This is a genomic window from Rhizobium sp. BK376 (genome assembly GCF_004341625.1).
Classification (GTDB): domain Bacteria; phylum Pseudomonadota; class Alphaproteobacteria; order Rhizobiales; family Rhizobiaceae; genus Rhizobium.
In genome coordinates, this window is sequence record NZ_SLZG01000002.1 from 280,413 (window position 1) to 392,225 (window position 111,813).

Consider the following 111,813-nt stretch of genomic DNA (forward strand, 5'->3'; position numbering starts at 1 on the left):
GGCAGGTGTCAAGCTGGAGGAGAGCTGGCGAGCAGCGTTGTCGCATGAATTCGCAAGCCCCTACATGCATCAGCTGAAAACGTTTCTTGTCGAGGAAAAGGAGCGCGGCAAAAGCATTTTTCCGCGCGGCCCGGAATATTTTCGAGCGCTCGATCTGACGCCGATCTCTGATGTAAAAGTCGTCATCCTCGGGCAGGATCCCTATCATGGGCTCGGGCAGGCGCATGGCCTCTGCTTCAGCGTCAGGCCGGGTGTCCGCATCCCGCCGTCGCTGGTCAATATCTACAAGGAAATGGAGAGCGATCTCGGAATCCCTCCGGCGCGCCACGGCTTTCTCGAGAGCTGGGCGAAACAGGGCGTGCTCCTGCTCAACAGCGTGCTGACCGTCGAGGAGTCCCGCGCGGCGTCGCACCAGGGCAAGGGCTGGGAACGCTTTACTGATGCTGTCATCCGCACGGTCAACGATGAATGCGATGCCGTCGTCTTCATGCTCTGGGGCTCCTATGCGCAGAAGAAGGCCGCTTTCGTCGACACAGCGAAGCATCTGGTGCTGAAGGCACCACACCCATCGCCGCTTTCAGCCCATAACGGTTTCTTCGGCAGCAGGCACTTTTCCAAGGCGAATGCATTTCTCAAATCGCGCGGCCGCGAGGCGATCGATTGGGCACTGCCGCAGGATCCTGGCGGTCATTGAGTAACTGCTGCCGGCCGAGGGGCCGATCGGCCGTGGATGCAGACCAAGGGAGAAGGGGGATTTCATGCTCATTATCTTCGGTGGTTTACCCGGCAGCGGAAAAACCACGACTGCGCGCGCTCTCGCCGCGCGCATGGAGGGTGTGTATGTGCGGGTCGATACGATCGAGCAGGCGATCCGGCGCTCAGACGTGCTGAAGGGGGAGGTAGGCCCGGCTGGCTATGTCGTGGCCTACAGTGTTGCCGAAGACAATCTCAGCCTCGGCCGAACCGTCGTTGCCGACTCGGTCAATTCCATTCAGATAACGCGGGATGCCTGGCTGGATGTCGCCAAGCGTTGCAACGTGCCGGCGGTCGAAATCGAGGTCATTTGTTCGGACAAAGCCGAGCATCGCCGTCGTGCCGAAACGCGCCCCACCGACATCGAAGGCCTGGTGAAACCGACATGGCAGGAGACGGTGGCCAGGGAGTATGATGATTGGGGCGGCCGCGCCATCGTGGTCGACACGGCAGCAAGGGGTGTTGACGAGATCGTCGCTGACCTCGTGGTGCAGCTACGACGTCACGGATTGCGGGACATCTAGGTTCCCATCATTCCTCAATTGGGTATTTTGAACGATCGAATTTCATCGTTCAGTAATTGAAGACAATCCGTTTGGCTCTTCGGGTCTATCCCTGAGGCGTCTGTGGGACCATCTTCTGCCTCATGGAAGCGCCCGACGGTTTCGGGCGAGACAAAGGGGTTTGAAATGCTCGACCAGATCAAGGGCCTGCACCACGTCACGTCGATGGCGGAGGACGCCCGCACCAACAACAAGTTCTTCACGCAGTCGCTCGGTCTGCGCCGGGTGAAGAAGACCGTCAACTTCGATGCGCCGGATGTCTATCACCTTTACTATGGTGACGAGATCGGCACTCCAGGTACCGTCATGACCTATTTTCCATTCGCGAAGATGGCTCGCGGCCGTCCGGGTACCGGCGAAGTCGGTACCACCGTCTTCTCCGTCCCTGATGGCGCGATCGGTTATTGGACCGAAAGGCTCGGCAAGCTCAATGTCGAAGGTCTGAAGACGGACGAATCCTTCGGTCAGAAGCGCCTGCACTTTGCCGGCCCTGACGGTGATGGCTTTGCGCTCGTCGAGGTCAAGGACGACAACCGCCAGCCCTGGACACATGGCGGCGTTGCGGCCGACCAGGCGATCCGCGGCTTTCATTCCGTTGCCATGCGGCTTAGGGACGAGGGCGCGACTGCCGAGCTTCTGAAATACATGGGCTACGAAGTCGTCGACACACATGAAGGCGTCAAGCGCCTGGCAATTCCGGGCGGTAATGGCGCCGACTTCGTCGATCTCGAAACCATGCCGAACATCAACCGGTCTCTGCCGGGTGCCGGTTCGGTCCATCACGTCGCCTTCGCTGTCGAAAACCGCGCAAAGCAGCTCGAAGTGCGCAAGGCTCTGATGGATACCGGCTACCAGGTAACCCCGGTCATCGACCGCGATTACTTCTGGGCGATTTACTTCCGCACGCCGGGCGGCGTGTTGTTCGAGGTCGCAACCAACGAGCCCGGCTTTGACCGCGACGAGGACACGGCCCATCTCGGCGAAGCTCTGAAACTGCCCGAGCAGCACGCGCACCTGCGCACGCTGATCGAACAGCATCTTGAGCCGCTGGAAGGCTAATTTGTTTTGACGCAATTCCGGACGGAAAGCCGCAGCGCGGTTTTCCTGGAATTGCTCTTGTCAGGAGAAACGACATGACCGACCAAGGTTATGTGCACCGGCTGCGGGCCGGTGCACCGGGGAAACCCATTCTCTTCGTCTTTCACGGAACGGGTGGGGACGAAAACCAGTTCTTCGATTTCGGAAGCCGGCTGTTGCCTGACGCGACCGTGGTTTCGCCGCGCGGCGACGTCTCGGAGCATGGCGCAGCCCGCTTCTTCAAGCGCACGGGCGAGGGGGTCTACGACATGGCCGATCTTGCCCGGGCAACCGACAAGATGGCTCGCTACGTCAAGGAACTGGCTGTCGAACACAGTGCATCGCAAGTCCTCGGATTGGGCTTTTCCAACGGCGCCAACATTCTGGCCAACGTGCTCATCGAGCATGGCGGGCTCTTCGATGCGGCGGCGCTGATGCATCCGCTGATCCCTTTCAAGTCGCGTGACAACGCGGCTTTGCAAGGGACGAAGGTCTTGATCACGGCGGGAGAGCGCGATCCGATTTCGCCTGTGCCGCTCACCCAGGCGCTTGCCGACTATTTTGGCCGGCAGAAGGCGGAGACGAAGGTCGAGTGGCATCCGGGCGGCCACGATATCCGCCCGAATGAGATCGAGGCCATCCGTGCTCTCTTTGCTCCCTATGCCTGACCGATCTTGACATAAAATCCGGCGTGGCGGTTTTGCAACCGGCACGCCCGAACGCCTGTCCACGACAGCCGACGGCGCAAGTCTTGCTTGTGGCTCATTCGCTCGCTCGCTAATAGTCGAAGCTTGAAATGGGGGATGCGTCGTGACGCTGGGGGAGCAAAAACAATATCGGCTGGGCGTCGCCTATGTTGCGCTCTCCGCGCTCGCCTGGTCATCGTCGGGCCTTTTCGTCCGCACAATCCACGCCGATTTCCTGACCATTCTCTTCTGCCGTGGCATCGTTTCCGGGCTTGGCGTTTTCGCGCTGTTTTTCTATATCGAACGCCGCCGGGCGTGGCGGATCATCCGGTCGATGCGCGGACCTTCGCTTGCGGCGACCGTGCTTTCCACGGCCGCGATGATCAGCGGCATCGGTTCGATCTATTACACCTCGGTTGCCGATGCGATGGTGATCTATGCGACGGTTCCCTTCGTGACCGCTGGCATCGCCTACCTCTTCATCCACGAACGGCCGAGCCGGACGACGTTGATCGCAAGTGCCGTGGCGCTCGCCGGCGTTATCGTCATGTTGCTGGGCGAGACCGGCGGCGGTGGAAGCTGGCTCGGCAAGGGACTGGCGGCTATCATGTCGCTGACGGTGGCAGGTCTGGCCGTTGTCATGCGCCAGCATCGCGAAGTCCCGATGCTGCCTGCCATGGCGGCGTCCGCTTGGCTCTGCTCCCTCGTCACCTTCTGGTTCGCATCCCCGGGCGCCGTTTCCGTCCATGACCTTGGATTGATCATTGCCTTCGGGCTTGTTCAGAATGCGATGGGGCTTAGCCTTTACACATTCGGCTCGCGCCTTATTCCGGCGGCCGATGCCAGCCTGCTGACCTCGCTGGAAGTGCCGCTCACGCCCCTTTGGGTCTGGATATTCCTCAGCGAAGCGCCGTCCCCTGCAACGATGATCGGCGGCCCGATCGTGCTTCTCGCGCTCTTCGGCCATATATTCCTCGAGGTCCGCAGAAATCGTGTGCCGGCAACGGTGGAGATCGCTTGAAATTCAGGCCGGGCAGCGGATGAAATTTGGCATAGTCGATAGTTTTTATAGAAAATTAAATACCACCGGCTGCTCGTTTAGCGGAATGCGCTTGCTTGAGATGGCAGATGGAGCGAACTAAGTTGAGACCGTTGAAGGCTATGTCGGCCGGATGGGATGACGCTATGAACATGAAGACTTCCGCTTCGATCGAGAGTGCAACACCGTTTGCCGATCCGGAAGCCGTCAAATTCGAGTTTCGCAATGCGATGTCGCGCATGGCGGCGGCCGTTAATATCGTCACGACGAACGGTCCCGGCGGCCTTGCCGGTTTCGCAGCAACCGCCGTCTGCAGCGTCACCGACAGTCCGCCGACGCTGCTCGTCTGCCTCAACCGGACCGCCTCCGTCCATCCCGCGATCTCGGCCAACAGCGTGCTTTGCGTCAACGTCCTGGCGCATGACCATCAGGAACTTTCGCGCCTATTCGGCGGCAAGACGCCGGTTGCAGAGCGCTTTGCGGCTGCGGCATGGTCGGAGCTGGTAACGGGTTCGCCCGTGCTCGACGATGCGCTGGTTTCCTTCGATTGCCGCATCGTCCATCGCGGCGATGGCGGCACGCATGACATTCTGATGTGCGAGGTCGATGCCATCCGTCGTCGCGACGACGGGCAGGGGTTGGTCTATTTCGACCGCAACTATCACCCGGCCGGCTGAGCGGCCGATCGGTTCAATAGTTTTCCAGATACCATTCGACGAAGCGGCGAACGCCTTCCTCGACCTCGATCTTTGGCTTGAAGCCTGTCAGCGCGACCAGCAGATCCGGCACCGCATAGGTGCGGTGCACGTCGCCGGGTTGCATCGGCAGCATGTGGCGGATCGCCGGCTTTCCGAGCGTCGCTTCGATCGTTTCCACGAAATGCATCAGTTCGACCGGCTGGCCGCCGCCGATATTGACGACGCGGAAGGGGGCGTTCTTCGACAAGGTGTCGATCACCGTGTCGGAGGCGATCCGGTTTTCCTCCGACGGCACGACACCGATCAGCCGCACGATGCCTTCGACGAGATCGTCGATATAGGTGAAGTCGCGGCTCATTTTGCCTTCGCCGTAGATCTCGATCGGCCGATCATGCTTCATGGCGTCGACGAACTTGAAGAGCGCCATGTCGGGGCGGCCCCAGGGTCCGTAGACCGTGAAGAAGCGGAAGGCGGTCGTCGGGATGTCGAAGAGATGGGCGTAGCTGTGCGCCATCAACTCCATGCTCTTCTTCGTCGCCGCGTAGATCGTCATCTGCTCGTCGGCCTTGTCGCTTTCGGCAAAGGGGATCTTTTCGTTCGCGCCGTAGACTGACGAGGTCGAGGCGAGCAGCAGGTGCTTCGGCTTCAGTGCCCTTACCAGTTCGAGTATGTTGAACGAGCCGGTCACGTTCGAATCCACGTAGGATTTCGGGTTCTCGAGGCTGTAGCGAACGCCTGCCTGGGCGGCGAGGTGGACGATCACTTCCGGTTCGGCCAGTTCGGCTGCCTTTTCCAGGGCGCCCTTGTCTTCCAGCAGGCCCGTCACGGCCTTGAAGCCGTTCGAGCGGGAAAGGATGGCTACGCGCTTCTCCTTCAGCTTCACGTCGTAATAGGGCGTCATGCCGTCGAAGCCGACGACGAAATGGCCTTCGTCCAGCAGGCGCTTGGCGAGATGGAAGCCGATGAAGCCGGCGGTGCCGGTGATGAGATAGCGCATGATCAGCCTTCCGGAGTTGCCGCAAGATCCATCGCCGGCCTGCCGACGGATGTGTAGGTGAAGCCATGCTTGGCGATTTCGTCGCGACGATAGATGTTCCTGAGGTCGACGAGCAGCGGCGCCTTCATGATCGACTTCAATCGCGCAAAGTCCAGCGCGCGGAACTGGTTCCATTCGGTAACGATAACGACTGCATCCGCGCCCTTGGCAGCGCCATAGGCATCTTCGGCATAGGCGATGCCGTCGATCACCTTGCGGGCATTCTCCATGCCCTCAGGGTCGTAGCCGATGACTGTCGCCCCCGCATCCTGCAGCGTCTGGATGATCGAGATCGCCGGGCTGTCGCGCATGTCGTCGGTGTTCGGCTTGAAGGTGAGGCCGAGCACGGCGATCGTCTTGCCGCGGACTTCGCCGCCGAGTGCTGCGATCACCTTGCGTCCCATTGCGCGCTTTCTGGCGTCGTTGATCGAGATCGTCGTCTCGATCAGGCGCACGGGGCTGTCATAGTCCTGGGCAGTCTTCGCCAGCGCGAGCGTGTCCTTCGGAAAGCACGAGCCGCCATAGCCGGGGCCGGCATGCAGGAACTTCGAACCGATGCGGCCGTCGAGGCCGATGCCGCGTGACACTTCCTGGACATTGGCGCCGACCTTTTCGCAAAGATCTGCCATCTCGTTGATGAAGGTGATCTTCATGGCGAGGAAGGCGTTGGCGGCGTACTTGATCAGCTCCGAGGTGCGGCGTTCGGTGAAGAGCAGCGGCGCCTGGTTGAGGTAGAGCGGTCGGTAGACTTCGGTCATCACAGGGCGGGCGCGATCGTCGTTCAGGCCGATGACGATGCGGTCAGGGCGCTTGAAGTCCTCAATGGCGGCTCCTTCGCGCAGGAATTCCGGATTGGAGACGACGGCGACGTCGGCATCAGGGTTGGTCTCGCGGATGATGCGCTCGACCTCGTCGCCGGTGCCCACAGGGACGGTCGACTTGGTGACGATGACGGTGAAGCCTTTGACATGCTCGGCGATCTCGCGGGCGGCGGCATAGACGTAGGACAGGTCGGCATGGCCGTCGCCGCGGCGCGATGGCGTGCCGACGGCGATGAAGACCACATCGCTCGCAGCCACGCTTTCCCTCACATCGGTCGAGAAGGACAGGCGCCCGGCGCGGACGTTGTCGGCCACCAGATGCTCAAGGCCCGGTTCGAAGATCGGGATCTCTCCGCGCTTCAGCGCATCGATCTTGCCTTCGTCCTTGTCGACGCAGATCACGTCATGGCCGAAATCCGCAAAGCAGACCCCGGATACCAGACCGACATAACCTGAACCAATCATCGTGATGTGCATGAAGCGTCCTCAAACTGCAAAACAGGCGCGGCTTTGGCAGCGGCTGCCGCGACGGCTGCGCTTATACACAGAGTTTGCGGCCTCGCCTATATCGCCATGCCGATGTCCACCTAAGTGTCACGAACATGTCATGAAATTGCCGATTGAAGTAAACGCGCAACCATGACGCCAATTCTTCTATCGGGTTTCGATTCCGGCGCAGTATATCGCTTGAGATTACAATGGCTTTGTCCCATGCTGATTCGTAAAGCAGTCGCGAATATATGCCGCTGGTCATCTTCGATCTTAATATTCTCGAAGGTTGCCGCCGGTGGTTGATGGGGGCGCTGCGGTTGTCGGACCTGCCGGGATAGTCCTCGCGGGTCGGCATCTCGTGGGCGCGGCAATTCGGGAAGGTTGCATGAATTCTGCATTTGCGGTGCGCACGATGCGACCGGGGGAACTGGAACTCGCTCTGGAGTGGGCGCGGCAGGAGGGATGGAATCCCGGTCTCGACGATGCCCTTGCCTTTCATGAGGCCGATCCTTCCGGCTTTTTCGTCGGTGTTCTGGGCAGGCTGCCGGTGGGTTGCATTTCGATCGTCAAGTATAGCGAGAGCTTTGCGTTTCTGGGCCTTTACATAGTCCACCCGGACTTTCGGGGCAGGGGTTACGGCAAGATGCTGTGGGACAAGGCCATGGTCTCGGCTGAGGGCCGCACGGTTGGCCTTGATGGCGTTCCTGCGCAACAGGACAATTACCGTCGCTCCGGTTTCGAACTGGCGTTCCGAACCGTGCGTTACGGCGGCGTTGCCGATGTGCCGAAGCAGCTTTCCGGAAGCCCTGATGTCGTGACGGTATCGCCGGAAAAGCTGGCCGGCTTGTTGCGCTATGATGCTCGCATTTTTCCGGGAGAGCGCCGATCTTTCCTTTCCGCATGGTGCGGCGCGCCGGAGAAGCGGAAATCGGTGACGGTCGGAAGGGGGGGCAATATCCGCGGCTACGGCACCCTCCGTCGTTGCTTCGATGGCTACAAGATTGGTCCCCTGTTTGCGAACGATACCGAGACGGCAAGAGCAATCCTTGGCGCTCTGGCATCGGAGGCAGAGGGTACGCGCGTCTATCTGGATATCCCGGTCGACAATGCCGACGGGATCGCTCTAGCCGAGAGTTTCGGGCTGAAACCGGTCTTCGAAACGGCGCGCATGTATCGCGGTACAATGCCCGCCATGCCACTCAATCGCGTCTTCGGAATTACGACGCTAGAGTTGGGATAAGCCTTGGTCCCCAAGGCATTGGCGAGGCGCTGTTAACCTTAACGGCTGATTAACAGCCTTCTTCTCCCGTCATCTACTTTTCTTATTCCCTGTCGCGAAATACAAAACAGGCGGCTGTCTTTCGTGGGGCTGGACAACCATTGAGGGTTATTTTTATCGATGGAATTCAGCCATGCACGCAATGGAAGCGATCAACCGTCAGACCTGGCGCAACACCTGGGCTTTGCGGGATTACCGCCGCAGCAGCGGCTATCTCAATTTAGGTGAGCGCCGCGCCTTCGAGGCCAGTGCCTTCGACATGCGCCGAGGTCGGGGCCAGGGTAGGGTCCTTGATATCGGCGTTGGCGGTGGCAGGACGGCAGGGCTGCTGCGTGACGTGGCGGCGACCTATCTCGGCATCGACTATACGGCGGAGATGGTGCAATCGGCGCGCCAGAACCATCCGGACCTGCGCTTCGAGCAAATGGATGCGCGCGACCTTTCGGCATTGGCGGATCGCTCCTTCGATCTGGTGGTGTTCAGCTACAATGGTATCGATTCCGTCGACGCGGCCGGGCGGCGGGCAATCCTGTCGGAAGTGTCACGCGTGCTTGCGCCCGGTGGCTCCTTCGTCTTCTCGACCTTTCATCGCGATTGGCAGGGTTTTCAGGAGAGAATCGATTATTGCCGTCTCGAATGGACGCCCAATCCGGTGAAGCTAGGCTTCCGCACGTTTCGCTATGTCGAGGGCCGGATATTCGGGAGCCTGCGCATGCGCCGCTTCAGTGCGCTCGAGGAGCGGACGGGCGAACATGCCATTCTTCTGCACGGCGCCCATGATTTCGGCGTCATGGTCTATGCGACGACGCCGGTGCAGTTGCAGGCGCAGTTGTCTGAGGCCGGTTTCGAAACGCCGGCGCTTCTCTTCGACATTGATGGGAGTATCATTGGCTCCGTAGCGTCGAGCGATAACGAGTATTTTCATGTGGTGACGCGCAAGCCCATTCTGACATGAGGCTGAATGGGGGATCGAGACAGGGTTCACAATTGGGCCGGTTTTCCCCGAAAGAGACCGGGAAAAAGCCTGCATTGTCATGCAAAAAGCCCATTCTGATGGGATTGAAGGGTCGCTTTCGCAAAAACAAAGCTTTATAGATGCGCGGGTTTGAGCAAGGCGCAAAACATGCGCGGTAAGCGGGATTAGCTAAATGACGAATGTAGTCGTGATCGGTTCGCAATGGGGTGACGAAGGCAAGGGCAAGATTGTCGATTGGCTTTCGGAACGTGCGGATGTGATCGTGCGCTTTCAAGGCGGCCATAATGCTGGCCATACGCTGGTCGTGGATGGGGTGAGCTACAAGCTTGCGCTTCTGCCTTCCGGCCTCGTCCGTGGCAAGCTGAGTGTCATCGGCAATGGCGTTGTCGTCGACCCGCATCATTTCGTCGCCGAAGTCGAGAAGCTGCGTGCCCAGGGTGTTGCTGTTACGCCTGAGGTGCTGCGCATCGCCGAGAACGCGCCGCTGATCCTGTCGCTGCATCGTGACCTCGACGCCCTGCGCGAGGATGCCGCCTCCAACAGCGGCACCAAGATCGGCACCACGCGCCGCGGCATCGGCCCGGCCTACGAGGACAAGGTCGGCCGCCGCGCTATCCGCGTCATCGACCTAGCCGAGCCGGAAACGCTGCCCGCAAAGATCGACCGGCTGCTGACGCACCACAATGCTCTTCGCCGCGGCATGGGCCTCGACGAGATTTCCTTCGATGCGCTGCATGAAGAGCTGACCTCAGTTGCCCATCACATCCTGCCTTACGTCGACCAGGTCTGGCGCCTGCTCGACGAAAAGCGCAAGGCCGGTGCGCGCATCTTGTTCGAGGGCGCTCAGGGCGCGCTGCTCGATAACGATCATGGCACCTATCCCTATGTCACCTCTTCCAACACGGTTGCAGGCCAGGCAGCTGCCGGATCTGGCCTCGGGCCGACGGCGCTCGGCTATATCCTTGGCATCACCAAGGCCTATACGACCCGCGTCGGCGAGGGACCGTTCCCCTGCGAGCTGCATGACGAGATCGGCAAGCATCTGGCGACCGTCGGCCGCGAAGTGGGCGTCAATACCGGGCGTCCGCGCCGTTGCGGCTGGTTCGATGCGGTTCTGGTGCGCCAGACCGTAAAGACCTCGGGTATTACGGGCATCGCGCTCACCAAGCTCGACGTACTCGACGGATTGGAAGAGCTGAAGATCTGCGTCGGCTACAAACTGGACGGCAAGGAGATCGACTACCTGCCGGCAAGCCAGGCGGCACAGGCACGGGTGGAGCCAATCTACATCACGCTCGAAGGTTGGAAGGAATCGACCGTCGGCGCGCGCAAGTGGGCCGATCTTCCCGCCCAGGCGATCAAATATGTCCGGCAGGTGGAAGAGCTGATCGGCACGCCGGTGGCGTTGCTTTCGACCAGCCCCGAGCGCGAAGACACCATACTTGTGACCGATCCGTTTGAGGATTAATGTCGCGGATTAACAAGGAATCCCTGTCCGGTTTTGGGTCGGACATCATGAGAAAGTGCTGATGGCGGATTTTGTAGCAGTCATTCGGCGGGCCGTTGACGGTCTGTCTGACAATACACCGGAAATGCGAGTCAAGGTCTACGAGCGTGCACGCGGCGCTGTGCAGCGGCAGCTCGAGAGCATGAAGCCGCGTCCGCCGGAAACAATGCTGCAGCGCCAGCTTGAAAAGTTGGATGCCGCCATCAGGGATGTCGAGGCTGAATATGCCGAGGCGCTGCCCGTCGCGGAAGAGCCGCCTGCTGAAGAGCCGCCCGCCGAAGAACTGACACTTCAGGAACAGCCCCAGCCTGTCGAAGAGCACTATGCTGCCGAGCCCGAAGCTCCTGTGCAACATGAGGAGCCGGTTGCGCCTCATTACGAAGAGCCCGAGCCGGTTCGCGCCGCAGAAGAGGAACCTCAGGCCTGGCATGCGCCCGCCGAGGAAAACCGGGCGGTAGAGGAATGGCACGCCGCGCGGCCGCAGGAGGTTGAGGCAGCACCAGTCGAGGAGCCGCCAGCCGAGGAGCCGCAAATCGAGGAGACGCCAGCCGCTGCTTATCAGCCGCCGGAAGAGCTTCACGATGTGCCCGAAATTGCCCGGCATGAGGAGCGCGTCGAGCCGAGCCAACACGTCGAGCCTATCCACGAAGAGTGGCCGCAACAGCCGCAGGCCGAAATTCAATATTCGGTTGACGACGAACACCATCGGCTGACCGAAGTCGCTGCGGAAGAGGCAGCGACACTGCCGCGGGCGGAATTCATCACGGAGCCGCTCTATGCGGATGGCAGCGGTCGTCTTGAAGACGTATGGGCCGAGCAGGCCGCTCCTGCCGTCGAGAGCCGGACGGAGGAGCCTGCGCATAGTTGGGCGCCTGAGCCAGAGGTAGAGGTCGCTCCCGAGCCGCGGATTGCGGCCGTGGACGCTCCTCGGCCTATTCTTGCCTTCAGCGATCCCCTGGCTGATTTGGATACCCCGGTTCAAAGGCCCGTCGCCGCAAAAGCGGCTGCAGAGCCCTTTGCCTGGGATGCGGATGCGTTCGACGAGCTGCCGCCAATCCCCCCGGCGAAGAAGCCGGCGGAGCCGGTTGCGCTCGGCGATTTCGACGACGTCGATCTTTTTGCCGACGTGCACAATACTCCCGCAAAGCCGGCCCCGAAGAATGATGTTCCAGGCGACGGCTGGCGTGAGCTGAAGGAACTTGCGGGCTACGACAGATTCGGCAGCGATGACCAGGTTTCGTCGACATCGGTGCCGCCAGACCTCGACGCGGTCACGGTCTCCAAGCTGCAGGGCAAGAGCTACCGCATGGAACCGAAGCGTCGGCGCTTCGGCATCAAGGGTATTTTGCTGACGCTCATCGGTCTCGCCATCGTCGGCGGCGCCGGCTATGCGGCATGGCAAAATCGCAATGCCATCAACGGCATGGTCGCAGGTCTGATCAGCTCGGCGCCGAAGACGGCGACAGTTGTCGACAGCAAGCCTGCGACACCGGCGGCTAACACGGCAGCCAATACACCGTCGACGCCGGCCCAGGCCAACAGTGGCGCCGCCGCAAAGCCGGCAACAGGCAATACCGATGTCGCTTCGGCCGACACGGACAACACGGTGAATACCAAGTTCACCCAGCGGCTGATGGCCAATGGCAATGAGGTCGACGACGGGCCCGCACCGGCTCCCAGCCAGTCGCAGGTCGCCGAGGGCAAATCGGTCGCGCAGCAGAATATAGCCGCTGCCCCTGTTCCTGCTCCCGCTCCGGCAGCGTCCGCTCAGCCGAACGTAGCCCCGCCCGCACCTGCAGCACCTGCTCCTCAGCCGCAATCGAACGCAGCGCCGGCAGCGACGCCGCCGGCAGGAGGCGATCCCGCCGCGCCGGCACAGGCTGCAGCAGCCGCCAATGCTGCCACTCCGGCTGCGACCGGCGATGCGGCGACTGCAGCAGCGGCCTCGCAGCAGACGGCCCCGGTCGGTTCGGAAAAGATGTTCCTCTATGAGGAGCGCATCGGTCAGACCTCGCCAACCGCGATCGAAGGTTCGGTCACCTGGACGCTGCAACAGGAAAAAGGAACGGACGGCCGTCCTGAACCTTCCGTTCAGGGCAGCATCTCCGTGCCTGAACGTGGCCTGACCGCCATGATCACCTTCAAGCGCAACTCGGATCCGTCGCTACCCGCAAGCCATCTGGTTGAGCTGGTTTTCTCGGTACCGCCGAATTTTGAAGGGGGCAGTATCGATAGCGTCCAGCGCATTGCCATGAAGGCGACCGAGCAGGATCGCGGCGATCCGCTGATTGCAGTCCCTGCCAAGATCACCGACGATTTCCACATGGTGGCGCTCAACGACTTCCCGGATGCCCGCAAAACCAATCTGGATCTGCTGCGCAGCCGCGACTGGATCGATATCCCGGTCACCTATCGCAACGGCCGCCGTGCACTGCTGACGATGGAAAAGGGCCAGACCGGCACCGACGATTTCAATAAGGCGATCACCGCCTGGGCAGCGCTTGGAGATGTTTCCAGCAGCCAGTAGCGGCTCGTGATATCTAAGAATCAAAAAGGCGGACCGCCATGCGGTCCGCCTTTTGTTTTTGTCGAATGATGTGCAGGGCCGCTTAAGCCGTGGCTTCCACGACCCGCAGCGCCTTCGCGCGCTCCAGAGCATCCTTGCGGACGGCATCCTGGACCTTCTCGAAGGCACGGACCTCGATCTGGCGCACGCGCTCGCGGCTGATGTCGAATTCGGACGACAGGTCTTCCAGCGTGACCGGCTCATCGGCAAGGCGACGGGCCTCGAAGATGCGGCGTTCACGATCGTTGAGCACGCTCATGGCCTTGGACAGCATGCGGCGGCGCGTATCGAGTTCGTCTTGCTCGATCAGCACGTCTTCCTGGCTGTCGTGATCGTCGACGAGCCAATCCTGCCACTGGCCGGAATCACCCTCCGCAGCCTTGATCGGAGCGTTCAGCGAAGCGTCGCCCGAGAGGCGGCGGTTCATCGAAACGACTTCTTCTTCAGACACGTTCAGCTTCGTTGCAATTTCCGCAACGTGCTCCGGCTTGAGATCGCCTTCATCGATCGCCTGGATGCGGCCCTTGAGGCGGCGCAGGTTGAAGAACAGGCGCTTCTGGTTGGCAGTCGTGCCCATCTTCACCAGAGACCACGAGCGCAGGATATATTCCTGGATCGAAGCCTTGATCCACCACATCGCATAGGTCGCCAGACGGAAACCGCGCTCCGGGTCGAATTTCTTGACGGCCTGCATCAGGCCGACATTGCCTTCGGACACGACTTCGCCAATCGGCAGGCCGTAGCCGCGATAGCCCATGGCAATCTTCGCCACGAGGCGCAGATGGCTGGTGACGAGCTTGTGGGCAGCCTGACGATCGCCATGCTCGGCATAGCGCTTGGCAAGCATGTATTCTTCCTGCGGTTCCAGCATCGGGAACTTACGGATTTCGTCGAGATAACGATTGAGACCGGCTTCGCCGGCCGTGATGGACGGCAAGGTATTACGGGCCATGAATGCACCCTCCTATTTCCAGAATTCAACCCCTCTAGCGGGCGCGGGGAGCGCCCCTCACGAAGCAGGCTGAGACGTGCAGGTCAGCTAGACCCCGCACTAAGTCCATATACAGATAAGTACGGCAAAACAGTGATTCAAGGTCGGTTTCACGCAATGGTGACCCCGGTGTGACTGGTTTCGTCCCACCGCTATTTCGCGCAGCTATTGCAGTTTCTGCGCTTCCCAGTCTTGTCGAAAACGATCACCCATTTCGGAAAATCGCCGTCGATTGCCGGAAGCTTGGGGGCATTATAGTCCCCCGGGGCGCTTCGGTCCAGCCACAGGGCGGGTTAACCGCGGAGTGCTGCCGCCAGCTCTTCCATGTCTTCGGGCAACGGAGTCTCGAAGCGCATGACTTCGCCAGTGCGGGGATGTTCGAACTGCAGCATGTAGGCATGCAGCGCCTGACGCTGGAAGCGGTTGACCACTTCGCGGGCTCCGTCCGGCAGCAGGTTCGCCTTGGTCTTGAAGCCGGCGCCATAGGTGGTGTCGCCGAGCAGCGGATGGCCGATATGGGCCATGTGCACGCGGATCTGATGGGTGCGGCCGGTCTCGAGGTGGCATTCCACAAGGGCGGCAAGCGCGGTGGCATCCGGCGCTTCGTGGAAGCGCTCGAGCACTTCGTAATGGGTGATCGCCTCGTCGGCATCCCGCGTGCCGGGTTTCTTGACCGTACGCTTCGTCCGGTCGGTGTTCGAGCGGCCGAGGGGAGCATCGATCGTGCCGATCAGTTGGCGCGGACGTCCCCAGACGATCGCCTGGTAGGCGCGCTCGAGCTGCGTGGTGCGGCCGTGATCGGCGAACTGTTCGGAAAGATGGCGATGGGCCGTGTCGTTCTTGGCGACGACCATGACGCCCGTCGTGTCCTTGTCGAGGCGGTGAACGATGCCGGGCCGACGCACGCCACCGATGCCGGAAAGGCCTTCGCCGCAGTGATGGATCAGCGCGTTGACCAGCGTGCCCGTCCAATTGCCGGCACCGGGATGGACGACCAAGCCAAATGGTTTGGAGATGACGATGAGATCATCGTCCTCGTAGAGCACGTCGAGCGGAATGTCCTCGCCCTGCGGGGTCGGGTCTTCCGGCTCGGGGAGGGCGATCTCATAGGCGTCGCCGGGGCGCACCTTGCGGCTGGCGTCGGTGACGGGCTTTCCGTTCAGCAGGACCGCACCTTCGTTGACCATTGCCTTGACGCGGCTGCGCGAGAATTCCTCGCCGAGTTTTCCGGTCAGCCAGGCATCGAGCCGGCCTTCAGCGGTTTCGTCGGCGGTTAGGACTTTTCTATTGTCCGCAGCTTCTTTAAAGGGGTCGCTCAACTCTTTCTCCAGCGCCGGAAGCGCTCACAAGGAACAAGGACGCATCGATGACGAATTTCGAGCCAGACGATCAGGAGGAAAAGCCTCTCGATCCGGCCCTGGAAAATGTTCGACGCAAGATGGTGCGACTGCAGATCGTCTCCGTCGCCATCATGGTGGTGAGCCTTATGGCGGTCTTCGGCGCCGTTGTCTACAAGACGATGCGCCCGGCCCCGAAGGCTGTGGCGGCGACAACGGCTGACGTGCCTTCCGATGCGCCTGTTGCGGCCACCGCTGCTCTGCCGCAGGGATTTACGGTTCAATCCGTGGCGCTTTCGGGCCGCCAGGTGCTGTTCTACGGCGCGACGGCTGCCGGCCAGCACCAGGCGATCGTCTTCGACTATGGCATCGGCAGGATCGTCGCGACGATTTCTCTCGCCGGCAACTGACGGTCCTGACATGGAGAACGACCGGCTGATAGCGATTGATGATCCGGATGATCCCCGCATCGTCGAGTTCCGCGACATCCGCGAGCGTGACCTGACCGGACGCGAAGGCCGGTTCATTGCGGAAGGAACCGTTGTCCTGCGGCTGCTCGCCGATGCGCATTCGCGCCGGCGGGGTTTCGTGGCTGAAAAGCTGTTGCTCCTGCGCAATCGCGTGGCAGGTCTCGAAGAGATCATCGCAGCGTTTCCGCAGGACGTGCCGATCTATACGGCAGAAGCGCCTGTCATCGACGGCATTGTCGGCTTTCATCTGCATCGCGGCGTTCTGGCGCTTGGCAGGCGGACTGCCGAGGACAGTTTCGATGATTTTCTCGACCGTCTTCCGCCACAGTCCCTCGTGCTCGTGGGTTGCGGCATCTCCAACCATGACAATGTCGGTTCGATGTTCCGCAACGCTGCCGCCTTCGGCGCGGACGCAGTGCTGCTCGACGAGACTTCCTGCGACCCGCTCTATCGCAAGGCGCTGCGCGTTTCGGTGGGTTCGGTCCTGACCACGCCCTATTACCGGCAGGCCAATGCGCTCGATCTCCTCGCTGCGCTGGCCGCTCGCGGGTTTTCAATATGGAGCCTGTCGCCGCGCGGGAAAACGGATATCCGCGAAGTGCCCCCTTCGGGCCGCATGGCATTGGTGGTCGGAACCGAGGGCGAAGGGCTTCCGGAGGCTATCCTTGCCGCCTTCGGCAGCGCCCGGATTCCGCAAGCGCCCGGACTGGATAGCCTGAACGTCGCCACCGCAACCGGCATCGCCTTGTTCGAAATGGCCTCAGCGGCCGGGCGAATATAGGTCAGCGGTTCGGAAGCAGGTCGGCCACGCGCTGCGCGAGGCTGGTTCGCCCATCCTGGCCAGCCTCGATATTTTCCGGCAGAAGATTGCGAATGGCCGATTGCTCGCCTTCCTTCAGCGCAGTCAGCGCCACCATGTTGGCGGCGATGACGGCAATCTCCTCGCGCATGGCGTTGTCCTGGGCTGCGGAGCGTGATTTCAGCAGGCGGTCGGAGAGTGCCTTGCTGCGATTGCGCACATCGTCCGTCATCCTGGCAATCTCCGTCTCCACCTGACGTTCCGGCGCCGCGACAGCGGCAATGGTCGGGGTTTCCTTGCTCGTGTTTTCGGCAGGCTGCGGGCTGGGCTGCAGTTTCGCGAGCCTGGAAGAGGAGGGTCTCGGGATGCCGGCGGCGCGCAACGCGCGGCTCGCCTCCCGGGTTTCGGCGTTGGCCGCCTTCAGTTTTTCCTTAAGCCGTGCGACTTCGGCGAGACGGCGCTCGATGAGAGTTTCCCTGTCGGCATTGCCGGCAACCTCGCGGTTGAGCTTGTCTTCCAGCCGTGACGTCTTGTTTTCCTCCTGGCCGAGCCGCAATTCGGCATCCTTGGCGCGCTTGGTAACCAGGCTGACATCGTTGCGCAGCCCGTCGCGCTCGTCGCGCAAGGCGTTCATCCGGAACCGGAGATTCTCGATCTCGGTCTCGCGGGTGGCAAGGTCGATCTTCAGGTTGTCGGCATCCGCGGTTATCTTGGCAAGGCGGCGGCGCAGGGTCTCGATGTCGGATTCCTTTTCGGCATGCGCCTGCTCCGAAACACGAAGGCTGGCTTTCAGCTGGCTGATATAGCTTTCCTCGCGGCGCAGGCGGGAGCGCAGATTGCCGGCTTCCACGTCCATTTCGTCGATCTGCGACTGGAGGTCGGTGTTTTCGGATGCCAGCCGCCCGGCCTCCTTGATGAGCGTATCCTGGCGAAGCTGCAGGCTGACGGCCTTTTCGCGTTCCTGGGACAGGGCCTGCTCGGTCTTGGCATTTTCAGCGGCATAAAGGGCGCGCGCCATGTCCTTCTGGGCGCGCACTTCCTGCGGGCTCAGCGGCATGGTGGCTTTCAGTCGCTTTTCGGTGAACCAGACAATACGGCGATGGACCGCAGGCGCTATGAGGAAGACCAGAAAGATCGCGGTCAGGAAACCCAACCCGAACAGCAGAGCGAATTCAATCACAGGAGAGCCATCGTCTAACAGTTGATTCCGGTTCTAACAGCTCTCGATTAAACATGAGGCAGTGAGAGGGGCAAGCCTTTAAATGGGCGTAGCACTTGTTGTCTCAAGGCTGGCCCAAGCTCTGCGGCCTGGGCCAAATAGGAAATATCCTCAGAAGGGATTCCAGGTCGGGGTGCTGGTAACCTTTAGATAGCCGACGTTCAGGCCAAGGCGGGCGCCGATGCCGGTGCGGATCGGCACGATTAGCACATTGTCGTTCTTCAGCAGTGTCATGCCGACGCCGGCGACCATGAAGGCCTGGCCGCTGACGCCGCCGTAGCGGGCATAGAGCGCATTGGTCGAAGGAAGATCGTAGACGAGCATCATCACGCGCGTCCCCTGGCCGCCTGCATCCAGTCCGAGCGAGGGACCCTGCCAGTAAACGGGGTGCTCGCCGGCATTCTTGGTGTTCAGCTGGCCTTCGCCATAGGTGAGACCGGCGATGAAGGCGCCGGAGCCTTCCTGGCCGAGAATATAGCCGTTCGGCAGGCCATAGCGCTCGAAGGCGGTTTCCACCACCTTGGCAAGGCCGCCACTGGTGGAGCCGAAGAAGGCGTGACCCGAATCAACAATCTCCTGCATGGTGTACTGGCCGCTTGTCGCCGCCGAGGCCTGCCGCGGCGGGAGCGAAAAGCTCACAAACGCCAACAGGGCCAGAATCAGGCCCAGGCTCGAAATTCTCCGCGGAAATTGATGGCGCATAGTGTCACCCGTTCATCATGGTCGGTGCGATGAGTCGTCTGTTGCGACTGAGGTGCATTTTGCGGTCATCGTCTTAACAATGGGTTTACCAAATATGGTGTCATTATGACGCGCGATACACTGGCAATTGCAATGCTCGTGCAAACCTGCTGTGGCATCGTTTGGCGACAATTTCGTTTGCCCAGCATTCAGGAGACAATGAATGTCCAAGAATCCGAATCTCACTCTGGCAGGACCGGATCTGGCTGCGCTCCTTTGCAGCCGTGTTTGCCATGATGTCATTTCACCCGTTGGTGCAATCAACAACGGCCTTGAGCTCCTGGATGAAGGCGGCGCCGATGCCGACGCCATGGACCTCATCCGCACCAGCGCGCTCAACGCCTCTGTCCGGTTGAAATTTGCCCGCCTTGCCTTCGGCGCCTCCGGCTCGGTCGGCGCGTCGATCGATACGGGCGAAGCCGAACGCGCGGCCAAGGATTTCGCCGCCGCCGAAAAGAAGACGGAAGTCGTCTGGATCGGTCAGCGGGCGATCATTGCCAAGAACCGCGTCAAGCTGTTGCTCAACCTCTTTCTCGTCGCCTACGGGTCCATCCCTCGCGGCGGCACCATCGAAGTGACGATGGAAAATCCAGAATTCGATGCGACGTTCAAGATCGTTGCTCGTGGTCGCCTGATGCGGCTGCCGCCGAAATTCGTCGAGATATGCTCCGGTACCGTCGAAGAAGCAATCGATGCTCATTCCATCCAACCCTACTACACCGTCCTGCTGGCGGAAGAGAGCGGCATGGAACTGACTTACAATGCGACGGCGGAAGAGCTGATTTACACAGCTACGGTAAGCAATTCTTAGGTCATACGCGGCAAAATTGCGTCAATATCGGTAACGATTCCTTAGCCCGGCGTCATTATCGTCTCAGTTGAAGGCGGTGCTCGCCGGGACTTTACGGGCGGGCACAGAGGAGTGACTGATGCAAAGGTTCATGATTACTGATACCTCCGACGTTGTACGCAAGGTCGGCAAGCGTATCTTGTCCGAACTTGACTTTCTGGTCAGCGAAGCCTCCAACGCCCAGGAAGCCCTTGCTCGTTGCCAGATGGAACTTCCAGAATATCTGATCGTCGATGCCGGAATGGAAGGCGCGCTGGAGCTGATCGCCAACATCCGGGCGATGCCAAATGGCAAGGACGCCAAGATTTACTATTGCGTCGTCGAGGCCGATCTGAAGAAGCTCATGGCCGGCAAGCGCGCCGGAGCAACCGATTTCTTGTTGAAGCCGTTCGATCGCAAGATCCTGACGGCCGTGTTCGGGAACCGGGCAGTCGCGGCCTAAGGCCCAGTCGCATTTTATCGCAGATATAGCCGCGCGCAGCCGCCGTTTGACCGCACTGCACGCCTCTTGCACCATCCTCGGGCCTGTCCCGAGGGTCTATGACCGTTGATTTTATTGATATGTTGCAGATCCTCGGGATAAGGCCGAGGATGACGAACATATTGTGTGGACCCATGCAGAAGTGTTGGCTAGCTCGATGCGCACGGCAACTACCAGGCAAAAGAAAACCCGCCATAAAGGCGGGCTCTCGAAAAAGCGGCGGTGTCTGGGGTAGGCGGCGGTAGCTATCAGGCGGTTTCGGCGTATTCGGCGCCGTCGGGCTCGCGTAGCACATAGCCGCGGCCCCAGACGGTTTCGATGTAGTTCGCGCCGCCGGCAGCATTTGCGAGCTTCTTGCGGAGCTTGCAGATGAAGACGTCGATGATTTTCAGTTCGGGCTCGTCCATGCCGCCGTAGAGGTGGTTCAGGAACATTTCCTTGGTAAGGGTCGTACCCTTGCGGAGCGAAAGCAGCTCCAGCATCTGGTATTCCTTGCCGGTGAGGTGAACGCGCTGGCCACCAACTTCGACGGTCTTGGCGTCGAGGTTGACGATCAGTTCGCCGGTCATGATAACCGACTGGGCGTGACCCTTGGAGCGGCGGACGATAGCGTGGATGCGGGCGACCAGTTCATCCTTGTGGAAGGGCTTGGTCATGTAGTCGTCGGCGCCGAAGCCGAGACCGCGAACCTTGTCCTCGATTCCGGCCATGCCGGACAGGATAAGGATTGGCGTCTTTACCTTCGACAGGCGGAGCGTGCGGAGCACTTCGTAGCCGGACATGTCGGGAAGGTTAAGATCCAGGAGAATGATATCGTAATCGTAAAGCTTACCGAGATCGACGCCTTCTTCACCGAGATCGGTGGTGTAGACGTTAAAGCTTTCCGACTTGAGCATCAACTCGATGCTCTGCGCTGTCGCGCTGTCGTCTTCAATGAGTAGAACCCGCATAATTATCCCCTTTACCGCCGCCGAAAGGTCGTCAGCCCCTTTACGCGATACCGATCCAGTCACTACCTGATTTGGAAGCTGCCACGGAATGGTTAACAAATTCTGATTCACTCTGGCAAGATGTATCGAATTTATTAAATAATTTTTCCATTCCACTGTTTTCCAATGTGAATCAGCAAGTGCTATTCCTTAACCAACACCTTAAGAAAACGATCCAAACGATTCATTCGACTCATCAATGCCGTTGTATCGAAATCTGCTCGCTTCATTTACTGACCCTTAAAAGATCATGGCTATCATTAACGATGCCCGTAAACGAAAGGTTACCAGCGGTAGGTTTTTGTTAATGCCGCTGTAATTTTTTTAATCCAAGCCGTTTCAAAGCGGTGCGGAGGGCAATGTTGTAAGAGAGCCGGGGTCTCGCATCACGGGAGTAATGCGTATGAAGTCACGTGAGAGCCTAGTGCGCCTGAAGGAATTTCAGGTGAATGAAAAACGTCGCCAGCTGCAGCAACTGCAGATGATGATGGCGGAATTTGACCGGATGACCAAGGATCTGGAAAGCCAGATCGTCCTGGAAGAGAAGAAGTCCGGTATTTCCGACCCTAATCATTTTGCCTATCCGACCTTTGCAAAGGCTGCACGCCAGCGTGCCGACAACCTGCAAGTCTCGATACGGGAATTGCGGGCACAGGAAGAGGCGCTGGAAACAGCACTCGAGGAAATGCAGGCGGAATATGCCAAGGCGGCAGCCATCGAGGAGCGCGACGGGGGTGTAAGAGCGCGCGCCTGACTGGATTTTCCGTCGCCGGTGGCGGCGAAATTCCTGAAAAGCCGTGCATGACTGGCCATAAAGGCCGGCCATGCACGGCTTTTGGTGTTTTTCGGATGACGGGTTCAGTATTCAGCCGCTGATGACATCGCGCCAGTCTTCATGGCGTGCCGCCTGTGCCTTGAAGAACGGGCAGAGCGGGATGATCTTCCAGCCGCCACGCCTTGCTTCCTCGACTGCATGAAGGGCGAGCGCCTGGCCGACGCCTTTGCCGCGCAATGCATCGGGAACGCCGGTATGGTCTATAATGATCAGCTTCGGCGACGTCCGCGAATAGGTCATCTCGGCCTCGTGCCCGTCGATGGTCGCAACATAACGTCCGCCGGACCGGGTCTCTTCAAGTCTTATATCCATGATCTTTTCACCTTGGGATTCCAGACTTCAGCTTAACTTCACATGGCGAAGCATGGAAAGCTGATGTTCGCGCCCGGCTGGATTTACTAGCCTGAAACGAATTCCATTGCAGACGATTCTCGATAGGGGGATGGTTTCATGCGTCATTTGCAGGCCATTTTACTTGTGGCCGCGCCGTTCCTGCTCGCGCTCGGGCTCATCCTGCCGCTCGTGCGTTTCGAGAAGCTCTATTTTTTCAGCGAGACGCCGTCGCTTTTGGCCATCGTCCTATCGCTGTGGCAGACCGGCGATGGTTTTCTGGCAGGGATCGCCGCTCTCGTTTCGATCGCGTTGCCTCTTCTCAAGATGTTCAGTCTTGCGATCGAAGCGATATCCGACAGGGAAGGGGGAACCGGCACGTTCTTTTTCAATCATGTCGTACCGCAGCTATCCAGGTGGTCTATGATGGATGTGCTTTTGGTCGCGATCGTGATTGCCGCGGCAAAGACCAGCGGGCTTGCCAGCGCATTCACGCAGCCAGGCCTATGGTGCTATGCCGGTTCCACAATAATTTCGGGCCTTCTGCATTCCCTGCTCAGGAAAGCGTCCGGCCCGAAAAAATGAATTCATCAGTTGGTGAGAATTTCCATCAATGACGATATTGCTGGATGCGCGTCGTGCGCAAACCTGCAAGGCCATGGCTGCTGATGGAGGACTGCCAGGACAGGAATTCTTCAACTGTGAGCGTATAGCGCTCGCAGGCTTCTTCCAAGCTCAACAGGCCACCGCGAACCGCCGCAACAACCTCTGCCTTGCGACGGATCACCCAACGGCGCGTATTCGGCGGGGGCAGATCGGCAATCGTAAGCGGGCTGCCATCGGGGCCGATGACATATTTTACTCGGGGACGTATCATTTCGGTCATTGGGACTCTCTACACAACTCAAGACCACGTCCATCACTCTAGCTTGCCACATTTAAAAATTGACTAAGCGGTTAGTAAGACTTTGATAACAATTTTAAGCAGATGGCGTCGGGGCTGATTTGCCGGATCAAAAGAAGATCGTCAGCTTCCGTGCCGTGAATTTGAGTAAAATGCATGATAGGCATGCAAAAACGATGTTACAATCCTAAAGCGATCTAGACTATAAGGCAGACATTCAAGAACAAGTGTCGGTTTTCCGCTCTTATCGCGCCTTCTATCCAATCTCTTTTGCGTCGTTCCAGCCGTTTGTTTGGCCGGGCGATGTTTCGTTTTTGGTCGCTCGCGGAAAGACTTCGGCACCCGGAGTCCCATATGCCGAAGTATGAAAGCGCGGTTCGCCGCGCGCCGCGTGGCAAAGAACCGTCGCCCGAACCTTTGACGACTCACGCCGAGTTGCTTGGCGGGGCCGTCGCCAGAGCGGGTTTCGATTACTATTTGATGGCCCGCTTTCCGCGGGGAGACAGTGTCGGCTTTGCCGATAACCAGATCGCCTGCAATTGGCCGCGGGAACTTGTCGAACATTATTCAAGCAGCGATGTGTTTCACTGCAGCCGGCTCGTATCCGCACTTAAATATACGAACATGCCTGTCTTCTGCGAGGGCGGCGGATTTGCAAGTGCGGCTGCGAACCACGAGAGCAGGGCACTGACCGGCTGGTTTATGGATCGCGGTTTGCGAACGACTTTTGCCTTCAGCCTGCACGATGCAGCATTGCGTCACTACATCTTCGCCTTCTCGGGCAAACGCGCGAAACTCTCTGACAGGGAGAGCATGGAGCTTGTCTACGGCGCGATGCAGATCCTGCATGCTTTCGCTCGCGATCTCGATGACGGCGATGGACCGGCAGAGCAACTGAGCAAACGGGAAATCGAATGTCTGCGCTGGTCGGCTGCCGGCAAGAGCAGCGAAGAGATCGCAATCATTCTCGATCTCTCGTCGCATACCGTCGCCAGCTACCTGAAGAGCGCGATGCGAAAGCTCGACTCGGTCAATAGAATGCAGGCGGTCGCCCGCGCTTTCCGGTACAGGCTGATATAGCGATCCGATCCTGAGGCGGCGCCGACGGTTAGAAACCGTTGCCGCCGCGCATTTCGGAGATGAATGTGCCGACGATGATCCGGATATCCAGGAAGACCGAGAAGTTCTCGACATAGAATAGATCGCTGGCAATGCGCGCCCGGGCTTTTGCGGCACGATCCGTGGGGCCGCGCAGCCCGCGCATCTGGGCAAGACCCGTGATTCCCGGCCGCACAAGATGGCGGTAGTGGTATTCGGGAACCAGTTCCTCATAGACCATTCCTGCCGCCAGCATGCCGATAGCATGGCAGCGAGGTCCGACCAGCGACATATCCCCCTTCAGCACGTTCAGGAGCTGAGGCAGTTCATCAAGATTGGTTCGGCGCAGGATCGCACCGATACGGGTGATGCGCGGGTCGTTCTGCACGGTCTGGGCTACGCCGGATGCGTCGCACATATCGGTGCGCATCGAGCGGAATTTATACACCCTAATTTTTGTGCAGTTTTTGCCCCAGCGAACCTGGGTGAACAGCACCGGGCCGGGGCTGTCGATGCGAATCAACAGAGCAATTGCAGCAAAAAAAGGCAGAAGAATAATGAGGGCGCTCAAAGAAGCGGCAATGTCTATCGTACGCTTGAGGAAATGTTGAAGCGGGCGAGGCTTGCTGTTGGGGACGCGAATGATCCCAGATGAGGCCGAGCGACCAAGAAAGCGATTGCGCTCAATTTCGAATGCGCCACCGGGAATACTGTTATGTAAGTCCGTGATGCTCAAAATCTTGGCTCTTAATTCTGTTGGAGACCTAATGCTTAAACTTAAATATTCATTAAGTCATTCAAGCAGCTTTGTCACTATGTAGCTTAACGATTGGTTAATCGCATAAAAGCACGCATTTGCAACAATAGTATCACGTTACCCCACAAAGTTCATTGCGCTGCAGTAACGCCTTTGCTGCAAATGCGTTATGTAGCTGATTTCCCGAGAAATTTGAGATTTTTGAAAAAGAGTTCAACTTGGTTGAACTTCATCCACAGCGTTTCCGCATATCTGGGTTGCAATTCATGCATGTTTCCAAATAGAACAAAGAACTACTCCCTTTGGGCTATTGTTTCTAAAGCAAAAGGGCGACGATCTCCGTCTTGCCGTTACCGAATTCCACTTGCGCCGTTCCGGAATAAAGCAGGGTCAAGCCATCGCCCGCGGTCAGAAAGGCTAGTCCTGCCGCGGTCTGACGCTCCGGCCCGGATAGGGCAGGCGAAGTAACCATCGCCAGCGTTACGGAACCATTTGCAAGAAGACTGATGGAATGACCGCCGGAGGAGACGACGCTGGCGGAGAGCAGCAGCAGATAAATTCCGCTGGCCGGCACCACGAGGCTATGTCCCCCGCCGCTGCCGACCGCATCCCCGAGCGAAAAGCCGCCTTGTACTATGCCTGGATCGCCAAAGCCGGTCTGGCTGCCGCTTGCGGGCGATGAGGTCCCTGATGGAGGCGAGGCTCGCACAAGGGGCTTGCCGGGCGTGGTGACGACGCCTTGTGGCGAGATGGCAAGTCCTGTTTGCCAGGCGCTGCCGTCGGGGCTAACCTTGATGGCGAAATCGTCGTTGCCGGCAAGTCCCATTTCGGCTCGCCCCGACCATGCCGTCTGGAAGAGAAGGGATGCCGTATCGGCCGGCGCCGCCTTATTGATCTTGATCTGATGCCCGTTTCCGACGTGGCTGAAAAGGCTGGCGGGCGAGGCGACCGCCAGCCTGTTGGTCTCATCGGCCGTCGCATTTATCCCGAGCTTGGGCATTGAATCGGAGGAGGGCGGGTTGATCTCCGTCCATGCGCCGCCTGTCAGCACGCGAAGCTGCGCCTCGGACAGGAACCATGCCTGCCAGCCCTCCCGAGGCTCGATGAGGATCCAAGCGCCGTCCTGCCGGAAGGCGATCGATCCGGATTTGCCGGACCACGGTCCGGTCGATGCCGCAGCGATCAGATAGCAATCGCCTTCGACCGGGGCATCCGGGGGTGCGGAAAGCTCGGCCGATATGACTAGTTGCACGACGGCGTCGAGCCGCTGCAAAGCCTCGTTGTGGGTGACATGCTTCTGCGCCTGGGAGGGTAGGATGTAGGGCAGGGCAAGATTGACGGTTTCTTCGGACACAGGCGTTCTCCCGCTTGGCGGCAGGCAAGCGCCGATATGCGGGCCGAACCATGCCGTTGTTTCGCCACGAGTTTAGGTGGGGCGAAACGAGCGGGGAAAAATCGGCGGTGTAGTGCTTGAATTCGTTCGGCTTTACGCCATTCTCATGCCACAGCGGCGCTCTTGCCGCCCCAGCAGATGAAGCTGGGATTGGCGAAATCGGCGTCATGTGATTGATCCGTCTTGCCGTAACGCAGCGGCTGGCCATCCGTCATCACGGTAGTGCCGCCGGCGGCACGCAACACTGCGTCGCCCGCTGCGGTATCCCATTCCATCGTGCGGCTGAAGCGCGGATAGACGTCCGCCTTGCCTTCCGCAAGGAGGCAGAATTTCAGGGAAGAACCGATCGAGGTGCAGGCGCTTACCGCATTCTCCGCCAGGAAGTCGTCGGTGCGGGCGTTGCCGTTGCATCGACTTGCCAGCGCCAGCAGATTTTCCGGCCGTTCCCGGACGCGGATCGGAAGGCGTTCCGTGATTTGGAAATCTTTCCCGACCACCAGCCGCTCCGCCTTCCGGTCGTCGGCCACGAAGGCAACTCCGATTGCGGGTGCGTAGACGATGCCGGCTACGGGAATGCCGTCCTTTATATAGGCGATGTTGACCGTGAACTCGTCGCGATGCTCGACGAATTCACGCGTGCCATCCAGGGGATCGACGAGAAAGAAGGACTTGCCTCGTACATCGGGAACATGTCCGGCAGAGACTGATTCTTCCGCGATGACGGGGATGTCGGGAAATTCCCTGGAGAGATGAGCGAGAATGATCTGCTCGGCGCGTTCGTCAGCAATCGTGACCGGCGACAGATCCTGCTTGAGCGACACGGCACAGTCGGACCGGTAGACCCTAAGAATGGCCTTGCCCGCTTCCAATGCAGCCTGTTCGAATGTCTCGAGCATATTCCGGTCGTCTCTCCGCAGCAACTAAGCTTTCAATCTACACTAATCCTGCAATGCAGTATTTAAGAAGTCTTAACCGATAAGTTTAGGTCGTGGTTGCATCACATTTACCCTGTCTAGCCGCTGAAACGTGATTTCGCAATTGGCGACCCTTTGCCTGCTCTATTGGTCGCATCCACGATGCCCGCACTCTCGCGCTTCGGTTAAATTCATCTGCCGATTCAGCATATTCACAATAAACGAAATCACGTCTCATCCGGCCAAATTAGTGTCCTTTACGGGCTTGTCGTTTTTATTGCATGTGCGAATGTGTGCGCCGTTTGATACTAGGGCCTTTGCATGCGCTATTCCGCTTTTTCCATCCTGAAGAATGCGTTTTCCGGAAATCGTAACTGGGAGCCGGTCTGGCGAACGCCGGAACCGAAGCCGCATTATGACGTGATCATCGTCGGCGGCGGGGGGCATGGGCTGGCGACAGCCTATTATCTCGCCAAGGAATTCGGCATCACCAATGTCGCGGTTCTGGAGAAGAGCTATCTCGGCTCCGGCAATGTCGGCCGCAACACGACGATCATCCGTTCCAACTATATGCTGCCGGGCAACGAGCCTTTCTACGAATTTTCCATGCAGCTCTGGGAAGGGCTGGAGCAGGACTTCAACTACAATGCGATGGTCTCGCAGCGTGGCGTCCTCAACCTCTTCCATTCGGATGGCCAGCGCGATGCCTATGCGCGACGCGGCAATGCGATGAAAATGCATGGGGTAGATGCCGATTTGCTGGACCGGGAGCAGGTGCGCAGGATGGCTCCTTATCTAAATTTCGATCACGCGCGCTTCCCGATCATGGGCGGCCTCCTGCAGAAGCGCGGCGGCACGGCCCGCCACGATGCAGTCGCCTGGGGTTATGCCCGCGGCGCCGACATGCGCGGCGTCGACCTCATCCAGCAATGTGAAGTGACAGGCATCCGCCGCGAAAACGGCCGCGTCACCGGCGTCGAGACGACCCGTGGCTTCATCGGCTGCAACAAGCTGGGTCTTGCCGCTGCCGGCAACACCTCGACGCTCGGCCGCATGGCGGATCTGGAGCTGCCGATCGAAACCCATGTGCTGCAGGCCTTCGTGTCGGAGGGGCTGAAGCCCGTCATCGACAACGTCATCACCTACGGTGCCGGCCATTTCTACATCTCGCAGTCCGACAAGGGCGGCTTGGTCTTCGGCGCGGATATCGATTACTACAGCTCCTACGCCCAGCGCGGAAACCTCGCCACCGTCGAGCATACGATCGAGGAGGGGGTGGCGCTCATTCCTGGCCTGTCGCGCGTCCGCGTGCTGCGCACCTGGGGTGGCGTCATGGACATGAGCATGGACGGCTCGCCGATCATCGACCGGACGCCGATCGATAACCTCTATCTGAATTGCGGCTGGTGCTACGGCGGCTTCAAGGCGACGCCCGCCTCCGGCTTCTGTTTCGCGCACCTGATCGCCAACAACGATTCCCATCATGTCAGCCGACTGCTCCGTCTCGACCGTTTCCAGCGCGGTTTCCCGATCGACGAGAGCGGCAAGGGCCCGCAGCCGAACCTGCATTGAGGCAATAGAGTCATGGCAAGTCTGATTAACTGTCCGCATTGCGGCGTCCGTCCGAAAGAAGAATTCTCGATCCGCGGCGATGCATCCGTCGAGCGCCCCGCACCGGCTGCTCCCGATGAAGACTGGCATCGCTACGTCCACATCCGTGACAATCCGCGTGGCCGCTATCTCGAGCATTGGCACCACACGTCAGGCTGCCGCCGCTGGCTGGTCGTCGACCGCAGCAATGTGACCCATGAAGTCTTCTCTGTCGTCGATGCCGCCGACAAGGCGCGGGAGAATGCGCAATGACCGCCTATCGTCTGTCCTCCGGCGGTCTTGTCAATCGCGGCCGGCCGCTCTCCTTCTCGTTCGACGGCAAGGAGATGAAGGGTTTCGACGGCGACACGCTGGCCGCGGCACTGCTTGCCAACGACCAGCTGCTCGTCGGCCGCAGCTTCAAGTATCACCGGCCGCGCGGCATCGTGACCGCAGGCTCCGCCGAGCCGAATGCGCTGGTTACGATCGGCAAGGATGGCCGCACCGAGCCGAACACGCGCGCTACCGTCGCCGAGCTCTACCAGGGCATGACCGCCGTCAGCCAGAACCGCTGGCCGTCGTTGAAATATGACGTCGGCTCGGTCAACAGCCTGTTGTCACCCTTCCTCGGTGCAGGCTTCTACTACAAGACCTTCATGTGGCCGGCAGCCTTCTGGGAAAGGGTCTACGAGCCCTTCATCCGTCGCGCCGCAGGTCTCGGCAAGGCCGTGATGCAGGCGGATCCGGATCGCTATGAGAAGGCCTGGGCGCATTGCGACCTGCTGGTGATCGGCTCCGGCCCGACCGGATTGATGGCAGCGCTGGTTGCGGCGCGCGCCGGGCTTCGGGTGATCCTGGCCGATGAAGGTTTCCGTCTCGGCGGTTCGCTGCTTTCGGAAAAGGTTTCGATCGGCGGGACTGCCGCTGACGCGTTCGTGCAGGCGACGCTGGAGGAGCTTTCGAGCTTTACCAACGTGACGCTGATGCCGCGCACGACGGTTTTCGGCTGGTACGACGACAATGTCTTCGGCGCCGTCGAAAAGGTTCAGAAGCATGTCGCCATGCCATCCCCTGAACTGCCGGTCGAGCGGCTCTGGCGCATCATTACCAAGCGCGCGATTCTGGCGACCGGTGCCGAAGAGCGGCCGCTTGTCTTCGGCGGCAACGACCGCCCCGGCGTGATGATGGCAGGCGCAATGCGCAGCTATCTCAACCGTTACGGCGTCGTTGCCGGCAAGAGCGTCGCGATCTTCACCAATGGCGGTTCCGGCTATCGCACTGCGCAGGACCTTGTCGCCCAGGACGTCGACATTGCGGCCATCATCGATACGCGCAATGCCGTTCCCGAAACTGCGCCAAAGAACGTTCGCGTCATTCATGGTGGCACGATTTCGGCCACCAAGGGCGGGCAGCGAATCAAGGGCTTGCTGGCGGACCGCGGTGGCCTCGACGAGGTCATCTCCTGCGACGCGCTTGCGATGTCAGGTGGCTGGTCGCCGATCATCCATCTTGCCTGCCAGCGCGGCGCCAAGCCGGTCTGGTCGGACGAGAAGCAGGCCTTCATGGCGCCATCAGTCGGCGGCGAGCTGGAGGTCGCAGGGTCTGCGGCGGGCATCGAGAGCATCTCGGGATGCCTGAGGGACGGTGCGGACAAGGCTGCGCGCATTGCCGCGAGCCTCGGCGTGACAGCCGCCGCATTCGAAACGCCTGAGGTCGAGGGCGAGTATGATCCGGCATTCGCGGCGATGTGGCATGTGCCCGGCGCCAAGGACAAGGCTTTCATCGACTTCCAGAACGACGTGCATTCCAAGGATCTGAGCGCTGCCCTGCGCGAAGGTTTCGGGCATATCGAGCACGCCAAGCGCTATACGACGAACGGCATGGCGACCGATCAGGGCAAGCTCGGCAATGTCAACGCTGCCGGCATCATCGCGGGCATGCGCGGCGTCAGCCCGGCTGCCGTCGGCACCACGACATTCCGGCCCTTCTACACGCCCGTCTCCTTCGGGGCGATGGCGGGCACGGCGCGCGGCAAGCATGCGCGCCCGACACGCGAATCGCCGTTGCATGGCTGGGCGAAGAAGAACGGCGCCGTTTTCGTCGAGGCCGGCTTCTGGTATCGCTCCTCCTGGTTCCCGCGCGCTGGCGAAAAGACTTGGCGCGAAAGCGTCGACCGCGAAGTGTTGAACGTCCGTGCCAATGTCGGCATCTGCGATGTCTCTACCCTCGGCAAGATCGAGGTCTTCGGCACCGATGCCGCCGAGTTCCTCAACCGTCTCTACACCAATGCCTTCCTGAAGCTTTCGGTCGGCAAGGCGCGCTATGGGCTGATGCTGCGCGAAGACGGTTTCGTCTTCGACGACGGCACGACCAGCCGCCTGTCCGAGAACCATTTCTTCGTCACCACGACGACGGCCTATGCCGGCGAGGTCATGACGCATATGGAATTCTGCGCCCAGACTCTCTGGCCGGATCTCGACGTGCGCTTCGTCTCCTCCTCGGATCAATGGGCGCAGATGTCGATCGCCGGGCCGAAGGCACGGCTGGTGCTGGAGCAGGTGGTCGAGGATGATATCTCGAATGCGGCATTCCCGTTCCTGGCGGCAGCGCCTGTGACGCTGAAGGGCGGCCTCAAGGCGCGCCTGTTCCGCATCTCCTTCTCCGGCGAGCTTGCCTACGAACTGGCGGTTCCGGCCGGTTACGGCGAGGCGGTGGCGGATGCGATCATGGAAGCCGGAAAGGCGCATGATATCTGCGCTTACGGCGTCGAGGCGCTGAACGTCATGCGCATCGAGAAGGGCCATGTCACCCATTCCGAACTGGACGGCCGTACGACGCCCGACGATATCGGTCTGGGACGGATGATGTCGCAGCAGAAGCAGGATTTCATCGGCAAGCGCCTGTCCAGCCGTTTTGGCCTGACGGCTGCCGATCGCGGCCAGCTCGTCGGCCTCAAGCCGATCGACCAAGCGAAGATTTTCAAGGCAGGCGCGCATCTCTTGAAGGAGGGCGCAAAGCCTTCGACGGCGGCAGATCAGGGGCACGTTTCCTCGGTCTGCTTCTCGCCGGTGCTCGGCCATTCGGTCGCGCTCGCCTTCCTGAAATCAGGCCGCGAACGGCTGGGCGAGAAGATCGTCGTCTGGGACGGGCTTCGCGGCGAGGAGATCGCCGCAGAAGTCTGCAGCCCTGTTTTCGTCGATCCCGATAACAAGAAGCTGCATCTTTAAGGAGCCGGCCATGGGTTTTGCATTTGTAAACAGGCATCCGCTCGAGGATCATCTGGCCGGCTTCGAAGTGGGGCCGAACCCGAATCATCTCGCAGTGGTTCGCAACCCGGCGATCTTCTCGGTTCTTGCCCATGCCGGTCACGAGGATTGGGCCTATGCGGCCCTTTCCGCGATGTCGGATGTCTCCGTTCGCCGGGCGGCTCCCGGGGAATGGCTGGTGGTATCGGAAACGCTGCCGTCCGAGAGTCTTGCGCGCGATCTCGCCGCGCTCGATGCGACGCGGCTGTCCTTCTTCGAGCAGAGCGACGGAAGGGCGCTGATGCGCATTTCCGGGCCGAGCGTTCGCCGCATCCTGGCGAAATGCGTGGCTGTCGATCTGCATCCTTCGAACTTCGCCGAGGGTCATTCCGCCAACATGCTGTGCTGCCATGTCAGCGCCAATGTTGCGCGGATCGGTCCCGACAGCTTCGAGATAGCTGTCATGCGCTCCTATTCCGGGACCGTCTTCGAGGAGCTGATGGAGATGGGCCGCGAATTCGCGCTGACGGCCAGTTTCGCTTTGTGACAGCATGGCGCGATCCGGACAATTGCGATGGCGCAAACAGGCAGATCGGCTTCGCACATCGGGCTATGTGGTTTTTTGAATTGCCACTAGGCTGACCTGCAATTCGGTTGATCGCCAAGGGTTTCCGGCCTGATTTCCAGGTATATTCGGGATCCTTTTCGGCGGCGAAAACCGAGGATTCCTGACCGTTTCGATCGCGCCTCGTTTGCGCCAATAGCCGGAGTGTTTTCATGAAAAGCCATGCCAAGGTCGTCGTCATCGGCGGCGGTGTCGTCGGGTGTTCCGTCCTTTACCACCTGACGAAATTCGGCTGGACCGATGTCGTTCTTCTGGAGCGCTCGGAGCTGACGTCGGGCTCCACATGGCACGCAGCCGGCGGCATGCACACGATCAACGGCGATCCGAACGTTGCCAAGCTGCAGAAATATACCGTGGAGCTCTACAAGGAGATCCAGGAATACTCCGGCCAGGACGTCGGCCTGCATATGACCTCGGGCCTGATGCTGGCGGCGACGCCGCAGCGTTTCGACTGGCTGAAGTCGATCCTCGCCAAGGGCCGATACAACGGTCTCGAGGCGACGCTGCTGACGCCGAAGGAAGCGCATGAGATGATGCCGCTTCTCGACCCCGACCAGTTCGTCGGCGCGCTCTATGACCCTGTCGAAGGCCATCTCGATCCCTATGGCACGACGCATGCCTATGCCAAATCGGCCAAGAAGAACGGCGCTGATATCTACCTGCACACCAAGGTCGAGGATCTCGTGCAGCGCGAGGACGGTTCCTGGCGCGTCATCACCAACCAGGGCGAAATCATCACTGACCACGTTGTCAACTGCGGCGGCCTTTGGGCGCGCGAAGTCGGCCGGATGGTCGGGCTGGAACTGCCGGTTCTTGCCATGGAGCACATGTACCTCATCACCGAGGACATGAAGGAAGTGACCGACTTCAATGCCGCAACCGGCAAGGAGCTGATGCACTGCGTCGATTTCGACGGCGAAATCTACCTGCGCCAGGAGCGCCAGGGCATGCTGATGGGCACCTATGAAAAGGCCTGCCGTCCGTGGTCGCCGCTGAATACGCCGTGGGATTTCGGCCACGAACTTCTGGCCGAAGATATCGAGCGGATCACGCCGGAGCTGGAAGTCGGCTTCCGCCATTTCCCGGCCTTCAACAATGCCGGCATCAAGAAGATCATCAACGGACCCTTCACCTTCTCGCCCGACGGCAATCCGCTCGTCGGCCCCGTGCGTGGGCTGCGGGGCTTCTGGTCGGCCTGCGCGGTCATGGCGGGCTTCAGCCAGGGTGGCGGCGTCGGTCTCGCGCTCGCCAACTGGATGATCCACGGCGATCCGGGCTTCGACGTCTTCGCGATGGACGTCTCGCGCTACGGCGACTATGCGACGCTTGCCTATACCAATGCCAAGGTTCGCGAGAACTATCAGCGCCGCTTCTCTATCCGCTATCCGAACGAGGAACTGCCGGCCGGGCGTCCGCTGCTGACGACGCCGATCTACGACAAGCTGAAGGCATCGGGCGCAGTCTTCGGCGCATCCTACGGCCTCGAACAGGTGCTCTGGTTCGCACCTGAAGGGGAGGAAGACAAGTTCTCCTGGCGCCGCTCGAACGACTTCGACGTCGTGGGTGCCGAGGCAAAGGCGGTTCGCGAAAGCCTCGGCCTGATGGAGACCTCCGGCTTTGCCAAGTATACGATCAAGGGCAAGGGCGCTGAAGCCTGGCTCGACAAGATGCTCACCTGCCGTATTCCTGATATCGGCAAGATGACGCTCGCGCCGATGCTGAAGGAAGACGGCAAGCTGATCGGCGACTTCACGCTCGCCAAGCTGGGCGAGGGGGATTTCCTGCTGATCGGCTCGGGCATCGCCGAGGCCTATCACATGCGCTGGTTCGAAAGCCATTTGCCAAAGGACGGTTCGGTGGAGCTGACGGCGGTCGGCGTGGCACTCCTTGGCCTTTCCGTTGCCGGCCCGAATGCGCGCAAGCTGATGGAGAAGCTGACGCATCTCGACATGTCCGATGCGGCCTTCCCCTTCATGGCGATTCGCCGCATGGATCTCGGCATGGCGCCGGCCATCGTCGGTCGCGTGTCCTATACCGGCGATCTCGGCTACGAGATCTGGATGAAGCCGGAGTACCAGCGCTATCTCTTCGATCTCATCATGGAAGCCGGCGCGGAATACGATATCAGGCTCTTCGGCCTCAGGGCGCTGAACGCTCTGCGTCTCGACAAGTCCTATGGCAGCTGGGCGCGCGAATGTCGTCCGCTCTATGGGCCTCTGGAGGCGGGGCTTGGCCGATTCGTGGCGCTGTCCAAGGATGCCGATTTCATCGGCAAGGAAGCGGCCCGGAAGGAGAAGGCGGAGGGCGGTGCGCTTCGCCTGCGCACCTTCATCGTCGAGGCGAAGGACGCGGATGTCATCGGCGACGAGCCGATCTACCATAAGGGCGCGGTTCGCGGATGGGTCACTTCGGGCGGCTATGCTCATGCATCAGGCGTATCGGTTGCAGTCGGTTACGTGCCGAAGGAAATTGCCGACGAAGCCGACGGCTGGTCCGTGGAATTGCTCGGAGATTTGCTGCCGGCGAAGTTGCAGCCGCAGCCGCTTTTCGACGCAAATGGCTCGCGGATGCGTTCGTAAGCGATATGTCCCGAAAGATATAAAGGCGGCATTTGCCGCCTTTATTTGTGAAAATAGTTTCAGCTTCAAATAATTTTTTACACCAAGTGTCTATTTTTGAGACAAACGGTGCTCTTTTTCTGTCAAGTCTGGCCTCAAATGCACCACCTCACGGCCGTTTGAAAAGAATTTGTCAATTTCCCGCCTTTTTGGCTTCACATTTCCTTCGAAAACGTTATGGAATCGAGCCAATGGGATGCCTCCTCAAGAGGTAAGCCTGAACAAATAAGAGATGCGACATATCCATCGCATCCAGGGGAAATGATATATGGAGTACTTCGTCCAGCAGCTCCTTAACGGGCTGACTCTCGGATCCATCTATGGCCTTGTGGCTATTGGCTATACGATGGTTTACGGCATTGTCGGCATGATCAACTTTGCTCATGGCGACGTTTTCATGCTAGGCGGGTTTGCCGCCCTCATTGTCTATCTCGTTCTCGTCGGTCTCTTCGCAGGTCTGCCGGTAGCCGTCCTGCTTCTGGTGATGTTGGTCGTCGCCATGCTGATGACGAGCCTGTGGAACTGGGTCATCGAGCGCGTCGCTTATCGCCCGTTGCGCGGTTCGTTCCGCCTGGCGCCGCTGATCACCGCGATCGGCATGTCGATCACACTTTCGAACTTCATCCAGGTTGCCCAGGGTCCGCGCAACAAGCCGATCCCGCAGCTCGTCGGCGAGGTCTTCACCGTCGAAGGCGTGGCGATCTCGCTGAAGCAGATCATCATCCTCGTCATCACGGGCGTGCTGCTGACGGTCTTCTGGTACCTGGTCAACCATACCTCGCTGGGACGTGCGCAGCGCGCAACCGAGCAGGATCGCAAGATGGCCGCTCTTCTCGGCATCAATGTCGACCAGACGATCTCCGTAACCTTCATCATGGGTGCAGCGCTCGCGGCCGTCGCAGGAACGATGTACCTGATGTACTACGGCGTTGCCTCGTTCACCGACGGTTTTACGCCAGGCGTAAAGGCCTTTACGGCGGCTGTTCTCGGCGGCATCGGCTCGCTTCCCGGCGCCGTGCTCGGCGGGCTCATGATCGGGCTCATCGAATCCTTGTGGTCGGCCTATTTCACCATCGCCTACAAGGATGTCGCAACCTTTGCGATCCTGGCTTTCGTACTGATTTTCAAGCCGACAGGTATCCTGGGACGGCCGGAAGTCGAGAAGGTTTAACGCCATGGACAATTCAAGAACTGTTGCAGGCAAGTCCGCTCCCGGTCTTGTCCGGCGAGGGCTTACCGAAGCCTTTTACACGGCGCTCATCACTCTCGGCATGTTCGTGCTCTATATCGGCCTCAAGACCGATCAGAACATCAACAACGAGCTGATCATCGTTCAGCGCTGGGGACTGCTGGCGATCTTCGTTGCCATTGCCGCGGTCGCCCGCTTCGCCATGATCGTGTTCATTCAGCCGCACATCAACCAGCGCAAGCTGGAGAAGGCAAAGCGCGGCGAACTCGAGATTTCGACGGAAAAGAGCTTCTTCCACAAGCACTTCCTCAAAATCGTGCTTGTCATCCTGCTGCTTTATCCGATCGCGGCCATCCAGCTGTTCGGCGCGCAGGGATCGCTCAAATATGTCGATAACTTCGGCATTCAGATCCTCATCTACGTGATGCTCGCCTGGGGGCTCAACATCGTCGTCGGTCTCGCCGGTCTGCTCGACCTCGGCTATGTCGCCTTCTATGCGGTCGGCGCCTATTCCTACGCACTGCTGTCGACCTATTTCGGCCTGTCCTTCTGGCTGCTGCTTCCGCTTTCCGGTATCTTTGCCGCTCTGTGGGGCGTCATCCTCGGCTTCCCGGTTCTGCGTCTGCGCGGCGATTATCTTGCGATCGTCACGCTCGCTTTCGGGGAAATCATCCGGCTGGTGCTGATCAACTGGACCGACCTTACCAAGGGTACCTTCGGTATATCGGGCATTCCGAAGGCGACGCTGTTCGGCATCAAGTTCGACGCCTCGGCCGGCGGTTTCGCCAAGGTTTTTCACTTGCCGATGTCGTCGGCCTATTACAAGATCTTCCTCTTCTACCTCATCCTCGCGCTCTGCATGCTGACGGCATATGTCACGATCCGTCTGCGCCGCATGCCGATCGGCCGTGCCTGGGAGGCGCTTCGCGAAGATGAGATCGCCTGCCGCTCCCTCGGCATCAATACCGTTACGACCAAGCTGACCGCTTTTGCGACCGGTGCGATGTTCGGCGGTTTTGCAGGCTCGTTCTTTGCAGCCCGCCAAGGCTTCGTTTCGCCGGAATCCTTCGTGTTCCTCGAATCCGCCGTCATCCTTGCCATCGTCGTTCTCGGCGGCATGGGCTCGCTGACGGGTATCGCGATCGCTGCGCTCGTCATGGTCGGCGGTACCGAGTTGCTGCGCGAGTTGGACTTCCTCAAGGTGATCTTCGGCGATGATTTCACGCCGGAACTCTACCGCATGCTGATCTTCGGCCTTGCCATGGTCATCGTCATGCTCTTCAAGCCGCGCGGCTTCGTCGGCTCCCGAGAACCGACCGCTTTCCTCAAGGAGCGCAAGGCCGTCTCCGGAAGCTTTACCAAGGAGGGCCATGGCTGATGAGCGCTGCAGACGCAACAACCATGTCCAGCGATACCCTGCTCAAGGTCGAGCACCTGTCGATGCGCTTTGGCGGCCTGATGGCCATCAACGACTTCTCGTTCGAAGCCAAGCGCGGCGACATTACCGCGCTGATCGGCCCGAACGGTGCCGGCAAGACGACGGTCTTCAACTGCATTACCGGCTTCTACAAGCCGACGATGGGCATGATCACCATGCAGCAGAAGAGCGGAAAGCAGTTTCTGCTGGAACGGCTGCCCGACTTCCGCATCACCAAGGAAGCCAAGGTCGCCCGTACCTTCCAGAACATCCGCCTGTTTTCCGGCCTCACGGTTCTGGAAAATCTGCTGGTCGCGCAGCACAACAAGCTGATGAAGGCCTCGGGCTATACGATCCTCGGCCTGCTCGGCATCGGCCCCTACAAGAAGGAAGCCGCCGCGGCGATCGAGCTTGCCCGCCATTGGCTGGAAAAGGCCGAACTGATCGATCGTGCCGACGATCCGGCCGGCGATCTCCCCTACGGCGCCCAGCGCAGGCTGGAAATCGCCCGCGCCATGTGCACGGGTCCGGAGCTGCTTTGCCTGGACGAGCCGGCTGCCGGCCTCAATCCGCGCGAATCGGCTGCCCTTAACGCATTGCTGCGCAGCATTCGTGCCGATACCGGCACCTCGATCCTGCTGATCGAGCATGACATGTCCGTGGTCATGGAAATTTCCGACCACGTGGTCGTGCTCGAATACGGCCAGAAGATTTCGGATGGAACGCCGGAGCAGGTCAAGAACGATCCACGCGTGATCGCGGCCTATCTCGGCGTAGAGGATGATGAAGTGGGCGAGGTAATTGCCGCCGTCGAGCACCTCGAAGGGGGCGCAAACTAATATGACAAGCCAACCACTTCTCAAGGTACAGGGCGTCGAGACCTACTACGGCAATATTCGCGCACTTGCAGGCGTCGACGTCGAGGTGAAAAGCGGCGAGATCGTCAGCCTGATCGGTGCGAACGGTGCCGGAAAGTCGACTCTGATGATGACGATCTGCGGCAGCCCCCAGGCGCGCAATGGCTCGATCATCTTCGAGGGCCGCGACATAACCCGGCTGCCGACGCATGAGATCGCAAGGCTGCGTATCGCGCAGTCGCCGGAAGGGCGCCGGATCTTCCCGCGCATGACCGTCATGGAAAATCTCCAGATGGGCGCCGGCCTCGACAAGCTCAAACATTTCAGCGAGGACCTGGAAAAAATCTTCACGATGTTTCCGCGTCTGAAGGAGCGCCATGCGCAGCGCGGCGGCACGCTTTCGGGCGGCGAGCAGCAGATGCTGTCGATCGGTCGCGCATTGATGGCGCGCCCGAAGCTGCTTTTGCTCGACGAACCATCGCTCGGTCTCGCGCCGCTGATCGTCAAGGGCATCTTCGAGGCGATCAAGGCGCTCAACGAGAAGGAAGGCCTCACCGTTTTCCTGGTCGAGCAGAACGCGTTCGCGGCCCTCAGGCTTTCGCACCGTGCCTACGTGATGGTGAACGGCAAGGTCACGATGAGTGGCTCCGGCAAGGAACTCCTTGCCAATCCTGAAGTGCGCGCCGCCTATCTCGAAGGTGGACGGCATTGAGCGTCGCGCAGGGGAGAGTTTGATATGCAGGGACTGTTTTTCGAGGATGATACCGGTGTCCGTCTGGTTATCCGGGCGTTGGTCGTCCTCATCGGCTTCTGGACCGCTTGGCGGGCCGGCAAGGCCGTTGCCGAAGGCTGGGGTAACTATCCGTTGGTGATCGTCTATACGATCCTCCTGGCGGCGGCGATGCAGTTCCTGCATCACGCCCTGTTCGATGGACCCTTCCTCAGCGCCTTCTATTACATCATCGATTTCGTGCTGCTGCTGGTCTTTTCGACCGCGGGATTCCGCTATCGCCGCACCAATCAGATGGTCAACAACTATTACTGGCTGTACGAAAAAACATCCGCGTTTTCGTGGAAGAACAAACATTGACAGCCAGTTTAAACTGGGCATCAATTGCCCAAAAAAGTGGAACAGCTTCCCCGGTGCAGGCAATGGTGGGTAATGCACCGGGTCTAGGGTCCGAACCCACCCAAAAACTGGGAGTAACAATATGAAGAAGTCTCTTCTGTCGGCAGTGGCTCTGACGGCCATCATGGCTTTCGGTGGTATCGCCAAGGCCGACATCCTCATTGCCGTCGGCGGCCCGCTGACCGGTCCAAACGCTGCCTTCGGCGCACAGCTCCAGAAGGGTGCTGAGCAGGCTGCTGCAGACATCAATGCCGCCGGTGGTATCAACGGCGAACAGATCAAGATCGAGCTCGGCGACGACGTTTCGGATCCGAAGCAGGGCATCTCGGTCGCGAACAAGTTCGTTGCCGATGGCGTGAAGTTCGTGATCGGTCACTTCAACTCGGGCGTTTCCATCCCGGCGTCGGAAGTCTATGCCGAAAACGGCGTTCTTGAAATCACGCCTGCTGCGACCAACCCGACCTTTACCGAGCGCGGCCTCTGGAACACGTTCCGTACCTGCGGTCGTGACGACCAGCAGGGTGGCATCGCCGGCAAGTATCTGGCTGATCACTTCAAGGACAAGAAGATCGCAATCGTTCACGACAAGACGCCTTACGGTCAGGGCCTTGCCGATGAAACCAAGAAGACCATGAATGCCGACGGTCTCAAGGAAGTCATGTACGAAGGCATCAATGTCGGCGACAAGGACTTCTCGGCCCTCATCGCGAAGATGAAGGAAGCCGGCGTCTCGATCATCTATTGGGGCGGTCTGCACACCGAAGCCGGTCTCATCATCCGCCAGGCCAAGGACCAGGGCCTGAAGGCTACGCTCGTTTCGGGCGACGGTATCGTTTCGAACGAACTGGCTTCGATCGCCGGCGACGCCGTAGAAGGCACGCTGAACACCTTCGGCCCGGATCCGACGGTCAACCCGGCCAACAAGGATCTGGTTGCGAAGTTCAAGGCTGCTGGCTTCAACCCGGAAGCCTACACGCTCTATTCCTACGCTGCGATGCAGACGATCGCAGGCGCTGCCAAGGCCGCCGGCTCGACCGACCCTGAAGCAGTGGCCAAGGCCATGAAGGAAAAGGGACCGTTCCCGACCGTTCTCGGCGACATCTCCTTCGACGACAAGGGCGACCCGAAGCTTCCCGGTTACGTCATGTACGAGTGGAAGAAGGGCCCGGATGGCAAGTACAGCTACTTCCAGCAGGCTGCTGCGAAGTAAGGCTGAACGCCAGACAAGCCAATCTATCGGGAGCCCGGCCATGTGCCGGGCTTCTTTCTTTTGGTGGCGGTTTGAATTTGATGGAATTCAGCTTAACTGTTGCGACACAACGTGAAGCAGTAGCCGTCTAAAAATGATGTCGCCAAATCGTCTCGACGACAGGGATAAACTATCGTTGTTGCTGCCGTCCGCAGGTCGACGGGACGACATCCTTGTGCAGGCTGCGTTGGACCTCGGCGGCGAAGGTTCGGTCTACCATCTGCTTGCTGACATTCTCGAACAGGGCGAAGACATCTATGCGGTGTTGATCGACGATCACTCGGTTGCTTGTTTCGAGCTGTCTCGCGACGAAGGTACAATCATTCGGGAGCGGTCCAGCGTAATCTCGTTCGATCAGTATCGAAGCCAAATCGGCCAGGGCAAGCGCAGGATCGGGCTCGATAAGGCAGCTGCAAACGCCAGGGAACTGATCAAGCGCGCCGCAAGCGATGCTGGTCGGCCGTCGCAGCGCTAGCCTCAAATCTCATGCAGCACATGCGCCGCCTTGACCGCAGCCGAGGCGCGGTTTTCGACGCCGAGCTTCACATAAATCTGCTCCAGATGCTTGTTCACCGTGCGGGCCGAGAGGCCGAGGATTTCGCCGATGTCGCGGTTGGCCTTGCCCTTGGCGATCCAGAGCAGAACCTCGGATTCGCGTTGGGTCAGCGCAAAATGCTGGCGCAGGATTTCGTCGTCGCTGCGCTTGCTCGATGCGGTGAGGCGGAAGAGATGTTCGTCCGGGCCGATCGTGCCGAGAAATGCGAGCTGCAGCGCGGCCTGGCCGCCGTGGCTGATCGCGAGGCTATTGTCGCGCGGCGTGCCGGCCTTGTTGCGCTCGCGCATGAAGGCGCCGATTTCGCGGACGACGACATCGAGGCCATCATCGCTGCCAATGGCGGCATTGACGAGGCGAGTCGCCTGCGGCGTCGACCAATGGATGGAGCCGTCGCTGCGCACTGCCAGCAGGTGCCTCCCGGCGGCGTCGAGGGCCACACGGGCGCTCTGGGCCGAGCGGGCGTTGCGCAAGTGGACGCGGATGCGGGCGCGCAGCTCGTCGACATTGATCGGCTTGGTCAGATAGTCGACGCCACCCGATTCCAGCGCGTGGACCACATGCTCGGTCTCCGTCAACCCTGTCATGAAGATGACGGGAACCTGACTGATCGCGGCATTGGCTTTGATACGCCGGCAGGTCTCGAAACCATCCATGGAAGGCATGACGGCATCGAGCAGGATGATATCGGGCGTGATGCGTTCGACGATGTTCAGCGCTGCCTGCCCGGATGTCGCGATCAGCGCGGAAAAGCCGGATTGCTCCAGCGCATCCGTCAGGAATCCGAGCGCGTCCGGGGAATCATCCACCAGCAGAACGATATCGCGGGGAGGGGCGGGTTCAGCCAAGCGGTTCTACCTTTTCGTCGTCGAATGTCTTCAGGAAAGCCAGGAAGCCGTCGAGATCGAAGGCCTGGACATAGGGGCGGAGCGCTGTCGTGAAGGGCTGGTTTTCATCGAGCGCGGCAAGCTCGGTGAGCTTTGCGTCGATGCCCCTGACATAGCCGATTTCGCCGAGGCGGATCAACTCCTGCACATGCGCGATGCCGGGGGTTCTTAGCGGTGGTGGCGGCTTGGGGATAGGGGTCGCCTGCGGATCGGCGTAGGTCCACTTCAGACCGAGATGCAAAGCGAGCTTGTCGCGGATCTGGCGGATATCGACAGGCTTGGCAATGGCGTCGTTATGACTGTCGTCGCTACCCTGTGTGGCCGCGGCATCGCCAATATTGGCCGACAGCATCAGGATCGGCGCCGTCTGGCCGCTCTCCCTGAGACGAGAGACGAGCTGCCAGCCGTTCATGCCCGGCATGGAAATATCGACGAGGAAGAGGTCGGGCTTGATGCCCTCGATCAAGGTCAGGCAATCCGGGCCGCTCGCCGCTGTCAGCACCACGAAGTCGAGCGGCACCAGCACCTCGCGCATCAGCTCGCGGTGATCCTCATTGTCATCGACGACGACGATGGTGCGGCGGGGGCCGTCATAGCCCGAGATCTTCTGCTCCTGTGCCGGCGGCTTCATCTGGCGGTGGACGCCCGACAGCATCAGGCGGACGCGGAAGGTCGAGCCCTTGTCCTTTTCGCTGGCGACGGAGATTTCGCCGCCAAGCGTGTTGGTCAGGAGCTGGGTGATGGTGAGGCCGAGGCCGAGGCCGGGCATGGGACGGACGCTGTCTGCCTCGCCGCGCTGGAATGGCTCGTAGATGCGGCCGAGATCCTTCTCCGCAATCCCTCTGCCGGTATCGGCAACGGAAAAGGTCGCGACCTGGCTGCGATAGGCGACATCGAAAGTGACGCTGCCGTGGTCGGTAAATTTGATCGCGTTGGAGAGAAGGTTGACGAGGATCTGGCGAAGGCGTTTTTCATCGGTGCGCACGAAATCGGGAAGGCTGGGCGCGCGGGTATCGACGAATTCCAGGCCTTTGGCTATCGCTTGTGGGCGGAACATATCGACGATCTGGTCGAGGAAGTCGCGGATGTTGATCTCGTTGGAATAGACCTGCAGTCGGCCGGCCTCGATCTTGGAAATATCCAGCAGGCCGTCGATCAGGCCGGAGAGATGCTCGGCCGAGCGGCGGATGACCTTGATCGAGGATTGCCGGGGCGCCGGAATCGTCTCGTCGCGTTCCAGGATCTGGGCATAGCCGAGTACGGCGTTCAGCGGCGTGCGCAACTCGTGGCTGAGGCCGACGACATAGCGGCTCTTGGCGCGGTTGGCCGCTTCCGCCGCCTCCTTGGCGCTTTGCAGCGCCGCATCCGTCTTCTTGTGGGCGGCGATTTCCTTCAGAAGTAGCGTGTTCTGGCGCGAGGATTCCTCCTCGGCCACCACGCGGCTGTCATGGGCCAGCACGTAGAACCAGCAGACGACGCCCGAAATGACGGCGAAGACGAAGAAGACGATCAGGATCGTGCGATCGACGACCTCTGCCGTCTCCGGTAAGGCGGAGCCGACCTGATGGGCGATCATCGCGAGGATGGCGCCGACGGCCGTCAGCGCGAGCACGACGGCAATCCCGTAGCGGCCGAGGCGGGTGGCGAGCTTCTGGACGATCGTCTCGGGCAGCAGCGTCTTCGCGACAGTGCCGACCTGCGCGTTGAAATGCGCCTTCGGCTTGCACATGTCGTGGCAGCGGCTGTCGAGCGAGCAGCAGAGCGAGCAGATCGGGGCGGCATAGGCCGGGCACCAGGCCATATCCTCCGGCTCGAAGGGATGTTCGCAGATCGAGCAGGTGATGCTGGTGAGGTTCTTCCAGCTTTGGCGCGGCTTGCGGGCGAGATAGAACTTGCCTTTCGTCGTCCAGGCGATGGCGGGAGAGGCCGCAAAGGCGATGACCAGCGTGATATAGGGGGCGAGCGAGGCGGCAACCGCGCCGAAGGCGCCGAAATGGGCGATCAGCGAGATCGTTGCGGACAGCGTCATGGCGCCGAGGCCGACGGGGTTGATATCGTAGAGATGCGCGCGCTTGAACTCGATGCCCGGAGGGGCAAGGCCGAGCGGCTTGTTGATGAAGAGATCGGCGGAGATTGTGCAGAGCCAGGCCATGGCGACGATCGAGAAGATGCCGAGCGTTTCCTCCAGCAGCCGATAGATGCCGAGCTCCATCAGGAGAAGCGCGATAGCGACGTTGAAGACGAGCCAGATGACCCGGCCCGGATGGCTATGCGTCAGCCGCGAGAAGAAATTCGACCAGGCGAGCGAGCCGGCATAGGCGTTCATCACATTGATCTTCAGCTGCGAGACCATGACGAAGGCGGCCATCAGCAAGAGCGCGGCGCTATGCCAAGGGATCATGTAGCCGAAGGCGGTCAGGTACATCTGCGCCGGATCGGCGGCGCGATCGGCCGGCACGCCCGAGGTTAGCGTCAGCACGACGAGGAAGGAGCCGGCCAGCAGCTTCGGCGCACCGATGATGACCCAGCCAGGTCCGGCGAGGAAGATCGCCAGCCGATGGCGCCATTTGCGATGGCCTTCCGGCGGCAGGAAGCGCAGGAAGTCGGCCTGTTCGCCGATCTGAGACATCAGCGCGAGGATGACGGCGGAGGCGGCGCCGAATTCGACGAGATCGAAGGGCGCGATGGTGCCTGCAGGGTCGGAGGAATGGTGGATGCCGGCAAAGGCGCGCCAGACATCGAATTTCTGCCAGTCGGAGAAGGCGATGAAGATGAAGGGCAGGACGTTCAGCACGATCCAGAAAGGCTGGGTCAGAAGCTGGAAGCGGCTGATCAGCCGCACCCCGTGCGTGACCAGCGGAATGACCATGCAGGCGCTAAGGATATAGCCGATCCACAGCGGGATGCCGAGCGTCAGTTCCAGCGCGCCCGACATGATCGATGCCTCGATTGCAAACAGCATGAAGGTGAAGCTTGCGTAGATCAGCGATGTGATGGTCGAGCCGATATAGCCGAAGCTCGCGCCGCGAGTCAGCAGGTCGATATCGACGCCGTGGCGGATGGCATAGCGGCTGATCGGCAGGCCGATCGCCAGCATGGCGACCGACGCGACGATAATGGCGAAGAAAGCGTTGGTCGTGCCGTAGGAGAGGGTGATCGCGCCGCCGATCGCCTCCAGCGCCAAGAAGGAGATGGCGCCGATCGCGGTCTGCGAGATGCGCTGCGAGGAGAATTGCCGGGCGCTCTTGGCGGTGAAACGCAGCGCATAGTCTTCCAGTGTCTGGTTGGCGACCCAGCGGTTATATTCGCGCCTGACTGGAATGATGCGTTGCCGCGCTGCCATGCCTCTCCTTCAAGCTGTTCCTTCAGTCTTTCATGATGTCGTAACACGGATCGGAAGGTCGCTTAAGAGTGCAGGGCAGCATAAAACTGCACATTTCCCCCCGGCGCCTACGTCATATTACGTATACGGTTTTGCAGCGCAGCACCGGATAGTTCCCTCAGGCAGCGGTTAACCTTCGTTAAAAGCCGCTGAACTGCCTAAAAGAGGGGAACTATCATGAAACTCAAGGCACAGATCTCTGCCGCACTTCTCGCCGCCGTAATGTCGACGACCGCGCTTCACGGCGTCTTTGCCGCCGACGACACGATCAAGGTCGGCGTGCTGCATTCGCTTTCCGGCACGATGGCGATTTCCGAGACGACGCTGAAAGACGCCATGCTGATGCTCATCGACGAGCAGAACAAGAAGGGCGGCGTTCTCGGCAAGAAGCTCGAGCCTGTCGTCGTCGATCCGGCCTCCGACTGGCCGCTCTTTGCCGAAAAGGCCCGCGAACTGGTCGAAAAGGACAAGGTTTCGGCTGTCTTCGGTTGCTGGACTTCCGTTTCGCGCAAGTCGGTTCTCCCTGTTTTCAAGGAGCTGAATTCGATCCTCTTCTACCCTGTTCAGTTCGAGGGTGAGGAATCCGAGCGCAACGTCTTCTACACGGGTGCCGCTCCAAACCAGCAGGCGATCCCGGCTGTCGATTACCTGATGCAGAACGAAGGCGTTCAGCGCTGGGTTCTCGAAGGCACCGACTATGTCTATCCGCGCACGACCAACAAGATCCTCGAAGCCTATCTGAAGTCCAAGGGCGTCAAGGACGAAGACATCATCGTCAACTACACGCCGTTCGGTTTCTCCGACTGGCAGACGGAAGTCTCGAAGATCAAGTCCTTCGGCGGCGCCGGCAAGAAGACCGCCGTCGTCTCGACGATCAACGGCGACGCCAACGTTCCCTTCTACAAGGAGCTCGGCAACCAGGGCGTCAAGGCCGAGGACATCCCGGTCGTCGCCTTCTCGGTTGGTGAAGAAGAACTCTCCGGCATGGATACGAAGCCGCTGGTCGGCCATCTCGCCGCCTGGAACTACTTTGAATCCGTCGATACGCCTGCCAATGCCGAATTCATCAAGGAATGGCACGCCTATACGAAGAACGACAAACGGGTAACGAACGACCCGATGGAAGCTGCCTATATCGGCTTCAACATGTGGGTGAAGGCCGTCGAAAAGGCCGGCACGACCGATCCGGACAAGGTCATCGACGCGCTGCCGGGCGTTTCCGTTCCGAACCTGACGGGCGGCATCGCGACGATGATGCCGAACCACTACATCACCAAGCCGGTTTTGATCGGCGAAATCCAGGACAACGGCCAGTTCGACGTCGTCTCCCAGACCCCCGAGGTCATCGGCGACGAATGGTCCGACTATCTGCCGGACTCCAAGGATCTGATGTCCGATTGGCTGGCGCCGATGAAGTGCGGCAACTTCAACGTGACGACCGGCAAATGCGGCGGCAAGGGAATGTGATCGGGTTCGCTGGATATTGAAAAGGCTGCGGGCGGGGTCTTCTGCCCGCGGCTGGTCTGAGGCCGAGTTGTGTATGTGGCTTAAGACCCTCTCTGCCCTGCCGGGCATCTCCCCCACAAGGGGGGAGAAGACTCGCGGCACCCGCTCGTTTCCGTTGTGGGGCTTCGGCGGCGCGGCGGGTTAGTCCCTCCCCCTTGTGGGGAGGGGTTGGGGAGGGGCCTTCAGCCACACGCACCAACCCGGCAATCCGAGGGGGACTGCGCCATGTTCGACACATTCGTTTACCGCATCGGCCTGGCGATATCGGCCGGCTTTCTCCTGTGCATCCTCGCCGTCGGTGGCTTGAGGGCGCAGGACGATCCGCATGGCCTGATCAACTCGCTCGGCCCGGCGAATTTCCAGCAGGCCGACGAGATCGTGAAGAACCTCGCCAAGACGGGCGATGCGAAGATCGTGCCAGCCCTCGAAGCCTTCTCCAACGGCGATCTCTATATCCGCAAGTCGGACAACCAGGTTTTCATGACCAAGCCCGCCGGCTCCTTCGACCTTGCCATCATAGATCCCATCAGCGGCGAGAAGGTCGGTCAGGAAAACAAGGGCAACCTGACCAAGATCAAGGTCAACAACAATCTGCGCCGCTCGATCCGCGCGGCGATCGGCGGCCTGACGCTGATGAGCCCGGATCGCGGTGTCCGGCTCGAAGCCGCCGAATCCATCCTGAAAGCCCCTAGCGCCGACAGCCTCGAGGCCATCGAAACCGCGCTGAAGAGCGAGAAGGACAGCGAGATCCGCAGTGCTCTCGACAAGGCACGCTCTGTCGCCATCCTCTCCTCCGACCGGTCGATCGATGACAAGAAGGCGGCGATCCAGGCGATCCGCGAGGAAGGCGGCCGCGATGCCGTCGGCATTCTCTCCTCCATTACCGTTGACGACAGCCTGAAGCCCGATGTCGCCGCCGCGATCAAGAGCGTGCAGGATAGTCTGGCGATCTGGGACGGCGTGCAGAACGTCTGGTACGGACTATCGCTGGGCTCCGTCTTGCTGCTGGCGGCGATCGGCCTTGCCATCACTTTCGGCGTCATGGGCATCATCAACATGGCGCATGGCGAAATGGTCATGCTGGGCGCCTATTCGACCTATGTCGTGCAGGCGATCATCCGGTCTTCCTTCCCCGGACTGTTCGACTGGTCACTGGCGATCGCGCTGCCGGTTGCCGTCATCGTCACGGGCGCGGTCGGGCTGGTCATCGAGCGCTGCGTTATCCGTTTCCTCTATGGCCGGCCGCTGGAAACGCTGCTCGCCACCTGGGGCATTTCGCTGATCCTGCAGCAGGCTGTGCGTTCGATCTTCGGGCCGACCAATCAGGAGGTCGGCAACCCCTCCTGGATGTCCGGTTCCTTCGACGTCGGCTATATGAGCGTCACCTGGAACCGTGCCTGGATCATCGTCTTCTCGCTCGCGGTCTTTTTCGCCCTGCTGATGCTGCTCAAGCGCTCGTCCTTCGGGCTGCAGATGCGGGCGGTGACGCAGAACCGGCGCATGGCCTCCTCCATGGGTATCCGCACGCCCTGGGTCGATGCCTTCACCTTCGCGCTGGGATCGGCGATCGCCGGCATGGCGGGTGTCGCGCTTTCCCAGATCGACAACGTCTCGCCCAATCTCGGCCAGAACTACATCATCGACAGCTTCATGGTCGTGGTGTTCGGCGGCGTCGGCAATCTCTGGGGCACGCTGGTCGGCGCCTTCTCGCTCGGCATCCTCAACAAGTTCCTCGAACCCTATGCCGGCGCGGTGCTCGGCAAGATCCTGGTGCTCGTGCTCATCATCCTCTTCATCCAGAAACGTCCGCGCGGCCTGTTCGCGCTCAAGGGAAGGGCGGTGGAAGCATGATTACGGCCTTCCTTCTCCGGTCGCTGGACCGCAAGGTCAGCATCGCGATCCTCATACTCCTGGCCGTCGCCGTACTGGTGCCGCTGTCGAACCTCATGGTGCCGGAAACGAGTGCCCTGCACATACCGACCTATCTGATGTCGCTGTTCGGCAAGTACCTCACCTATGCGCTGCTGGCGCTGGCGCTCGATCTCGTCTGGGGCTTCTGCGGCATTCTCTCGCTCGGCCACGGCGCCTTCTTCGCGCTCGGCGGCTATGCGATGGGCATGTATCTGATGCGTCAGATCGGCAGCAGAGGCGTCTACGGCAATCCTGTTCTGCCCGACTTCATGGTCTTCCTGAACTGGAAGGCGCTGCCCTGGTTCTGGTATGGCTTCGATCATTTCTGGTTCGCCGTGCTGATGGTCTTTGCGGCGCCCGGCCTGCTCGCCTTCGTCTTCGGTTGGTTCGCCTTCCGCTCACGCGTCAACGGTGTCTATCTGTCGATCATCACGCAGGCGATGACCTATGCGCTGCTGCTCGCCTTCTTCCGCAACGACATGGGCTTCGGCGGCAATAACGGGCTGACCGACTTCAAAGATATCCTCGGCTTCAACATCCAGGCCGACGGCACGCGCGCCGCGCTCTTTGCCGCGACCGCCATCATGCTGGCGATCTCGCTGATGCTTTCCTCGGCGATCGTGCGTTCGAAGTTCGGCAAGGTGCTCGTCGGCGTGCGCGATGCCGAAAGCCGCACGCGCTTCCTCGGCTACCGCGTCGAGCATATCAAGCTCTTCACCTTCGTTGTCTCAGCGATGATGGCGGGTGTTGCCGGTGCGCTCTACGTGCCGCAGATTGGCATCATCAATCCCGGCGAATTCGCGCCGGCCAATTCGATCGAGGTCGTCATCTGGACGGCGGTCGGCGGCCGCGCCACCCTGATCGGCCCGATCATCGGCGCGATCCTCGTCAATGGCGGCAAGACTGTTTTCACCGGCCTGTTTCCCGATTTCTGGCTGTTTGCGCTGGGCGGTCTCTTCGTCCTCGTCACGCTCTTCCTGCCGCGCGGCGTCGTCGGCACGATCATGAGTTACGGGGCGGGCGGGCGGCGCCTGCGCAAGGCCTCGGCCGAGGCGGAAGACGGCGAGAGCGACAAGAAAATCCAGGCGGCGGAGTGAAGCCATGATCCCCGACATCAAGCCCAACAGCCTGCTTTACCTCAACAATGTCTCCGTCTCCTTCGACGGCTTCAAGGCGCTGAACTCGCTTTCGCTGGTCATCGAGCCCGGCGAACTGCGCGCCATCATCGGCCCGAACGGCGCCGGCAAGACGACGATGATGGACATCATCACCGGCAAGACGCGGCCGAATTCTGGCGAAGTCTTCTTCAACGGCAGCATCGACCTGACCAAGAAGGATGAGGCCGACATCGCCCAGCTTGGCATCGGCCGGAAGTTCCAGAAGCCCACGGTCTTCGAGAGCCATACGGTCTGGGACAATATCGAACTTGCGCTGAACCGCTCGCGCGGCGTCTTCTCGACACTGTTCTACCGGCTCTCCAATGCCGATCGTAATCGCATCCATGAAATCCTCGACACGGTGCGCATGCATCACCGCAAGGACGAACTCGCCGCCAATCTTTCGCACGGCCAGAAGCAATGGCTGGAGATCGGTATGCTGCTGGCACAGGAGCCGAAGCTGCTGCTCGTCGACGAACCGGTCGCCGGCATGACGGATGCGGAGACGACGGAGACGGCGATCCTGCTGAAGGAGATCGCCAAGACCCGCTCCGTCGTCGTGGTGGAACACGACATGGGCTTCATCCGCGATCTTGGCGTCAAGGTGACGTGCCTGGCCGAAGGCTCGGTGCTCGCCGAGGGCTCGATCGATTTCGTCAGCAGCGATCCGAAGGTGATCGAAAATTATTTGGGGCGGTGATGGGGATGAGTGTTGTGTGTGTGATACCCCCCTCTGCCCTGCCGGGCATCTCCCCCACAAGGGGGGAGATTGACTCGTGGCGGGCGTCTCACCAATCCATGAACGTTGGAGCGAGCGGGTGCGCCCAGCCGATCTCCCCACCTGCGGGGGAGATGCCCGGCAGGGCAGAGGGGGGCGTCCCAGCCTCAAACCATCATAGGGGACAGTCATGCTGAAAGTCGAAAACGCCAACCTCCATTACGGCGCCGCCCAAGCGCTGCGCGGCATCTCGATCAAGGCTGAGATGGGCAAGATCACCTGTGTTCTCGGGCGAAACGGCGTCGGCAAGAGCTCGCTGCTGCGGGCCGTCACCGGCCAACACGCTTTATCGGGCGGCAGCGTCACCTTCAACGAGGTGAAGCTGAACGGCATGGCGCCGTTTGCGCGTGCCAAGCAGGGTATCGGTTACGTCCCGCAGGGCCGCGAGATCTTCCCGCTGCTTACGGTCAAGGAAAATCTGGAAACGGGGTTTGCGCCGGTCGGCCGCAAGGACAAGAACATCCCTGACGACATCTACAATCTCTTCCCGGTGCTGAAATCCATGCTCGGCCGTCGCGGCGGCGATCTGTCGGGCGGGCAACAACAGCAACTGGCGATCGGCCGGGCGCTGGTGATGCGGCCGAGGATCCTGGTGCTTGATGAGCCGACCGAGGGCATCCAGCCGTCGATCATCAAGGATATCGGCCGGGCGATCCGCTACCTGCGCGACAGCACGGGCATGGCGATCCTGCTGGTCGAGCAATATCTCGATTTTTGCCGCGAGCTTGCCGACTACGTCTACATCATGGATCGCGGCGTGATCATGCATGAGGGACTTGCCGAAACTTTGGACACGCCCGAAGCAAGGCGTCACCTGACCGTATGATCCGTGCTGCAGATTTCATCCCCTGCTGAAAAATCGTGCAGTCTCGTACATCGGACGTTCCGTGCGTCCTCGACGCGCGCTCGCTTCTGCATGAGGCACGGAAATTGCGTCAATGTCTCGGTAGACGGGTTCGGTAAAGCCCGTGGAACGACATGCCAGGATCGGAAGAGCAGATGACCGCAGCAGCGGTGAGCACCAGACCGCAGAGAGCCGAGGGATACGGACATCTCGCCGCAAAGGCATTGAATGGTCGCACGCGCCTTGCCGAGCTTTTTCAGGAAGGTGCAGCGAAGATCCGGCTGCCCGACACGTTCGACCATTCCATGGAAGCGGTTATCATCAATACCGCGGGAGGTTTGACTGGCGGTGACCGCATGAACTGGAGCGTGGTCGCAGCGCCAGGCACGCGCATCGACGTGACGACGCAGGCTTGCGAGAAGATCTACAAGGCTTCGGCAGGGACCGCCGAAGTCTCCACGTCGATCAAGGTTGGGGCCGGAGCGCGCGTCGACTGGCTGCCGCAGGAAACGATCCTCTTCGACCGGGCATCGCTTTTCCGCAGGCTCGACCTCGATCTCGCCGAAGGCGCCGAATTCCTTGGCGTCGAGGCAGTCCTCCTGGGCCGCAAGATGATGGGCGAGGCGATGGTGACAGGCTTATTTCGTGACCGCTGGCGCATCTGCCGCTCCGGCAAGCTCATTCACGCGGAAGAGCTCCGGCTGGAGGGCGCTGTCGCCGACCTGGCCGCTACTCACGCCGTGCTCAGCGGTCAGGTCGCCTTCGCGACCTTGCTCTACGCGGGTGCATCCGCCGAAGCCTACCTAGCGAAGGTGCGGCCGCTGCTTGAAGGGCATATGGGTGGTGCCAGCCAGTGGCGCGACAAGCTGGTGGTGCGGCTTGCCGCTGCCGATGGCTTCGCGCTCAGAAAAATTCTGATCCCGGTCATTTCCGCCTTGCGTGACGGCGGGCCGGTGCCGAAAGTCTGGAATCTGTAAATTCGAAGCACATAGGTAGACGATGAACCTCACTCCGAGAGAAAAAGACAAGCTGTTGATTTCCATGGCGGCAATGGTGGCACGGCGACGCTTGGAACGGGGCGTCAAGCTGAACCATCCGGAAGCAATCGCATTGATCACCGACTTCGTCGTCGAGGGCGCGCGGGACGGCCGCCCGGTTGCCGAGCTGATGGAAGCCGGCGCCCACGTCATCAGCCGAGACCAGGTGATGGAAGGCATTGCCGAAATGATTCACGACGTGCAGGTCGAGGCGACGTTCCCTGATGGAACCAAGCTCGTCACCGTGCACGAGCCGATCCGGTAAGGTTAGGAATAGACATGATCCCAGGGGAAATCATTGCCGCAAGCGGCGATATCGAACTCAATGCCGGCGCGCCGACCGTGTCGATCGAGGTGTCCAATACCGGTGACCGGCCTGTGCAGGTCGGCAGCCATTATCATTTTGCGGAAACCAATGGCGGCCTTTCGTTCGATCGCGCCAAGGCACAGGGCATGCGTCTTGATATTCCCGCCGGAACAGCGGTGCGTTTCGAGCCCGGGCAGACCCGCTCGGTGACGCTCATTCCACTTTCCGGCAAGCGTGAGGTTTATGGCTTTCGCCAGAAAGTCATGGGCAAGCTCTAGGCTGCCTCGACATATGCAGCCGGGAGGGCGGAATGAGATCTTTATGGTTGGGGGCGTGCGCTGGGGTCGGCATGCTGTGTTTTGCAAGCATGGCGCATGCCGATGACGATGCGCCTGTCGATTGCAAGAATGCCGTTACGCAGACGGACATGAACATTTGCGCGGATCGCGACTACAAGGCGGCGGATGCGGAACTGAACGTGCAGTACAAGAAGACCCGCGCTACAATGGTTTCCTGGGATGCGGACCTGGATGACGATCTGAAGGGAGCGGAAAAAGCGCTCCTCAAGGCACAGCGCGCATGGGTCGATTATCGCGACGGCGAATGCGAGGCCGAGGGCTTCGAGGCGCGGGGCGGAACGATGGAACCGATGCTGGTTTCGGCCTGCCTCGCCTCAGTGACGCGGGAGCGGACAAAACAGCTGAAGCAATTGGCCGATGGGCTCGGGAACTAGCACGACAGTGAGCGCAAAGCGGACCATCATGATCGTCGGCAACGGCGAGGTTTCCGAGGCGGCGGCGAAAGTGATCGATGCCGCCGACCTCGTCATACGCTTCAACGATTGCCGTTCGGCGACCGATATTCGATGCCGCACCGATGTCGTTGCGGTCTGCAATACCGGCAGGCCAGGAAAGGCGATGCTGGCCTCGCCGGACTGGCGCAATCATTTCGCCGTCAAGGGCGCCTCGGAAATCTGGAGCGTGCGTGATCCGGCGAAATTCGCGGAGATGCGGGCGCCGCTTGCCGTCTCCCATCCGGAACTCGATGATTTCTGCGACGACTATACGGATGGTTTCGAGGCCTTCGCGCGGGAGAGCGGCAAACGGCATGTGATCATCGATCGAGCTATCCACGAAGGTATCGACGAGGCACTCGAGGCTTATCAGCCAGGCCCTTACGTCGTGCCCAGCAGCGGCATGGTTGTCATCGCCGAGGCGCTTGCCCGCTATCCCGACGCCGATGTGGCGATTGCGGGCTTCGGGCATGTCGGCTGGGAGTGGCATCCCTTTGCCGCAGAAAAGAAGCTGGTCGAAGCAATGATATCGGCCGGGCGGCTCCGGCGCCTGGACACCAATTTTTCCGAACCCCAGAGGTAGAACAGACGATGCCCTACAAGATCTCCCGTGCCGCCTATGCCAACATGTTCGGCCCGACCGTCGGAGACAAGGTTCGTCTCGCCGATACCGAACTCTTCATCGAGGTGGAAAAGGATTTCACGACCTATGGCGAAGAAGTGAAATTCGGCGGCGGCAAGGTTATCCGCGACGGGATGGGGCAGAGCCAGGTGACGCGGGCAAACGGCGCAGTCGACACCGTCATCACCAACGCGCTGATCGTCGATACCTGGGGGATCGTGAAAGCCGATATCGGGCTGAAGGACGGACGCATCGTGGCGATCGGCAAGGCGGGCAATCCCGACATGCAGCCTGGCGTCAACATCATTGTCGGCCCGGGCACCGAGGCGATCGCGGGCGAGGGCAAGATCGTCACTGCCGGCGGCATGGACAGCCATATCCACTTCATCGCGCCGCAGCAGATCGAGGAAGCGCTGATGTCGGGCATTACCTGCATGCTTGGCGGTGGCACCGGCCCGGCGCATGGGACGCTTGCGACGACCTGCACGCCCGGCCCCTGGCACATTGCCCGGATGATCGAGGCGGCCGACGCATTCCCGATGAACCTTGCCTTTGCGGGCAAGGGCAATGCCTCGCTGCCCGGCGCGCTGGAAGAGATGGTGCTTGCCGGCGCAACTTCGCTGAAACTGCATGAGGACTGGGGTACGACGCCGGCTGCGATTGATTGCTGCTTGACGGTTGCCGACCAATACGACGTGCAGGTGATGATCCATACCGATACGCTGAACGAAAGCGGCTTCGTCGAGGACACGATCGGCGCGATCAAGGGTCGCACCATCCACGCTTTTCACACCGAAGGTGCGGGCGGCGGGCACGCGCCTGACATCATCAAGATCTGCGGCCAGGCGAACGTCATTCCCTCGTCCACCAATCCGACGCGGCCCTATACGGTCAACACGATCGCCGAGCATCTCGACATGCTCATGGTCTGCCATCACCTGTCGCCGTCGATCCCGGAGGATATCGCCTTTGCCGAAAGCCGTATCCGCAAGGAGACGATCGCGGCAGAAGACATTCTCCACGACATCGGCGCCTTCTCGATCATCTCTTCCGACAGCCAGGCCATGGGCCGGGTCGGCGAAGTGGCGATCCGCACCTGGCAGACGGCAGACAAGATGAAACGCCAGCGCGGCCGGATGAAGGAAGAAAAGGGCGAGAACGACAATTTCCGCGTCAAGCGCTACATCGCCAAATACACGATCAATCCGGCGATCGCCCATGGTCTCAGCCACGAGATCGGCTCGGTCGAAGTCGGCAAGCGCGCCGACCTCGTGATCTGGAACCCGGCTTTCTTCGGCGTGAAGCCGGACATGATCCTGCTCGGCGGCTCGATCGCAGCCGCCCCCATGGGGGACCCGAACGCCTCGATCCCGACGCCGCAACCGGTCCACTACCGCCCGATGTTTGCGTCCTACGGCAAGAGCCTCACGAATTCCTCCGTCACCTTCGTCAGCCAGGCCTCGCTCGATGCGGGCCTCAAGGGCAAGCTCGGCGTCGCCAAGGATCTCCTCGCCGTCAGGAACACGCGCGGCGGCATCTCCAAGGCCTCCATGGTGATGAACAGCCTGACGCCACATATCGAGGTCGATCCGGAGACTTACGAAGTGCGCGCCGATGGCGAGCTCTTGACCTGCGAGCCGGCAACCGTGCTACCCATGGCGCAGCGTTATTTCCTGTTCTAGCGCGGTTTCTTGCCGGAGCGCGGCCACGCATGATGACGACAATCCGTTGGCTGTTGCGAGCAGCTCTCCTATTCGTTTGCGCAGTGACGATCGGGGTCTTCGTTCCTCGACCGTTTTTCAAGACCGATAGCGCAAACGCCGCTGCGGACAAGCAGCTAGAAATTCTGGTCCTGTCGGGGGCAATTCACACCGATATCGCCGTTCCCATCAACGATGAGGTGCGGAAGAGTTTTTCGTTTCTGGTGAAGGAAGGGTTCCCGCTGGCGGATCCGAACGCGCGATGGCTGGTCCTTGGCTGGGGTGGTCGGTCCTTCTATTTGGAGACGCCAACCTGGGCGGATCTACGACCGATGCCCGTCCTGCGCGCTTTCACGCTCGACCGCTCTGTCATGCATGTCGAAATTGCCGGCGACATATCCGATAAGATCCCCGGCGTGACGCCTGTGGCGATAGACGGGCGGGAATTTCAGCATTTGCTTGATTTTGTGTCGGACAGTTTTGTCAAGCAATCAAGCGCAGTCTTGCCGATACCCGACGCGGCTTATGGCCAATCCGATCGCTTCTTCGAGGCGAAAGGTTATTTTAATGCTCTTTTTGGATGCAACACCTGGGCGGCCGGCGCGCTGCGTGCCGCCGGGCTGAGGACGGGCTTGTGGAATCCTCTGCCGCAGACGCTCCAGCTTTCGCTCGCTCTCTACAACTGAGATCGATTTGCTCTATCCTTGTGCATTTCGTGGGGTTGGTATGCGTCTGTCGAATAGCTGTTATGCGCCGCAATATATTAGCGCATTTCATGCTGCGACGCGGCAAAATCTTCGCTAGTGAGAGGCCACAAAATAGGGGTCGCGGATTTTCCCAAGACTTGCCGCGACCCCACCCCTCGACCAAGGAGATTTCGATGATCGGCAAAAAGGTTCCCGCCGTTACCTTCCGCACCCGCGTTCGCGACGAAGCCGTTGGCGGCCCCAATCCGTTCCGCTGGCAGGACGTTTCGTCCGAGGATTATTTCGGCGGCAAGCGCGTTGTATTGTTCTCGCTGCCGGGGGCCTTTACCCCGACATGCTCGACCTACCAGCTGCCCGACTTCGAAAAGCTCCACGAAGATTTTAAGGCCGAGGGCGTCGACGAGATCTACTGCATTTCCGTCAACGACGCCTTCGTCATGAATGCCTGGGGCAAGTCGCAGAATCTCGAGAACGTCAAGCTCATCCCCGACGGCTCGGGCGAATTTACGCGCAAGATGGGCATGCTCGTTGCCAAGGATAATCTCGGCTTTGGCATGCGCTCCTGGCGTTATGCCGCCGTGATCGATAACGGCGTCGTAGAGCACTGGTTTGAAGAAGAAGGCTATGCCGACAATTCGGAAACCGATCCGTACGGCGTTTCTGCCCCGCAGAACATCCTTGAGAGCCTGAAGTCTCTGAAGGCTGCTGCCTGAGTGAAGCTTGGTTCTCTTTAACGAATCATTGATGGAGGCCCTTTCGAGGGCCTTTTTCATTGGTGGCCCGGGGACCAAAATTGAAATTTAAAAGACGATGCTAAAATACAACTATGTGTGTCGTCGCGTCGCCATGAAACACAATTTAATCGCTAATTTGTGATCTGCGATGTTAAAGTAAATATTATCATAGGCTTGGCTATCCTAACCTGGCACGTGCCATTTTTGAGCGCTTCCTATACGTGTAGTTCGCTTATTTCTCACCAGTCACATATCATAGAATAGTTGCATTTTAACTGGGCTGTTAAGCACTTGGAAGAGTCTTGGCCTCTATCTGAACGCATTGGATTCTGGAGCGTGAGGGGCCAGAGCATGAAAAAGTGGATTTCGCTCCAGGCTGAATTTGGTAACTTTCATCGACGGGCGACCATTTTTGTTTTCGCCATTAAGATGAGTTTTTCTTCGGTGATTCTCTCGTCGATTGTTATCGCCGTTGCGCTTCCGTTGATGCAGTTCTTCGGTGTGCTTCCGCTTCCGCTCCTGCCCGCAATTCAGTTCGGGGTTGTTCTATCCTGGCTCATAGGCGGCGGCGTCTCCGGCGTGCTTGCCATGTTTGCCGGTGTCGCTATTCACGAGCTCTCCGTCTCCCGTGTAGAGTTTGAACGGCTGAGCAGGACCGACATGCTGTCCGGCCTTCTCAATCGACGCGCATTTACCGAGGCGCTGGAATGCGTTGAAGAGGACGCCTCATTGGCCATTTTCGACGTCGACCGGTTCAAGGCGATCAACGACCGCTATGGGCACGCATCCGGCGACGCCGTCATCGTTGCCGTCTCGAGAATATTCGCCAGCGTTTTCAATGGCTGCAGCGTTGTAGCGCGCCTCGGAGGCGAGGAATTCGGCGCCATCCTGCGAGGTGGCACCCTTAGCGAGCGCATCGAAGATATCGAAAAGGCAAGAGCGATGATCTCGCGGGAGATGATCCCGGTCGAAGGCGGAGATGCACGGATCACCATATCGGCCGGCATCGCGGATATCTGGAGCGGACGCAAGAAGGAGGCCGTTTATGCGGCGGCGGACAAGGCGCTTTATCTTGCCAAGGCGCTGGGTCGTAATCGCATGGTCCACGAAAGCGAGAGCCTGCAGCATGGCTGGCATCCGCGGGCGCCGGAGAGCATTTCAGAGATACAGATTTCGCCAAATGCCTATGAGTGGCAGCAATACGGCCACGGAATATAAGGCGATTACCGCATTGGCTCTTGTCGCGCAGGGCGCTATTTTGCATGGTCTTTTAGAAGCTTGAAGCGAGATCAACATGCAGCGCGTCACCTCCTATCTGCCGGCAGGCACTCCATCCTCCCATCCCATCGATCGCGTGGTGCTGTCGCACGATCTGCGCCATCTGCGGCGGAAACTGCTGCATCTCGAGAATGGCGAGATGGTGATGCTCGATCTGAAGGAGCCGGTGCTTTTTGCAAGCGGCGACCTTTTGGTGCGCGAAGACGGCGAACTGATCGAGATTGTTGCGGCAGAGGAAAAGTTGTTCGAGATCAAGGCGCGTGACACCAGGCACCTGATCGAACTCGCCTGGCATCTCGGCAATCGCCATTGGACTTCGCAGATCGACGAGGACCGCATCCTCATTCCGCGCGACCACGTCCTGCGGTCCATGCTGGAAGGTCTCGGCGCCACGGTGCGCGAGGTGACCGAAGCGTTCCAGCCGATGCGCGGCGCCTATCATGGCAATAGCGGCCATTCCCATGGCCACGACCATCATGGACACGACCATGATCATCACCATTCCCACGACTGATTCGACGTTGCCGGAAGGCGGTGACCTGCAGGCGCTGTTGAGATTGATGGCGTGGTTGTCGCCGGCTTTTCCGGTCGGTTCCTTTGCCTATTCGGGCGGGCTCGAGAGGGCGGTCCACGACAGGCTCGTCGGCGATGCTGTCGGGCTTGGCGAGTGGATATCGACGCTGCTGAGACACGGCACGGCGCGGAACGACGCCGTGCTCGCGGCTGAGGCCCACAGGGCGTTTGATGATGCCGCACGATTGGCTGACGTTGCCGAACTCGCTGAGGCGCTCGCCGGTTCGCGGGAGCGGCATCAGGAGACGATGCTGCTTGGCGAGGCTTTCCTTTCAGCCGCTGCCGCCTGGCCCCACCCTGTCTTCTCGTTGCTTTCGCCAAAGACGGCTTATCCGGTTGCAGTCGGGGCAGTGGCAGGCGGGCACCGGATCGGTTGCGAAAAGATGCTCGCCGCCTTCCTGCACGCGCTGGTTTCTCAGGCCGTATCGTCGGGCATTCGTCTCGGTGTTGCGGGACAGAAGGAGGGGGTGGCGATCCTCGCTAGGCTCGAGGTGGATATCAGCGATATCGCCAGGCGCGCATCGCGCTCCAGCCTCGACGATCTCGGTTCGGCCACTGTTCAGGCCGATATCGCCAGCGTCCGGCACGAAACTCAGGCAACGAGGCTTTTCCGGTCGTGATCTCAGCATCGCGCAGCGATGGTGAATCGGGGGATAGTCCATACGTCATTCGCCGCTGTGCGCCCGGCACAGTGTTCGCTATTCTAGCGTTTTATCGGAGTTTTAAACCATGAAATCGAGAAACGGACCCTTGCGCGTCGGCATCGGCGGCCCTGTCGGCTCGGGCAAGACGGCGCTGACCGAAAAGCTCTGCAAGGCCATGCGGGAAGACTATTCAGTCGCCGTCGTCACCAACGATATCTATACGACAGAGGATGCGGAGGCGCTGGTGCGCATGCAGGCACTGCCGTCCGACCGCATCGTCGGCGTGGAAACCGGCGGCTGCCCGCATACGGCCATTCGCGAGGATGCGACGATCAACCTGCAAGCCATTGCCGGCCTCAACGAGCGCATCCCCGACCTCGACGTCGTGTTCATCGAGTCCGGCGGCGACAACCTCGCGGCCACCTTTTCGCCCGATCTCGCCGACATCACCATCTACGTCATTTCCGTCTGCCAGGGCGAGGAAATCCCCCGCAAGGGCGGCCCGGGCATCACCAAATCCGACCTTCTCGTCATCAACAAGAAGGACCTAGCCCCCTTCGTCGGCGCTGATCTCGACGTCATGGATCGCGATGCGACCAAGGGGCGGGCAGGGCGTCCGTTCGTCTTCTCGGACATGAAGCGGGGCGACGGCATCGGCACGATCGTCGGCTTCTTGAAGGAGTATGGGGGGCTTTGAGGCCAGTTCGGCTCGAAGACGAACGCACCGAAATTGCTTCGGTTAGTCCGGCCGCCCGACTGGCGCTTGGCGGTGCATAAAGCGAATGCCCTTTCCGGCGTTGGGCTCATCGGCGAAGCGGGCGATTACATGCAGATGTGTATGGAAAACATGTTGGCCCCCAACGGCGCCGACGTTCCAGCCGATGGTGAAGCCATCCGGCTTCAAGGGCGAGAGATGCGATTTCGCGAGTGCAAGCATCTCGGGCATTTACTGCCATTCCTCGGCGGTCATGTCGAAGGGTGTTTCCGAATGCTGGCGCGGGATGATCATGACTGACGTCGTCAATTCGGGATCGATGCTGCCGAGCATATAGAACGCATGATTTTCGCCGAGTGGCGTATCGGCGAGCAGGTCGTTTGCGAGACAGAAACGGCAGTTCGGAACTGTGTCTGATGGCATGATACGGTCGTCATCAAGGAGCGGGAGGTGATTTTCCGCTTTTAGTCGTGGAATGTGACAGGACCTTCAGTGGCATGAAATCAGTCAAAACAGAAACACCCCGGCCGCGTTTGCGGCGGGGTGTCCCGATAGGTTGGCGGGTCATTCCTGTTGAATGACCGTAGTGCCGTCACTCTGCCCTGAACGGCGGCATCTTGAAGATGTTGGTCTTGCCGCCGGCGGCGCGCTGTTGCTGCTCGCCGCTGTCGTCGGCACTGATCCGGTCCTGGAGCACTGCAATCGCCTGGCTGTTTGCGGCAACTGAGGCGGCAAGCGTTTCCTTGGTCACGACCTCGTCGTCCGGATCCTTGCCGCCGACCATACGGCCAAAGAGCTTGGACATCAGCCATGACAGGTCGTCCATGATCAGGAAGAAGGACGGAACGACGACGAGGCTCAGCACCGTCGAGACGATGATGCCGCCGATCACCGCGATCGCCATCGGGGCGCGGAAGGAGCCGCCTTCGCCGACGCCGAGCGCCGACGGTAGCATGCCGGCAGACATGGCGATCGAGGTCATGATGATCGGGCGGGCGCGCTTGCGGCCGGCCTCGACCACGGCCTCGAGCCGTCCCATGCCTTGGTGCTTCATCTCGATCGCGAAATCGACGAGCAGGATGGCGTTCTTCGTCACGATGCCCATCAACATCAGGATGCCGATCATGACGGGCATGGAGAGCGGATTGGACGTGATGATCAGCGCCAGCGCCACGCCGCCGATCGCAAGCGGCAGCGACAGCAGGATGGTGAAGGGCTGGATCACGTCCTTGAAGAGCAAGACCAGCACAGTCAGAACGAGCAGCAGGCCGAGCAGCATCGCATTGACGAAGCTCTGCTGCATTTCGTTCTGCACCTTGGTGTCGCCGCTTTCGGCCAGATGCACGGTTGCGGGGATCTTGGCGTCTGCGACGATCTGGCGGAAACGGTTGGATGCCGAGTTCAACGCCACGCCCTGCGGCAGGTCGGCGCCGATCGAGACGACGCGGAAGCGGTTGTTGCGCTTGATCGAGCTCAGGCCTTCCGAATAGTCGATATCGGCGACGCTGGCGAGCGGTACGGTGGCGCCCGACGCGGTCTGGATGCGTAGGGAGCGCAGTGCGGCGAGATCGCGACGCATGCCGATGGCGGCCTGCACGCGGATCGGGATCTGCCGGTCATCGAGCGAGATCTTCGGCAGGGCAGCATCGATATCGCCGATCGTGGCAACGCGAATCGTGTCCGATATCTGCTGCGGTGTGATGCCGAGGCGGGCTGCCTCGTCCTTGCGCGGGAAGATCTGCAACTCCGGCCGTGGCAGGGCGCCGTCGGCGCTGACATTGGCGAGCAGCGGGTCGGCGCGGAGCTTGGCTTCGAGAATGCCGACCGCCTCGTTCAGGTCCTTGTCGTTGCGCGACAGGAAGTTGAAGGCGAGGTCGCGGTCACCGCGGTCGTTCAGCTTGGTGATGCGCACGTCGGGGATCGAGCGGAGCTTGGCGAAGACTTCCTTCTCGATCGCCCATTGGGGCTTCACGCGGCCATGGACGGCGACTTTCGGCAGATATGGGCCGATGACAGGAATGCTACCCAGAACGTCGTTCACCAGCTTCTTGACGAGTGACTGATCGAGCTTGTTCAGCGCCAGCGTCACGGTTGCGCGGCGCAATTCGAGATCGCCCTTCGGCGAAGCGCCGCCGAGCACAAAGACGCTTTCGACGCCGTCGATGTCCTTGACCCGGTTGTAAACGACGTTGGTCACCGCAGACGTGTCGTCCAGCCGCGCATTCGGCGGCAGCTCGACAGAGAGTACGATGCGCGAGGCGTCGTCAGGCGGCAGGAAGCTGCCGGGCACGAACATGACGAGGGCGACGACGGAGCCAATCGAGAACAAGAAGGCGGCAATCAGCGTGGTGTAACGCATGTACCAGCGCCGGGTGGTTGCCTTCACGAAGCGCGTATAGCCGCGCATGAAGAAGCCATCATTGTCGTGGTGATCGTCGACACCGTCCTCGCCGCGCATCAGGTAGGCGGCCATCATCGGCGTTATGAGGCGCGCCACCATCAGCGAGAAGAAGACGGAGAAGGCGACAGTCAGGCCGAACTGGATGAAATACTGGCCGGGAATGCCGGGCATGAAGGACACGGGCACGAAGACCGCGATGATCGTGAACGTCGTAGCGATAACGGCGAGGCCGATCTCGTCGGCTGCCTCGATCGCGGCGCGATAGGGCGTCTTGCCCATCTTGATGTGACGGGCAATGTTTTCGATTTCGACGATCGCGTCATCGACGAGGATACCGGTCGCCAAGGTCAGCGCCAGGAAGCTGACGAGGTTCAGCGAGAAGCCCATCAGGTCCATGATCCAGAAAGTCGGGATCGCCGACAGCGGCAGTGCGACCGCCGAGATCAGCGTCGCTCTCCAGTTCCGGAGGAACAGGAAGACGACGATGACGGAGAGCAGCGCGCCTTCCATCAGCGTATGGATCGCGGCTTCGTAGTTGCCGTAGGTGAAGTAGACGGAATCGTCGATCAGCTCGATGGTGACGTTCGGGTTCTCGGCGCGCACCTTATCCAGCGTGTCGGAGACGGTCTTTGCGACAGTCACTTCGCTGGCACCCTTGGCGCGGAAGACGCCGAAGGTGACGACCGGCGTGTCGTTGAAGCGCGAGAAGGACTTCGGCTCCTCGTAGGTGTCCTTGATGACGCCGAGATCGGAAAGCTTTACGAAACGGCCGTTGGTCAGCGCGATCGTGGTGTTGGCAAGCTGCGCGACATCGCGGGCATCGCCGAGCACGCGGATCGCCTGCTCGCTGCCGGCCACCTGGCCGCGGCCGGAACCTAGATCGATATTGGTGCCGCGAAGCTGCTGGCTAACGCCTGCTGCGGTAATTCCGTAGGCGTTCAGCTTGTTCGGATCGAGCTCGATGCGGACTTCGCGGTCGGCACCGCCGTAGCGGTCCACGCGGCCGATACCGGCCTGTCCCTGCAGCGCGCGCTTGACGGTGTCATCGACGAACCAGGAGAGTTCCTCGAGCGTCATGTTGGGCGAGGAGACGGCAAAGCTCTGGATGGCCTGACCCTCGACATCCACCTTGGAAACGATCGGCTCGTCGATGGTGGAGGGGAGGTTGCCGCGGATGCGGTCGATCGCGTCCTTCGTGTCCTGCACGGCCTGCTCGGTCGGCACTTCGAGACGGAAGATCACGACAGTCTGCGACTGGCCATCCGTTACCGTCGACTGGATTTCGTCGATGCCGTTGATGCTGGCGACCGCGTCCTCGATCTCCTTGGTCACCTGCATTTCCAGCTCAGCGGGCGAGGCGCCGCTCTGCGTCACCGTGATGTTGACCACGGGAACGTCGATGTTCGGAAAGCGCGTGATCGGCAGCTTGTAGAAGGCCTGTATCCCGACGAACATAAGCAGGAAGAAGACCAGAAGCGGGGCGACCGGATTTCGGATGGACCAGGCGGAGAAGTTCATCGTGCGGCTCTCTCGCTCAATTGGTGGCGGCGGGCATGTCGTGCACCGGCGTGATGTGGTCGCCGTCGCGGACATAGGCCCCGGCCTTGGCAACGACTTCCTCGCCCGCGTTCAGGCCGTTGACGATCTGGACATAGGCACCGTCCTGAATGCCGGTCTCGACATTCGCGAACTTGACGATACCGTTCTGGACCTTGCGGACTGATGAGCCATCCTCGTCGCTGTTGACGGCGGTCAGCGGCAATGCCACGCCCTGAGTTTCGCGAATGATGATCTCGGCGCTGCCATACATGCCGGCGCGGGCCTTGGAATCGTCATCGATGGAGATATGAACTGCGCCGAGGCGCGTCGTAGAATCAACCGTCGGCGAGACCAGGCGAACGGAGCCCGTCAGCTTGTCACGGCTGCCTGAAAGGGCGATCGTCGCCTTCTGCCCGGGAACGATCTTCACGATATCGACCTCCGAGACATCAGCGATCAATTCCACGTCGCTGTCGCGAATGATGGTGAAGAGTGGATCGCCGCTGCCATTGGCAATTGCGCCGACACGGGCGTTGCGCGAAGCGACCGTGCCCGAGACGGGCGTCTTTACGCCTGTGCGAGCGAGCTTGAGATCGATGTCTGCGATCTGGGTGGCCGTCACCTTGAGATCGGCCTCGGCGACGATGATCGCCTGCTGGGCGGAGACGACGCGGGCATTGTTGGCGGCAGCAGACGCATTCGCCTGCTCTACCTGCGAGGTCGAGACGGTGCCCTTGGCGCCCATTGCGACGGCGCGGGCGCGCTGCTGTTCGGTTTCGGCCGCATTGGCCTGGGCTTCGACCAGCTGGGCGTGAAGCTGGGCAAGTGTCGCTTCACCCTTTGCGTTCGTCGCTGCCATCTGGCTCTTTTGCAGGACAAGCGCGTCGTCGTTGAGTGTCGCAAGCGTGCTGTCGGCCGTTACCCGGTCGCCGACATCGGCGTTCAGCGTGCGGATCGATAGGCCGTCGACCTGCGGCTGGATATAGACCTCTTCCACCGCCTTGACCGTGCCTGTCGCAACGACCTTGTCGGTGAGCATGCGGGTTTCAGCCTTCGTCACGACGATGGCGGGCAGGTTCTGCTTGGGAGCGGTCACGACCGGTTCCGCGGCAAGGCTCGCCGTGGAGGCCAGGAGTGCGAGCAGCATTGCGGAGGCGCTGAGGATGTTAATCGGCGTGCGAGCCATACGTCGGTTCCGGTTGTTTGATAGTGTCTTGCAGTAGATGCATGCGGCCGATCCACCCGGGTGGATCATGCTTTCGGGCAGTTCCAGAGGACGAACAAATCCGTCCTTCATGGCCTGCAGGTTCCTCATCCTAAAGTCGATCTTGTACGTGGGAATCCCTTCCAACTTTCACAAGATCACGAGAAAATGATTTCTCGTCGGTGGTAATTTTAGTTTGCCCAATTGGGTAAATCAATCACGCGGCCGTGATGAGTTCCATTCCTATCGTTGATCGCCATTCGGCATCTCTGTGACATAGACGTTTGATGGGGCGTTTTTCCGACATAGACGCCGAAAATATTTTCGGGGTGGTCTGCGGATCAGGGGCTATCCAGGATGACGTCAGTCGTGAGCAAGTTCATCAAAAGCAAACGGCCGCCCGGGAGGCGGCCGCGACATTTTTATTGAGCGTACCGAGCAAATCAGAGGATACCGGCCGCGGTCATGAGGTCAGTCACCTTGGCGCTGTTCAGCTTGGAAGGTTCGACCTTCGGGGCCTGGAGATCGGCGAGCGGTACGAGCTTGGGGTTGGAGGCATCGCCTGTTCCAACCGCATATTCGAAGGAATCGCCGTCGCGCAGAACTGCCTGGCCGGCCTTGCCGGTGACGTATTTGAGGAAGGCCTGGGCTTCCTTCTGATGCTTGCTGGAAGCGAGCACGCCGCCGCCTGATATGCTGACGAAGGCGCCCGGGTCCTGGTTCTTGAAATAGTGAAGCGCGACGTTCTTGCTGTTCTCGCCGGTCTTCGCCTGATCGCCGAACCAGTAGTAGTGGTAGATTACGGCGCCTTCGGTCTGCCCGGCATTGACGGCCTTCATGGCGACGCTGTTGCCCTTGTAGAAGGTCGCGTTCTCCTTCAGCGCCTTCAGCCACTTTGCTGTCTCGTCTTCGCCCTTCAGTTCCAGAAGTGCGCTGACGATCGCCTGGAAGTCGGCGCCGGTCGGGGACGCGGCCCAGCGGCCCTTCCATTTCGGATCGGCGAGATCGAGCATCGACTTCGGGAGATCGGCTTCCTTGAGCTTGGTCTTGTCATAGGCAAAGACGGTCGAGCGGGCGGCAACGCCTGTCCACTTGCCGTCAGCCGACTTGAAGGTCTCCGGCACCTGGGCGAGCGTGTCGGTATCGACCGGCGCGAAGAGGCCCTTGGAATCGACGAGCGTCATGGCCGGCGAGTTTTCCGTGAGGAATACGTCGGCTGGCGAGTTTTCGCCTTCCTGGATGATCTGGTTGGCCATTTCGGTGTCGCCGCCGTTGCGGATCGTCACCTTGATGCCGGTCTCCTTGGTGAAGCCGTCGATCCAGGCCTTGCCGAGCGATTCATGCTGGGCGTTGTAAACAACGATCCCGGCAGAATCGTCGGCGAAAGCCGGTCCGGTCGCGACGATTGCCGCCGTGCCGATGGCAAGAAGGGTACACAGCTTTGAAGATAGGAATGTCATTGATTAGGCCCCACACGTTAAACGACGAGCGAGCTTTAAATAAACATGACTATTTAGATCAACTTAATTTCGCATTCCTGAGATCACGATAATGTGAACGCCGAGGGCGAGTTAGGGGAGGCGCCCGCTACGCGGAAATTACCCCTTTGCTCCGTAGCGCAGGCCGTCCACAAGGAGGGCGACCATGCGCCGACCCATTTCGATATTCCCGTCGGGTCCGGGCGCCGCGAGCCTTGGGACGGCATGCAGCAATTCGTTCGGATCGATGCCGTCCCTGACATCGCCGGCCGCCACGGCCGCATCGAGCAGGGATTGGAGTGCTGGGCGCAGCCGCTTGTCGAAATAGGAGGGCAGGGCCTCATAGGCCGGGTCGCCGGAGTGCAGGGCGGCGGCGAGGCCGCGCTTGGCTGAAATGAAATCGACATAGCGCTGCATCCAGCGCGCCAGCGCTTCGGCGGGCTCATATTCCCCAGCCAACAGGGGAGCTGAATCGGCGCAGGCATCGATCTCGCGGCGAAACACGGCCTTGATGAGATCGGAGCGCTGCGGGAAATGCCGGTAGACCGTGCCGACGCCGACACCGGCTTCCTTGGCGATCTCGCGCACCGGCGCATCGACGCCCGAGGTGGAAAAGACCTTCATGGCAGCCTGCAACAGCCCATCGAGGTTGCGTTGCGCATCGGCGCGGACGCGCTTTTCCGCAGGCTGCGGCGACTCCAGGGCATGATTCTGCTCGTCGGACTGGTCTTCCATCGCATTCCCACTTGATAAACGGAACAATGTTCCGTATTTAAACGGAATGTTGTTCCGTTTCTTATGTAGCACGGTGCGGAGCGGCTTACCACAGATGAGAAGGGAAAAGGAGATCAGCATGCAGGACAAGCGCATCGCCCTGGTAACCGGGGCCAACCAAGGAATTGGTCTTCAGATCGCCAAGGATCTCGTGTCGCACGGGCTGACTGTATTGGTCGGGTCTCGCAATCTCGCGCGCGGTGAGGCGGCAGCTAAGGAGATCGGGCCAGATGCCCGTGCACTTCAGCTCGACGTCACCGATCGCGCCTCGATCGCTGATGCAGCCGAGCGTATCCGCAGCGAATTCGGCCAACTCGACATTCTCATTCAGAATGCGGCGATCTCGAATACCAACCGAAAGCCCGGCCAATCGGTCGAGGACTATGCAAAGACGACGCGGGCCAGCAATGTTTCGCTCGACGAAATGCGTGCGGTCTGGGAGACGAATGTCTTCGGCGTCCTCGCCGTTTATCAGGCGATGCTGCCGCTCCTGCGCAAGGCGCCTGCGGCCCGGATCGTCAACGTCTCCAGCGGCGCCGGCTCGCTGACGATGAATGCGGCGCCCGATGCCCCCTACCGCTCGATCTTCGGACCCGTCTATCCGGCCTCCAAGACGGCGTTGAATGCGCTGACGCTCGCCATGGCGATCGAGCTGGAGCCGGAGGGGATCGCGGTCAACGCCGTCTCGCCCGGCTTCACTAAGACCAATCTCAACGGATTTGCCGGCACCGACAGCGTCGAGGAGGGGGCTCGCGAGGCGGTGCGCGTCGCATTGCTCGACGCGGAAAGCCCGACCGGAACCTTCACCCATGCAACGCTCGGGACGATCCCCTGGTGAGCCGGCCCGTAATGATCCGGTCGCGCCTGTCCATGCCAATCACCACACGAAAGGAATAGACCATGCAATATCGCACGCTCGGAAAAACCGGCATCAAGGTCAGCCCCTATTGCCTCGGCGCAATGATGTTCGGCGCCGCCGGCAATCCGGATCACGAGGAAGGCATCCGGATCATCCATAGGGCGCTGGATGCCGGCATCAACTTTATCGACACGGCCGATTTCTACAGCCGCGGCGAATCCGAAGAGATCGTCGGCAAGGCGCTGAAGGGAAGGCGAGACAATGTCGTGCTGTCTACCAAGGCGCATCTGCCGATGGGCGAGGACCCCAATCAGCAAGGCAATTCGCGCCGCTGGATCACGCAGGCGCTGGAGGATTCGTTGCGCCGGCTGCAAACCGACCATGTCGATCTCTACCTGATCCACCGCCCGGCGCCGGACACCGACATCGAGGAGACGCTCTCCGTGCTGAGCGACCTGATGCGGGCAGGCAAGGTGCGCGCCATCGGTTCCTCCACCTTCCCTGTCTCCGAGATCATCGAGGCGCACTGGGTTGCCGAGAAGCGGGCGCTAGCCCGATTCCGTGTCGAGCAGCCGCCCTATTCGATCCTCGACCGTGGCATCGAGCGCGAGGTGCTGCCGGCCTGCGAGCGTTACGGCATGGGCGCGATGGTTTGGAGCCCGCTTGCCATGGGCGCTCTGACCGGCAAGTACCGCAAGGGCCAGGAGCAGGCCGAGAGCGCCCGTGCCAAGCGCTTTCCGAAGCAGATGTTCGACGAGCGTCGGCTCGATGCCGTCGAAAGGCTGATCCCGCTCGCCGAGGAGGCCCGGCTATCGCTGACCCACATGTCGATGGCTTTCGTCATGGCCCACCGCGGCGTCACCTCTGCCATTCTCGGACCACGCACCATGGCGCATCTGGACGATCTGCTCGAGGGATCGCAGGCGCGGCTGACGGACGATATTCTCGATCGCATCGACGCGATCGTGCCGCCGGGGACGGATATCGGCGGGCTCGAGGCGAACTACAGGCCGCCGGCGGTTGTGAAGGCGGAGCTGCGGCGTCGGCCGCTGGAGGATCGGGCGGCGGCGTAAGGTTTCCTTCGCCGCGCGGGGAGAGTGGTCGCTTAAAAAAGACCCCTTCTGGACTGCCAGCATCTCCCCCACAAGGGGGGAGAAGACTCGTGGCGGCGTCTTGCCCCAATTGGAATCTCGGCCGCCCGGCAGGTTAACCCCTCCCCTTGTGGGGAGGGGTTGGGGAGGGGTCTTAACCTCACTCGCTCCCCGAAAAGCAAAAATGCGCGGAGGTCTCCCTCCGCGCATCCGTTTCTCCCTGTCTCGACGCAGTCGCCTACTTCAGGGCAGCGTCGGTGATTTCATGCGTATAGGCGCCTTCGGGCTTCTTGGCGATGATCTTCTGGTCCAGCAGCGCCTTCTCGGTGCGCTCGTAGAGCGCCTTGTCGAGCTTGCCATTACCGATCAGCTTGGCAACTTCGCCAGCCATGAACTTCTGGTGCGCTTCGTCCTGGCCGCCATTGTCGGTGACGATCTCGGCAGCTTCGTCAGGATGCTCGACGGCGTATTTCCAGCCCTTCATCGAGGCGCGGACGAACTTGACCATCTTTTCCTTGAAAGCCGGGTCCTTGAGCTTGGTCTCGTTGGTGTAGAGGCCGTCTTCAAGCAAGTCGACGCCGAGCTTGGTGTAGTTGAAGACGGTGAGGTCGGACGGCTTGAAGCCGGCATCGAGCACCTGGCCATATTCGTTATAGGTCATGACGGAGATGCAGTCGGCCTGCTTCTGGATCAGCGGCTGAACGTCAAAACTCTGCTTCAGGACGGTGACGCCGTCCTTGCCGCCTTCGGTCGGGATCTTCAGCTTGTTCATCCAGGCGAAGAACGGATATTCGTTGCCGTAGAACCAGACGCCGAGCGTGTGGCCCTTGAAATCGGCTTCCGTCTTGACCGGGCCGTTCTTGCGGCAGACCAGTTCCAGGCCGGATTTGTCGAAGGGCTGGGCGATGTTGATCAGCGGCACGCCCTTTTCGCGGGCAACCAGAGCGCCACCCATCCAGTCGACGATGACGTCAGCGCCGCCGCCGGCGATGATCTGTTCGGGCGCTACGTCAGGGCCGCCCGGCTTGATGTCGACGTCGAGGCCCTCATCCTTGTAGAAACCCTTGTCCTTGGCGACGAAATAGCCGCCGAACTGGGCCTGCGCGACCCATTTCAGCTGCAGCGTCACCTTGTCGGCAGCCGACGCTGCCTGCGCGGCAGCAAGCGCCATGGTGCTTGCCATCAATGTAACTATCAGTCTTTTCATGTTTTTTATCCTTTTCCCTCTGAAGTTATGCCCTGTCCCCTTAGTGAGGACTTGAGCGACGCCTAGCCACCACGGATAGACGGATGCCAGAATGTCGTCAGTCTTTCCAAGAAAGCGATGACGCCATAGAAAACAGAACCGGCGACCGCGGCGACCGCGATTTCCGCCCAGACCATGTCCACGTTCATACGGCCGATTTCCGTGGAGATACGGAAACCCATGCCGACGATCGGAGTCCCGAAGAATTCCGCCACGATGGCACCGATCAGCGCCAAGGTCGAGTTTATCTTCAAGGCATTGAATATAAAGGGTGCCGCGGCCGGTAGCCGCAGCTTTACCAGCGTCTGCCAGTAGCTCGATGCATAGGTGCGCATCAGGTCGCGTTCCATGTTGCCCGAGGCGGCAAGCCCGGCCACCGTGTTCACCAGCATCGGGAAGAAGGTGATGATGACGACGACGGCAGCCTTCGACTGCCAGTCGAAGCCGAACCACATGACCATGATCGGCGCGACGCCGATCATCGGCAGGGCGGAGATCAGATTGCCGATGGGCAGCAGCCCCCGGCGCAGGAAGGCGACGCGGTCGGCGAGGATGGCGACGATGAAGCCTGAGCCGCAGCCGATGATGTAGCCGGCGAGCACGGCCTTGAAGATGGTCTGCTGCACGTCGGCGCCAAGGATCGGTAGGGAATTGGCGATCCGGGCGGCAATCGCGCTCGGCGGCGGCAACAGGATGAAGGGAATGCCGGCGCCGCGCGTCACGCTTTCCCAAATGACCAGGATCCAGACGCCGAAAATCGTTGGTATCAAGAGACGCAGCAGCGACCGGCTGAAGGTCGAGCGCGCCTTGATGTCGGAAAGGATGGTGACGCAGCGCCAGGCGAGCAGCCAGGCGGCCGCGATCAGCAGGAAGTAAGAGGGGCGCGCCGTGCCCTCGTCTCCGGCAACACCGGTCACGAGCAGCCAGGCGCTTTCATGGGCGCCGATGAAGAGGATCGCGGCCGCAATTGCCGCCGGCATGTTGATCTGCGACAGCACCGCCGAGACCAGCAGCAGGAAGAGAACGAGCGCGGTGACGCCGGGCGAGATCGGATCCTTTGCGCTCTCGACGAGCAGCGGCAGGAAGAAGAAGGCGGCGATGCAAAAGAGGATCGCGAGGACACTTTGCCAGGCGGGATGGACGATCTTCATGCCGGCCGCCCTCCCATCGCCTTGTCGACGATCTTCGCGACGATGCTGACGATTGCCACTAGGATTGCAGCGAGGATGGAGCCGGCGATCAGCGCCGCCCATATATCGATCGTCTGGCTGTAATAGGAGCCCGCCAGCAGCTTGGCGCCGATGCCGGCGACCGCACCCGTCGGCAGTTCGCCGACGATCGCACCGACGAGGCTGGCAGCGACCGCGACCTTCATCGAGGTGAAGAGGAAGGGAACCGAGGCCGGCACGCGGAGCTTCCAGAAGGTTTGCATCGCGCTGGCATTATAGGTCCGCATCAGGTCGAGATGCATCATTTCCGGCGAGCGCAGTCCTTTCACCATGCCGACGGCGACGGGGAAGAACGAGAGGTAGGTCGAGATCAGCGCTTTCGGCAGCAGGCCGGTGATGTTGACGGCGGCGAGAACCACGATGACCATCGGCGCGATGGCGAGGATCGGGATCGTCTGCGAGGCGATGATCCAGGGCATCAGGCTGCGGTCGAGTGTGGTGACATGGACGATGCCGACGGCGATCAGGATGCCGAGCACGGTACCGAGGACGAAGCCCACCGCCGTGGAGGACAGCGTGACCCAGGCATTGTAGACGAGGCTGCGGTTGCTGGTGAGAGGCCGCAGGAAGGTGTTCTCGAAGACGTTCTGCGCCACCTGATGTGGCGCCGGCAGCAGCGGCTTCGGCTGCGACATGGTGCCGGCGATGAATTCCAGCGTCGTCGGGGTGGCGTCGGTGCGACTGTCGAGATCTTGCTGGAAGGGCGTGTTCATGATGATGGCGGCGATATACCAGATGATGATGATCGCCAGCGTGATGACAGCGACGGGCAGGACCTTGTGCCTGAAGAAGCGTTCCTTCTCCATACTCACGCCTTTCCCTGCAGCGGAAACATCATCAGCGCCATGGCAAGGATGCCGAGACCGACGCCGGCAAGCTGCGGCGTGCTGAGGCGCTCGCCGAAGACGACGAAAGCGATGATGTTGACGACGATCAACTGGACGATGGCCGAGGCCGAGATCGCAAGGCCGAGGCCCGCCTCGCGCATCAGCTTCACCATCATGAGGTTGCCGATGCAATAGAGCGTCAGGGAGAGGACGAGGATGAGGACGTTGCTGGTGGCGATATAGGCGCGCGAGGCCGTCGCGCCTGATATGAAGATCGCCATGGCGCCTGCGAGCCAGAGGAAGAAGGTGGGGTTCATGGGCGGGGTCCTTCGAAAACACCCCCCTCTGCCCTGCCGGGCATCTCCCCCACAAGGGGGGAGATCGGCAGGATGCAAGGCGTTGTTCCACGATTGAAAAGGAGCGGGTGACGAGCGCTATGGATTGAGAGTGATCTCCCCCCTTGTTGGGGAGATGTCACGAAGTGACAGAGGGGGATGGCCACCGTCGCAGACCTATTCCTCATAACTATGCCCCGCTCTCAGCCCGTCGCGGACGCGGCGGGCGATTTCCAGGAATTCGGGGGTCTCGCGAATGTCGAGGGGACGTTCGGCCGGAAGGGTGGATTCGATGACGTCGGTGACACGGCCGGGGCGGGGCGACATGACGACGATCTTGGTGGAGAGGTAAACGGCTTCGGGGATGGAATGGGTGACGAAGCAGATGGTCTTGTTGGTGCGCGCCCAGAGCTTCAGCAACGCCTCGTTCAGGTGGTCGCGAACGATTTCGTCGAGTGCACCGAAGGGCTCGTCCATCAAGAGCAGATCGGCATCGAAGGCGAGTGCGCGAGCGATCGAGGCGCGTTGCTGCATGCCGCCGGAAAGCTGCCAGGGGAATTTCTTCTCGAAGCCGGAGAGGTTGACGAGATCAAGCGTCTGGGCGATGCGCTTTTTCTGCTCCTCGCGCGGATAGCCCATGATCTCAAGCGGCAGGGCGATGTTCTTTTCGATGGTGCGCCAGGGATAAAGCGCCGGCGCCTGGAAGACATAGCCGTAGGCGCGCTTCTCGCGCGCTTCTTCCGGTGTCATGCCGTTGATGTCTATATCGCCCGACGTCTTTCTCTCGAGATCGGCGATGACGCGCAGGAAGGTCGTCTTGCCGCAGCCGGAAGGGCCGATGAAGGAGACGAAATCCCCCTTGCGGACTTCGAGATCGACATCGCTCAGCGCATGCACCGGCCCGTCATTGGTTTGATAGGTGAGACAGAGGTTCCGTGCGGAAACGACGGAATTATCGGATGATGTCATGAATACGGACCAGTCAGGTTTTCGCAGGTCGGCCGGGGCGTATTGCGTGCTATTGTTATTGAGGAGCAGTCTTGCGGCAAACGGAGAAGAACCACCGTCGCGCCGGTTTCAGAGGAGGAGTGCAATGAGCGTATCGTCAAAGCCCACCTGCCATGTCGTTCGGCCGAACCATGCCTATGACGGCAAGCAGGGGCTCAGCTATTTCCAGGGCATCGCCGCCGAGACGGTCGGCGCCAAGGGCATCTGCATGCACCTCCTGACGATCCCGCCGGGTGTTCGCGCGCGGGCGCATTTGCACGAGGCGCACGAGACGGCGATCTACATGCTCTCCGGAGAGGCGCATACCTGGTACGGCGACAACCTGGAAAACCACGTCGTCGTCCATGCCGGCGAACTCTTCTATATTCCGGCCGGTGTTCCGCACCTGCCGGCGAATTTGAGCAGCACGCCCTGCACGGCAATCATCGCCCGCACCGATCCGAACGAACAGGAGAGCGTTGTCTTGCTGCCGGAGCTCGATGCGCTGGCGATCGTGCCGGCGTGAGGGCCACCCCCCTCTGCCCTGCCGGCCCCGGGGGCGAGCCACTCGTCTCGCGCCGTCCTTCGGACCCCCACAAGGGGGGAGATCGGATGGAGCGATGCCGCGGGCAACCAATCTCCCCCCTTGTGGGGGAGATGTCACGGAGTGACAGAGGGGGGTAATGCCACAAAAGCCTGCCATCTTTACCCGATCAAACCCCGCTCGCCGGTATGCCCGACCGCTCGACCTTGCGCGGCGCGGTGATTTCCTTCCAGGTCGAAAGTGCCTTGCTGACCGCCGTGACAGGCTCGCGCTTGACGAATTCGCCATGGCCCTCCTGGGTCTTGATCGTATCTTCCTCGATCGCGACGACGCCGCGGGTCAGCGTGTAGCGCGGCAGGCCGGTCACCGTTTTGCCCTCAAAGACGTTGTAGTCGATCGCCGATTGCTGCTTGGCTGATGTAATCGTCTTCGAACGCTTCGGGTCCCAGACGACGAGATCGGCGTCTGATCCAACGAGGATCGCGCCCTTCTTCGGATAGATGTTAAGGATCTTGGCGATATTGGTCGAGGTGACGGCGACGAATTCGTTCATCGTCAGGCGGCCGGTGTTGACGCCATAGGTCCAGAGCATCGGCATGCGGTCCTCGAGGCCGCCGGTGCCGTTGGGGATCTTGGTGAAATCACCCAAACCGAAGCGCTTCTGCGCCGTCGTGAAGGCGCAGTGATCGGTCGCAACCACCTGCAGCGAACCCGAGGCGAGGCCGGCCCAAAGGCTGTCCTGATGCTGCTTGTTACGGAAAGGCGGCGACATGACGCGGCGGGCGGCATGGTCCCAGTCCTTGTCGAAATATTCGGTTTCGTCGAGCGTCAGGTGCTGGATCAGCGGTTCGCCATAGGCGCGGACGCCCTTCTGGCGAGCGCGGCGGATCGCTTCATGCGCCTGTTCGCAGGAGGTGTGGACGATGTAGACGGGGCAGCCCGCCATGTCGGCGATCATGATGGCGCGGTTGGTGGCCTCGCCCTCGACCTCGGCGGGGCGGGAATAGGCATGCGCCTCCGGGCCGTTGTTGCCTTCCGAGAGCAGTTTAGCGGACAGCGAAGCCACGACGTCGCCATTTTCGGCGTGGACCAGCGGCAGGGCCCCGAGCTCCGCGCAGCGCTGGAAGGAGGCAAACATCTCGTCGTCGTTCACCATCAAGGCGCCCTTGTAGGCCATGAAGTGCTTGAAGGTATTGATGCCCTTGTCCTCGACGATCGTCTTCATCTCGTTGAAGACCTGTTCGCCCCACCAGGTGATCGCCATGTGGAAGGAATAGTCGCAGTTGGCGCGGGTAGATTTATTGTCCCACATGGTCAGCGCTTCGAGCAGCGACTGGCCGGGCGAGGGCAGGGCGAAATCGACGACCATCGTCGTGCCGCCGGAGAGCGCAGCACGGGTGCCGCTCTCGAAATCGTCGGAGGAATAGGTGCCCATGAAGGGCATTTCGAGATGGGTGTGCGGATCGATACCGCCTGGCATGATGTAGCAGCCCGTCGCATCGAGCGTTTCCGTGCCCGACAGGTTCGGCCCGATCTCGACGATCTTCCCGCCGTCGATCTTGATGTCCGCCTTGTAGGTCAGGTCGGCGGTGACGATGGTGCCGTTTTTGATGACTGTGGTCATGCCTTGATCTCCTCATGCCTAGAAGCCGCGTGTGCGGGCGAAAAACGCGCTGTCGCGCATGGAGCAGAAAGCCTGCCCTCCAATAAGGAAAGTATCGTTTCGAGAACCGCGCGGCGCTCGCGAAGAATTTCATCGTTCCAGAAGCGCAGGACCGAATATCCTTGCGCATTCAGCCAGTTTGTTCGCGTAACGTCGTGTTCGCTCTCGGCGTGCTGAGAACCGTCGAGTTCCACGATGAGGTTCTTTTCGCGGCAGATGAAATCGACGAAATAGGGACCTAGCGGAATCTGGCGGGCGAATTTGTAGCCGTTCAGCCGGCGGTTTCTGACTTCGATCCAAAGGCGGTATTCCGCATCCGTCTCGGTTTGGCGAAGATTGCGAGCGCGGCTGGTTGCGCCGGATTTTCGGACCCAGGCGTCGGTTTTATCGCTTGCCATTGGGAACCCCTCATCGCCTCGCTCTGCTCGGCACTTCTCCCCAAGGGGAGAAGGGGGCGCGAGCCTCGCCCTTGCGTTTTCAGCCTGTCTGCGCCGAACTGAAGATATGTCGCTGAGCGTGTGCCGTAGGCCTGTCTTCTCCCCTTGGGGAGAAGGTGCCCGAAGGGCGGATGAGGGGTTCTCAGTGGCGTAGGCGTCGCGACTCACGCCACTATCTCCGCCGTCTCCACCACCGCATGGAACAGCACGTCCGCGCCGGCGGCGGCCCATTCCTTGGAGATATCCTCGGCTTCGTTGTGGCTGAGGCCGCCGACGCAGGGGCACATGACCATGGTCGCCGGTGCCACCTTGGCGGCCCAGCAGGCGTCGTGGCCGGCGCCGGAGATAAGGTTCATGTGGCTGTAGCCCAACTTTTCGGCGGCTTCGCGCACGCGCCCGACCAGAACGGGGTCGAAGGTGACGGGCTCGAAATGGCCGATTGCCTCGACCGAACAGCCGACGCCGAGTGCATCGCAGATCTCGGGCGCCTTGGCCTCGATCTCGGCGCGCATGCGGTCGAGCTTGGCCTTGTCTGGGGTGCGGATGTCGACCGTAAATACGACCTTACCCGGCAGGACGTTGCGGGAATTCGGAGAGAAGAAGACCTGGCCGACGCCGCCCACGGCTCCCGGCTGGTTTGCCATCGCCACGCCCTGGACCATCTCCAGGATGCGGGACATGGCAAGACCTGCATTGACGCGCATCGCCATCGGCGTGGAGCCCGTGTGGGCCTCGCGGCCAGTCAGTGTGAATTCCAGCCACCAGAGCCCCTGACAGTGGGTGACGACGCCGATCTGCTTGTTTTCCGCTTCCAGGATCGGGCCCTGCTCGATGTGATATTCGAAATAGGCGTGCATCTTGCGCGCGCCGACCTCTTCCTCGCCGAGCCAGCCGATGCGCTTCAGTTCGTCACCATAGGTCTTGCCCTCGGGGTCTTTACGGCCATAGGCGTAGTCCAGCGAATGCACACCGGCAAAGACGCCTGAAGCCAGCATGGCGGGGGCAAAGCGGGCGCCTTCCTCGTTCGCCCAATTTGTGACGACGATCGGGTGCTTCGTCTTGATGCCGAGATCGTTCATGGTGCGCACGACTTCAAGCGCCGAGAGCACACCGAGCACGCCGTCATACTTGCCGCCGGTCGGCTGGGTGTCGAGGTGGCTGCCGACATAGACCGGAAGAGCATCTGGGTCGGTGCCGGGACGGGTCGCGAACATGGTGCCCATCTTGTCGACGCCCATGGTCATGCCGGCCTTTTCGCACCAGGACTTGAAGAGATGACGTCCTTCGCCGTCCTCGTCGGTCAGCGTCTGGCGATTGTTGCCGCCGGCGATGCCGGGGCCGATCTTCGCCATGTCCATCAATGCATCCCAAAGGCGGTCGCCATTGATACGCATGTTTTCCCCTGGCGCTGCCACCATCTGAAAGTCCTCACCTGTTTTTCGCGGGGCGATGCAAGTCGCATGCCCATTTTGTTCCCGTGGTCTCGACCGGAGCGCTGTTGTTTTTGTAGCCCCGGAATTTCCGCGATTGCCTTTACTTGACAACTGACAGATAATTTGACCGATTGGTAAACATTACAACTTCCGTGGCAACGCTCAAGACGAAAAAGACGAAAAGCACCGACAAAATTACAGGCAGCTGCCCAAAATTCCGTCAATGAATACTTGGCGCAAACCTGACTGAAAGGGTTGGATTTTCAAGGGAATTAGAATCGACATGGCTATTCCTAGAGCCGCGAAGACGCAACGCCGCACCCGCATCCAGGAAGAGAAGGAAGAGCAGATTCTCGAAGCGGCGCTCGACGTGTTTTCCGTACACGGATTTCGCGGATCGACCATCGACCAGATTGCCGAGGTTGCCGGCATGTCGAAGCCCAATCTTCTCTACTATTTCCGCACCAAGGAAGCGATGCATCGCGCGCTGATCGACCGGGTGCTGTTCACCTGGCTGGAGCCGCTGCGCGCCTTTAATGCCGAGGGCGATCCGGAGAGCGAGATCCGCAGCTATATCCGCCGCAAGCTGGAAATGGCGCGCGATTTTCCACGAGAAAGCCGGCTATTTGCAAACGAGATGCTGCAGGGCGCGCCGCATGTGGTGGATGAACTGAAGGGACCGCTGAAGAGCCTTGTCGACGAGAAGGCCGAGGTAATCCGCGCATGGGCGAAGGCCGGCAAGATCGCGAAATGCGATCCTTACCACCTGATCTTTTCCATCTGGTCGACGACGCAGCATTATGCCGATTTTGACGTTCAGGTCCGCGCCGTACTAGGCGACCAGCATTCCGGCGAAGGCCGCTTCGAGGATGCGGCCCGCTTCCTCGAACAGCTCTTCATGGGCGGATTGTCGGTGCATCCGCTGACTTAAAGCTCATTTTCCGTTTGTTGCCATTGCCCGCAGCAGGAGTTCGGCGGCGCGTTCAAGCGTGTATGGCTTCTGTAGGATCGGTGCATCGGCATGGCTTTTTGCCTGAGCGACGCCCTCGCCGTAACCGGTTGCGAAAGCGAAGGGAATGCCTTGCGCCTGCAGCTTTTCGGCGATCGGGAAACTGGTGTCGTCGCCGAGATTGACGTCGAGAAGCGCCAGGTCGAAGGTCTTTTCGCCGAGGATTTCCAGGGCATGAAGAACGGTGGCGGCGGTGATCACTTCCGACGCTCCGAGACGGTGCAGTATGTCCTCGCTGTCCAAGGCAATGATGAGATTGTCTTCGACCAGCAGTACGGATAATCCCTCAAGCGGCCGCTCCGGAATGTTCTCACGGTTGGGGTCCAGGGCGTCGTCGTTCAGGGATGCGAATGCCGTGATGCCGGACGCAAAGGTCGCGTATGCGGCCGGTATGCGGAAATCGGCTTCCAACCCCGTTGACGAAAAGCGCATCTCCGCCTTGCCTTCGAGGTCATAGGGGATCGAGCGGCGAATGATGGTTGTGCCGAATCCCTGTCTTTTCGGCTCCTGCACCTTTGGTCCGTCGCTTTCGCGCCATGAGATCAGGAGATCGCCATCCTTGCCCTTCTCCCCATCCTTGCCTTTTTCCCAAGTGACAGAGACGGTGCCTCTTGCGGACAGGCTTCCGTATTTTGCGCTGTTGGTCACCAGTTCGTGGAAGACCAGGGCAGCCGTCGAAAAGGCCCGCGGGGCCAGAAGGACGTCTGGACCTGACATGTGCAGACGGTCGGCATTCCTGCCGAGATAAGCGGCGGCCTCCGCCTGCAGCAATTGCGGGAAGGATGCCGGCGCCCAGTTGTCACGCGTAATCTGGTCATGGGCGCGGGCGAGCGATTGCACCCGACCTTCAAGCTGGCTGACATAGTCGCCGATCGACGTTTCCGACGTTTTGGATTGTCGCACCAAGCCATTGATGAGGCTTAGAATATTGCGGACACGGTGGTTCAGCTCGGCAATCAGCAGTTCCTGGCGTTCGCTGGCCTGCTGGCGCGCCACGCTTGCCTCATCCGCCAGCCGAAGCACGACCTCGATCAGCGTCACGCGGATCGTGTCGGCGACGCGCTGTTCGGCTGACGTGAAAGGCGCCGAACGGCCGCGCACGAGTTCCGACCAGGCCTCAAAGCTCTTGCGCGGTGTCAGGCGAGGGCCGTTCGGTCCGTATTCGACAGGCTTGTGGGGGTCGCCGGCCCAACGGACCGAGCGCACGATTTCCTGGCGGAATAGAATGACGTAATCGCGCGGCGAGCGGGAAATCGGGATCGCGAGCAGGCCGGCGATTTCCTCGCTTTTCAGCTCCGGATAGGTCTTGCCGATATTGTCCGTTGCAAACACCTTGCCGGCGGCGGTGCGGTTGAGCAATCCCACCATCTTTGCGAAATCGGTCTGCGATGGGGCAAGCCCGCTGAGGGCCGAACGGCCGTTAATCCAGACCCCGATGCCATCGGCGGGGATCGCGTTGGCAAGTGCGTCGATCAGCCAGGCGGGATCATCGAGCAGGCTTGCATTGTCTGCCACCGATGTGAGGAGCTTGTCGGCGATCTGCCGGGCTTTGGTCTCGTATTCCAGAGCCATGCGCCGCTCTCGGCTCTCCAGGCGCGAGGCGAACATCTGGCCGAAAAGCTCCGATGTCGAGCGCCGCTCGGAGGAGGGCAGGCGAGGGCTGTAGTGATGGCAGGCAAACAGGCCCCAGAGCTTGCCGTCGACGACGATGGAGACCGAGAGGGAGGCGCCGACCCCCATGTTCTTCAGATATTCAATATGGATCGGCGAGACCGAGCGCAGCACCGACATGGAAAGATCGAGCGTACGGCCGTGCTCATCGACCTCGGGCAGGACCGGCACCGGCTTGGCGTCAATGTCTGAAATGATGCGGAAGAGGTTGCGGAGATAGAGCGCGCGGGCCTGTACAGGGATGTCTGACGCCGGATAGTGCAGGCCGAGGAAGGAGCCGATGCCGGGGCGGGCGACTTCGGCCACGACCTCGCCGGAGCCGGTCTCGTCGAAGCGATAGACCATGACGCGGTCGAAACCCGTCAGTGCGCGCGCCTGTCTTGCTCCCTCGCGGAAGAAGGCTTGCAACGTTTCCGCCTGGTCGAGCCGGCCCATCATGCTGCGGATCGATATGGCGGAGCCGCGGTTCTCCTCCTGCGAAGGTTCCGCCTCGATGATGATCTGTCCCTCGACCACGTGGACGGCGACGTCGAAAGCACCGCGCCCGTCCTGCAGGACCACGCCGAACAGCCTTTCCACGACATCCGGCCCGTGAATGATGGCGAGGCGATTGCGCAGCGCATGTATCGCCACTTTCGACAGGATTTCGCCGATAGGCTGGCCGAGGATATCAGAATGGGGAACGCCGAGGAAGGTTTCGACATTGACCGATGCTCGGGAGACCAGCCAGTCCGACGACAGGACCAGAAGGAAGCCGAAGGGCTGGATCGCCCCGAGACGGTGGATGGGTTCGCGGTCGCAATTCGTCAGGTCGACATGCGTCAATTCGACAGTCACGAGGGGATAAGCTCCAGTTCGAGTTCGGCAGCCCTCTTGAAGAGAGCGAAGACGGATCTTGCCGCGGCGATGGCTCGATCCTCCTCAACAGGGCTGAACTCGTCGAGCTTTTCCATGAATGTCTTCATTGCGCCCTTCGGTCCCTGAAAGCCGAGGTAGCCGGACGGAAATTCCACCGGCACCTGCCTTGCAAACATTGCGCCTCCAAGCTTCGATCCCTCCAGCACGTATGCAGCCCCCCAGATTTCGTCCTCGGTCGAGAATGTCGGGGCGGGGAGGTGCTCAGGAGCGCTCGTGCCGAGAGCCGTCAGATCATCCATCAATTTTCTCCGCCTGCGTCGATCGCGCCAGTCGGGAATAATGTCTTCGACGCCAGCTTGTTCCAGCGCGATCTCGATGGGTGGCAGAACCCGCGCATGGGCGCAGAGGAAGGAGGCGTATCGGTTCCGATCGGCAAGATCGAAGTGCCCGAAAATGTGGTCTACGGCTTTGTGGTCATCGCTTGTGTCTGTGCGAAGCGTCATACGGAGGGGCATTTATGGCTATGTCCGAACTGATATGATTTCCCAATCTATTCAAGGGTTAGCCATATGTCGCGGTGGCGGACGATTTCCAGAGCATTTGCAAAAATACTGCCCCTGCGCGGGCGGCGAGCCGCACACGGGCCGAATCTTCGGATTCGACCGTAACAGTTCTCCTCTTATGCCGCAGTCTCCACGCCGCTCGCAAAGGTGTAACCTTCGTCGGCCCAGCCGGTCAGGCCGCCGATCATGAGCTTGACGGAGAGGCCGAGGCGAGAGAGGCGGAGTGCTGCCTTGTCGGCGCCGTTGCAGTGCGGGCCGGCGCAATAGACAACGAAGAGCGTATCGGCAGGCCATTGCGACATACGATGCGCGGTCATCTTGCCATGCGGCAGGTTGATGGCGCCAGGCACATGCTGAAGCGCGAAGAGCGCCGGCGAACGCACGTCGAGCAGCACGAAATCTACCTTATCGGCTGCGAAGGCGGCATTGACATCGGAGCAATCGGTTTCGAATGCCAGCTTGCGGGCGAAATGATCGGCAACAGTTTGCGGATTGGCGGCAGGGGCTTCGGAGACGGGGCTTTTTGAAACGGAGTTTGTCATGATTTTCCTTTCTGGATTTCGTTGCCGCCGATCCTCGCCGATGTTAGAGCTTGGCGAAATTGGCCGTAATGACAGATAGCGTAAAGATCATGCCAAATTCATCTATGCATAAGACGCAAGGGCCACACGTGGTTGTTCTCGCCTATGACGGGCTCTGCACCTTCGAATTCGGGATCGCCTACGAGGTCTTCGGGTTGTCGCGTCCGGAAATGGGGGAAGGGTGGTATCGCTTCTCCGTTGCCGGCGTCGAGTCGGGGCCGCTACGCGCAGGTGGCGGGCTGACAGTCGGCGTTGATCGCGGGATTGAACTGCTCGAAGAGGCAGACCTGATCGTCGTGCCCGGCTGGAGGGCGATCGATGCGCCGGTGCCGGAGCGTTTGGTTGCCGCGCTGCGGGCCGCGCATGCGCGTGGCGCGCGCGTGATGTCGCTCTGCTCCGGCGTCGCGGTACTTGCCGCTTCCGGCCTGCTCGGCGGACGCCGCGCCACGACGCATTGGCGATATGTCGCCTCCATCGCGGCACGCTATCCCGAGATCACGCTCGATGCCGACGTGCTCTATATGGACGAGGGCAGCATCATGACGGCGGCAGGCAGTGCGGCCGGCATCGATCTCTGCCTGCACGTGGTGCGTCGCGATTTCGGCGCGGATGCCGCCAACAGCGTAGCGCGCCGGCTCGTCGTGCCGCCGCATCGCGAGGGCGGGCAGGCGCAGTTCATTGCCGCGCCTGTTCCGGAGGAGCGCGAAGGTATCCGCCTCGGACCGCTTATCGAATCGATGCGCGAGCGCCTGTCGGAAGACCAGCCGATCCGCATCCTAGCGGACCGAGCCGGCATGAGCGTGCGTACCTTCCAACGCCGGTTCGAGGCGGCGACCGGCGATAGCGTCGGCGAATGGCTGATGAAGGAGCGGCTGCGCCGTGCCCGCGACCTTCTGGAAAGAGAGCTTGCCGTCTCGCTCGACGACATCGCCGCCGCGAGTGGTTTCGGCACACTTGCCACCATGCGCCATCATTTTCGCCGGCGCCTCGGAACAAGTCCAAGCGCCTATCGACGTTCCTTCGGGGGATGCATGGAGAGTGCGGCGCGCAGTTAGCTTCTAACCGCCGGTCATCCCAAGGGGCGACCGGCGTTATATCGTTGCAGCCGAATTACTCCGCCGCCTGCCTTGCCATCGGGTTGTTCGGGTGGGTCGTCCAGTTGGCATAGTTGGGATCGACCACCTTGCCGGTGCGCTTGTCGAGGGCGCCTGCGGGCAGGGCTTCCATGGTGATGCAGTTCTCGACGGGACAGACGCTGACGCAGAGATTGCAGCCGACGCATTCCTCGTCCTTCACCTCGAAGTGGCGGACACCGTCCACGAAGTTGGTGATCGCCTGATGCGAGGTATCCTCGCAGGCGATGTAGCAGCGGCCGCACTTGATGCAGGCGTCCTGGTCGATCTTGGCCTTGGCGATGTAGTTGAGGTTCAAATATTGCCAGTCGGAGACATTCGGCACGGCACGACCGGTAATATCATCGAGAGTGCGGTGGCCCTTTTCGTCCATCCAGTCGGACAGGCCCGTGATCATCTCTTCCACGATCTTGAAGCCGTAGGTCATGGCCGCCGTGCAGACCTGCACGTTGCCGGCGCCGAGCACCATGAATTCGGCTGCATCGCGCCAGGTGGTGATGCCGCCGATGCCCGAGATCGGCAGGCCGCGCGTATCGGGGTCACGGGCGATCTCGGCCACCATGTTGAGCGCGATCGGCTTCACCGCCGGGCCGCAATAGCCGCCGTGGCTGCCCTTGCCGCCGACCGTCGGGTTGGGGGCGAAGTTGTCGAGATCGACCGATACGATCGAGTTGATGGTGTTGATCAGCGAAACGGCATCGGTGCCACCGGCCTTGGCGGCGCGGGCAGGTTTGCGGATGTCGGTGATGTTAGGCGTCAGCTTGGTGATGACGGGCATGCGCGTATATTGCTTGCACCAGCGCACGACCATCTCGATATATTCCGGCACCTGGCCGACCGCGGAGCCCATGCCGCGCTCGGACATGCCGTGCGGACAGCCGAAATTGAGTTCGATGCCGTCGGCTCCGGTCTCTTCGACCAGCGGCAGGATCGCCTTCCAGGCATTTTCCTCACAAGGGACCATGATCGAGGCGATCAGTGCCCGATCGGGCCAGTTCATTTTCACCTGCTTCATTTCGCGCAGGTTGGTAAAGAGGTCGCGGTCGGTGATGAGCTCGATATTGTTGAGACCGAGAAGACGGCGGTCGGCCCCCCAGATCGCGCCGTAGCGCGGGCCGTTGACGTTGACGACGGGCGGGCCTTCCTCGCCGAGCGTCTTCCAGACCACGCCGCCCCAGCCCGCCCTGAAGGCACGCTCGACGTTATAGGCCTTGTCGGTCGGCGGCGCGGAGGCGAGCCAGAACGGGTTCGGGGATTTGATGCCGACGAAATTATTGCGGAGATCAGCCATTGTTCATCCTCCCCTTCAAGCGACGGCCACGGCCGGCTGCGCACCGGCAGCAAGCACGCGGTTGATGGATTCGGCGGCATCCCGTCCTTGCGCGACGGCCGCAACGGTCAGGTCTTCTCCGCCGAGTACGCAGTCGCCACCGGCCCATACGCCTGATAGCGAGGTGCGACCATCGGTATCGATGACGATGCGGCCGGCTTCCATCTTGAGAGCGCCAAGACCGGAGGCCTCAAAGGTCTGGCCGATCGCCTTGAAGATCTGGTCGGCGGCGATGACGCCTGTATCGCCCGTGCCGGTCAGCTTGCCGTCGACGAGTGCGGTATATTCGACCTCGATGCCGGCGACCTTGCCGTCCTTGGCGATGATCTGCTTCGGCGCCAGCCAATGGCGGATGATGACGCCCTTGGAGGCTGCCAGGTCCTGCTCGAATTCCGAGGCGTTCATGTGCTCCTTGCCGCGGCGATAGCAGATCGTCACCTCTTCGGCGCCGAGGAGTTTTGCCTGCACGGCGGCGTCGATCGCCGTCATGCCGCCGCCGATGACGACGACGCGGCGGCCGATCGCCATGTCGGCCTTGTCGTCGGCCTGGCGCAGATCGGCGATATAGGCGACCGCATCGGCAACGCCGTCGAGGTCTTCGCCGGCTGCACGCAGCGCGTTGACGCCTGAGAGCCCGAGACCAAGGAAGACGGCGTCATACTGGCTCGAAAGATCGGCGAGCGAGAAGTCACGGCCGAGCATCTGGCCGTTCCTGACCTCGATGCCGCCGATCGAGAGCACGTAATCAACTTCCTTCTGGGCGAAATCATCGACCGTTTTATAGGTGGCGATGCCGTATTCGTTGAGGCCGCCGGCCTTTTCGCGCGCGTCGAAGATGACGACGGAATGGCCCTTGACAGCTAGGCGGTGGGCGCAGGCAAGGCCGGCGGGTCCCGCGCCGACGACGGCGATGGTCTTTCCGGTCGCCGCGGCTCGGCTGTAGAACTGCTTGTTCTCGGCCATGGCTATATCGGTTGCATAGCGCTGCAGGCGGCCGATCTCGACCGGGCGCTCTTCGGCCGTGTTGCGCACACAGGCCTCTTCACAGAGCTGTTCGGTTGGACAGACGCGGGCGCACATGCCGCCGAGGATGTTCTGGTCGAAGATCGTCTTTGCCGAGCCGATCGGATTGCCCGTCGATATCTGCCGGATGAACATCGGGATATCGATCGAGGTGGGACAGGCCGTCATGCACGGCGCGTCATAGCAGAAATAGCAGCGGTCGGAAGCGACCAGCGCCTCGTGCTTGTCGAGGCGCGGATGAAGATCGGAAAAATTAGCCTCGTACTCGGCGGGCGTGAGCCGGCCTTTCTGAATCCCAGTTTCCAGTCGTCCCATTGAAGTTCCCTCATTATTGGATAACGGCCAGTAAAGGGGAGCGTAACCCAGTCCAAAAAATTTATCAAACGGTAAAATTTTGAGCTAAATAGAGCGCAGAAAAAGGTTTCGAAAAAAATCGAGATTTTTTTATTTGAGTGGGAACCAACTTTATGGCGGGTAGTTATTCGGGTGTCCGGATGACGATCGCATCGACCCAATGCGCGCCCCCAATCATCCGGATTAATGTACTCACGGTCCCCTCCCGATGAGTAGAAAAAGCAGCCGGTGCGCCGCCCTCGCACTGGCTGTTTTTCGTTGTGAAATCATCAAGAAAGGGATCGCGGCCAGCGCAGCTTCTAGGGGCGCCTGAGGATCTCGTATTCGGTTTCCGGAATGAGGATGCTGTAGTCAATACGATCGGGGCGCAGCTCGAACTTCACGCGGCCGTTCATCGATGTGGGCACGACACGCTCGAGGACAGTTCTGCTGAAGCTGTTGTCTTCGAATTCCTGTACGGCCGAGGGCGTCGATATCTGCTCCGACCAGATCACCTCGATGGCTTTCTTGCCGTCCAGATTTGACTCATTGCAATTCAGCAGGATCTTGGTCGTGCCGGCCGATATCGCGCCATGCGAGGCGGAATTGACGATCAACTCGTGTAATGCCAGCCCCAGATGGACGGCGGCGTTGGGCGTCAGATGCGCGTTGATGCCGTAGATCGGCATGGGCACCGCGACATCGGGCCAATAGGGGGCGAACTGCTTTTCCGCCAGTTCGAAGAGATAGGCGCCGCGCCAGCTTGAATCGGTGATGAGATCCTGGGAGTTGGAAAGGGACTGCAGGCGGCCTCGGAATTTTATGAGAAAATTGTCCAGCGACAATGTATGCCGCGCAGTCTGGGTGGCGATGCCCTGAATGATGGCAAGCAGGTTCTTCGACCGGTGAGACAACTCCCTGAGCAGCGATTTCAGGACCTTTTCGCGATGACGGCTCTCGGTGATCTCCGACATAACCGAAAGCAGGCCATAGTCGCCGGATCGTCCGGTTCGTTCGATTTTGATTTCGAAGATTCTGGAACCATCGGTCGTCAGAAAGTCTATTTCGGTCCTGGACGGCGCACCGTTCTCCAGCACCTTGCGCTTGAGGTCTGCAAGACGCTGTCCGTCCCTGGCCCCGAATAGCTGCAGGTCACCCTTGCCGAGAATGAGGGAAGGCTTGAGATGTTCGGGGAGATTTTCAGCGTAGACAATTGCCAGGCTGGAATCCTGGAACATGATCGAAATGCCGGCGCTACCGAGCGCCCGCTCCATTATGGCGGCCTTGCCCTCCAAACCGAAGGCGGCGCTCGACAATGGTTCAGTGGTATTCACAAAGTCGCCTTTCCCTCGGTTTTCCCTGAACAACGCCGGAATCGCGTGCCCCGTGGAAATCCATGGTGTTACTCATATAACAATTCGTCACGAAAGCTAGCGAAGCGCTTCGGCTGAGCCGAAACGCTTGCTGCTTTTCTTTGTTCCATTCTGAAATACAAGGGTAACTCAGGCTGCGACGCGCGTCGTTTCGTTGAAGAACAGAGCTTGGCTGATCAATGCCTTGACCATATCGGGGTTGAACGGCTTGGTGACCAGGAAAGTCGGTTCCGGCCGTTCGCCGGTCAGCAAGCGCTCCGGGAAAGCGGTAATGAAGATCACCGGGACGCTAGAGGTCTTCAGGATGTCGTTGACGGCATCGATACCGGAGCTGCCGTCGGCGAGCTGAATGTCGGCCAGAACCATGCTCGGCTTGGTCGCATTGTAGAGCGCCACTGCTTCGGAGTGGGTACGGGCGATGCCGGTGACACGGTGGCCGAGGCTTTCGACCATCTGCTCGATATCCATGGCGATCAGGGGCTCGTCCTCGATGATCATGATATCGGTTGCCACCTGGCGAGAGATTTCCTGCGATGCCTTGTCGAGCAGGCGAACGACTTCCGGTTCTTCGACCTCGAGAATATCGGCTATTTCCGCAAGGCGGAAATTCTCGACGGAGGCCAATAGGAATGCCTGCCGCGCGACCGGAGAAACCTTGGCAAGATTGACGGTTGCGCGCTGCTCCCACGCATAGGGGGAAGTAGGCTCCGGTATCTGCACTGCGGTGGAACCAAAGAGCTTGGTGAAAAGTTTATAAAGTGCGACCCGGTCATTGGATGTATCGGGGAAGATGGAGATGTCTGCGATAATCGCTTCCAGCACCGCCGCGACATAGGCGTCGCCTGAAGTCTGTGTTCCGGTGAGTGCGCGGGAATAGCGACGCAGATAAGGAAGGTGCGGCGCAATTCGAGTGGAAAGTGTCATAAATAACTCCCGTCCTTAAGACGCTATCGGCTTTAATGAGAGCTAAATGCCAGGGGGTCAAAAAAGTTCCGAAATGCAGGAACTTTTTTTATTGCCGGGCATTATGGTGGCGACAAACGGTGGGTTTGTTCGCGTGTGATCCGTTCCTGATGGCGACAGCGTGGATGAGGCTTCTCCCTACCTTATCCACGACGTGAGAACGGTGATCCCCAGGCTGAAGACGACCCGCAGATGTAAACGATCCGAAAGCGAATTTTTTAGATGACAGCACAGAAGCAGGAAAAAGCAGATGCCAAACAGCCCGATGTCCGGGTTGTCGACATTCTGGATCCCACCAATCAGATCGGCGTCAAGCTGCGCTCCCTTTATGCAGCTGCCCAGGACGAGGCAATCCCTGACCGTTTCCTGGATTTACTGGAGAAGCTGGACCGTGCGGAAAGCATGGCTTCAGCCAAAGTGGCCGAATAGGGATATCCCGGATGGAAAAAGCGGAACCGAGTTTCAAACGTGAACTCCTGGCAGCTCTCCCGAGCCTGCGTGCGTTCGCCATTTCGCTCATTGGCCGACATGACCGTGCCGATGATCTCGTTCAAGACACCATCATGAAGGCCTGGGCCAAGCAGGACCATTTCGAGATGGGCACGAACATGAAAGCCTGGCTCTTCACGATCCTGCGCAACGAGCTTTACAGCCAGATGCGCAAGAGCGGTCGTGAAATCCAGGACAGCGACGGGCTCTTTACCGAATCTATGGCGACGCATCCGTCTCAATACGGTGCGCTCGATCTGCAGGATTTCCGAAAGGCGCTCGATCAGCTGCCGCCGGACCAGCGCGAAGCGATCATCCTGGTCGGCGCCTCCGGCTTCTCATACGAAGAGGCTGCCGAAATTTGCGGCTGTGCGGTCGGCACGATCAAGAGCCGCGTCAACCGCGCCCGCCAGCGTCTGCAGGAACTGTTGCAGATATCAGGCGAAGCGGATTTCGGACCGGATGCAACATCGTCCCCGCTGACGTCGAGGGCGTTTGCTTTCTGAGGAAGACTGCTTGCTACAAAAGAAAGCCTCCGGGCAGGGATGCGCGGAGGTTTTGTTTTTTGTTGGCGCGCCTGCGTTGGTGAAAAACCCCTCATCCGTCCTTCGGGCACCTTCTCCCCAAGGGGAGAAGACAGGGGCGCCGCACCGTCGCAGCGTATATTCCACTCGGACAAAAAAGGCCTACAACGCGATGGGGCGGCTCGCTCCACTTCTCCCCTTGGGGAGAAGTGCCGAGCGTAGCGAGGCGATGAGGGGTTCCCTCTCGGCGAGAGACTGGGGCCTAAGTTAGGCGGGCGGCCCCAATCAATCCTCTTCGCGCTTCGATCCCAAAAGGTTGCTCAGCACAAAGGCCGCGGCGATGGCGACCGTCAACAGCGGCTGGCTACGCACGACGCCCAATGCGGCTGCCGCCATCGATTCCAGTTCTCTCTTTCGTTCGCGGGCGCGGCGCTCTTCCTGCGCATTCATGACGGCCATGACCACGAGAACGATGATGCCCAGGAGCAGGGCGCCGGCTGCCATGAACAGTGCCGCGCCGATTGCGCCGTATATGGTCGCGAGCCAGATCGCGGTCGCGACGAGCGCAAAGACATAGGCCGTCAGCAGCAGCAGGACGGCAATGGCTACAAAAATACCGTTGCGCTTGGTGCGCGCAACGGTGCGGCTGACGGACCCTGACAGCAGGAGGCTGACGATCGGAAACAGCATCAAGCCTCCTCAGCGGCGGGCAAGAAAGGCGATCAACAGGCCGACGGCTGCCGCCGCGCCGATGGTTGCTGCCGGATGGCGGCGAACGGTTTCGCGCATTTCGCGGGCGCCGCGGCTGTAGCTATCCTGGAGGTCATGCAGAATGTCTTCGCTGCGGCTCAGGAGATCGTCGTATCCCGCCTGCGCCTGATAGCGGATCTTCTTGCTCGTGTTGCTCTTGCTGATGAGCTTGGTCAGCGCAGCGATCTCGTCGCGGAGCGTTTCGAGTTGATCCTCGATCGTGGCCTCGAGATCGTGCAGGCCGCCATTGTGCTTGCTGCGAAGGGGATGGAGGAAGGACGTCGCCATAATCGGGTCTCCATTGTTCTGACGCGTCGCTCGCGTCGTTCTAGTCTGTAGTCGCCACTCTGTGCTGGATCCGCCTTGCTGCTGGCACACGCCTGCTCATCCGGCATTGATCCATGTCGTTGGCAAATCAACGCGTCGAACGATGAAAGGTTCCAGTGGTCGCTCGCTGCGAGAGACGTCTTGGAGACTGCGCAAGGGTGCAGCTGTCATTCATCGAATGCGCTGTGGGCGAGGACGAAGGGAGTGGCATCCTTCGGTACGCGATTGACCCTGAGCGGGCAGCCGAAGACCTGCTCCAGCATCTCGTCGGTCATGACCTCTGCGACCGACCCGCCAGCGGCGAGCATGCCGTTCTTCAACAGGACCATTCGGTCGGCGAAGAGGGCAGTCAGGTTCAGGTCGTGCATGACTGATATGACGCCGCCGCCGCGCCGGCAGAAGTTGCGCGCCAGGGTCATAATCGTCAGCTGGTGGCTGATGTCGAGGCTGGAGACCGGCTCGTCGAGGAACAGCCAGCATGGCTTTCCGTCGACGGCGGGCTCGGGGATCTGGCAGAGAACGCGAGCAAGCTGGACGCGCTGCTGCTCGCCACCGGAAAGTTCCTGATAGAAGCGCCCTTCGAAACCGGCGAGATCGACGGCCGCCAGGGCGTCGGCGACGATCCGCGCCGTCTGTTCCGGATGGCTGTTGCGCCCTGATGTCAGGCCCATGGCGATGATTTCGCGAACGGTGAAAGGAAAGGAGATGGTGCTTGCCTGCGGCAGCACTCCGCGCATCATCGCGAGCTGCCAGGGCGCCAGACTATGGATCTCCTCGCCATTCAGCCGGGCCGAACCCTTATAGGCAAGCTCTCCCGAGATTGCCTTCATCGTGGTGGTCTTGCCCGAACCGTTGGGGCCGCAGATCGCGGTCAGTTCACCGGCTCGTGCAACGAAGGACAGATCGCCGACGACTGTCTTGCCGGAGAGTCGGACGGAAAGGTTTTTAGCTTCGATCATCTTGATGTCACAGGCTGAGGCGCGAGCGCTGGCGCAGCAGGATCCACAGGAAGAACGGTCCTCCGACGGATGCGGTGATGATGCCGATCGGCAGTTCTGCCGGCACGACCAGGGTGCGGGCCAGGACGTCGGCAAAAATCAGTAGCGAACCGCCGAGGAGTGCCGAAGCCGGCAGGAGATAACGATGGTCGGGGCCGATGACCATGCGCAGCAGATGCGGCACGACGATGCCGACGAAGCCGATGCCGCCGCTGACGGCGACCGATGCGCCTGTCGCGCCCGCGACGGTAACGATCGCGATCGTCTTCAGTCGCTGGACAGGAATGCCCATGTGGAAGGCCGCTGCTTCTCCGAGCGTGATCGCGTTGAGGCCGCGGGCCATGAAGGGCATGGCGACCAGCGACAGCAGAATGATCGGGCCGGCGGCGGCGATCTTGATCCAGGTGGCTCCGGAGAGCGAGCCCATGCCCCAGAAGGTGAGGTCGCGCAATTGCCGATCGTCGGCCATGTAGATCAGCACGCCGGTCAGTGCCATGGTCATGGCGCCGAGCGCGATGCCGGCAAGCAACATCGTTGCAACAGAGGTTTGGCCGTTGCGAGTGGCGATGCGGTAAAGCAGCAGCGTCGTCACCAACCCGCCTGTGAAGGCGGCTAGCGGCAGGGCGTAGATGCCGAGCCCATTGTAAAGCGGCGCGGCAATTCCGTTGCCGAGTACGATCATCACGACAGCGCCGAAGCTTGCGCCCGAGGAAACGCCGACGAGACCGGGATCGGCAAGCGGGTTGCGGAACAGCCCCTGCATGATCGCGCCCGAGACTGCCAGCGAGGCGCCGATCAGGAAGCCCAGCGTGGCGCGAGGCATGCGGATGTCCAAGATGATGATCCGGTCGCGGGTGCTGAGCACGCCATCGGCCTTGCCCATGGCCACGCTTCTGATGACGTCGACGAAGGAGGCGTCCGATGCGCCTGTCGTTACGGAAAACAGCAGAGAGAAGATCGCCACGACAATCAACGCAGCGATCATCAGCAGAGCCAGCCGCGAGCGATCGCCGGCGCGATAGCGTGACAGGATGGTGTCTTGCCGCCTTGCCATGTCCGTCTGCCGCGCCGCCGCTTCGCCGAAGGCCATGTCAGCCCCCGTAGATCGCGGTGTTCAGTTCGCGCACCGTGCTTGCGGTGCGCGGGCCGAAGCCGAGCAGATGAAGGCCGTCCATGCGGATGACGGCCTTCTTTTCGGCAGCCGGCGTCAGCGACAGAGCCGGCTGCTTCAGCAGCTCGTCGTTGGTGATCGGGTGCTCGCCGCCATTGCTCATGACGAGGATCACGTCGGGTTTCGCCTCGATGATCGCCTCGTCGGTCAGCGGCTTGTAGCCGGGGAAGGTGCCGACCGCGTTGACGGCGCCGGCGAGCTTTATGATGCCGTCGGCGGCGGTACCTGTGCCTGATGCGAGGATCTTGCCGCCCTGGGCGCTGAGGACGAAGAGCACGCGTTTGCGCTCCGCCTCCGGCCGCTTGGCGGCTTCGGAGATCGCCGCATCGAGATCGGCTGACACCTTGTCTTCAAGCGCCTTGGCCTTGTCGGGCACGCCGAGGACTGCACCGACAGTCTCGATCTTCTTGACGATGCCGGCGCGGTCATAGCTCTGCGGCACGGTCTCGAAGGGGACGCTGGCATTCCGGAGAACAGCAAGCGCCTCCGGCGGTCCTGATCCATCGACGGCGATGATCGCGGTCGGGTTGACCGCGAGGATGCCCTCCGGCGACAGCTGGCGCATATAACCGACATCGGGAAGCTTTTTTGCTTCCTCCGGATAGGTGCTGGTGGAGTCGCGGGCGATCAGGCGCTTCTCTTCGCCGAGCGCGTAGACAATCTCCGTCACGTCACCACCGATCGAGACCAGGCGGGAAGTGTCGACCTTGGCCGGTTCCGTGGCATGGGCTGGCCGGACGAAGCCGTAGCTGCCCTTGACCGGACCGACGGGCACAAAGGGCAGTGACATGACGACGAGCGTCAGCGCGACTTCCCAGGGTTTGATGCGCCCGGCATTCCTCAGAATGTTCATGATCCCAACCCTCAAGCGGCGACGCTGGTTCCGGCCTTCGGCAAGGCCTCGATGATCGCGCGCCATTCGTCGCGTTCCGCAACCCCTTCCTTCCGCTTGCCGAAGAACTGGATGATCATCTCGCCCTTGGCATCATAGGCTTCGAAGGATGTGACGTGGCCGTCGACAGTCGGCTTGCGCACGGCCCAGGCCTCAGCGATGTGGTCCTGGCGCAGATGCAGGTGGAAGGTCGGGTCCATGACGTTGATCCACGGGCCCAAGGTCTTGACGTTGAAGATCGGCCCTGAGTGAATCTGGACGATGCCGTCATTGGCGACGAAGCACATGATCGGCAGTCCATCTTCGACGGCGGCCCGCATCATCTCGGCCACGGCGCCGTCTTCGAGCTTCCAGGCATAGTCGTCGCCGACGCTGCGGATCGCGGCCTGGCGCCCGATTTTCAGTTTCTTCAGCATGCCGAAGAACTGGTGCGTATCCGTCATGCGGCCCCAGTGATCGCGCAGCTCCTCGCGGCTGACATCGCCATCCACCTCGCCGTTGCCCCCCGCGGAACGGTCCTCGACGAATTCCTGGGACTGATCGTCGATCCTGAGGTCGGCGACCATGGCGTGATAGGCTTCCACGTTGGAATCCGGCCGTAGATGAACCTTGTGGACCGCGGTGCCCGCCTTGTCGAAGAACTGCAGGCTGAGACGCTGCGTTTCGCCATCATCCTTGGTGACGGCAAAGCCGTGAACCCAGCGGCTGGGGAAGATGCGCAGGTCGATGTTCTCGCCGAGCACGATCGCCGATTGCTTGCCGGCCTTGATGTTCTCGTAGACGCCGATTTTCTCGTGCACGGCACTCTCGTTTCGCGACAAGGCGAGAACCTCGCCCAGCCCGGCGACGCGCGCCAGAAAACGTTCGACATCGGCGTCGATGCGGGTTGCCGTCAGCCCGACTTCGGCGGCAACGAGAGCCGCCTCGGAAATGCCGAGCTGGACTGCGATATCGCGCTCACGCATTTTCGGGTTTTCGAGCCGGTAGGCGCGGATTTCGGCGGGGGTCGGTCTGGTCCTGTCAGTCATCGTTCATGCCTATTTGTTGAGAATGAGCTTGCCTTGGCGGGTGATCTTCATCCGATAGACGGCGCCCTCATGCCTGATCATGATTTCGCTCTGGCCACGGAAAATCTCCGCACTTTCGACGGTTCTTACCTGCTGCACGACCGGTGGCGGCATCGGTTGTAGTGGTTTCTTCTCAGCAATCATCTTGCCTTTTTGCCTGAAAATTCATGGGGGCCTGGGGTGCTTCCGGGCCAGATTTATCTTGACTCACATACTCATCATTTTTTAATGACGCAATAGAAGACAATAAGAGTCAAGTTTAATTTTCAGTCCGGATATTTGGAGTAGATCGATGCGAATGAAGACGATCCTGACAGTGGTTGCCGCCGGTGTGGTCGGAGCTTTCAACGTCGTTCAGGCATGCGCCGAGGATGCGGCTGCCGCGACCGCTCAGACGCAGAAAATCAATGTCGAGCTGAACGCGCTCGCCCCTTCCCAGAAGGGCTGCATGATGACCTTCGTCGCTGAAAACGATCTTCCGACTGATATCAATAAGATCTCCTTCGAGCTCGCCTTCTTCAATGAGAAGAGCACCGTCGATCGTGTCACCGTGCTCGATTTCCGCGATCTGCCAATCGGCAAAAAGCGGGTGCGGCAGTTCGATATGCCCGGCGTCAAATGCGAAAGCGTCAGCCGCATCATCATCAACGACACGCCCGTCTGCGACGGACCGGCAGCTGGTGAATGCAAGAAGGCGCTTCAGACCAGATCACAGATCTCCGTTCCCTTCGAGGGCTGAGCAATCGAGCCGGCGCCGACCCCGGTTTGGCCGGCATGCCACCAAGGGCGGACAGTGTCATGAAGAGTTCAATCAAGGTCAGATCGAAGTCTCCCGTCGCGATCATCCCGCGTGTCGAGGATGGGCCGGGTGTCAACGACAATGTGCCGGCGATGCTGCCGGGCCACCAGCTCTCTGATCTTGAAGGCGTACCGCGCCAGCCGGAGGCGGAGTCAGTCGTCTACTACAACCGCGTGACGCAGATTGAATCCTTTCCGGCGCATCCGAAGCAAGAGCCCGATAAGGCCGCCGACGTGCCTGCCATGGAGGCGAAGCGCGAGGCAAAAGCCTCGATCGTCAAACCCGGCAAGCGCCGTGTTGCAATCGCCTGCCTCTGCTCCTTCCTGTTTCACGCTGCCGTCTTTGCCGCGCTGGTGACGACCTTCGTTGTCACGCCTGACGAGCCGCAGGAAGAGGCGGGCGAGGCCATCAGCGTCATCATGCTTGGAAGCGATGCGGATGAGCAGGCTGCCGGAGAGGAAAGCAAGGAGCCTGAACAGGTCGTTGCAGATGCCGTCCAGCCGGAAACCGTCCAGCAGACGGAAACAAAGCCGGAGCAGGTCCAGCCCGTGGAGCCCCAGCAGACGGAGGCCCAACCGACCGAAATCACCCAGGCGGTGCAGCCGACGGAAGCACAGCAGCCGCAACCGGATGAGGTTCAGCCCGCCCAACCCGAGGTCTCGCAGGTTTCGCCCGAGACCGTGGTGACACCCGAGCCTGAGGTGTTGACCTCGACGGCACCCGCAGAGTCGACCGTCGACCAGCCGATGGCGACGCAGGTGCCTGAGACCGTCCAGCCGGAAGCGCAGCCGCCGCAGCCGGCGGAGGTTCAGCCGAGTGTGCAGCCGGTCGAAACCGCCGAAGTTCAACCCGAACCCCAGGTGCCCGAAGAGGTCGTAACGCCGACTGAAAAGCCGCCTGTGCCGAAGCCGCCGGTGGAAAAGCCGAAAGTCGCCGCCAAGAAGGAGCCGCCCAAGCCGGAGCCGCCGAAGCCGGCGAAGGTCAAATCCGGATCGAGGAGGCAGGACGAGGAAGACACCAAGAAAGGCGCCTCGACGGGCAGCGAAACGGCACAGTCCGATCAGAATTCGGAAGGTGCTGCAAACCGTAATGGCTGGGGTAGTGCGGCGGTCGCAAATTATCCCGGCAAGGTGCAATCGCGCATTCGCCGGTCCGTGCGTGTGCCGACCGAATACAAGCGCATGACCGGCAATCTCAGGGTTCTGGTGAAGCTCACGATCAATGCGAGCGGCGATGTGGCCTCCCTGTCGCTGGCGCGCAGCTCGGGCATACCGGATCTCGATCAGGCCGTTCTCGATGGGGTCCGCCGTGCCGCACCGTTCCCGTCGCTGCCGCCTGAGTGGGGCAAACCGAGCTGGACCTTCACTCAGGAGGTACAGGTAACAGGTCCCTGAGATTGGCATGGTAAAATATGATAAAAATAATCAACTTTATACTTGACTGTAAAAATCAAGTTTTGTAGGGTCCGTTCGCGGTCGGGGAATCGAGCCGCATCAGAGCAATCAGCGAACGGGTGATGCATGGCGCATAAGGGCAAGAGGGACTTCAACCGCGATACCCGCGAGGAGGAGATTGCGGTGCAGGTCTCCGGCAAGTCCAAGTTGGACGGACGCAGCTTTCTTTATGTCGGCGGACGCGATTGCCAGGTGGCGCATCTGCGCCAGATCGCCAGCAATTTCGGCGCCGAGCTTATCCATCATGACGGTGGCCTTCGCGAGGCGGTTTCGCGGATCGATACCGTTCTGCCTTCCGTCGACTGCGTCTTCTGCCCGATCGACTGTATCAGCCACGACGCGTGCCTTCGCGTGAAGACCGGCTGCAAGAAGTTCGGCAAGGCCTTCATTCCACTGCGCAATGGCAGCAAGTCCAGCCTTGAGCGGGCGCTGCAGACGATGAACGACCGAGACCATTCCCGATGAAGGATAAGGGCCCTGACGGCTACACGATGATCGGCCTGCACAAGCTTGCCGGCAAGACCGGAGACGCGCTGGTGCCGGAGCTTTACCAGCTGCTTATCGAGCGCGACCGGGGGCGCCGGATCGCGCCCAACGTCGTGTGCTTCCCATTCTGGGCGGCGAGGCTTCCGGGCGAAGCATCGAGCGAGCCGCTCGGCACTGCCGCCGACGAAGGCCGGAATGTGATTGCCTTCGCGCAGCCGGCGCGCAAGACTGCCGATCGCAGGAAAAAGGTCTGAGAGGTCCCTCATGTATATCGCCATGAACCGTTTCCGCGTGGCCGTCGGCTCCGAAAGCGAATTCGAGACCATCTGGAGAAATCGCGATTCCAGCCTTGCGCAGGTGCCCGGCTTCGTCGAGTTCCGGCTGCTACGCGGTCGCACCAATGAGGAGGAGGGCTTCACGCTCTTCGCCTCGCACACGATCTGGCGCAGCGAGGATGATTTCCAGAACTGGACGAAGTCTGAGAATTTCCGCATGGCGCACCGCAATGCCGGCGACCACAAGGCCATCTACAAGGGACCGCCAGTGTTTGAAGGCTTCAACGTCGTCGAGGGAATCTGAAGCAATTCCAGCAATATAAGTTGGCCGCAGGCATCAGCTTCCAGGCGCTAGAGCTGCGCCTCGATCGCTGCCTTGTCTACGACCGACCATACCTGCCAGATCCGGTTCTCGTGAAATTCGTAGAAGACATTCTCGGCGAAGGAAACTTTCCTTCCGTTTATATCAAGTCCGAGGAACTTTCCCTTTGGCGTGCAGTCGAATTGCAGTCGGCTCGCGATAAAGGGATGATCCGATACCAGCAGGCGAATGCTGAAATTGAGATCCGGAATTTCCAGGAAGTCTTTCTCCAGCATCTGGCGATAACCTGATAGGCCGATCTGACGGCCGTTGTGGTGTACGTCGTCGTGGACGAACTCTCCCAGTGCGGGCCAATCCTGTGCATTGAGGCAGGCGATATAGTCTCGATACGCGCTTGAGAGGTCGATCTTGGTCATGGACGCTGCTCCGGTGCCTTTGCCCAAAACAATCTTCCAGGGATCGATTGTGTTCCGTTTCGCCCGCGATCGCAGGCACAAATTTTCGCGATGGAGGTGCGCCGGATCGCTGAACGCGGTGGTGATTTGCGCCATAATATCCCATGTTTTCATGGCATTTTATCGGTCTGTGGCCGATCTGTCGCTTTTGGCACAAAAGGGCGGCGATTCGACACGACTATTAGAATAAGCTATTGAATATGGGACATGACACATTAGATGTTCGATTAGATGAGACGGCCCCGTCGCAGTCCAGTCGAGGAAGCATCATGAAGACGCTTGTTCTTTCATCCATATTTGCCACATTTGTCGCCGTAGCCGCCTTCGCGCCAGCCATGGCCGCAGACGCGGTTACTGCGCCGCCGGCTCCTCCGATTGCGGAACAGGTTCCCGTCTTCACCTGGACTGGTCCTTATGCCGGTATCCGCGGTGGCGGATCCTGGGTTGATGGCGATTTCGATTTTCCTGGCGGCAGCGCCTCGCAGCATTTCAACGGCGGTCTGATCGGCGGTTTCCTCGGCTATAACTGGCAGATGGACAACAACGTCGTGATCGGCGCGGAAGGCGACCTGAACTATAATTGGAATAAGGAAGAGATCGTGCCCGGCGTTGACGGCGGCACTGATGTCGACGGCTCGGTACGCGCGCGTGTCGGTTATGCCTTTGACAAGACGCTGGTCTATGCGACCGGTGGCTGGCAGATCAGCCGCGGTTATCTCGATGCCGGTGACGGCAAGGAGACAAAGACGTTCAATGGATGGACGCTCGGCGCCGGTGTCGACCATGCCTTCACCAACAATATCTTCGGCCGGGTCGAGTATCGATATACGGACTTCGGCAGCAAGGACATCGGCAACACGAATGTCGATCTCAACCAGAACGCCGTCGTGGTCGGCGTCGGCGTGAAATTCTGACATCAGCTTTCTTTTTTGCCGCAGCCGCGTGGATATCGACGCGGCTGTTTCATTTTGTGGTTTTCGCCTGCCAGCCCCGATGAAGTGCCGCGATCATCGGCTCGCCTAGCGGACCGCCTCAATGACATGTGCGGTTATCCTGCTGTCGATGGAGCCGGTTCCGAAGCGCCGTGTAAGCGCCTCGGCGACTACTTCGGTTGCCTCATCGAGACCTGATGGAGAGCGGGCTTCGATCTCCACTCTCAGCGGCGTTCCCTGACAATAGGCGATGGCGACCTCATGCGCGGAACGAGCCCGGCATTTCTGCTCGGATGTATCGACAGTCACCTCGCGGAAGCCGCTGGCTTTCAGGTCGTTGCGAATGGGGTCGATCGCCCAGTAACCATGCGGCGTCCTGCCCATGAAGCGCGGCGGGTCCTGCGGAAAATGATCGGCAAGCGTATCCTCCACGAATTGGGCAAATTCGTTGTTTTCCAACTTGTCCCAGACGCTGAAAATGTAATGACCGTTCGGCCTTAGCACGCGGTGTGCCTCGCGGTAGCCCTTGGCCTTGTCGGGGAAGAACATCGCGCCGAACTGGCAGACCACGATATCGAAGCTTTGCGCTTCGAACGGCAGCGACAGGGCGTCGGCCTGCTGCCAGGTTATCCTGCCATTATTGCCTTGCCGCGATCTCGCAAAGTCTATCATCGGCTGGTTGAGGTCGGATGCCAGGATCCGCACCTTCTCATCCAGCCGCAAGGCGAGTGCGCGCGTGACGGCTCCGGTCCCGGCTGCGACCTCCAGCAGGCTCTGCGGCTTCAGTTTCTCCACGCGTTCGGCGAGGTGGCGGGCGTAAGGTTCGAAAATGAGGGGGACGAGGAGACGGTCGTAGATTTCCGGGATAGGTCCGGCAAAGGCTTTCTCTGCTGCGGTCATGGCGGTTGCTCCCTCAAGCCATATCAGGACAGACGGCAGGCGTGTCGGTCGGGGCCGGAGGAAGCCTACGCCGGAAGGGTTCCGTGCGAAAGAACTATCCAATTTTCCCGTTACCTTCGGCGGTTAACGCCGGACCGGGAGAAATGCGCCCAGCGCTGCCAGAATCCAGCCGGCCATCATGGCGAAGCCGCCGATCGGGGCGGCGAGCGGAAAAAGCCCGGTGTCGTGAAAATGGCGATAGATCAGGTCGCCGCCGAAAAGCAATGTGCCGAGCCCAAGCACAAGGCCGGCGGCCGGCGCGGTGCGGAAGCGATCGTAACCGGCATAGACTGCTAGAAGGGCAGGGGCATGGGCAAGACACATGGTCGATGCCGCGCCGAAATAGTGCGCATCGGCGCCGTGCGTGGCGGCCGCGGCCAGCGCAACACCGGCACAACCGAGCAGGCCGGCAAGAAGGAGGATCAGGCTGCGAATGCTGGCAGTCGAATTCATGGGGCGTCCTGTTCGCGGTTCTGCATGTGGTAGGCAAGGCGCTCCACCGGCTCGAGGATGATGGCCCGGAGCTTTTCGTTCTCGATCGTTTCATCCATCGCGCGACGGAAGCAGAGCAGCCATTCGTCGCGTTCAGCAGGTCCGATCGCTGCCACAAAATGCCGGCTGCGCAGGCGGGGATGGCCGCGTTTCTCGATATACAGCTGCGGGCCGCCGAGATAGCCGGTCAGGTATTCGTAGAATTTCTCGCGGCTGCCTTCGAGGCTCGGCGGATGGACGGCCCGGCAGCGTGCAGCCTCGGGCAAGCTGTCCATCAGATCATAGAAACGCTTCGTCAGCGCCCGAACGGTCGGATCGCCGCCGATCGCCTCGTATAAAGTAATGGTTTCGTCGCTCACTGTCCTACACCCGGTTCGTCGTCTTACATGGCGTTTTGTCGTGACCGCTGCAACAGGGGAACGGATTTCTGCGGCGTTTGGGCGCTGTCGCATGGACGTCATCCGGGAAGCGCATGCTTTCTTCGAAGCGCCGAGCGCGTTCGATTTCAAAGAGTTGATCGCTGCTATTCTTGACAAAACCGTCCGGACGGTATGTTGTCTCAGGCATGTCTGAAGCGCACCATAGAAAAAAGCAGCCCGTTCTCGTCCGCCAGCAATTGCTGGAGGTTGCCGCGCGGCTTGCGTCTGCGCAGGGAATGACGGCGGTGACGCTTGATGCGGTGTCGGCTGCGTCAGGTGTCAGCAAGGGCGGGCTCCTGCACCATTTCCCGAACAAGAATGCGTTGCTGGAAGCGCTGTTCGACAGCCTGGTCATACGTCTGGATAGCGCGATCGAGGATGTGATGCGGGATGATCCCATTCCGCATGGGCGCTTCACGCGCGCCTATCTCCAGGCGGTTCTTGCATTGCGCAACCGGTCCGAGGAATCCAAGGACTGGGCACAGGTGACGATGGCGATGCTGGTGGAGCCGCGGCTGCGCCAGCGCTGGCGGGACTGGGTGCGCGAGCGCAGCGAGGAATATATCGGTACGGATTCCTCGGCGAACGCACAGATCGTCAGGCTCGCAGCCGATGGCCTCTGGCTTGCCGATATCCTTGGCAGCCACGAGATGGATGAGCGCGAGCGGCAGTCGCTGATCGCCGGCCTCATCGAACTCACCCTGAAGTAATCGAGGAAAATGGGAATGGCCGGGGCCTCCGTCTATGCAATGTTGTTCGTCGCGATCGTGCTCGAAGTGATCGGCACGACGGCGCTGCAGATGTCGCAGCAGTTCACCCGCATCGGGCCGACCGTCGTCCTGATCCTCTGCTATACCGGCGCCTTCTATTTCCTGTCGGTGACCTTGCGAACCATTCCCGTCGGTATTGCCTATGCGATCTGGAGCGCTCTCGGCATCGTGCTGATTTCGGGCGTCGGGCTCGTTTTCTTCAAGCAGAAGCTTGATCTTCCCGCCATGATCGGGCTCGCGCTGATCATTGCCGGCGTGCTTGTGGTCAATCTCTTCTCCAAGGCCGTTTCGCACTGACGAACAGTCGCGCCAGCGCGGCGATTTTGCCTTTGTCAAATCATTGCAGGCGCTCTATGTCTTCGTCGGGAGGACCGAGGCGAGGCGGCACAGCAATTTTCCAAAGCGCTTTGGATTCGGCCAACCCCATTCTATTGGAAAGAAATTTCAGAGGAGCGTAGCAATGGCCATTCGCACAGTCGTGTGGGGGGAGAATATCCACGAGCAGACCAATGAGGTGGTAGCAAGCATCTATCCCGAGGGGATGCACAACACCATCGCCAAGGCGATCAATTCCGATCCCGCGATTACCGCCACGACCGCGACGCTGCAGGAGCCGGAGCACGGTTTGAGTGCTGCACGCCTGAAGGATACCGACGTTCTCATCTGGTGGGGGCACAAGGATCATGGCGCCGTGGCTGACGAGATCGTCGAGCGTGTCGCCGAGCGCGTCTGGGAAGGCATGGGCCTGATTGTCCTGCATTCCGGCCATTTCTCGAAGATCTTCAAGCGGTTGATGGGAACGCCCTGCGCGCTGAAATGGCGCGAGGCTGGCGAGCGGGAAAGGCTGTGGGTGATCAATCCACGGCATCCGATCGCTGCCGGGCTCGACGAGAATTTCGTTCTGGAAAACGAGGAAATGTACGGCGAGGCTTTCTCCGTTCCCGAGCCGCTCGAGACCGTCTTCATTTCATGGTTCCAGGGCGGGGAAGTGTTTCGATCCGGCATGACATGGCGCCGCGGTGCGGGAAACATCTTCTATTTCCGTCCCGGTCACGAAACCTATCCGACCTATCACGACGCGAACGTGCACAAGGTCTTGGTCAATGCGGTCAAGTGGGCGCACAACCCGCAGGGATCGCTGACGACCATCCATGATGCTCCGAACGTGCCGGTCGAGCAGGCTCCGGAGCCGATCGTCGAGCGTGGTCCAAAGCTCCACCAGGCCGGCGAAGCCGGTTATCGCTGAGGTAGTTCATGCGTCTCATCATCATTGGTACGGGCGGCATGGCGAAGAACCAAGTCGACCAGTTCACCACCATCGACGGCGTCGAGATTGTCGGCGCCGTGGACACGGACGCCACGCGGCTCGCGGCTTTCGCCGATAAATACAATATCGGGAAGCGTTTCCTATCCCTCGACGAGGCAATCTCCTGGGGTGAATTCGACGCTGCGACGAATGTCACACCGGATCGGGCACACCATCCGACCACGTTGCCGTTGCTCGCAGCCGGAAAGCATGTCCTATGCGAGAAGCCGCTTGCCGAGAACTACGACAAGGCGCTGGAGATGACGGAGGCGGCGGAGCGGGCCGGCGTCATCAACATGGTCAATCTTACCTATCGCAACGTCGCGCCGCTGCAGCGGGCCCGCGAAATGGTGATCGCCGGCGAGATCGGCACGGTCAAGCATGTCGAGGCGTCCTATCTGCAGAGCTGGCTCGTCTCGAAGGCCTGGGGCGATTGGCGCAGCGAATCGACCTGGCTGTGGCGACTATCGACGGGACATGGCTCGAACGGCGTGCTCGGCGACGTCGGCATCCACATCCTCGATTTCGCGGCCTACGGGGCGGCAACCGACATTGACCATGTGTTTGCCCGGTTGAAGACCTTCAACAAGGCGCCGGGCGGGCAGATCGGGGAATATACGCTCGATGCCAATGACAGCTTCTCGATGTCGGTCGATTTCGCCAATGGTGCGCTCGGCGTGGTTCATGCCAGCCGCTGGGCGACAGGCCATCTCAACGAGCTGAAGTTGCGCATCTATGGAGAACGGGGCGGGCTCGAGGTCTCGCATCGCCCGGGAGAGTCCGAACTGCGCGGTTGCCTCGGAGAGGATGTGGAGAGCGCAACCTGGAAGACGATCGAAGTTCCTCCGGTGCCGACCAACTACCAGCGTTTTGCCGAAGCTGTTGTGAGCGGCATCCCCCAGGATCCGAACTTCCGCCATGCCGCGAACCTGCAAAAGGTGCTCGATCTCGCCATGGTCACGGAACGGGAGCGGCGCGAACTCAAGGTTTAAAGCACCGCGAAAGACCTAGCGCGCGATCGAATCAGTCGAACGTCTTCGACGACTTTGAAAACGATATAGCGCCGCAAGCCCTACAGTAGGCTTGCGGCGTTTTTATTTTTGCGTCGCATCAAATCCAATTGGCTTTACTTAACGTAAGGTAAATTGGATTTGATGTGATTGAATCGATATTCTGTGAGTGCGACATATTTATCTCATTTACGTCATTTTGCGTATGCAGAGCAGGCATATTTTTCAATAAACTTATATTAGGATGTGGTATTATTGGCTGTTTCGGTCGATTGGAGTGTGAGTACAGTCGCAGGAGAGCGTTCCCACGCTGGAGAGTTATGATGAGGAGAGGGGTACTGTTCTCAGAGAAACTAAAGCCGCCGGTTGGGGATTAGGGCATTAGCGGATGGTTTCTACAACGACAATGCATGACATATCTGCAAGTGAAGTGAAGGGAATGGCAGCCGCTTTCGAGATGGCCAACGTTGCCTGCATCTTTGTCAATGGACAGGGGCAGGTGACGATGATCAATGAGAAGGCGCGGGGCCTGCTTGGCGTCGATCTTCAGATCGTCCAGGGTGAATTGCGGCCGGCAAAAGCAGACGAGGCGGTTGCTTTCAACCGCGGCCTCAAGGCCGTGCTGGGCTCAGAGCTGTCAACGCAAAACGGCGAGGCGGATATCGTCACGCTGACGCGTGCCGGCAAGCGGCCGCTTGTCGCGCATATCCAGCGCATCGGCGGGGAAATGCAGGGTGTGTTCTCACATTCCTATGCGGTCGTGCTGATCGACGATCCCGAAGAGAAGTTTCAGCAGCGACCGGCAACGCTGGTCAAGCTGTTCGGCCTTACTCGCGTGGAGGCCGAGATCGCGCTTCTGCTCGGGCAGGGCATGAGCCTTCATGAGATCGCGACCCACCGTGCCGTCAGTTATGAGACCGCTCGGGCGCACCTCAAATCGATCTATCGCAAAACCGACACCAACCGGCAGTCGGAATTGTCGCTGCTCCTGTCGAACATCCGGATGAGATGATTCCAGCAAGTCGGCGGGTGCGGCAAGGCGACCCCACGACGCTCATTCCATCCGTTCAGCCGCGATAACGCAGCGCATCGACCAGCAGCGCGAAGGCCGGCGAGGACTGCCGGCGGCTGGGATAATAGAGGTGATAGCCGGGGAAGGGCGGACACCAGTCTTCGAGGAGCCGGACGAGGCGACCTTCCTCAAGATGCGGAAGAACGACATCTTCCGGCAGGAAGGCCAGACCCAGGCCCGCCAGTGCTGCATTCAGTCTGAGGGCAATATTGTTGAAGACCAGCTGGCCTTCGGTGCGAACCTTCACCTCCCGGTCGTCCCGCTCGAATTCCCAGGCATAGATTCCGCCGTAGGTCGGCAAGCGCATGTTGATGCAGGTGTGATCCGTCAGGTCCTGTGGCGTCAGCGGCGTTCCTCGCCTCGCGATATAGGCGGGCGATCCGACAACGGCCATGCGCATGTCCGGCCCGATCTTGACCGCGATCATGTCTTTCGCGACCTGTTCGCCCAGCCGAACACCCGCGTCATAGCGCTCGGCAACGATATCGGTAAGGCCGTAGTCGATGATCATTTCGACGTTGATATCGGGATATTGTGGCAGGAGCCTTTCCAATGCGGGCCAGAGGATCGTTCCCGCCGGATGCTCTCCCGTCGTGATGCGGATGGTGCCGGCAGGCTTGTCGCGAAGTTCGCTCAGCGCTGCAAGCTCGCCTTCGATCTGTTCGAAATGGGGGGCGAGGCTGAGTAAAAGTCGCTCGCCGGCCTGCGTCGGTGAAACACTGCGCGTGGTTCGCGTCAGGAGGCGGAGCCCGAGACGCGCCTCTAGCGCCCGCATCGTGTGGCTCAGTGCCGACTGCGAGACGCCCAGTTGCGCGGCGGCTCTGGTGAAACTCCGTTCGCGCGCCACGGCGACGAACGCTAGCAGATCATTGACGTTTTCGCGCAGCATTCATGAATCTCACTCATGGGTCCTTGCGGTTTCTATCATCTAATCGAGGTTGAGAGCAGCTGCTAAATCATTCCCTGATGTCAGGCAGCCCTGACGGCTTCCTCAGAGAAAGGTATGACCATGGATATCAAGAGAAACGGTTCGCAACCGTCGGCCAAGGGACCCGCCGATTATTTTACCGGCTCGGTACGGATCGACTCGCCGTTCAAAGGAAGCGATGCGGCGCGCGTCGGCGGGGCAATCGTTAGCTTCGAGCCTGGCGCACGCACCGCCTGGCACACGCACCCGCTCGGCCAGACGCTGATCGTGACTTCAGGATGCGGCAGGGCGCAGCGCCAAGGCGGTCCGGTCGAGGAGATTCATCCCGGCGACATCGTCTGGTTTGCTCCAGGCGAAAAGCATTGGCATGGCGCGGCCCCTGGAACGGCTGTGACCCATATCGCCATTGCAGAAGCGCTCGACGGCAAGGTCGTCGACTGGATGGAACATGTCACAGATGAAGAATATCGCGCCTGAAGGAGATGGATATGCAAAAGCGCAAACTCGGAAATAGCGGGCTGGAAGTCTCGGCTATCGGCCTCGGTTGCATGGGATTAAGCTATGGCTATGGACCGGCGACAGAAACGCAGCAGGCGATCACGTTGATCCGGACCGCGTTCGAACGCGGTGTCACCTTCTTCGATACCGCCGAGGCCTATGGTCCCTACAAGAACGAGGAATTGCTCGGCGACGCTCTGGCGCCTATCCGCGATCAGGTGGTGATCGCAACCAAGTTCGGATTCGAATTCGGTAAGGACGGCGGACAGAGCGGCATGAACAGCCGGCCGGAGCATATTCGCGATGTCGCGGATGCCGCGCTGAAGCGCCTCAAGACCGATGTCATCGATCTCTTCTACCAGCACCGGGTCGACCCGGACGTTCCCATCGAAGACGTGGCCGGCACTGTGAAGGACCTTATCCAGGAAGGGAAGGTCCAGCACTTCGGCCTGTCGGAGGCCGGGCCACAGACGATCCGGCGCGCCCACGCCGTCCAACCGGTAGCCGCCCTGCAGAGCGAGTATTCGCTCTGGTGGCGCGAGCCGGAGGCAGAGATCCTCCCGACGCTTCAGGAGCTGGGAATAGGCTTTGTGCCTTTCAGCCCGCTCGGCAAGGGCTTCCTCACGGGGGCGATCAGCGAGAGCACCACATTCGATGCCAAGGATTTTCGCAACATCGTCCCGCGCTTCTCGGCGGAGGCCCGAAAGGCCAATCAGGCTCTGGTGGATCTGCTCGGCCAGATCGCGGTCGCGAAGAATGTCACATCCGCCCAAGTCGCACTCGCCTGGCTCCTGGCTCAGAAGCCATGGATCGTTCCCATTCCGGGCACCACGAAACTGCATCGGCTTGAAGAAAATATCGCGGCTGCCGACGTGGAGCTGACGCCCGCCGATATCGGCGAGATCGAATCCGCCGTTTCCAAGATTGCGGTGCAGGGGGATCGCTACCCCGCGCATCTGCAGGCGCGCATCAATCGCTGACGGCTCGTCCGGAGGGAAAATCGAGTGCGCCCGGGAGAGAATTTGCCGTAGGGCAGTTCGATCGATGGGCGCACTTCTTTCGATCGTGGTGGCGGTCGGCTGAAGGTCAATCTTTTCGCCGGGTCGGGACAGCTACCTTTGCCGCGACACCCGCGATGCACCGCGGCGTGATTTCAATTCTTCTTGAGCGCCTGGACCGCAGAAACGCCGAAATCGCGCAACTTGCCGCGTGTGGCGTTGATGCGGCAACAGTGGCCAGTCAAGTTGAGTGCCAAGGTTATCTTTTTAGTATTCGGCACTGGAGACTCCTTGCGTAAGTCTCTATTTCTCTTCGGCACAATTTGTCATGATATGCGGCGCTTGCCATTTTTTGGCCTTCGTCGCGCGGCCATCTAAAGTGGCTTTTCTAATATTGTGACAGTTGTATAACATGCAGAATAGAGCTTCGGCACGATAAGCCCCCCGGCTGGATCCCAAGTTTCGATGTCGTTGCGCTTCAAAGGCTTCCATACTTTCATGACCCCACAAATTAAAAGACAGTGACGGAGTGCATTCGTGACCATTCCAGCTCCCACAAATAACGATCCCCAGCAAACTTTCGGCACCAGCGGCATCGCACCGATGGATCGCCCGAGCGCTATGACGCGCTTCTTCATGGGCATCGTCGCCTGGGCAGAAAGCCTCAATCTGAAACATGCCAAGCTCGGCAATCCGCCGGTCTATGACAACGCGACCTTCCCCTGGGCCGCTGACATCGAAAAGGAATGGCCGGCGATCCGCGCGGAACTCGACAAGGTTCTGCTGCGTCAGAGCGAGCTGCCGACCTTCCAGGACATTTCCACCGACGTGAAGACCATTTCCACCGACAATCGCTGGAAGACCTTCTTCCTGCTCGGTTTTGGCATCAAGTCGGAGCAGAATATCAAGGCGTGCCCGGAGACCTGGCGCATCGTCCAGAAGATCCCTGGCCTCAAGACCGCGATGTTTTCGATCTTCGAGCCGGGCAAGCACCTGCCGGCCCATCGCGGGCCCTATAACGGCGTGCTCCGCCTTCACCTTGGCCTCATCGTTCCCGAACCGAACGAGAAGCTTGCCATTCGCGTCGACCAGCAGATCTGCCATTGGCAGGAAGGCAAGGTCCTGATTTTCGACGATGCCTACGAGCATGAAGCCTGGAACCACTCGGACAAGACCCGCGTTGTCCTCTTCGTGGACTTCCTCAAGCCCACGCGCTTTCCGGCGACCTTCGTCAACTGGATTCTCATGAACCTTGCGATCTTCACGCCCTTCATCCGTGAGGGGCTCGACAATCACAAGGAATGGGAAAAGAAGTTCTATGCACAGGCGGAAGCCCTGCGCAATCGGCCAAAGGCTGATTGAGCAGCATGTGCACTGACGGCCGATTGCTCGGCCGGTGACAAGGGGTGAGAGCATCGATCGAGATGCTCTTGCCGTTCCCATCCAGCAAATTACCTTGTCCTGAAGTCCCGTAAGCCTCGCAACAGTTCGGTCGCCACCGAAGCATTGTCGCGTTCCGTTGCAATAGGCTTGAGGCATTCGGGAGATTCAAAATGATCGATAAATCCTTCAAAGACCATTCCGTCGCCAGCGTGGTTACGGCCGCCAGTTTTGGCTTCGTCGTCGTGCAGCTCGATGTGACAATCGTCAACGTCGCCCTGCCTGCCATTGCCCGAAGCCTCGGGGCCGGCATTTCTGAGTTGCAATGGGTCGTGGATGCCTATTCGCTGGTCTTTGCCGTACTGCTCCTGACCGCCGGCGTCGTCGGCGACCACTTCGGTTCCCGCCGGGCCTATCTCGCCGGCTTCTGGGTTTTCGCGCTTGCCTCGCTCGGCTGCGGCCTCTCGACCGATGCGACAACGCTGATTATAGCGCGCGCGCTGCAAGGCATCGGCGCTGCACTGCTGG

At 60.4% G+C, this 111,813-nt stretch carries 115 protein-coding genes (2 of these 115 running past the window's edge); 68 read left to right on the forward strand and 47 right to left on the reverse strand.

The annotated features are described in order from the left end of the window. The 6 genes from ung to EV561_RS05900 form a co-directional block, all read left to right on the forward strand. Positions 1-694 carry the 3' portion of a uracil-DNA glycosylase gene (gene ung / locus EV561_RS05875; protein ID WP_132518598.1) on the forward strand. It extends 8 nt beyond the left edge of the window, so the window shows 694 of its 702 coding nt (coding positions 9-702); its start codon lies off the left edge, out of view; the stop codon is at positions 692-694. A gap of 64 nt (positions 695-758) precedes the next feature. After that, on the forward strand, positions 759-1,277 hold the full coding sequence (locus EV561_RS05880) for an AAA family ATPase (RefSeq protein WP_132518600.1): 519 nt from the start codon (positions 759-761) through the stop codon (positions 1,275-1,277). A 165-nt stretch (positions 1,278-1,442) separates the two neighbouring features. Next, positions 1,443-2,375 carry a VOC family protein gene (locus tag EV561_RS05885; RefSeq protein WP_132518602.1) on the forward strand — a complete coding sequence of 311 codons (933 nt, stop codon included), beginning with the start codon at positions 1,443-1,445 and terminating at the stop codon, positions 2,373-2,375. Positions 2,376-2,449: 74 nt separating this feature from the next. Further along, on the forward strand, positions 2,450-3,061 hold the full coding sequence (locus EV561_RS05890) for an alpha/beta hydrolase (RefSeq protein WP_132518604.1): 612 nt from the start codon (positions 2,450-2,452) through the stop codon (positions 3,059-3,061). 142 nt (positions 3,062-3,203) lie between these two features. Next, complete coding sequence (locus EV561_RS05895) at positions 3,204-4,100, forward strand: DMT family transporter (protein WP_132518606.1); 897 nt, start codon at positions 3,204-3,206, stop codon at positions 4,098-4,100. 164 nt (positions 4,101-4,264) lie between these two features. Beyond that, complete coding sequence (locus EV561_RS05900) at positions 4,265-4,795, forward strand: flavin reductase (RefSeq protein ID WP_132518608.1); 531 nt, start codon at positions 4,265-4,267, stop codon at positions 4,793-4,795. A 13-nt stretch (positions 4,796-4,808) separates the two neighbouring features. On the opposite strand, the gene EV561_RS05905 is transcribed toward EV561_RS05900, so the two are convergent. Together EV561_RS05905 and EV561_RS05910 are read right to left on the reverse strand one after the other, a co-directional pair. Next, positions 4,809-5,813 carry an NAD-dependent epimerase gene (locus EV561_RS05905; RefSeq protein ID WP_132518610.1) on the reverse strand — a complete coding sequence of 335 codons (1,005 nt, stop codon included), beginning with the start codon at positions 5,811-5,813 and terminating at the stop codon, positions 4,809-4,811. 2 nt (positions 5,814-5,815) lie between these two features. Continuing rightward, entirely contained in the window at positions 5,816-7,150 is a 1,335-nt protein-coding gene (locus EV561_RS05910; protein WP_132518612.1) for a UDP-glucose/GDP-mannose dehydrogenase family protein, read from the reverse strand. Positions 7,151-7,550: 400 nt separating this feature from the next. Here EV561_RS05910 and EV561_RS05915 point away from each other — a divergent pair, with 400 nt between their 5' ends. The 4 genes from EV561_RS05915 (at position 7,551) to EV561_RS05930 (ending at position 13,454) form a co-directional block, all read left to right on the forward strand. Next, positions 7,551-8,405 carry a GNAT family N-acetyltransferase gene (locus EV561_RS05915; protein ID WP_132518614.1) on the forward strand — a complete coding sequence of 285 codons (855 nt, stop codon included), beginning with the start codon at positions 7,551-7,553 and terminating at the stop codon, positions 8,403-8,405. Between the two features lie 172 nt (positions 8,406-8,577). Further along, positions 8,578-9,399 carry a class I SAM-dependent methyltransferase gene (locus tag EV561_RS05920; protein ID WP_132518616.1) on the forward strand — a complete coding sequence of 274 codons (822 nt, stop codon included), beginning with the start codon at positions 8,578-8,580 and terminating at the stop codon, positions 9,397-9,399. A gap of 193 nt (positions 9,400-9,592) precedes the next feature. Continuing rightward, on the forward strand, positions 9,593-10,888 hold the full coding sequence (locus EV561_RS05925; RefSeq protein ID WP_132518618.1) for an adenylosuccinate synthase: 1,296 nt from the start codon (positions 9,593-9,595) through the stop codon (positions 10,886-10,888). A 61-nt stretch (positions 10,889-10,949) separates the two neighbouring features. Beyond that, positions 10,950-13,454: a hypothetical protein gene (locus tag EV561_RS05930; protein ID WP_132518620.1), complete on the forward strand. Its 2,505-nt coding sequence runs from the start codon at positions 10,950-10,952 to the stop codon at positions 13,452-13,454. An 82-nt stretch (positions 13,455-13,536) separates the two neighbouring features. On the opposite strand, the gene rpoH is transcribed toward EV561_RS05930, so the two are convergent. Together rpoH and EV561_RS05940 are read right to left on the reverse strand one after the other, a co-directional pair. Beyond that, entirely contained in the window at positions 13,537-14,445 is a 909-nt protein-coding gene (rpoH, locus tag EV561_RS05935; RefSeq protein WP_132518622.1) for an RNA polymerase sigma factor RpoH, read from the reverse strand. A gap of 332 nt (positions 14,446-14,777) precedes the next feature. After that, positions 14,778-15,803, reverse strand: coding sequence for an RluA family pseudouridine synthase (locus EV561_RS05940; RefSeq protein WP_132518624.1), 1,026 nt, complete (start codon positions 15,801-15,803; stop codon positions 14,778-14,780). A gap of 47 nt (positions 15,804-15,850) precedes the next feature. Between EV561_RS05940 and EV561_RS05945 the strand changes: the two genes are divergently transcribed. Both EV561_RS05945 and EV561_RS05950 read left to right on the forward strand, forming a co-directional pair. Next, positions 15,851-16,231, forward strand: coding sequence for a hypothetical protein (locus EV561_RS05945; RefSeq protein WP_132518626.1), 381 nt, complete (start codon positions 15,851-15,853; stop codon positions 16,229-16,231). A 10-nt stretch (positions 16,232-16,241) separates the two neighbouring features. Beyond that, complete coding sequence (locus EV561_RS05950; protein ID WP_132518628.1) at positions 16,242-17,072, forward strand: RNA methyltransferase; 831 nt, start codon at positions 16,242-16,244, stop codon at positions 17,070-17,072. 1 nt (position 17,073) lies between these two features. On the opposite strand, the gene EV561_RS05955 is transcribed toward EV561_RS05950, so the two are convergent. Further along, the gene (locus EV561_RS05955) at positions 17,074-18,270 is read right to left on the reverse strand and encodes a hypothetical protein (protein ID WP_132518630.1); all 1,197 of its coding nucleotides are present in this window, start codon (positions 18,268-18,270) and stop codon (positions 17,074-17,076) included. Between the two features lie 150 nt (positions 18,271-18,420). After that, positions 18,421-19,011, reverse strand: coding sequence for an EipA family protein (locus tag EV561_RS05960; RefSeq protein ID WP_132518632.1), 591 nt, complete (start codon positions 19,009-19,011; stop codon positions 18,421-18,423). Between the two features lie 202 nt (positions 19,012-19,213). On the opposite strand from EV561_RS05960, the gene EV561_RS05965 reads away from it, so the two are divergent. Continuing rightward, on the forward strand, positions 19,214-19,861 hold the full coding sequence (locus EV561_RS05965) for a histidine phosphotransferase family protein (RefSeq protein WP_132518634.1): 648 nt from the start codon (positions 19,214-19,216) through the stop codon (positions 19,859-19,861). A gap of 118 nt (positions 19,862-19,979) precedes the next feature. Continuing rightward, positions 19,980-20,342 carry a response regulator gene (locus EV561_RS05970; protein ID WP_132518636.1) on the forward strand — a complete coding sequence of 121 codons (363 nt, stop codon included), beginning with the start codon at positions 19,980-19,982 and terminating at the stop codon, positions 20,340-20,342. A gap of 287 nt (positions 20,343-20,629) precedes the next feature. Here the strand turns inward: EV561_RS05970 and ctrA are convergent, their stop codons facing one another. Beyond that, positions 20,630-21,331: a cell cycle two-component system response regulator CtrA gene (gene ctrA, locus EV561_RS05975; protein WP_003542362.1), complete on the reverse strand. Its 702-nt coding sequence runs from the start codon at positions 21,329-21,331 to the stop codon at positions 20,630-20,632. 442 nt (positions 21,332-21,773) lie between these two features. Here ctrA and EV561_RS05980 point away from each other — a divergent pair, with 442 nt between their 5' ends. Continuing rightward, the gene (locus tag EV561_RS05980; protein WP_132518638.1) at positions 21,774-22,124 is read left to right on the forward strand and encodes a flagellar export protein FliJ; all 351 of its coding nucleotides are present in this window, start codon (positions 21,774-21,776) and stop codon (positions 22,122-22,124) included. 111 nt (positions 22,125-22,235) lie between these two features. Here the strand turns inward: EV561_RS05980 and EV561_RS05985 are convergent, their stop codons facing one another. Beyond that, entirely contained in the window at positions 22,236-22,517 is a 282-nt protein-coding gene (locus tag EV561_RS05985) for a GNAT family N-acetyltransferase (RefSeq protein WP_132518640.1), read from the reverse strand. A 138-nt stretch (positions 22,518-22,655) separates the two neighbouring features. On the opposite strand from EV561_RS05985, the gene EV561_RS05990 reads away from it, so the two are divergent. After that, on the forward strand, positions 22,656-23,120 hold the full coding sequence (locus EV561_RS05990; RefSeq protein WP_132518642.1) for a paraquat-inducible protein A: 465 nt from the start codon (positions 22,656-22,658) through the stop codon (positions 23,118-23,120). Positions 23,121-23,145: 25 nt separating this feature from the next. On the opposite strand, the gene EV561_RS05995 is transcribed toward EV561_RS05990, so the two are convergent. Then, positions 23,146-23,421, reverse strand: a complete 276-nt coding sequence (locus EV561_RS05995) for a DUF1153 domain-containing protein (RefSeq protein WP_034476390.1) — start codon at positions 23,419-23,421, stop codon at positions 23,146-23,148. 372 nt (positions 23,422-23,793) lie between these two features. Between EV561_RS05995 and EV561_RS06000 the strand changes: the two genes are divergently transcribed. Continuing rightward, positions 23,794-24,519, forward strand: a complete 726-nt coding sequence (locus EV561_RS06000; RefSeq protein ID WP_132518644.1) for a LuxR family transcriptional regulator — start codon at positions 23,794-23,796, stop codon at positions 24,517-24,519. A 28-nt stretch (positions 24,520-24,547) separates the two neighbouring features. Here the strand turns inward: EV561_RS06000 and EV561_RS06005 are convergent, their stop codons facing one another. The 3 genes from EV561_RS06005 to cysQ all read right to left on the reverse strand — a co-directional run bounded on the left by EV561_RS06005 (position 24,548) and on the right by cysQ (position 27,583). Then, on the reverse strand, positions 24,548-25,183 hold the full coding sequence (locus tag EV561_RS06005) for a sugar transferase (protein WP_281024834.1): 636 nt from the start codon (positions 25,181-25,183) through the stop codon (positions 24,548-24,550). Between the two features lie 427 nt (positions 25,184-25,610). Next, complete coding sequence (locus tag EV561_RS06010; protein ID WP_132518648.1) at positions 25,611-26,648, reverse strand: DUF2793 domain-containing protein; 1,038 nt, start codon at positions 26,646-26,648, stop codon at positions 25,611-25,613. 143 nt (positions 26,649-26,791) lie between these two features. Continuing rightward, entirely contained in the window at positions 26,792-27,583 is a 792-nt protein-coding gene (gene cysQ, locus EV561_RS06015; RefSeq protein ID WP_132518650.1) for a 3'(2'),5'-bisphosphate nucleotidase CysQ, read from the reverse strand. A 339-nt stretch (positions 27,584-27,922) separates the two neighbouring features. Between cysQ and EV561_RS06020 the strand changes: the two genes are divergently transcribed. The 12 genes from EV561_RS06020 to EV561_RS06075 all read left to right on the forward strand — a co-directional run bounded on the left by EV561_RS06020 (position 27,923) and on the right by EV561_RS06075 (position 41,995). Continuing rightward, complete coding sequence (locus tag EV561_RS06020) at positions 27,923-29,173, forward strand: sarcosine oxidase subunit beta family protein (protein ID WP_132518652.1); 1,251 nt, start codon at positions 27,923-27,925, stop codon at positions 29,171-29,173. Between the two features lie 12 nt (positions 29,174-29,185). Beyond that, a complete protein-coding gene (locus EV561_RS06025; RefSeq protein WP_132518654.1) occupies positions 29,186-29,464 on the forward strand; it encodes a sarcosine oxidase subunit delta in 279 nt (92 codons plus the stop codon). Further along, positions 29,461-32,418, forward strand: a complete 2,958-nt coding sequence (locus EV561_RS06030; RefSeq protein WP_132518656.1) for a sarcosine oxidase subunit alpha family protein — start codon at positions 29,461-29,463, stop codon at positions 32,416-32,418. The genes EV561_RS06025 and EV561_RS06030 overlap by 4 nt, the downstream gene beginning before the upstream one ends. Before the next feature lie 10 nt (positions 32,419-32,428). After that, positions 32,429-32,983: a sarcosine oxidase subunit gamma family protein gene (locus EV561_RS06035; RefSeq protein WP_132518658.1), complete on the forward strand. Its 555-nt coding sequence runs from the start codon at positions 32,429-32,431 to the stop codon at positions 32,981-32,983. Positions 32,984-33,213: 230 nt separating this feature from the next. After that, positions 33,214-35,640: an FAD-dependent oxidoreductase gene (locus EV561_RS06040; protein WP_132518660.1), complete on the forward strand. Its 2,427-nt coding sequence runs from the start codon at positions 33,214-33,216 to the stop codon at positions 35,638-35,640. Between the two features lie 307 nt (positions 35,641-35,947). Then, on the forward strand, positions 35,948-36,850 hold the full coding sequence (locus EV561_RS06045) for a branched-chain amino acid ABC transporter permease (RefSeq protein ID WP_132518662.1): 903 nt from the start codon (positions 35,948-35,950) through the stop codon (positions 36,848-36,850). Between the two features lie 4 nt (positions 36,851-36,854). Then, positions 36,855-38,246 carry a high-affinity branched-chain amino acid ABC transporter permease LivM gene (livM, locus tag EV561_RS06050; RefSeq protein ID WP_132518664.1) on the forward strand — a complete coding sequence of 464 codons (1,392 nt, stop codon included), beginning with the start codon at positions 36,855-36,857 and terminating at the stop codon, positions 38,244-38,246. Then, entirely contained in the window at positions 38,246-39,124 is an 879-nt protein-coding gene (locus tag EV561_RS06055; RefSeq protein WP_245512594.1) for an ABC transporter ATP-binding protein, read from the forward strand. The genes livM and EV561_RS06055 overlap by 1 nt, the downstream gene beginning before the upstream one ends. Before the next feature lies 1 nt (position 39,125). Then, positions 39,126-39,854, forward strand: coding sequence for an ABC transporter ATP-binding protein (locus tag EV561_RS06060; protein ID WP_132518666.1), 729 nt, complete (start codon positions 39,126-39,128; stop codon positions 39,852-39,854). 24 nt (positions 39,855-39,878) lie between these two features. Then, complete coding sequence (locus EV561_RS06065) at positions 39,879-40,232, forward strand: DUF6867 family protein (protein ID WP_132518668.1); 354 nt, start codon at positions 39,879-39,881, stop codon at positions 40,230-40,232. Positions 40,233-40,353: 121 nt separating this feature from the next. After that, on the forward strand, positions 40,354-41,481 hold the full coding sequence (locus EV561_RS06070) for a branched-chain amino acid ABC transporter substrate-binding protein (protein WP_132518670.1): 1,128 nt from the start codon (positions 40,354-40,356) through the stop codon (positions 41,479-41,481). Between the two features lie 133 nt (positions 41,482-41,614). Continuing rightward, positions 41,615-41,995, forward strand: a complete 381-nt coding sequence (locus EV561_RS06075; RefSeq protein WP_132518672.1) for a hypothetical protein — start codon at positions 41,615-41,617, stop codon at positions 41,993-41,995. Positions 41,996-41,997: 2 nt separating this feature from the next. On the opposite strand, the gene EV561_RS06080 is transcribed toward EV561_RS06075, so the two are convergent. Together EV561_RS06080 and EV561_RS06085 are read right to left on the reverse strand one after the other, a co-directional pair. Beyond that, a complete protein-coding gene (locus EV561_RS06080) occupies positions 41,998-42,921 on the reverse strand; it encodes a response regulator transcription factor (RefSeq protein WP_132518674.1) in 924 nt (307 codons plus the stop codon). Next, complete coding sequence (locus tag EV561_RS06085; protein WP_132518676.1) at positions 42,914-46,303, reverse strand: ATP-binding protein; 3,390 nt, start codon at positions 46,301-46,303, stop codon at positions 42,914-42,916. The genes EV561_RS06080 and EV561_RS06085 overlap by 8 nt, the downstream gene beginning before the upstream one ends. A 216-nt stretch (positions 46,304-46,519) precedes the next feature. Here EV561_RS06085 and urtA point away from each other — a divergent pair, with 216 nt between their 5' ends. From urtA to ureG, 17 genes are all read left to right on the forward strand, one after another. Beyond that, complete coding sequence (gene urtA / locus EV561_RS06090) at positions 46,520-47,809, forward strand: urea ABC transporter substrate-binding protein (protein WP_132518678.1); 1,290 nt, start codon at positions 46,520-46,522, stop codon at positions 47,807-47,809. Positions 47,810-48,073: 264 nt separating this feature from the next. Beyond that, positions 48,074-49,699, forward strand: a complete 1,626-nt coding sequence (gene urtB / locus EV561_RS06095; protein WP_132518680.1) for an urea ABC transporter permease subunit UrtB — start codon at positions 48,074-48,076, stop codon at positions 49,697-49,699. Then, positions 49,696-50,856, forward strand: coding sequence for an urea ABC transporter permease subunit UrtC (gene urtC / locus EV561_RS06100; protein WP_132518682.1), 1,161 nt, complete (start codon positions 49,696-49,698; stop codon positions 50,854-50,856). Before urtB ends, urtC begins: the two co-directional genes overlap by 4 nt. A 4-nt stretch (positions 50,857-50,860) precedes the next feature. Then, the gene (urtD, locus tag EV561_RS06105) at positions 50,861-51,616 is read left to right on the forward strand and encodes an urea ABC transporter ATP-binding protein UrtD (protein ID WP_132518684.1); all 756 of its coding nucleotides are present in this window, start codon (positions 50,861-50,863) and stop codon (positions 51,614-51,616) included. A 208-nt stretch (positions 51,617-51,824) separates the two neighbouring features. Next, a complete protein-coding gene (gene urtE, locus EV561_RS06115) occupies positions 51,825-52,520 on the forward strand; it encodes an urea ABC transporter ATP-binding subunit UrtE (protein ID WP_132518686.1) in 696 nt (231 codons plus the stop codon). A 173-nt stretch (positions 52,521-52,693) separates the two neighbouring features. Beyond that, complete coding sequence (locus tag EV561_RS06120) at positions 52,694-53,515, forward strand: urease accessory protein UreD (RefSeq protein WP_132518688.1); 822 nt, start codon at positions 52,694-52,696, stop codon at positions 53,513-53,515. A 22-nt stretch (positions 53,516-53,537) separates the two neighbouring features. Then, positions 53,538-53,840 (forward strand): urease subunit gamma, encoded by a 303-nt coding sequence (locus EV561_RS06125; protein ID WP_028751899.1) that lies wholly within the window; start codon positions 53,538-53,540, stop codon positions 53,838-53,840. 14 nt (positions 53,841-53,854) lie between these two features. Next, positions 53,855-54,160, forward strand: coding sequence for an urease subunit beta (locus EV561_RS06130; RefSeq protein WP_132518690.1), 306 nt, complete (start codon positions 53,855-53,857; stop codon positions 54,158-54,160). A 71-nt stretch (positions 54,161-54,231) separates the two neighbouring features. Further along, on the forward strand, positions 54,232-54,615 hold the full coding sequence (locus EV561_RS06135) for a lysozyme inhibitor LprI family protein (RefSeq protein WP_245512624.1): 384 nt from the start codon (positions 54,232-54,234) through the stop codon (positions 54,613-54,615). A 28-nt stretch (positions 54,616-54,643) separates the two neighbouring features. After that, on the forward strand, positions 54,644-55,258 hold the full coding sequence (locus EV561_RS06140) for a Urease operon accessory protein (protein WP_132519862.1): 615 nt from the start codon (positions 54,644-54,646) through the stop codon (positions 55,256-55,258). Positions 55,259-55,266: 8 nt separating this feature from the next. Next, complete coding sequence (ureC, locus tag EV561_RS06145) at positions 55,267-56,979, forward strand: urease subunit alpha (RefSeq protein WP_132518694.1); 1,713 nt, start codon at positions 55,267-55,269, stop codon at positions 56,977-56,979. A 29-nt stretch (positions 56,980-57,008) separates the two neighbouring features. Further along, a complete protein-coding gene (locus EV561_RS06150) occupies positions 57,009-57,683 on the forward strand; it encodes a TIGR02117 family protein (RefSeq protein ID WP_132518696.1) in 675 nt (224 codons plus the stop codon). 194 nt (positions 57,684-57,877) lie between these two features. Continuing rightward, entirely contained in the window at positions 57,878-58,417 is a 540-nt protein-coding gene (locus EV561_RS06155; RefSeq protein ID WP_132518698.1) for a peroxiredoxin, read from the forward strand. A 372-nt stretch (positions 58,418-58,789) separates the two neighbouring features. After that, positions 58,790-59,656 (forward strand): GGDEF domain-containing protein, encoded by an 867-nt coding sequence (locus tag EV561_RS06160; protein WP_132518700.1) that lies wholly within the window; start codon positions 58,790-58,792, stop codon positions 59,654-59,656. Between the two features lie 76 nt (positions 59,657-59,732). Next, positions 59,733-60,230 (forward strand): urease accessory protein UreE, encoded by a 498-nt coding sequence (gene ureE / locus EV561_RS06165; RefSeq protein ID WP_132518702.1) that lies wholly within the window; start codon positions 59,733-59,735, stop codon positions 60,228-60,230. Then, positions 60,193-60,909, forward strand: coding sequence for an urease accessory protein UreF (locus tag EV561_RS06170; protein ID WP_132519864.1), 717 nt, complete (start codon positions 60,193-60,195; stop codon positions 60,907-60,909). The genes ureE and EV561_RS06170 overlap by 38 nt, the downstream gene beginning before the upstream one ends. A 109-nt stretch (positions 60,910-61,018) precedes the next feature. Further along, positions 61,019-61,630 (forward strand): urease accessory protein UreG, encoded by a 612-nt coding sequence (ureG, locus tag EV561_RS06175; protein WP_132518704.1) that lies wholly within the window; start codon positions 61,019-61,021, stop codon positions 61,628-61,630. Positions 61,631-61,672: 42 nt separating this feature from the next. Here the strand turns inward: ureG and EV561_RS06180 are convergent, their stop codons facing one another. From EV561_RS06180 to EV561_RS06200, 6 genes are all read right to left on the reverse strand, one after another. Continuing rightward, positions 61,673-61,879, reverse strand: coding sequence for an HIT domain-containing protein (locus EV561_RS06180; RefSeq protein ID WP_207910495.1), 207 nt, complete (start codon positions 61,877-61,879; stop codon positions 61,673-61,675). Continuing rightward, positions 61,880-62,071 (reverse strand): hypothetical protein, encoded by a 192-nt coding sequence (locus EV561_RS37555; protein ID WP_207910496.1) that lies wholly within the window; start codon positions 62,069-62,071, stop codon positions 61,880-61,882. 169 nt (positions 62,072-62,240) lie between these two features. Beyond that, the gene (locus EV561_RS06185) at positions 62,241-65,567 is read right to left on the reverse strand and encodes an efflux RND transporter permease subunit (RefSeq protein ID WP_132518706.1); all 3,327 of its coding nucleotides are present in this window, start codon (positions 65,565-65,567) and stop codon (positions 62,241-62,243) included. 16 nt (positions 65,568-65,583) lie between these two features. After that, a complete protein-coding gene (locus EV561_RS06190) occupies positions 65,584-66,774 on the reverse strand; it encodes an efflux RND transporter periplasmic adaptor subunit (RefSeq protein WP_132518708.1) in 1,191 nt (396 codons plus the stop codon). Between the two features lie 461 nt (positions 66,775-67,235). Further along, positions 67,236-68,252 (reverse strand): iron ABC transporter substrate-binding protein, encoded by a 1,017-nt coding sequence (locus tag EV561_RS06195; protein ID WP_132518710.1) that lies wholly within the window; start codon positions 68,250-68,252, stop codon positions 67,236-67,238. Positions 68,253-68,390: 138 nt separating this feature from the next. Then, positions 68,391-69,005: a TetR/AcrR family transcriptional regulator gene (locus EV561_RS06200; protein WP_132518712.1), complete on the reverse strand. Its 615-nt coding sequence runs from the start codon at positions 69,003-69,005 to the stop codon at positions 68,391-68,393. A 118-nt stretch (positions 69,006-69,123) separates the two neighbouring features. Between EV561_RS06200 and EV561_RS06205 the strand changes: the two genes are divergently transcribed. Continuing rightward, on the forward strand, positions 69,124-69,882 hold the full coding sequence (locus EV561_RS06205; RefSeq protein WP_132518714.1) for an SDR family NAD(P)-dependent oxidoreductase: 759 nt from the start codon (positions 69,124-69,126) through the stop codon (positions 69,880-69,882). A 62-nt stretch (positions 69,883-69,944) separates the two neighbouring features. Continuing rightward, the gene (locus EV561_RS06210) at positions 69,945-70,976 is read left to right on the forward strand and encodes an aldo/keto reductase (RefSeq protein ID WP_132518716.1); all 1,032 of its coding nucleotides are present in this window, start codon (positions 69,945-69,947) and stop codon (positions 70,974-70,976) included. A 256-nt stretch (positions 70,977-71,232) separates the two neighbouring features. Here EV561_RS06210 and EV561_RS06215 read toward each other — a convergent pair whose 3' ends face one another. The 5 genes from EV561_RS06215 to EV561_RS06235 form a co-directional block, all read right to left on the reverse strand. Further along, entirely contained in the window at positions 71,233-72,201 is a 969-nt protein-coding gene (locus tag EV561_RS06215; RefSeq protein WP_132518718.1) for an ABC transporter substrate-binding protein, read from the reverse strand. A gap of 62 nt (positions 72,202-72,263) precedes the next feature. Then, positions 72,264-73,391 (reverse strand): ABC transporter permease, encoded by a 1,128-nt coding sequence (locus EV561_RS06220; protein ID WP_132518720.1) that lies wholly within the window; start codon positions 73,389-73,391, stop codon positions 72,264-72,266. Then, positions 73,388-74,275 carry an ABC transporter permease gene (locus tag EV561_RS06225; RefSeq protein ID WP_132519867.1) on the reverse strand — a complete coding sequence of 296 codons (888 nt, stop codon included), beginning with the start codon at positions 74,273-74,275 and terminating at the stop codon, positions 73,388-73,390. The genes EV561_RS06220 and EV561_RS06225 overlap by 4 nt, the downstream gene beginning before the upstream one ends. Positions 74,276-74,277: 2 nt before the next feature. Beyond that, positions 74,278-74,613, reverse strand: a complete 336-nt coding sequence (locus tag EV561_RS06230; protein ID WP_132518722.1) for a hypothetical protein — start codon at positions 74,611-74,613, stop codon at positions 74,278-74,280. A gap of 195 nt (positions 74,614-74,808) precedes the next feature. Next, on the reverse strand, positions 74,809-75,600 hold the full coding sequence (locus EV561_RS06235; protein ID WP_132518724.1) for an ABC transporter ATP-binding protein: 792 nt from the start codon (positions 75,598-75,600) through the stop codon (positions 74,809-74,811). 124 nt (positions 75,601-75,724) lie between these two features. On the opposite strand from EV561_RS06235, the gene EV561_RS06240 reads away from it, so the two are divergent. Continuing rightward, positions 75,725-76,144, forward strand: coding sequence for a cupin domain-containing protein (locus tag EV561_RS06240; protein ID WP_132518726.1), 420 nt, complete (start codon positions 75,725-75,727; stop codon positions 76,142-76,144). A 187-nt stretch (positions 76,145-76,331) separates the two neighbouring features. Here EV561_RS06240 and hydA read toward each other — a convergent pair whose 3' ends face one another. The 3 genes from hydA to EV561_RS06255 form a co-directional block, all read right to left on the reverse strand. Continuing rightward, on the reverse strand, positions 76,332-77,786 hold the full coding sequence (gene hydA / locus EV561_RS06245; protein WP_132518728.1) for a dihydropyrimidinase: 1,455 nt from the start codon (positions 77,784-77,786) through the stop codon (positions 76,332-76,334). Beyond that, entirely contained in the window at positions 77,783-78,223 is a 441-nt protein-coding gene (locus EV561_RS37560; protein WP_188079867.1) for an endonuclease domain-containing protein, read from the reverse strand. The genes hydA and EV561_RS37560 overlap by 4 nt, the downstream gene beginning before the upstream one ends. A 203-nt stretch (positions 78,224-78,426) precedes the next feature. Beyond that, entirely contained in the window at positions 78,427-79,680 is a 1,254-nt protein-coding gene (locus EV561_RS06255) for a Zn-dependent hydrolase (protein ID WP_132518732.1), read from the reverse strand. A 298-nt stretch (positions 79,681-79,978) separates the two neighbouring features. On the opposite strand from EV561_RS06255, the gene EV561_RS06260 reads away from it, so the two are divergent. Continuing rightward, entirely contained in the window at positions 79,979-80,626 is a 648-nt protein-coding gene (locus EV561_RS06260; protein ID WP_132518734.1) for a TetR family transcriptional regulator C-terminal domain-containing protein, read from the forward strand. Between the two features lie 3 nt (positions 80,627-80,629). Here the strand turns inward: EV561_RS06260 and EV561_RS06265 are convergent, their stop codons facing one another. From EV561_RS06265 to EV561_RS06275, 3 genes are all read right to left on the reverse strand, one after another. Then, complete coding sequence (locus EV561_RS06265) at positions 80,630-83,212, reverse strand: HWE histidine kinase domain-containing protein (protein ID WP_132518735.1); 2,583 nt, start codon at positions 83,210-83,212, stop codon at positions 80,630-80,632. Next, on the reverse strand, positions 83,209-83,748 hold the full coding sequence (locus EV561_RS06270; RefSeq protein ID WP_132518737.1) for a biliverdin-producing heme oxygenase: 540 nt from the start codon (positions 83,746-83,748) through the stop codon (positions 83,209-83,211). Before EV561_RS06270 ends, EV561_RS06265 begins: the two co-directional genes overlap by 4 nt. Before the next feature lie 164 nt (positions 83,749-83,912). Beyond that, positions 83,913-84,338, reverse strand: coding sequence for a rhodanese-like domain-containing protein (locus EV561_RS06275; RefSeq protein ID WP_132518739.1), 426 nt, complete (start codon positions 84,336-84,338; stop codon positions 83,913-83,915). Between the two features lie 68 nt (positions 84,339-84,406). On the opposite strand from EV561_RS06275, the gene ftrA reads away from it, so the two are divergent. Beyond that, complete coding sequence (ftrA, locus tag EV561_RS06280) at positions 84,407-85,432, forward strand: transcriptional regulator FtrA (RefSeq protein WP_132518741.1); 1,026 nt, start codon at positions 84,407-84,409, stop codon at positions 85,430-85,432. Positions 85,433-85,487: 55 nt separating this feature from the next. On the opposite strand, the gene preA is transcribed toward ftrA, so the two are convergent. The 4 genes from preA to EV561_RS06300 all read right to left on the reverse strand — a co-directional run bounded on the left by preA (position 85,488) and on the right by EV561_RS06300 (position 90,493). Continuing rightward, a complete protein-coding gene (gene preA / locus EV561_RS06285) occupies positions 85,488-86,801 on the reverse strand; it encodes an NAD-dependent dihydropyrimidine dehydrogenase subunit PreA (RefSeq protein WP_132518743.1) in 1,314 nt (437 codons plus the stop codon). Positions 86,802-86,816: 15 nt separating this feature from the next. Further along, positions 86,817-88,178 (reverse strand): NAD(P)-dependent oxidoreductase, encoded by a 1,362-nt coding sequence (locus tag EV561_RS06290; RefSeq protein ID WP_132518745.1) that lies wholly within the window; start codon positions 88,176-88,178, stop codon positions 86,817-86,819. 338 nt (positions 88,179-88,516) lie between these two features. Beyond that, positions 88,517-89,470 (reverse strand): sensor histidine kinase, encoded by a 954-nt coding sequence (locus EV561_RS06295; protein ID WP_132519870.1) that lies wholly within the window; start codon positions 89,468-89,470, stop codon positions 88,517-88,519. A gap of 228 nt (positions 89,471-89,698) precedes the next feature. Beyond that, entirely contained in the window at positions 89,699-90,493 is a 795-nt protein-coding gene (locus EV561_RS06300; protein WP_132518747.1) for a response regulator, read from the reverse strand. A 261-nt stretch (positions 90,494-90,754) separates the two neighbouring features. On the opposite strand from EV561_RS06300, the gene EV561_RS06305 reads away from it, so the two are divergent. Together EV561_RS06305 and EV561_RS06310 are read left to right on the forward strand one after the other, a co-directional pair. Beyond that, the gene (locus EV561_RS06305; protein WP_132518749.1) at positions 90,755-90,961 is read left to right on the forward strand and encodes a NepR family anti-sigma factor; all 207 of its coding nucleotides are present in this window, start codon (positions 90,755-90,757) and stop codon (positions 90,959-90,961) included. A gap of 11 nt (positions 90,962-90,972) precedes the next feature. After that, positions 90,973-91,527: an RNA polymerase sigma factor gene (locus tag EV561_RS06310; RefSeq protein ID WP_132518751.1), complete on the forward strand. Its 555-nt coding sequence runs from the start codon at positions 90,973-90,975 to the stop codon at positions 91,525-91,527. A gap of 303 nt (positions 91,528-91,830) precedes the next feature. Here the strand turns inward: EV561_RS06310 and EV561_RS06315 are convergent, their stop codons facing one another. The 7 genes from EV561_RS06315 to EV561_RS06345 form a co-directional block, all read right to left on the reverse strand. Next, entirely contained in the window at positions 91,831-92,235 is a 405-nt protein-coding gene (locus EV561_RS06315) for a hypothetical protein (RefSeq protein ID WP_132518753.1), read from the reverse strand. A 9-nt stretch (positions 92,236-92,244) separates the two neighbouring features. Next, on the reverse strand, positions 92,245-92,583 hold the full coding sequence (locus EV561_RS06320; RefSeq protein ID WP_132518755.1) for a DUF883 family protein: 339 nt from the start codon (positions 92,581-92,583) through the stop codon (positions 92,245-92,247). A 206-nt stretch (positions 92,584-92,789) separates the two neighbouring features. Further along, a complete protein-coding gene (locus EV561_RS06325; RefSeq protein ID WP_132518757.1) occupies positions 92,790-93,581 on the reverse strand; it encodes a heme ABC transporter ATP-binding protein in 792 nt (263 codons plus the stop codon). Positions 93,582-93,588: 7 nt separating this feature from the next. Beyond that, positions 93,589-94,674, reverse strand: coding sequence for an iron ABC transporter permease (locus EV561_RS06330; protein WP_132519873.1), 1,086 nt, complete (start codon positions 94,672-94,674; stop codon positions 93,589-93,591). Positions 94,675-94,711: 37 nt separating this feature from the next. After that, on the reverse strand, positions 94,712-95,644 hold the full coding sequence (locus tag EV561_RS06335; protein WP_132518759.1) for a hemin ABC transporter substrate-binding protein: 933 nt from the start codon (positions 95,642-95,644) through the stop codon (positions 94,712-94,714). An 11-nt stretch (positions 95,645-95,655) separates the two neighbouring features. Beyond that, the gene (locus EV561_RS06340; protein WP_132518761.1) at positions 95,656-96,711 is read right to left on the reverse strand and encodes a ChuX/HutX family heme-like substrate-binding protein; all 1,056 of its coding nucleotides are present in this window, start codon (positions 96,709-96,711) and stop codon (positions 95,656-95,658) included. Between the two features lie 9 nt (positions 96,712-96,720). Next, positions 96,721-96,864, reverse strand: coding sequence for a hemin uptake protein HemP (locus EV561_RS06345; RefSeq protein ID WP_348633727.1), 144 nt, complete (start codon positions 96,862-96,864; stop codon positions 96,721-96,723). A gap of 178 nt (positions 96,865-97,042) precedes the next feature. Between EV561_RS06345 and EV561_RS06350 the strand changes: the two genes are divergently transcribed. The 5 genes from EV561_RS06350 to EV561_RS06370 all read left to right on the forward strand — a co-directional run bounded on the left by EV561_RS06350 (position 97,043) and on the right by EV561_RS06370 (position 100,068). Beyond that, entirely contained in the window at positions 97,043-97,489 is a 447-nt protein-coding gene (locus tag EV561_RS06350; protein ID WP_132518765.1) for a hypothetical protein, read from the forward strand. A gap of 59 nt (positions 97,490-97,548) precedes the next feature. After that, entirely contained in the window at positions 97,549-98,943 is a 1,395-nt protein-coding gene (locus EV561_RS06355; protein WP_132518767.1) for a TonB family protein, read from the forward strand. A gap of 126 nt (positions 98,944-99,069) precedes the next feature. Then, positions 99,070-99,468 carry a DUF2325 domain-containing protein gene (locus EV561_RS06360; protein WP_132518769.1) on the forward strand — a complete coding sequence of 133 codons (399 nt, stop codon included), beginning with the start codon at positions 99,070-99,072 and terminating at the stop codon, positions 99,466-99,468. After that, positions 99,465-99,743 carry a hypothetical protein gene (locus EV561_RS06365; protein ID WP_132518771.1) on the forward strand — a complete coding sequence of 93 codons (279 nt, stop codon included), beginning with the start codon at positions 99,465-99,467 and terminating at the stop codon, positions 99,741-99,743. The genes EV561_RS06360 and EV561_RS06365 overlap by 4 nt, the downstream gene beginning before the upstream one ends. Positions 99,744-99,753: 10 nt before the next feature. Further along, entirely contained in the window at positions 99,754-100,068 is a 315-nt protein-coding gene (locus EV561_RS06370) for an antibiotic biosynthesis monooxygenase (protein ID WP_132518773.1), read from the forward strand. 47 nt (positions 100,069-100,115) lie between these two features. Here EV561_RS06370 and EV561_RS06375 read toward each other — a convergent pair whose 3' ends face one another. Then, positions 100,116-100,502 carry an ester cyclase gene (locus EV561_RS06375; protein ID WP_132518775.1) on the reverse strand — a complete coding sequence of 129 codons (387 nt, stop codon included), beginning with the start codon at positions 100,500-100,502 and terminating at the stop codon, positions 100,116-100,118. Between the two features lie 308 nt (positions 100,503-100,810). On the opposite strand from EV561_RS06375, the gene EV561_RS06380 reads away from it, so the two are divergent. Further along, a complete protein-coding gene (locus tag EV561_RS06380; protein WP_132518777.1) occupies positions 100,811-101,455 on the forward strand; it encodes an outer membrane protein in 645 nt (214 codons plus the stop codon). Positions 101,456-101,560: 105 nt separating this feature from the next. On the opposite strand, the gene EV561_RS06385 is transcribed toward EV561_RS06380, so the two are convergent. The 3 genes from EV561_RS06385 to EV561_RS06395 all read right to left on the reverse strand — a co-directional run bounded on the left by EV561_RS06385 (position 101,561) and on the right by EV561_RS06395 (position 103,263). Continuing rightward, the gene (locus EV561_RS06385) at positions 101,561-102,373 is read right to left on the reverse strand and encodes a class I SAM-dependent methyltransferase (protein WP_132518779.1); all 813 of its coding nucleotides are present in this window, start codon (positions 102,371-102,373) and stop codon (positions 101,561-101,563) included. Between the two features lie 123 nt (positions 102,374-102,496). Continuing rightward, positions 102,497-102,865, reverse strand: coding sequence for a DUF423 domain-containing protein (locus EV561_RS06390; RefSeq protein WP_132518781.1), 369 nt, complete (start codon positions 102,863-102,865; stop codon positions 102,497-102,499). Next, a complete protein-coding gene (locus tag EV561_RS06395; RefSeq protein ID WP_132518783.1) occupies positions 102,862-103,263 on the reverse strand; it encodes a group II truncated hemoglobin in 402 nt (133 codons plus the stop codon). The genes EV561_RS06390 and EV561_RS06395 overlap by 4 nt, the downstream gene beginning before the upstream one ends. Before the next feature lie 206 nt (positions 103,264-103,469). On the opposite strand from EV561_RS06395, the gene EV561_RS06400 reads away from it, so the two are divergent. The 5 genes from EV561_RS06400 to EV561_RS06420 all read left to right on the forward strand — a co-directional run bounded on the left by EV561_RS06400 (position 103,470) and on the right by EV561_RS06420 (position 107,421). Continuing rightward, positions 103,470-104,033 carry a TetR/AcrR family transcriptional regulator gene (locus tag EV561_RS06400; RefSeq protein WP_132518785.1) on the forward strand — a complete coding sequence of 188 codons (564 nt, stop codon included), beginning with the start codon at positions 103,470-103,472 and terminating at the stop codon, positions 104,031-104,033. Between the two features lie 15 nt (positions 104,034-104,048). Next, positions 104,049-104,390: an SMR family transporter gene (locus EV561_RS06405; protein ID WP_132518787.1), complete on the forward strand. Its 342-nt coding sequence runs from the start codon at positions 104,049-104,051 to the stop codon at positions 104,388-104,390. 163 nt (positions 104,391-104,553) lie between these two features. Then, a complete protein-coding gene (locus EV561_RS06410; RefSeq protein ID WP_132518789.1) occupies positions 104,554-105,339 on the forward strand; it encodes a ThuA domain-containing protein in 786 nt (261 codons plus the stop codon). An 8-nt stretch (positions 105,340-105,347) separates the two neighbouring features. Next, the gene (locus EV561_RS06415) at positions 105,348-106,391 is read left to right on the forward strand and encodes a Gfo/Idh/MocA family oxidoreductase (protein WP_132518791.1); all 1,044 of its coding nucleotides are present in this window, start codon (positions 105,348-105,350) and stop codon (positions 106,389-106,391) included. Between the two features lie 457 nt (positions 106,392-106,848). Beyond that, positions 106,849-107,421 carry a helix-turn-helix transcriptional regulator gene (locus EV561_RS06420; protein ID WP_165927758.1) on the forward strand — a complete coding sequence of 191 codons (573 nt, stop codon included), beginning with the start codon at positions 106,849-106,851 and terminating at the stop codon, positions 107,419-107,421. A 55-nt stretch (positions 107,422-107,476) separates the two neighbouring features. On the opposite strand, the gene EV561_RS06425 is transcribed toward EV561_RS06420, so the two are convergent. Continuing rightward, entirely contained in the window at positions 107,477-108,370 is an 894-nt protein-coding gene (locus EV561_RS06425; RefSeq protein WP_132518795.1) for a LysR family transcriptional regulator, read from the reverse strand. 120 nt (positions 108,371-108,490) lie between these two features. Here EV561_RS06425 and EV561_RS06430 point away from each other — a divergent pair, with 120 nt between their 5' ends. From EV561_RS06430 to EV561_RS06445, 4 genes are all read left to right on the forward strand, one after another. Beyond that, positions 108,491-108,886 (forward strand): cupin domain-containing protein, encoded by a 396-nt coding sequence (locus tag EV561_RS06430; RefSeq protein WP_132518797.1) that lies wholly within the window; start codon positions 108,491-108,493, stop codon positions 108,884-108,886. A gap of 11 nt (positions 108,887-108,897) precedes the next feature. Further along, positions 108,898-109,887 carry an aldo/keto reductase gene (locus EV561_RS06435; RefSeq protein WP_132518799.1) on the forward strand — a complete coding sequence of 330 codons (990 nt, stop codon included), beginning with the start codon at positions 108,898-108,900 and terminating at the stop codon, positions 109,885-109,887. A gap of 555 nt (positions 109,888-110,442) precedes the next feature. Further along, on the forward strand, positions 110,443-111,267 hold the full coding sequence (locus tag EV561_RS06440) for an aspartyl/asparaginyl beta-hydroxylase domain-containing protein (protein ID WP_132518801.1): 825 nt from the start codon (positions 110,443-110,445) through the stop codon (positions 111,265-111,267). 191 nt (positions 111,268-111,458) lie between these two features. After that, on the forward strand, positions 111,459-111,813 hold the 5' end (the start) of the coding sequence (locus EV561_RS06445) for an MFS transporter (protein ID WP_132518803.1). 1,034 nt of this gene lie beyond the right edge of the window; the window shows 355 of its 1,389 coding nt (coding positions 1-355); its start codon is at positions 111,459-111,461; its stop codon lies off the right edge, out of view.

Excerpts from the sequence above, each read along its gene's own strand:
- EV561_RS05880 (WP_132518600.1), top strand. The coding sequence starts at position 759 with ATGCTCATTATCTTCGGTGGTTTACCCGGCAGCGGAAAAACCACGACT.
- EV561_RS05885 (WP_132518602.1), top strand. The coding sequence starts at position 1,443 with ATGCTCGACCAGATCAAGGGCCTGCACCACGTCACGTCGATGGCGGAG.
- EV561_RS05890 (WP_132518604.1), top strand. The coding sequence starts at position 2,450 with ATGACCGACCAAGGTTATGTGCACCGGCTGCGGGCCGGTGCACCGGGG.
- EV561_RS05900 (WP_132518608.1), top strand. The coding sequence starts at position 4,265 with ATGAACATGAAGACTTCCGCTTCGATCGAGAGTGCAACACCGTTTGCC.
- EV561_RS05905 (WP_132518610.1), bottom strand. The coding sequence starts at position 5,813 with ATGCGCTATCTCATCACCGGCACCGCCGGCTTCATCGGCTTCCATCTC.
- EV561_RS05910 (WP_132518612.1), bottom strand. The coding sequence starts at position 7,150 with ATGCACATCACGATGATTGGTTCAGGTTATGTCGGTCTGGTATCCGGG.
- EV561_RS05915 (WP_132518614.1), top strand. The coding sequence starts at position 7,551 with ATGAATTCTGCATTTGCGGTGCGCACGATGCGACCGGGGGAACTGGAA.
- EV561_RS05920 (WP_132518616.1), top strand. The coding sequence starts at position 8,578 with ATGCACGCAATGGAAGCGATCAACCGTCAGACCTGGCGCAACACCTGG.
- EV561_RS05925 (WP_132518618.1), top strand. The coding sequence starts at position 9,593 with ATGACGAATGTAGTCGTGATCGGTTCGCAATGGGGTGACGAAGGCAAG.
- EV561_RS05930 (WP_132518620.1), top strand. The coding sequence starts at position 10,950 with ATGGCGGATTTTGTAGCAGTCATTCGGCGGGCCGTTGACGGTCTGTCT.
- rpoH (WP_132518622.1), bottom strand. The coding sequence starts at position 14,445 with ATGGCCCGTAATACCTTGCCGTCCATCACGGCCGGCGAAGCCGGTCTC.
- EV561_RS05945 (WP_132518626.1), top strand. The coding sequence starts at position 15,851 with ATGACGAATTTCGAGCCAGACGATCAGGAGGAAAAGCCTCTCGATCCG.
- EV561_RS05950 (WP_132518628.1), top strand. The coding sequence starts at position 16,242 with ATGGAGAACGACCGGCTGATAGCGATTGATGATCCGGATGATCCCCGC.
- EV561_RS05960 (WP_132518632.1), bottom strand. The coding sequence starts at position 19,011 with ATGCGCCATCAATTTCCGCGGAGAATTTCGAGCCTGGGCCTGATTCTG.
- EV561_RS05965 (WP_132518634.1), top strand. The coding sequence starts at position 19,214 with ATGTCCAAGAATCCGAATCTCACTCTGGCAGGACCGGATCTGGCTGCG.
- EV561_RS05970 (WP_132518636.1), top strand. The coding sequence starts at position 19,980 with ATGCAAAGGTTCATGATTACTGATACCTCCGACGTTGTACGCAAGGTC.
- ctrA (WP_003542362.1), bottom strand. The coding sequence starts at position 21,331 with ATGCGGGTTCTACTCATTGAAGACGACAGCGCGACAGCGCAGAGCATC.
- EV561_RS05980 (WP_132518638.1), top strand. The coding sequence starts at position 21,774 with ATGAAGTCACGTGAGAGCCTAGTGCGCCTGAAGGAATTTCAGGTGAAT.
- EV561_RS05985 (WP_132518640.1), bottom strand. The coding sequence starts at position 22,517 with ATGGATATAAGACTTGAAGAGACCCGGTCCGGCGGACGTTATGTTGCG.
- EV561_RS05990 (WP_132518642.1), top strand. The coding sequence starts at position 22,656 with ATGCGTCATTTGCAGGCCATTTTACTTGTGGCCGCGCCGTTCCTGCTC.
- EV561_RS05995 (WP_034476390.1), bottom strand. The coding sequence starts at position 23,421 with ATGACCGAAATGATACGTCCCCGAGTAAAATATGTCATCGGCCCCGAT.
- EV561_RS06000 (WP_132518644.1), top strand. The coding sequence starts at position 23,794 with ATGCCGAAGTATGAAAGCGCGGTTCGCCGCGCGCCGCGTGGCAAAGAA.
- cysQ (WP_132518650.1), bottom strand. The coding sequence starts at position 27,583 with ATGCTCGAGACATTCGAACAGGCTGCATTGGAAGCGGGCAAGGCCATT.
- EV561_RS06020 (WP_132518652.1), top strand. The coding sequence starts at position 27,923 with ATGCGCTATTCCGCTTTTTCCATCCTGAAGAATGCGTTTTCCGGAAAT.
- EV561_RS06025 (WP_132518654.1), top strand. The coding sequence starts at position 29,186 with ATGGCAAGTCTGATTAACTGTCCGCATTGCGGCGTCCGTCCGAAAGAA.
- EV561_RS06030 (WP_132518656.1), top strand. The coding sequence starts at position 29,461 with ATGACCGCCTATCGTCTGTCCTCCGGCGGTCTTGTCAATCGCGGCCGG.
- EV561_RS06035 (WP_132518658.1), top strand. The coding sequence starts at position 32,429 with ATGGGTTTTGCATTTGTAAACAGGCATCCGCTCGAGGATCATCTGGCC.
- EV561_RS06040 (WP_132518660.1), top strand. The coding sequence starts at position 33,214 with ATGAAAAGCCATGCCAAGGTCGTCGTCATCGGCGGCGGTGTCGTCGGG.
- EV561_RS06045 (WP_132518662.1), top strand. The coding sequence starts at position 35,948 with ATGGAGTACTTCGTCCAGCAGCTCCTTAACGGGCTGACTCTCGGATCC.
- livM (WP_132518664.1), top strand. The coding sequence starts at position 36,855 with ATGGACAATTCAAGAACTGTTGCAGGCAAGTCCGCTCCCGGTCTTGTC.
- EV561_RS06055 (WP_245512594.1), top strand. The coding sequence starts at position 38,246 with ATGAGCGCTGCAGACGCAACAACCATGTCCAGCGATACCCTGCTCAAG.
- EV561_RS06060 (WP_132518666.1), top strand. The coding sequence starts at position 39,126 with ATGACAAGCCAACCACTTCTCAAGGTACAGGGCGTCGAGACCTACTAC.
- EV561_RS06065 (WP_132518668.1), top strand. The coding sequence starts at position 39,879 with ATGCAGGGACTGTTTTTCGAGGATGATACCGGTGTCCGTCTGGTTATC.
- EV561_RS06070 (WP_132518670.1), top strand. The coding sequence starts at position 40,354 with ATGAAGAAGTCTCTTCTGTCGGCAGTGGCTCTGACGGCCATCATGGCT.
- EV561_RS06075 (WP_132518672.1), top strand. The coding sequence starts at position 41,615 with ATGATGTCGCCAAATCGTCTCGACGACAGGGATAAACTATCGTTGTTG.
- EV561_RS06085 (WP_132518676.1), bottom strand. The coding sequence starts at position 46,303 with ATGGCAGCGCGGCAACGCATCATTCCAGTCAGGCGCGAATATAACCGC.
- urtA (WP_132518678.1), top strand. The coding sequence starts at position 46,520 with ATGAAACTCAAGGCACAGATCTCTGCCGCACTTCTCGCCGCCGTAATG.
- urtB (WP_132518680.1), top strand. The coding sequence starts at position 48,074 with ATGTTCGACACATTCGTTTACCGCATCGGCCTGGCGATATCGGCCGGC.
- urtC (WP_132518682.1), top strand. The coding sequence starts at position 49,696 with ATGATTACGGCCTTCCTTCTCCGGTCGCTGGACCGCAAGGTCAGCATC.
- urtD (WP_132518684.1), top strand. The coding sequence starts at position 50,861 with ATGATCCCCGACATCAAGCCCAACAGCCTGCTTTACCTCAACAATGTC.
- urtE (WP_132518686.1), top strand. The coding sequence starts at position 51,825 with ATGCTGAAAGTCGAAAACGCCAACCTCCATTACGGCGCCGCCCAAGCG.
- EV561_RS06120 (WP_132518688.1), top strand. The coding sequence starts at position 52,694 with ATGACCGCAGCAGCGGTGAGCACCAGACCGCAGAGAGCCGAGGGATAC.
- EV561_RS06125 (WP_028751899.1), top strand. The coding sequence starts at position 53,538 with ATGAACCTCACTCCGAGAGAAAAAGACAAGCTGTTGATTTCCATGGCG.
- EV561_RS06130 (WP_132518690.1), top strand. The coding sequence starts at position 53,855 with ATGATCCCAGGGGAAATCATTGCCGCAAGCGGCGATATCGAACTCAAT.
- EV561_RS06135 (WP_245512624.1), top strand. The coding sequence starts at position 54,232 with ATGCTGTGTTTTGCAAGCATGGCGCATGCCGATGACGATGCGCCTGTC.
- EV561_RS06140 (WP_132519862.1), top strand. The coding sequence starts at position 54,644 with ATGATCGTCGGCAACGGCGAGGTTTCCGAGGCGGCGGCGAAAGTGATC.
- ureC (WP_132518694.1), top strand. The coding sequence starts at position 55,267 with ATGCCCTACAAGATCTCCCGTGCCGCCTATGCCAACATGTTCGGCCCG.
- EV561_RS06150 (WP_132518696.1), top strand. The coding sequence starts at position 57,009 with ATGATGACGACAATCCGTTGGCTGTTGCGAGCAGCTCTCCTATTCGTT.
- EV561_RS06155 (WP_132518698.1), top strand. The coding sequence starts at position 57,878 with ATGATCGGCAAAAAGGTTCCCGCCGTTACCTTCCGCACCCGCGTTCGC.
- EV561_RS06160 (WP_132518700.1), top strand. The coding sequence starts at position 58,790 with ATGAAAAAGTGGATTTCGCTCCAGGCTGAATTTGGTAACTTTCATCGA.
- ureE (WP_132518702.1), top strand. The coding sequence starts at position 59,733 with ATGCAGCGCGTCACCTCCTATCTGCCGGCAGGCACTCCATCCTCCCAT.
- EV561_RS06170 (WP_132519864.1), top strand. The coding sequence starts at position 60,193 with ATGGACACGACCATGATCATCACCATTCCCACGACTGATTCGACGTTG.
- ureG (WP_132518704.1), top strand. The coding sequence starts at position 61,019 with ATGAAATCGAGAAACGGACCCTTGCGCGTCGGCATCGGCGGCCCTGTC.
- EV561_RS06180 (WP_207910495.1), bottom strand. The coding sequence starts at position 61,879 with ATGCCCGAGATGCTTGCACTCGCGAAATCGCATCTCTCGCCCTTGAAG.
- EV561_RS37555 (WP_207910496.1), bottom strand. The coding sequence starts at position 62,071 with ATGCCATCAGACACAGTTCCGAACTGCCGTTTCTGTCTCGCAAACGAC.
- EV561_RS06185 (WP_132518706.1), bottom strand. The coding sequence starts at position 65,567 with ATGAACTTCTCCGCCTGGTCCATCCGAAATCCGGTCGCCCCGCTTCTG.
- EV561_RS06190 (WP_132518708.1), bottom strand. The coding sequence starts at position 66,774 with ATGGCTCGCACGCCGATTAACATCCTCAGCGCCTCCGCAATGCTGCTC.
- EV561_RS06195 (WP_132518710.1), bottom strand. The coding sequence starts at position 68,252 with ATGACATTCCTATCTTCAAAGCTGTGTACCCTTCTTGCCATCGGCACG.
- EV561_RS06200 (WP_132518712.1), bottom strand. The coding sequence starts at position 69,005 with ATGGAAGACCAGTCCGACGAGCAGAATCATGCCCTGGAGTCGCCGCAG.
- EV561_RS06205 (WP_132518714.1), top strand. The coding sequence starts at position 69,124 with ATGCAGGACAAGCGCATCGCCCTGGTAACCGGGGCCAACCAAGGAATT.
- EV561_RS06210 (WP_132518716.1), top strand. The coding sequence starts at position 69,945 with ATGCAATATCGCACGCTCGGAAAAACCGGCATCAAGGTCAGCCCCTAT.
- EV561_RS06215 (WP_132518718.1), bottom strand. The coding sequence starts at position 72,201 with ATGAAAAGACTGATAGTTACATTGATGGCAAGCACCATGGCGCTTGCT.
- EV561_RS06220 (WP_132518720.1), bottom strand. The coding sequence starts at position 73,391 with ATGAAGATCGTCCATCCCGCCTGGCAAAGTGTCCTCGCGATCCTCTTT.
- EV561_RS06225 (WP_132519867.1), bottom strand. The coding sequence starts at position 74,275 with ATGGAGAAGGAACGCTTCTTCAGGCACAAGGTCCTGCCCGTCGCTGTC.
- EV561_RS06230 (WP_132518722.1), bottom strand. The coding sequence starts at position 74,613 with ATGAACCCCACCTTCTTCCTCTGGCTCGCAGGCGCCATGGCGATCTTC.
- EV561_RS06235 (WP_132518724.1), bottom strand. The coding sequence starts at position 75,600 with ATGACATCATCCGATAATTCCGTCGTTTCCGCACGGAACCTCTGTCTC.
- EV561_RS06240 (WP_132518726.1), top strand. The coding sequence starts at position 75,725 with ATGAGCGTATCGTCAAAGCCCACCTGCCATGTCGTTCGGCCGAACCAT.
- hydA (WP_132518728.1), bottom strand. The coding sequence starts at position 77,786 with ATGACCACAGTCATCAAAAACGGCACCATCGTCACCGCCGACCTGACC.
- EV561_RS37560 (WP_188079867.1), bottom strand. The coding sequence starts at position 78,223 with ATGGCAAGCGATAAAACCGACGCCTGGGTCCGAAAATCCGGCGCAACC.
- EV561_RS06255 (WP_132518732.1), bottom strand. The coding sequence starts at position 79,680 with ATGGTGGCAGCGCCAGGGGAAAACATGCGTATCAATGGCGACCGCCTT.
- EV561_RS06260 (WP_132518734.1), top strand. The coding sequence starts at position 79,979 with ATGGCTATTCCTAGAGCCGCGAAGACGCAACGCCGCACCCGCATCCAG.
- EV561_RS06270 (WP_132518737.1), bottom strand. The coding sequence starts at position 83,748 with ATGCCCCTCCGTATGACGCTTCGCACAGACACAAGCGATGACCACAAA.
- EV561_RS06275 (WP_132518739.1), bottom strand. The coding sequence starts at position 84,338 with ATGACAAACTCCGTTTCAAAAAGCCCCGTCTCCGAAGCCCCTGCCGCC.
- ftrA (WP_132518741.1), top strand. The coding sequence starts at position 84,407 with ATGACAGATAGCGTAAAGATCATGCCAAATTCATCTATGCATAAGACG.
- preA (WP_132518743.1), bottom strand. The coding sequence starts at position 86,801 with ATGGCTGATCTCCGCAATAATTTCGTCGGCATCAAATCCCCGAACCCG.
- EV561_RS06290 (WP_132518745.1), bottom strand. The coding sequence starts at position 88,178 with ATGGGACGACTGGAAACTGGGATTCAGAAAGGCCGGCTCACGCCCGCC.
- EV561_RS06295 (WP_132519870.1), bottom strand. The coding sequence starts at position 89,470 with ATGGAGCGGGCGCTCGGTAGCGCCGGCATTTCGATCATGTTCCAGGAT.
- EV561_RS06300 (WP_132518747.1), bottom strand. The coding sequence starts at position 90,493 with ATGACACTTTCCACTCGAATTGCGCCGCACCTTCCTTATCTGCGTCGC.
- EV561_RS06305 (WP_132518749.1), top strand. The coding sequence starts at position 90,755 with ATGACAGCACAGAAGCAGGAAAAAGCAGATGCCAAACAGCCCGATGTC.
- EV561_RS06310 (WP_132518751.1), top strand. The coding sequence starts at position 90,973 with ATGGAAAAAGCGGAACCGAGTTTCAAACGTGAACTCCTGGCAGCTCTC.
- EV561_RS06315 (WP_132518753.1), bottom strand. The coding sequence starts at position 92,235 with ATGCTGTTTCCGATCGTCAGCCTCCTGCTGTCAGGGTCCGTCAGCCGC.
- EV561_RS06320 (WP_132518755.1), bottom strand. The coding sequence starts at position 92,583 with ATGGCGACGTCCTTCCTCCATCCCCTTCGCAGCAAGCACAATGGCGGC.
- EV561_RS06325 (WP_132518757.1), bottom strand. The coding sequence starts at position 93,581 with ATGATCGAAGCTAAAAACCTTTCCGTCCGACTCTCCGGCAAGACAGTC.
- EV561_RS06330 (WP_132519873.1), bottom strand. The coding sequence starts at position 94,674 with ATGGCAAGGCGGCAAGACACCATCCTGTCACGCTATCGCGCCGGCGAT.
- EV561_RS06335 (WP_132518759.1), bottom strand. The coding sequence starts at position 95,644 with ATGAACATTCTGAGGAATGCCGGGCGCATCAAACCCTGGGAAGTCGCG.
- EV561_RS06340 (WP_132518761.1), bottom strand. The coding sequence starts at position 96,711 with ATGACTGACAGGACCAGACCGACCCCCGCCGAAATCCGCGCCTACCGG.
- EV561_RS06345 (WP_348633727.1), bottom strand. The coding sequence starts at position 96,864 with ATGCCGCCACCGGTCGTGCAGCAGGTAAGAACCGTCGAAAGTGCGGAG.
- EV561_RS06350 (WP_132518765.1), top strand. The coding sequence starts at position 97,043 with ATGCGAATGAAGACGATCCTGACAGTGGTTGCCGCCGGTGTGGTCGGA.
- EV561_RS06355 (WP_132518767.1), top strand. The coding sequence starts at position 97,549 with ATGAAGAGTTCAATCAAGGTCAGATCGAAGTCTCCCGTCGCGATCATC.
- EV561_RS06360 (WP_132518769.1), top strand. The coding sequence starts at position 99,070 with ATGGCGCATAAGGGCAAGAGGGACTTCAACCGCGATACCCGCGAGGAG.
- EV561_RS06365 (WP_132518771.1), top strand. The coding sequence starts at position 99,465 with ATGAAGGATAAGGGCCCTGACGGCTACACGATGATCGGCCTGCACAAG.
- EV561_RS06370 (WP_132518773.1), top strand. The coding sequence starts at position 99,754 with ATGTATATCGCCATGAACCGTTTCCGCGTGGCCGTCGGCTCCGAAAGC.
- EV561_RS06375 (WP_132518775.1), bottom strand. The coding sequence starts at position 100,502 with ATGACCAAGATCGACCTCTCAAGCGCGTATCGAGACTATATCGCCTGC.
- EV561_RS06380 (WP_132518777.1), top strand. The coding sequence starts at position 100,811 with ATGAAGACGCTTGTTCTTTCATCCATATTTGCCACATTTGTCGCCGTA.
- EV561_RS06385 (WP_132518779.1), bottom strand. The coding sequence starts at position 102,373 with ATGACCGCAGCAGAGAAAGCCTTTGCCGGACCTATCCCGGAAATCTAC.
- EV561_RS06390 (WP_132518781.1), bottom strand. The coding sequence starts at position 102,865 with ATGAATTCGACTGCCAGCATTCGCAGCCTGATCCTCCTTCTTGCCGGC.
- EV561_RS06400 (WP_132518785.1), top strand. The coding sequence starts at position 103,470 with ATGTCTGAAGCGCACCATAGAAAAAAGCAGCCCGTTCTCGTCCGCCAG.
- EV561_RS06405 (WP_132518787.1), top strand. The coding sequence starts at position 104,049 with ATGGCCGGGGCCTCCGTCTATGCAATGTTGTTCGTCGCGATCGTGCTC.
- EV561_RS06410 (WP_132518789.1), top strand. The coding sequence starts at position 104,554 with ATGGCCATTCGCACAGTCGTGTGGGGGGAGAATATCCACGAGCAGACC.
- EV561_RS06415 (WP_132518791.1), top strand. The coding sequence starts at position 105,348 with ATGCGTCTCATCATCATTGGTACGGGCGGCATGGCGAAGAACCAAGTC.
- EV561_RS06420 (WP_165927758.1), top strand. The coding sequence starts at position 106,849 with ATGGCAGCCGCTTTCGAGATGGCCAACGTTGCCTGCATCTTTGTCAAT.
- EV561_RS06425 (WP_132518795.1), bottom strand. The coding sequence starts at position 108,370 with ATGCTGCGCGAAAACGTCAATGATCTGCTAGCGTTCGTCGCCGTGGCG.
- EV561_RS06430 (WP_132518797.1), top strand. The coding sequence starts at position 108,491 with ATGGATATCAAGAGAAACGGTTCGCAACCGTCGGCCAAGGGACCCGCC.
- EV561_RS06435 (WP_132518799.1), top strand. The coding sequence starts at position 108,898 with ATGCAAAAGCGCAAACTCGGAAATAGCGGGCTGGAAGTCTCGGCTATC.